The following is a 104858-nucleotide window of genomic DNA, read 5'->3' as shown; positions in this document are numbered from 1 at the left end:
TCCGCGGCGCCGGGTGCGGCCGATCGGATCGGGGGAGCACCTCCGGCGGGCATGCTGGAGGTATCGCAGTGTGTCCGGTGGAGGAGGCGGGGAGATGGAGACGGCGATCGTCATCGGAGCGGGGATGGTGGGGCTGTCGACGGCCTGGCATCTGCAGGAACACGGTGTCGAGGTCACGGTGGTCGATCGAGAGGGGGTGGCCGCGGGTTCCTCGTGGGGGAACGCCGGCTACCTCTCCCCGGCCCTGACCCTGCCGCTGGCGGATCCGAGTGTGTGGACGTACGGGCTGAAGGCGTTGCTCGACCCGGATGCCGCGCTGCACGTGCCACTCCGGGTCGACCCCGGACTGTGGGGGTTCCTGGCGCGTTTCCTCGCACACGGGACGATGCGGGCCTGGCATCGGACCATGGCCGGCCTGGCCCCGATCAACGCCCTCGCTCTGGAGGCGTTCGACCAGCTGACGGACGGTGGGGTCGCGGCCCGGACGCGAGAGGGCCCCTTCGTGGTCGGGTTCACCGACCACGCGTCGGCCACGTCATTCCTCGACGAACTCGAGTGGGTTCGCGGCCACGGGATGGAGGTGGAGGTGGAGCGGCTCGACGCCGCCCGAGCGCTCGCGCCGATCCTCTCGGAGGAGGTCACGGCGGCCTACCGGATGAACGGCCAGCGCTTCATCGAACCGGGACCCTTCGTGAACGCGCTCGGCGACGCGGTCCGCGCGCGCGGCGCCCGGCTGCTCACCGGGGACGCCGTCACCGAGGTGAGGCCCGGACGCGCCCCCGGGGTCGTCCTCGCGACGGGGGAGCAGCTCAGCGCTGACTCGGTCGTCATCGCCACCGGCGCCTGGATGCCACAGCTCGCCCGCCCGCTCGGGGTGAGGACGCGAGTCCAGGCGGGCCGGGGTTACTCGTTCTCGGTGGGCGTCGAGGAGCCGATCCCGCACCCCGTCTACCTGCCGGCGCAGCGCATCGCGTGCACCCCGTATCAGGGGCGGCTCCGGATCGCCGGAACGATGGAGTTCCTCGGACCCGACGAGCCGCCCCGGGACAGGCGGATCCGGGCGATGCTCACTCAGGTCGACGGGCTGTTCCGAGGCGTGGACCTCGACGACAGGCGGGACGAGTGGGTCGGCTCCCGGCCCGTGACGCCTGACGGACTGCCGCTGGTGGGCGCCACCGCGGGACGCGGGGTGTACGTCGCCGGCGGCCACGGGATGTGGGGGATCGTGCTCGGTCCCGCTACCGGGAGACTGCTCGCGAAGCAGATCGTCACCGGGCAGGTCGACCCGGTGCTCACGCCGTTCGACCCGCTGCGATGAGTGCTCGGCCCGGTCATCGCCGACCGGGGCCCGGCGACGTGGCGGTACGGGTGGGGGTTTAATCGCGGGAATGGCGTTGCTCTTCGAACCGATCCGCATCCGCGACCTCGAGATCCGTAACCGGGCGTGGCTGTCCCCGATGTGCCAGTACTCGTGCGAGGACCGCGACGGCGTGCCGACGCCGTGGCACCTGGTCCACCTCGGCGCGCGGGCGCAGGGCGGGTTCGGGCTGATCCTCGCCGAGGCCTCGGCGGTCGTGCCGGAGGGGCGCATCAGCCGCGAGGACGCCGGACTGTGGAACGACCGGCAGCGGGACGCGTGGGCGCCCAGCGTGGAGTTCGTCCACTCCCAGGGCGCGGCGATGGGAATCCAACTGGCGCACGCCGGGCGCAAGGCGTCGACCTACAAGGCGTTCCCCGGGCAACCCTCCGGGTCGATGCCTGTGTCCGAGGGTGGCTGGCCCACCGTGGCGCCGTCGGCGATCCCGTTCGGCGACATGGCCACCCCCGAGGCGCTGGACGTCGCCGGGATCCGTGAGGTGGTCACCGCGTTCGCCGAGGCCGCCCGGCGCGCCGACGAGGCCGGGTTCGACGTGGTGGAGATCCACGCCGCGCACGGGTACCTGCTGCACGAGTTCCTCTCGCCGCTGTCGAACGAGCGCACCGACTCCTACGGCGGCTCGCGCGACAACCGCGCGCGGTTGCTGCTGGAGGTCTGCGACGCCGTCCGCGAGGTCTGGCCCGAGGGCAAGCCGCTGTTCGTGCGCATCTCGGCCACGGACTGGGTGCCCGGCGGTTGGACGCCCGAGGACTCGCGTTGGCTGGCGGGCCGGCTCGCCGAGCACGGCGTGGACCTGGTGGACGTCTCGTCCGCCGCGAACACGCCCGACCGCCCGCCGGTGGCGCTCGAGCAGGGCTACCAGGTGCCGCTGACCGAGGAGGTCCGCGCGTCGGGTGCGGTGCTCGCGGGCGCGGTCGGCCTGATCAGCGACCCGGAGTTCGCCGAGCGGCTGCTCGTCGAGGAGCGCGCCGACGTCGTGTTCCTCGGCCGCGCCGGGCTCCGCGAGCCCGCCTGGCCGCAGCGCGCGGCCGCCGAGCTGGGCCTGGACTGGCGCGACGCCCCGTACCCGCCGCAGTACACGCGGGGGAAGTGGGACTGAGCTACAGATCCAGCTCGATGTCCGAGGAGGCCAGCGAGTTGCAGACCGTGATCCGCTCCTGCTGCACACCGGGCTGTTCGGCGCTGGTGGTGCCGGCGAGCTTGGTCGTGACGCACGCCTTGCACAGGCCCCGCTCGCAGCCGGTGGGCACCGGGATCCCGGCGCGCCCGGCCGCCTCCAGCAGTGTGGTGCCGCCGTCGATCTCCACAGACGTCCCGGTGCGGGCGAAACTGACGGTGTAACGGCTGCCGTCGTCGGCGGGCCGATCCAGTTCGGGCGCGGTGAACGACTCGGCGTGGAAGCGCTCGGCGGGCTGTCCCAGCCCCCGCAGCCACCCGCGGGCCAGGTCGATCACCGCCGCCGGGGCGCAGACGTAGGTCTCGCGCTCGGCCAGGTCCGGCACCAGCTCGGTCAGCAGTTCCGGGCCGAGGCGTCCGGTGCGAAGGTCGTCGCGGGTGGCCGGGGCGTCGGTGAACAGGTGCAGCGTGATCCCGGCGTCGCGGGCCAGCTCACGAAGCTCCGGCTCGAAGATGATCGAGCGTTCGTCGCGGTTGAAGTACAGGACCGTCGCGTCGACGTGGGGGCTGGCGTCGCGGGCGAGGCGGCGCAGCAGCGCGATGATCGGGGTGATGCCCACGCCGCCCGCGATGTGCAGGGTGGGGGCCGGGTGAGTGGTGTCAGGCTCTGCCGGCAGCGCGAAGTCACCGGTCGACTGCGGCACACCCACCAGGGTCACGTAGGCCCCCGGCTTCAGGGTGTCGTTCAGCCGGTTGGAGACGCGGCCGTCAGCCACGCGCTTGACGCAGAACTCCAGGTCGGACGGCCCGGCCTGCCCGACCGAGTCGTGGACCAGGCTGTACTGGCGGACCAGCTCGTCGTCGTCGACCATCTGGCGCACCGACACGTACGCGCCGGCGTCCCACCGCACGTCCTCCCACCCGCGCGGGCGGGCCAGGCGCACTGACAGGGCTTGCCCGTCCGCGACAGGCGTGACCGCCACGACCCGCGCCGGCACGTTGTGGAACTGCGGCTTGTCGAGGTAGGGCGACTCGGGCAGTTGCCGGTAGCGCAGCCCGGCCGCGACGCGGCGAACGAGCGAAGCCGGGTCGCGCAGCAGGTCGCGGGGCCGAGAGAACTCGCGCTCGCCGAACGGCACCGACAGTCCGGTGAGCGTCTTGGCGATGAGCGGCACGGTCTCCAGAAGCGGCGTCTCGTGGTACGGCAGCCCGTGGCGCGCGGCGATCTCGCGGACCTCCGGCGCGATCTTGCGCTGCATCGACGGCGGCAGATCGGGGAACAGGTGGTGCTCGACGTGCGTGTCCAGCCCGCCGTAGAAGATGCGCAGATCGGGCCGGTTCTCGAACGGCACCTCCTCCTCGAGCAGCCGCGCGAGGGCGTCGTCCATCTGCGCGCTGGGCAGGAAGTTGCGGGTCGCGCGGATCTGACGCTCGTAGTACTGGTCGGCGGTCTCGTCGGGGCCGGGGTCGGTGAACAGCTCGAGCTCGCCGGCGTGGTGCTCGATGAACACCAGGAACAGCACCGACATGTAGCCGGTCACCCCGCCGAGGTAGTTCGCGGCGAGGGTCTGCAGCGGCTTCCATCCCGAACGGAACGGCTCGTCGACGAACCGACGCCGGGCGTCGCGGCCGGCGATCCGGGCGGGGGACCGCAGCATGTATGAGCTGAAGAGCCAGTGTCCCTCGACCTTGCGCGCGATGTTCGCCAGGAAGAACGGCGCCGCGATCGGGGCCATCGCGGCCAGGGTCGAGATCATCGCGACCTGGCCGAGGTGGTGGCCGTACCAGTCCTGGCCGGCGCTGCCGCGGAACAGGCTGTACCCCAGGTCGTGGTCCTTGCCGACGATGTTGGTGTTGGGGTGGTGGCCCACGTGGTGCATGGTCTTCCACTGGTCGGTGTCGACGTTGAAGTCCCAGTGGTAGCGGTCGGAGTGGTACTCGCCGCAGTCCGGCAGGTGGTCGTAGCTGCCGTGGATGATGTTGTGGCCGAGTTCGGAGAACTGCATGAGGCGGTACGCCATCTCCAGTGCGGTGGCGCGGCGGATAGCGCGGGGGCCACCCTCGCGCAGCAGTTCGCGGCGGCGGGCGTCGATCGCTTCACCGTAGGCGGTGACGTTGCGGATGTGCGCCAGGTCCTCGGCGCCGACCGCGGTCTTGGCGCGGATGTAGAGGGCGCCGAGCTCGGCCGCGAGCCCGGTGTCGGTGGCGGTGTCAGGGGAGCCGGCGAGGGTCATGACTGTGACCGTAGCCACGCATCCGCGCCGGCGGAATGGCGCTTTCGGTCGGGAAGTTGGCACTTTCGGACAATCGGGTGGGTGGGTTGGTAGTTTCGGGCGATGACTGTGAGGCCGTCGTTGTCGTCGTCGCGGTCGTCGCCGGGATCGCCCGTGTGGGCCGTGCCGCGCGGCACGGAGGGCGTGCGGATCATGGTGGAAGGCGCCGTGGCGCAGGGGATGACGACGACGAGGTGCCTCGCCGGCACCGGAATTCACCCGCCCGATCTCGCGGATGAGAACGCGCAGATCTGGGCACATCAAGAGTTCGCGGTGATCCGCAATCTGTTGGCCGAGCTCGGGGACCTGCCCGGGCTGGGAGCCGGCATCGGGGCGTATTCGACCATCGGTCGGACCGGCGTGATCGGATTCATGATGCTGGCCGGGCCCACCGTGCGCGCGGCGCTCGAGCGGGCGATCCCGTACCTCGCGCTGTCGCCGACGCACCTGCGGTTCGCGCTGGAGGAGGGCGACGGGGTCGTGTACGCGGTCGCCGCCGACGACGCGATCCCGCCCGATGTGCGCGCCTTCGTGGTGGAACGGGACCTGGCCGGGCTGGCGGTGGCGTTTCGTGGCGCGCAGATCGACCTGCAGCTGGTCGGGATCGAGACCACGCTCGGGCCCGCGAGCGCCGCGCTGCTGGCGGAGGCGTGGCGGCTCGAGCCGGCGGCCGTGGTTTCCCGGTGCGCGACCAACCGGCTGGTCATCCCGCGCGCACGCCTGGACGAGCGGCTGCCGCAGGCGGATGAGAACACCGCGCGGCTGTTCGAGCAGCAGTGTCGAGAGGTGCTGGATGCCCGGCTGGCCCGCGTCGGTGTGGCCGGGCAGGTGCGTAGCCGGCTGCGGCACGAGCGGGGTGACTGGCCGTCCATGGCTGTCCTGGCCGCTGACCTGCACGTCGACGAGCGCACGCTCCGGCGGAGGCTGACCGCGGAGGGCACGTCGTTCCGGCGGCTGGTCGACGAGGTGCGGCACGGCAGAGCGCTCGAACTGCTCGGCCAGGGCGCGGCGGTGTCCGAGGTGGCGCGCGAGCTCGGATACTCGGAGACCGCGACATTCACCAGGTCGTTCACCCGCTGGGAGGGCGTGTCGCCGAGCCGGCTCCGGGAGCGGGGCCTGTGACGAGGGAGGTGCGCGAGGCCTACGCGCGGCGGGCGGGGGAGTACATCGAACACATCGGGGCTATCTCGACCGTCCACCCGGCCGACCGCGAGTTGGTGACCCGCTGGGCGTGTCAGGTGGGCGGCCCGGTCCTCGACGCCGGGTGCGGGCCCGGGCACTGGACAGCGCACCTGGCTGAAGCGGGAGTGGACGTCCGCGGCGTCGACGGCGTCAGCGAGTTCGTGGATCATGCCCGCGCCGCCCACCTCGGGTGTTGTTTTGAGCAGGCCGACCTGGAGGCGCTGCCGCTCGGGGATGCGAGCATGTCCGGAGTCCTCGCCTGGTACTCACTCATCCACCACGAACCGGAGGGGATCGGTGTACCGCTCGCGGAGTTCGCCCGGGTCCTGCGGCCCGGCGGGCACCTGCTGGTGGGGTTCTTCTACGGCGAGCTGGTCGAGCGCTTCGACCACGCGGTGGCCCCTGCATACCGCTGGTCGATCGGAGCGCTGGCCGAGCGGCTGCGGGTGGCACACTTCGAGGTGATCGAGACGTACACCAGGACAGGGCCCGGGCACCGGCCACACGGCGCGATCGTCGCCCGCCTGTCGACCGAGCACTGAAGGAGACCCGAGTTGAGCCTGTTCGAGACCCTGAAGACCCGCTGCCGCGACGAATGGGACGCCTACACCCGGCACGACTTCGTCGAGCAGCTCGGCGCCGGCACCCTGCCGCTGCCGGTCTTCCAGGACTACCTGGTCCAGGACTTCCACTTCCTCGTCCAGTTCACCCGCGCCAACGCCCTGGCGACGTACAAGAGCCGCACGCTTGCTGACCTCAAGGCCGCGCACGCCGCGACCGGCGCGATCCTCAACGAGACCGAGCTGCACCTGACGCTCACCGAGCGCTGGGGCATCCCGCGCGCCGAACTCGAGGCCGCCGCGGAGAAGCAGGCCACCGTCGCCTACACCCGCTACGTCCTGGACTCGGGGATGGCCGGGGACCTGCTCGACCTGAGCGTTGCGCTGGCCCCGTGCACGATCGGCTACGCCGAGATCGGCGCCAGGCTGCAGCCGCGGCTGGCCGAGCACGGCGGACAGGGTGGCGGGCACCCGTACCGCGAGTGGATCGGCGAGTACTCCGGCGAGGAGTTCACCGCCGCCTCCCGCGCCGCGATCGCCCAGCTCGATGCCCTGGCTGCGGGTGGGCTCTCGGACCGTCGGCTGGACGAGCTCACCGACGTGTTCCGCACGGCCACCCGCCTGGAGATCGACTTCTGGCAGCAGGCTCTCGACAGCGCCGAGTAGGCATCGCCGCCGCGTGGTCGCAGATCACGGTGGTACCTGGACCCGCCCCGGGGATGTGTGAATCGGCGAGACCACGCGGCGGCGAGGGGCCCTGGGCAGGGGCTCAGAACAACTGCCGCAGGTTCGCCTTGGCCAGGTCCACCAGCTCGTCACCGCGGCCGGACAGTACGGTGCGCAGCGAGTAGAGCGTGAATCCCTTGGCCTGGGCGGCGCTGATGGACGGCGGGATCGTGAGCTCCTGGCGTTCCACCTCCACCTCGAGCAGGGCGGGCCCGTCGTGGGCGAGGAACCGCTTGACGGTCCCGGCCAGATCCTTGGACTTGTCCGCCCGGAAGCCCGCGAGCCCGCAGGCCTCCGCGACCTTCGAGAAGTCGGGGTTGGACAGGTCGGTGCCGAAGTTCACGAAGCCGTCGGCCTTCATCTCCACCTCCACGAAGTTGTACGAGGCGTTGTTGAACACCACCACCTTGACCGGCAGGTCGTGCTCGACGAGCGTGAGCAGCTCGCCCATCAGCATGGAGAGCCCACCGTCGCCCGCGAGCGCGATCACCTGTCGGCCGGGTGAGGCGGCCTGGGCGCCGATCGCCTGCGGCAGGGCGTTGGCCATGGACCCGTGGGTGAACGACCCGACGATCCGTCGGCGCCCGTTCATCGTCAGATAGCGGGCCGCCCAGATCACAGGGCTGCCGACGTCCGGCAGGAACACCGCGTCGTCGTCTGCCGCCTCGTCGATCAACCGCGTCAGATACTGCGGGTGGATGGTCCGCTTGGACGGCGTGGCGAGATCGTCCAGCGTGCGCCGCGTCTTGGCGTAGTGCTTCGTGGCACCGTCGAGATGTTTGCGGCCCGTGTGCGTGCGCAGCCTGGGGAGCAGCGCCCGTATCGTCTCCCCGACACCGCCGACCAGCGGTACCTCGACAGGCGTGCGTCGACCGATCCGATCGCCCCGGATGTCGACCTGGATCACCGTGGCGTCCGGGTAGAACTGCTGATACGGCAGGTCGGAGCCCAGAACCAGCAGGGTCTCGGCGGCCATCATGGCGCGGTAGCCCGAGGAGAACCCGAGCAGACCGGTCATTCCCACGTCGTAGGGATTGTCGTGCTCCACCCATTCCTTGCCACGCATCGCGTGGACGATCGGCGCCTTGAGCATCTCCGCGATCTGCAGCAGTTCGTCATGGGCGCCCGCGCAGCCGGCGCCTGCGAGGATCGTGACGTCCTCGCAGCCGTCGAGGGCACGGACGGCGCGAGCGAGATCCTCCTCTGCCGGGACCACCGCACTGACTGTGGGGCGGATGGCGGCCGCCTCGGCGGTGATCTCCTCGAGCGCCACGTCGCCGGGCAGGACGAGTACGGCCACCCCGCGCTTCTCGATGGCTGCACGCATAGCGATCCTCAGCAGCCGCGGCGCCTGCTCGGCTGACGAGACGTGCTCCGCATAGACGCTGCACTCGCGGAACAGCTCCTGTGGATGGGTCTCCTGAAAATATCCCGTCCCGATCTCCTCTGACGGGATGTGCGCGGCCAGCGCGAGGACCGGGACCCCGGAACGCTGGGCGTCGAACAGGCCGTTGATCAGGTGCAGGTTGCCGGGCCCACAGGAACCGGCGCACACCGTGAGGTTCCCCGTCAGCGCGGCCTCTGCGGAGGCGGCGAACGCGGCCGCCTCCTCGTGCCGGGTGATCACCCAGTCCACGCCATCGGTCTGCCGGATCGCGTCCGTGACGCCGTTCAGCGAGTCGCCGGGAAGTCCGTAGACCCGCTGGACCCCCGAGGCGTGGAGCGTGTCGATGATGTGTCGAGCGACCGTGGTACGTGTGGGCATGTATGCCTCCGACTGGTGGTGAACTCGTCGCCGAAGGGCCGGGCCGACCCTTCGGCCACCCCCGACCCTACGACCCTTCAGTGCGACCGGGTACCGATCGCGCTCCGGGTCAGGAGCCGGAATGTCGCTGGCGGTGACGGGTGAGGCGGGGGTGTCCGGGTGGGGTCAGCCGTGCGCCGGGGCGGGCGGGTCTCCCGGGGTGGGCGCGGTCGCGGTGGTGGCGTTGTCGTCGTCGACCCGGGGAACGTCTTCTCCGTCAATCTCGACGACCTCGCCCCTGCCGTCATCCCACACGGCCTCGCCGCGCGCGATCATGCCGGCCTCGGTGCTGAGGGTGACCTGGGGGAGGAAGAACGCGAAGAGAAGGGCGACGGCGAGGACCGGCACCACGAACCAGAGCGCGGGAGCCAACGCATCCGCATAGGAGTCCACGATCCCCTGGTGCAGCGGCTCGGGGAGGTTCGCCACGAAGGCCGGCGTGACGGCGCCCGGGTTCAACCCCGAGGCGATCGCCTGCTCCGGGTTGGCGGCCACCGTGTCTGTGAGGTTGTCGATCAGCCGACCCGTGAACAGCGAACCGAACCCGGCGGTGCCGATCGCCGCACCGATCTCGCGGAAGTAGTTGTTCGAGCTCGTGGCCACGCCCACCTGGCGCGGGTCGACCGCGTTCTGAACCGCCAGCACGATCACCTGCATGACCAGGCCCAGGCCGGCGCCGAAGAACAGCAGCATGCCCATGCCAGATCGGGGTGGAGCCTGTCATCTGGGTCATCACCCCGATCGTGGCCGTGGTCAGCGCCATGCCGACGATCGGGTAGATGCAAAAAGGCGTGCTCGGTCACGTGCCTTCTGGTCTCAGATCTGTCGCCTGCCCGCAGACATCGGCGGCTACAGCGCCACAGCGTCGATCTCGGTCCCGGCCGCCAGTGAGGTCACGTCCGCAGGGATCTCCACCAGCACGTCAGCGCGGGCCATCGAGGCGACCAGGTGTGAGCCGGAACCGGAGACCGGCTCGACGACGGGGATGCCAGCACCGGAGTCAGGGCCGAGCGCCGCCCGCAGGAACTGGACCTTCCCTGCGGGGGAGGTGACGTCGCGCGAGAGCCGGGCCCGCACCGGTTGGACAGGCGACCGCCCCACCGCCTCGAGGATGACCGGTCGCAGCAGCACCACGAACGACACCAGCGCGCTGACCGGGTTGCCCGGCAGACACACGACCGGGGTGCCGCGCCAGGTCGACAGGCCCTGAGGGCCGCCGGGCTGCATGGCGATCGGCGCGAAGCGCGCGCCCTCGCGGTCGGCGAGCACCTGGCGCACCACCTCGGCGTCGCCCATCGAGACGGCACCCGCGGTCACCACGAGGTCCGCACCACCGACAGCCGTGTCCAGTGCCGAGGCGAACTCGCCGCGGTCGTCGCCCGAGATCGTCGTGGTGGTGACCTCGCACCCGCAGGCCTTGAGGGCGGCGGCCAGCGTGATCGAGTTGGACTCCCAGATCTGCCCAGGCCCGAGCGGCCGCCCCGGCGCGACCAGTTCCGAGCCCGTGGCCACCACCCCGACCCGCGGCCGCGGCCGCACATCGAGCCCCGACTCCCCGAGCGAAGCCGCCGCCGCCAGGTGCCGCGCCGCCAGACGCACCCCGGCGTCGACCACCACGTCGCCGGCGCGGACGTCGTCGCCCGGGCGGCGGATGAACTCCCCTGGCGACCGCGGCGCCACCACCAGCACCGCGGCGGGGTCGGCGTCGCTCACCACCGTGTCCTCGACCGGCACCACACAATCCGCGCCCTCGGGCACGGGCGCGCCGGTCATCACCTTGCAGGCCTCGTCGTCGTCGACCCCGGGACCCCGACCGTCACCGGCGTGCACCGCCCCGACCACCCGCAGCCGCGCCGGCGAGTCGGGCCCCGCCGCCGCCACGTCCGCCGACCGCACCGCGTACCCGTCCATCTGCGAGTTCACGAACAGCGGCAGGTCCACCGACGCCCGCAACGGCACCGCCAGGACCGAGTCCGCGCACGCCGCCAGCGGAAGGTGCGTGCTCCGCGCCGCCCGCTCCAACACCGGCGCCAGGTGCGCGCGCAGCAGCTCGCGGTACTCGGCGGGGGACGGACGGTCGGGCCGGTCGGGCAGGGAACTCATGTCCCCACGGTAACCGCGTTGTACTGTGCCTACGGCGCGCGCGGGTGCGGCCGGACGCAGCGAGAGTGGGGAAGACGTGGGTCTCTGGTCGGTACACGGCGACGGCAGGAACATCCGACCCGGTGAGGTGGTCGCCCCCATGGAGCGGCTGAGCTGGCCGCGCACCATCGGGATCGGCGCGCAGCACGTGGTGTCGATGTTCGGCGCGACGTTCGTGTTCCCCATCATCATGGGCCTCAACCCGCAGCTGGCGATCCTCTTCTCCGGCGTGTGCACCCTGCTGTTCCTCGCCGTGGTCAAGGGACAGGTGCCCAGCTACCTCGGCACGTCCGTGGCATTCGTCGGCGCGGTCGCGGCGATCCGCGCGCAGGGCGGCACGAGCGCCGAGGTCACCGGCGCGATGCTCGTGGCGGGCGCGACGCTGCTGGTCGTGGGCGTCGTCGTCCATCTCGTCGGCGGCCGCGTGGTCACGGCGGTGCTGCCGCCCGTGGTCACCGGCGCGGTCGTCATGCTGCTCGGCTTCAACCTCGCTCCGGTCGTCGCCGAGACGTACTGGCCCCAGGACCAGTGGGTCGCGCTGGCGGTGATGGTCGTGCTGATCCTCATGACCGTCGGGCTCAAGGGCTTCGCGGGGCGGATCGCGATCTTCCTCGCCCTCATCTTCGGCTACGGCCTGTCCTGGGTGCTGGACCTGGCCACCGGCCCGATCACCTCCCTCGACGCCGGCTCCGGTGAGGTGGCCGAGCACCTGCGCGTCGACTGGTCGGGCGTGTGGGACGCGCCGTGGATCGGGCTGCCGCCGATGACCGACGAGGCCGCCGGCGTGGTCGGCATCCACGCGCCGAGCTTCTCGCTGGCGTTCGTGCTGCTGGTGGTGCCGGGCGTAATCGCGCTCATCGCCGAGAACGCCGGGCACGTCAAGGCGATCGGGGAGATCACGCGGACCGAGACCGACGGCCTGATGGGCCGCGCCCTCGCCGCGGACGGTGCGGGGACCGTGCTGGCCACGTCGTTCGGCGGGTCGGCGACGACGACGTACGCCGAGAACATCGGTGTGATGGCCGCGACCAAGGTGTACTCGACGGCCGCGTACGTGGTGGCCGCGCTGACCGCGATCGTGCTGGGGTGTTCCCCCAAGCTGGGTGCGGTGATCTCCGCGACCCCGGGCGGTGTGCTGGGCGGCATCACGGTGGTGCTCTACGGGATGATCGGCCTGCTCGGCGCCAAGATCTGGAAGGAGAACCGGGTCGACTTCGGCAATCCGTTGAACCTCGTGCCGGTCGCGGCGGGTGTGGTGATCGCGATCGGCGACACGACCCTGCAGATCACCGACGACTTCCAGCTCGGCGGCATCGCCCTGGGTACCCTGGTGGTGGTCCTGGGTTACCACCTGGGACGGGCGATCGCGCCGCAGCTGCGCGGCCAGGCCGAGCGCGACGAGATCCACGAACTCACGCTGCTGGGGCCCACCCCGGACGTCACCGCGCTGGAACGGCGGCCGGAGGACGAGTGAGCGGGGCACGGCGCGGGCCCCTACACTCGGGGCCACCTACACCTTAGAGGGGAGGTGGCCGCCGTGACCGTCCCGGACACCCGCCGCGCACCGGGCGCGGGCCCGCACACACGCCCCGCGACGCCGCTGCTCGTCGACTCCTTCGGCCGCGTCGCCCGGGACCTGCGGGTCTCGTTGACCGAGAAGTGCTCGCTGCGCTGCACGTACTGCATGCCCGAGGAGGGGCTGCCGCCGATCCCCGACGCCGCGCGGATGACGGCCGACGAGGTGATCCGGTTGGTGGCGCTGGCGCACCGCGAGCTGGGGGTGCACGAGGTCCGCTTCACCGGGGGCGAGCCGCTCATGCGGTCCGACCTCGAGCGCATCATCGCCGGCACCCGTGAGGCCTGCCCGGACCTGCCCATCGCCATGACCTCCAACGGGGTCGGCCTCGAGCACCGCGTCGGTCGGCTCGTCGAGGCCGGGCTGGACCGCATCAACATCTCGCTGGACACGGTCGACCGCGCCGAGTTCGCCGAGCTGACCCGCCGCGACCGGCTGCCCTCGGTCCTGCGCGGCGTGCGGGCCGCCGTCGAGGCAGGGCTGGATCCGGTCAAGGTCAACGCGGTGCCGCTGCGCGCGACCCTGCACGGCGCGCCCGACCTGCTGGAGTGGGCGCTCGCCGAGGGCGTGCAGCTGCGGTTCATCGAGGAGATGCCCCTCGACGCCGAGGCCACCTGGTCACGCGCGGAGATGGTCACCGCCGCCGACGTGCTGGACTCCCTGCGGACCCGGTTCGAGCTGGTCCCCGCGGGGCGCGAGGACCCGTCCGCGCCGGCCGAGCTGTGGCGGGTCGCCGGCCACACGGTCGGGGGCGCGCCCGCTACGGTCGGGGTGATCGCGACCGTGACCCGCAACTTCTGCGCGGCCTGCGACCGTACCCGGCTCACCGCCGAGGGAACGGTGCGGTCGTGCCTGTTCAGTGACGACGAGACCGACGTGCTCGGCGTGCTGCGCTCGGGCGCCCCGGACTCCGAGGTCGCGGAGATCTGGCGGGGCGCGATGTGGGGCAAGCAGGCCGGGCACGGGATCGGCGGTACTGCCTTCCACAGGCCGCGGCGGTCGATGGGAGCTATTGGTGGTTGACGTGTCAGTGTCGAGCGATAGAGTTGATGATGTGAGCAGCACACCGGATGTGGGACGGGCGCCGCGGGTGATCACCGTGGGCTACTACGCCGCGGCGGAGGACGCCGCCGGTACCGCCCGCGAACGACTGCACACCCACGCCACCACCGTCGGGGAGCTGGCGCGGGAGGTGTGCGAGCGGCACGGTGAGCCGCTCGCCAGCATCGTCACGGTGTCCTCCTTCCTAGTGGGCGACGAGACCACCCGGGATCCGAAGACCCCGATCGACGGCGTCTCCGCCGTCGATGTACTGCCCCCGTTCGCCGGCGGCTGAGCGATGAACCGGAGCCGGGGGGTCGGCGTGCTGACGATCGCCCTGGCGTGCACGGTGGTCGGTGCCTGCGCGACGCAGGAACCCGAGGACGAGACCACGACCATCGGGGTCGCGGCCGCCCCGTCGTTGACCGCGGCGTTCACGGAGATGATCGACATCTTCGAGGACGAGCATCCCGGGGTCACCGTCAGCCTCGAGCTGGGCCGGTCGGACACGATCGCCGCCGGGCTGCCGGGGCGTGACGACATCAACATCTTCGCCTCCGCGAGCGAGGAGGCCATGCAGCAGGTGGTGGACGCCGGCGTGGCGGTCGACCCCCGCGTCTTCGCCCGCAACCACGTCGTGGTGGCCGTGCCGTCCGGGAACCCGCGCCGGATCACGGGGCTGCGCGACCTCGAACGCCCGGACCTGCGGGTCGGGCTGTGCGCGATGGACGTGCCGTGCGGGAAGGCCGCGGAGACGCTGCTGTCCGCCGCGGGCGTCGAGCCGCCGGGCGTCGAACGCGACTCGGGCTCGCGCGCCCTCGCCGCGCGCCTGGCCGACAACGACGTGGGCATCGTCTACCGGACCGACGTCGCCGCCTCGCACGGCTGGGTCGCGCAGGTCGAGGTCGACCAGCGGGACCGCGAACTCGCCCAGACGGCGGGGACCACGCGGTACTCCGTGGCCAGGGTCGTGCGCGGCGAGGAGGGGGCCGACTCGGAGGGGGAGCGCGCGGCGACGGACGATTTTTTGGAACTGGTCGTCTCCGACCGGGGCCGACGCGCCCTCGAGAACACCGGGCTGGCCCCGCTGCCGCAGTGATCGCGGGGAATCCCCCCGTCGGCCGCGGAAAATCCGCACGTCGGGAAGGTATTTGGCCGGGCCTAGACTCGGCGATATGAGCACTTCGGCGCCCCGCTCCCCGTCCCGGCGGACGGGATCGTGGCACCGGCGGGCGACCCGGCCGGTGCAGGTGTGGATGATCGCGCTGGTGGTGCTGGGCGTGGTGCACCGGTGGGTGCCCGCGTCCACGTGGACGATCATCCACGTCTTCACGCTGGGCCTGCTCACCAACTCGATCCTCGTCTGGGGCCAGCACTTCACCGAGACGCTGCTGCACCAGCGGCCCGCGGAGGAGTCGAGGGCGGTCCAGGTGCGCAGGATCATGGTCCTCAACGCGGGGATCGTGGCGTTGGTCGCGGGGATGATCGGGGCGTGGCCGATCGCGATCGTCGCCGGCGCGACGGTCGTCGGCGGAGCGGTCGCCTGGTACGTGGTGGATCTCGTCCGGCAGATCCGCGCGGCCGCCCCGACCCGGTTCCGGCCGATCGTGCGGTATTACGCGGTCGCGGCGGCGTTCCTGCCGGCCGGGGCCGTCGCGGGCGCGGCCATGGGGGTCGGCGTCGGCGAGGAGTGGGGCGTGCGCCTGCGGGCGTTCCACCTCGCCGTCAACGTCCTGGGATTCGTCGGCATCACGGTCCTCACCACGCTGGTCACCTTCTGGGCCACGGTCCTGCGCACCCCGATGGCGCGGGGCCAGGACACCGCGGCGACCCGTTCCCTGGCCGTCATGGCGGCGGCCGTCGTCGCGGCAGCGGGGGCCTCGCTCGCCGGGGTGGAGCCGGTGATCGCCGTGGCATTGGGTGTGTACCTGCTGGCCGTGCTGTGGCACCTGGTGTACCTCGTCCGCGCCGCACGGAGTGCGCCGCCGCGGGAGTTCGCCTCGATGAGCATCGCCTGCGGGTTGGTGTGGCTGCCGATCGCGCTGGGGTGGGCCACGTGGCTCGTCGCCACCGGCCGGATGGCCGACCTGGGCGACGTGACCGCCCCGCTGCTCGCCGGCGCCGCCGCCCAGATCCTGTTCGGCGCCATGAGTTTCCTCATGCCCACCGTGATGCGCGGGGGGCCGGCGGCCGTGCGCGCGGGGATGGTCGAGATGAACCGCCTCGCGGCGTTCCGTCTGGTCCTGGTCAACGCCGGGCTGATCGTCTTCCTCGCGCCCGGCGGCACGAGCTGGACGCGGGTCGTCGGCTCGCTGCTGGCGTTCGGTGGCTTCGTCCTGTTCCTGCCGGTGATGATCCGGGCCGTCCGCGCGCAGTTGCGGGTGATCCGCGCGGCCGCAGCGGCGCGGGAGGCCGGGGAGAAGCCCGCCCGGGTCACGGCGGACACGGCCCGCGCGGAGATCGCCCCCGGCCGGCGCCGGAACCTCATCGGTGCGCTGGCGGCGCTGCTGGTGGCGGCCCTCGCGACGGGGACCGTCCTCGCCGTCGACCCGTCCTCCCCGCTGCGCCGCACCGACGGATCGGCCGCGGTCACCCCGAGCGGGAACACCACGACCGTCGAGGTGGTCGCGGTGGGGATGAGGTTCGAGCCGAGCACCGTGACCGTCCCCGTCGGTGACCGGTTGGTGATCGAGTTGAGGAACGACGACGAGACGACGGTTCACGACCTGCACCTGGCCAACGGGGTCGGGACCGGCAGGGTGGAGCCGGGTGAGACGGCGCGGGTGGACGTCGGCGTGGTGGGCCGCCCGGTCGAGGGATGGTGCACGATCGCCGGGCACAAGGCGATGGGCATGACCTTCGATGTGCAGGTCGAGGGGGGTGATCCGGCTGGTGGCGGGACCAGCGGCGGGGCCACTGATCCGCGTGCGGCCGGGCACGACGGGCACTCCGGCGCGGGCGATGGCACGGCATCCCCGACCGAAGCGATCGACGTCCTCTCGCCGCCGTCGGACGACTTCGAGACCCGCGACCCGGTGCTGGCCCCCGCGCCGCCGGGCCGCGAGCATCGGATCACCCTCACCGTCGAGGAGACCACTGACGAGTTGGCGCCCGGGGTGGTGCGGCCGGTGTGGACCTACAACGGTGGGCTGCCCGCGCCGACGCTGCGCGGCCGGGTCGGGGACACGTTCGTCGTGACCTTCCGCAACGAGGGGACGATCGGCCACTCGATCGACTTCCACGCCGGGGACGTGCGCCCCGACGAGGTCATGCGCACGATCCCGCCCGGCGGGGAGCTGGAGTACCGGTTCACCGTGAAGCGGGCGGGGGCGTGGCTGTACCACTGCGCCACCGCGCCGATGAGCGGGCACGTGGCGGCGGGGATGTTCGGGGCGCTCATCGTGGACCCGCCGGAGTTGCCGGAGGTCGACCGCGAGTACGTCCTGGTGCAGTCGGAGGCGTATCTGGGCGGCGACGACGAGCCGTTCGACATGGACAAGATCGCCGCCCGCCGGCCCGACCTGGTGATGTTCAACGGCCACGCCACGCAGTACCGGCGGGACCCGCTCACCGCGCGGGTGGGCGAAACCGTCCGGATCTGGGTGGTCGCGGCGGGTCCGAGCGATGGCACGAGTTTCCACGTCGTGGGTGGGCAGTTCGACACCGTGTACAAGGAGGGGGCGTATCGGTTGCGCGACGGTCGCGACGCGTTCGGCGGGAGCGGCGGCGGGGCGCAGGCGCTGGACCTGGCGCCGTCGCAGGGAGGGTTCGTCGAGATGACCCCCGCCGAGCCCGGCCGCTACGTCTTCGTGGACCACTCGTTCGCTGACGCGGAGAAGGGCGCGACGGGCTTTCTCGACGTGAGTGACTGATCGGTCCCTGACCAGTCCCTGACCGGTCCTGACCGGGGGCACTTGATGCGTCACGGAATAGACGACGGCCCGCTCCGGTTGGTATAGATGACACATCAAATAGCATCGACCGACTGATCGGCCCGACGATCCAGGAGAGCGCCATGCCCGTCTACGTCCAGAACCCCGACCCCCGCAGCCTCGTCGAGCGGCCCGCCGACGACCTCCTCGCGCCGGACACCCGCATGGGAGCCGTGGAGCTGCTGGTCCGTGACCTGGACGCGATGATCGGCTTCTACTCCGAGGGCGTGACCCTGGAGGTGCTCGAGCATTCGGGCGAGACCGCGGTGCTCGGCCGCGCGGGCCTCCCGCTCGTGCGGATGCGCCGGATGCCCGACCTGCCGCCGCGGAAGTCCGGCGAAGCGGGTCTATTCCACACCGCCGTGCTGTTCGACGACGAGGCGTCGCTGGCCGCCGCCGTCGCCTCGGTCGCCCGGAACGCGCCCCGGTCGTTCACCGGTAGCTCGGACCACCTGTACAGCCAGGCGTTCTACTTCGACGACCCGGAGGGCAACGGCGTCGAGCTGTACGCGGACCGGCCCCGGGAGACCTGGGCCACCGAGCCGCACGGTCTGCTCAAGGTGGCCACCAATCCGCTGGATCCCAACGCGTTCCTGCGCAGCCACCTGCCCGAGACGTCCGCGAGCCCGCCGGGCGCGACGCTCGGCCACGTCCACCTGCAGGTCGGCGACATCGGTGTGGCCCGCGACTTCTACGTGGACGCCCTCGGATTCGAGGTGATGAGCGATGTCGGCTCGGCCCTGTTCATCGCCGCCGGTGGGTACCACCACCACATCGCCGTCAACACGTGGGGCACCGCCGGGGCGGGCCCGCGCGCGGCCGCCCTCGGGCTGGGGCAGGTGAACATCGACCTGCCGACCGCCGACGACGTCGACGCACTCCAGCAGCGCCTGACCGACCACGGGTTCCGGGCCCGCCACGACGGCGCCGTTCTGCGGGTCGACGACCCGTGGGGCACGCTCATCCAGGTCGGGGCGGCTGGCGCGGTCGCGGAAAGCTGACACGGTAGGCGCTGCGTTCGCCCGCGCGGTGGATTCGGCATCCGCCCCTGCGCATGCCCGCCGAACCCGCAGCCGCCCCTGCGCCTGGCGTCTCGCTCCCGGGCTTGGCGTCTCGCTCGTGCGCGTGCGTCGTGGAACCCTCGCAGCCGCTCCCGGCGATGGCGTCTCGCTCCCGGGCCCGCCCGCCGAATCCGCAGCTGCCCCTCGGCATGGCGTCTGGCCCGCCCCGCGGTGCGCGCGAGACGCCATGCCGGCGGGCGGCTGTGCGGAGCCGATCCGTGCCGCGTGTGCCGCGGTGCGTGCCCGGCGGGCTGCGTCGTCGGCTACCGCTTCGTGCCGACGGTCCGGCTGACGTCCGCCACGTCCTCGCGGGACCAGCCGCGCCGGTAGTGGCGGTTGCCGAACTGGTCGGTCGGCCGCGAGCGGTAGACCACGTACGGCCGCCACAGGTACCCGACGGGCGCGGAGAACACGTGGACGAGCCGGGTGAACGGCCAGATCGCGAACAGCAGGAACGCCACGATCGCGTGCGCCTTGAAGCTGAACGGCGCGTCGGTCATGAGGGCGGGGTCCGGCTGGAACCAGAAGATGCCGCGGAACCACACGGCCAGGTCCTCACGGTAGTCGTAATGGCTGATGATGTTGCCGATGATCGTGTTGCTCATGCCGAGGAAGATCGTCAGCGCGAGGAAGACGTACATCACCTTGTCGTTGAGCGTCGTCGCCGAGAACACCGGCCCGACGGTGCGGCGGCGGTAGATGAGGATGATCAGCCCGACGACCGTGCAGAAGCCGGCGATCGCGCCGATCACCACCGCCAGCCAGTGGTAGGCCTCCTGCGAGATGCCCACCGCCTCGGTCCACGACTTGGGGATCACCAGGCCGATGATGTGCCCGCCGATCACGAACAGCAAGCCGAAGTGGAACAGCGGGCTGCCCCAGCGAAGCAGGCGGGACTCGTACAGCTGCGAGGACCGGGTGGTCCAGCCGAACTTGTCATACCGGTACCGCCACCAGTGGCCCACGACGAAGATCGCCAGGCACACATACGGCAGGACGACCCACAGGAACACGTCGATCCAGGTCACATCGGTCATGGGTGGGCCCCGCTCTCCAGGTAGGACGATGAGGTGAACGCCTCGAGGCCGACGTCCTCGTCGGGCGGGCCCTGGGCGATGAGCTTGCGAACCGCCTCGTGGCCCTCGCCGTCGATCGGCGGGAGGGTGGCGGTGACGGCCGAGACGACCCCGGCCCATTCCGACCGGCGATCGGTGAGCGAGATGCGCAGCAGCTCGAGGCCCGGCCGGTGGTTCACGAGCAGGCCGCGGCAGCGGTCGAGGTCGTGCTGGGCGCCGAACTCCAGGACGACGCCCAGATGGTCGGGCAGTTCGTGGGCCGACATCACGGCGCCGGCGAGCTTGTAAGCGGTGACGAAGGCGAGCAGGGCGGAACCGCGCTTGCGGGTGTCGCCGTGCTGGTAGTACGTCAGGTACAGGCAGCAGCGCCGGCGCATGTCGAAGGTCTCGACGTACTCGGTCTGGAGGTCGGTCAGCGGTTCGCTCTCGAGCCTGTCGAGCAGCGGGAGCAGGGACCGGGCCGGGCCGCCGAGCTCGGCGACCAGGGCCCGCACGGTGGGCACCTGCTCCACGAGTTCGGTGGTCGGGTAGTCCAGCAGCAGCGAGGCCGCCTGGTAGAGGGCGCGGTCGGTGGGCGCACCGCGGCCCACGACGGGCGTACGTCCCGGTCGAACGGCCTGGCGGACGCGGGCGAACAGGTCGCCGGTGAAGAAGTCTGCGGCCACCGGTCTACCTCTTTCCCGGGAACAGGCCGCCCGCGCGCCCGTTGCCGTCCCAGTTGAGCAGGTTGATCCGCCGGTCCTTGCCCTCCGGGGAGGCGGCGGTGTCGGCGGTCTGCCGGTCGCGCAGAGCGTGGAAGTTCTCCACGGCGATCGGCACGTTGTGGTCGCCCGAGCCCTCGCCGAACGGGCCGGAGCCGCCCATGCCGGGGCCGCCGTCGAAGTCGAGGCTGCACTCGGTGACGAGCTCCTCGAGGTCGTGGGCCTGTTCCTGGTGCGCGGTGGGGATGACGTACCGCTCCTCGTAGTGCGCCAGGGCGAGGAGGCGGTACATCTCGTACATCTCCTCCTCCGTCATGTCGACGGCCTCGCAGAGCTCGCCGCGCGGCTCGCGCCCGAGGTTGATGTCGCGCATGTAGGTGCGCATGGCGGCCAGCCGGTTGAGCACACCCTGCACCACGTCCACGTCGCCCGCGCTGAACAGCTCGGCGAGGTACTCCAGCGGGATGCGGAGCCGGTCGATCGCGGAGAACAGGATGTCGGGGTCCTCGCCGTCGCCACCGTCGGCGGAGATCCGGTCGATCACCGGGGACAGCGGCGGGATGTACCAGACCATGGGCATGGTCCGGTACTCCGGATGCAGCGGAAGAGCCACCTCGTAGTCGTGGATGAGCCGGCGGATCGGGGAGCGGCGGGCGGCGTCCAGCCAGTCCTCGGGGATGCCCTCGGCGCGCGCGGCGGCGATCACCTCGGGGTCGTCGGGATCGAGGAAACACGCGCGTTGGGCGGCGAGCAGGTCCTTCTCGTCCGGGGTGGACGCGGCCTCGGCCACCTTGTCGGCGTCGTAGAGCACCAGGCCGATGTAGCGCAGCCGGCCGACGCACGTCTCCGAGCACACCGTGGGGATGCCCACCTCGATGCGGGGGAAGCAGAACGTACATTTCTCGGCCTTGCCCGTGCGGTGGTTGAAGTACACCTTCTTGTACGGGCAGCCGGTGATGCACTGGCGCCAGCCGCGGCACTTGTCCTGGTCCACCAGCACCACGCCGTCCTCGACGCGCTTGTAGATCGCGCCGGAGGGGCACGAGGCCGCGCACGACGGGTTGAGGCAGTGCTCGCAGATCCGCGGCAGGTAGAACATGAACGTCTGCTCGAACTCGGCCTTGACCTCGGTGCCGACCTTCTTGACGATCGGGTCGTCGGCGAGGTGCTCGGGGGAGCCGCCCAGGTTGTCGTCCCAGTTGGCCGACCAGGAGATCTTCATGGGCTCGCCGCTGATGAGCGAGTACGGGCGCGCGACCGGGGTGTGCTGCTGCAGCGGCGCGGAGACCAGCGTGTCGTAGTCGTAGGTCCACGGCTCGTAGTAGTCGTCGATCGACGGCATGGTGGGGCTGGAGAAGATCTGCATGAGCTTTTTGGCCCGCCCGCCGGCCTTGAGCCGCAGGCGCCCCCTCCGGTCCAGCTCCCAGCCGCCCTTCCAGCGCTCCTGATCCTCGTAGGTGCGCGGGTACCCGAGGCCGGGCCGGGTCTCGACGTTGTTCCACCACACGTACTCGGTGCCGGCGCGGTTGGTCCACGCCTGCTTGCACGTCACCGAGCAGGTGTGGCACCCGATGCACTTGTCGAGGTTCATCACCATCGCCATCTGTGCCATGACCCGCATCAGTACTGCACCTCCTGGGAGCGACGGCGGATGACCGTCACCTCGTCGCGCTGGTTACCCGTGGGACCGATGTAGTTCCACGCGTAGCTGAAGTGGGCGTACCCGCCGATCAGGTGACTGGGTTTGACCATGATCCGGGTCGCCGAGTTGTGGATACCGCCGCGCTTGCCATCGGTCTCGGACAGCGGGACGTCGATCGTGCGGTCCTGGGCGTGGTGCATGTACACGGTGCCCGCCGGCATGCGGTGCGAGACCACGGCGCGCGCCACGATCACGCCGTTGCGGTTGACCGCCTCGATCCAGTCGTTGTCCTTGACGCCGATGAGCGCGGCGTCGGCGTCGCTCATCCACACCATCGGTCCTCCACGGCCGAGGCTGAGCATGAGCAGGTTGTCCTGGTACTCGGAGTGGATCGACCACTTGTTGTGCGGGGTCAGGTACCGCACGGTGAGCTCGGCTCCGCCGTCGTGGCCGAGCCTGGGCTCGCCGTACAGCTCGTGCATGTTGAGCGGTGGCCGGTACACGGGCAGCTGCTCGCCCATCTCGGCCATCCAGTCGTGGTCCATGAAGAACTGCATCCGGCCGGTGAGCGTGTGCCACGGTTTGAGCCGCTCGGTGTTGATGACGAACGCGCTGTAGCGGCGCCCCCCGTGCTCGGACCCCGACCACTCGGGCGAGGTGATCACCGGCTGCGGCCGAGACTGGGTGTCGGAGAACGTGATGCGTTTGCCCTCCTCGCCGCGGGACAGGTCGGCGAGCTCACGGCCCGTGCGCTCCTCGAGCTGTTCGAAGCCCTGGGTGGCCAGGCGACCGTTGGTGGTGCCGGACAGGGACAGGATGGCCTCGCACATCCGGATGTCGGTGTCGAGCCGCGGGCGGCCCCGGCCGACGCCCGTGCGCGTCTCGCCGTTGTGTCGCAGCAGGGCAGCGATCTCCTCGGTGGGCGTGAGGTTGAGGCCCTTGACCGGCATGCCGGCGGACTCGGCGAGCGGGCCGAGGGAGCCGAACTTCTCGCCGATCAGCCGGTAGTCGCGCTCTACCGTGGCGATCTTGGGGAAGTTCTTCCCCGGCACCGGCTCACACGAGCCGTCCTTCCAGTCGGTTACCCTGCCGCCCGGGTTGGCGATCGCGTCCGGGGTGTCGTGGCCGAGCGGCACCGCCACCACGTCGGTCCGCGCGTCGAGGTGGCCGTGGCTGAGCTCGGAGACCTTCTCGGCGAGCATCTTGAACGTGTCGAAGTCGCTGCGGGTCTCCCAGGGCGGGTTGATCGCGGCGTTGAACGAGTGCACGAACGGGTGCATGTCGGTGGACGACAGGTCGTGCTTCTCGTACCACGTCGCCGCCGGCAGCACGAGGTCGGAGAACAGCGTGGTGGACGTCATCCGGAAGTCCAGCGTCATGAGCAGGTCGAGCTTGCCGTCCGGGGTGGCGTCGCCCTCCTCGCGCCACACCATGTCGCGGCCGCGGTGCCCCTCGGGCGCCTGGTCGGCGCGCAGGGAGCTGTCGGTGCCCAGGAGGTGCTTGAGGAAGTACTCGTCGCCCTTGGCGGAGGACCCGATGAGGTTGGACCGCCACACGGTGAGGATCTTGGGCGCGTTGCCGGGACCGTCGGGGTCCTCGGCCGCGAACCGTATGTCGCCGGCCTTGATGCGGTCCACCACGTACTCGCCGGCGGGGACGCCCGCCGCGGCGGCCTCGTCGCCCAGGTCGAGCGGGTTGCGGGAGAAGGTCGGGTACGAGGGCATCCAGCCCAGCCGCGCGGACATGGCCACCAGATCCGGGGTGCTCATGCCGTCGAATCGGCCGTCGCCGGTCGGGGAGGTGAGCACGTCGGCCGCGTACGCGTCGTACTTCCACTGCCCGGTGTGCAGGTAGAAGAAGGCCGTGGAGATCATCTGGCGCGGCGGGCGCGACCAGTCCAGCGCGTTCGCGACCTGCTGGAACCCGGTGAGCGGGCGGACCTTCTCCTGGCCCACGTAGTGTGCCCAGCCGCCGCCGTTGACGCCCTGGCAGCCGGTGAGGATGGTCAGGGACAGGAAGGCCCGGTAGATGAGGTCGGAGTGGAACCAGTGGTTGGTGCCGGCGCCCATGAGGATCATCGAGCGGCCGCCCGAGTCCAGCGCGTTCTGGGCGAACTCGCGGCCGAAGCGCTCGGCCTGGGCGGCGGGTACGCCGGTGTGCTCCTCCTGCCACGCCGGGGTGTACGGGGCGGGGTCGTCGTATCCGGTCGGCCAGTCACCGGGCAGGCCGTCCCGGGCCACGCCGAACTGCGCCATCATGAGGTCGAACACGGTCGTGACGATGACCTCGTCGTCGTCGTCCAGTACTACGGTGCGGACCGGCACGCCGCGCGTGACGGTGTCGGCCTCGCCGCGCGGCGTGTCGAAGCGCGGCAGGACGATCTCGGCGGTGTCCCCGCCGCTCCCGTGCAGGCTCAGCACCGGGTCGATCTCGCCCAGGTCGAGGTTCCAGCGGCCCTTGCCCTGCTCGCCGAACCGGTCGCCGAGCGTGCCGTTCGGCACCACCACGCGGTCGGTCACCGCGTCGAGCATCACGGTCTTGCTGGCGGCGTTCTCGCCCGGATCCACGTCGAGGCGCACGGCGTCGGCGGTGAGGAACTTGTCCGGCACCACGGTGCCGTCGGCGCGGGTGCGCAGGGTGACGAGGAACGGCAGGTCGGTGTACGTCTTGGCGTACGAGGTGAACTCGGGGGTGTCTCGACGGGCGTAGAACTCGGTGAGCACCACGTGGACCATCGACATCGCCAGCGCGCCGTCCGTCCCGGGGTGCGGGTGGATCCACTCGTCGGCGAACTTGGTGTTGTCCGCGTAGTCGGGGGAGACCACCACGACCTTCTGCCCCTTGTAGCGGGCCTCGGCCATGAAATGGGCGTCCGGCGTGCGGGTGACGGGGACGTTGGAGCCCCACATCACCAGGTAGGTGGAGTTGAACCAGTCCGCGGACTCCGGGACGTCGGTCTGGTCGCCGAACACCTGCGGAGAGGCCACGGGCAGGTCGGCGTACCAGTCGTAGAAGGACAGCATGGAGCCGCCGAAGAGCTGCATGAAGCGGGCGCCGGCGCCGAACGAGGCCATGGACATGGCGGGGATCGGGGAGAACCCGGCGACGCGGTCGGGGCCCACGGTCTTGGCGGTGTACACGTGCGCGGCGGCCGCCATCTCCAGGGCGTCCTCCCAGCGGCAACGGACGAGCCCGCCCTTGCCGCGCGCGGCCTTGTAGTGGGCGCTCAGGACGGGGTCCTCGACGATCGACGCCCACGCGTCCACCGGGTCGGAGTGCACGGCCCGGGCGGTGCGCCACATCTGCATGAGCACGCCGCGCACGTACGGGTAGCGCACGCGGGTGGGGGAGTAGGTGTACCAGGAGAACGCCGCGCCGCGCGGGCAGCCGCGGGGCTCGTAGGCCGGCAGATCGTCACCGATGTCCGGGTAGTCCGTCTGCTGGGCCTCCCACGTGATGATCCCCTCCTTGACGTACACCTTCCACGAGCAGGAACCCGTGCAGTTGACACCGTGGGTGGAGCGGACCACCTTGTCGTGGCTCCAGCGGTCGCGGTAGAACACGTCGGCGTCGCGGCCGCCGGTGTGGGTGACCGTGCGGAGGTCCTCCGAGGCCTCGCCGCGCCGGAAGAACCGCCCGGTGCGGAGGATGGCGTCGGTGACGGGGCCGTCGAGCCGCCCGGAACCGGAGGGAGCGTTCCCGCCGTCCGAGGGTGACGACGACGAGCTGGGCGAGTCGACGCTGGTCATGCCGACGTCCTTTCAGTCGCGGGGGAGGCGCTACGGCCGGAGCGGAGGAACCACAGCCACGTGAGCACCGCGGTGGCCGCGGAGAGCACGAACAGCAGGAGCAGACCGATGCGGTAGTTGCCGTGGGCGGTCCAGAAGTAGCCGAGGAGCAGGGGTGGGACGAAGCCGCCCAGACCGCCGACCGCGCCGACGATGCCGGTCACCGACCCGACGGCCGACGGCTCGACGAGCTCGGCCACCAGGGCGAAGACGGCACCCGAGGCGACGCCGAGGGACGCGCCCATGAACAGGAACACGACCGTGCCGAGCGGGTAGAGGGTGCCGCCCTCCGTGTTGATGAGGGGCATGCGCTCGGTCGCGGCGGCGGCCATCAGCCCGGTGACGATGTAGCTGACGATGAGCACCCACGCGCCGGGGAACCTGTCGGCCAGCGCGCCGCCGAGGGGCCGGCAGGCCACCGCGATCACGACGAACACCGCGGTGCGCAGGGCCGCGTCCTCCATGTCCAGTTCGTAGAAGTTGTGCAGGTAGGTGGGCAGGTAGACGGAGAACGCCACGAACCCGCCGAAGCCCATCGCGTACAGCCAGGCGAGTTTGAGGGTGACCGGGCGGGCGAGCGTCCTGGCGGCCTTGACCACCCAGTTGCCCTGGGCCGGGGCCCACGCCGGCGAGTTCTTCAGCAGTGCCCGGGCGACGACCGCGTACACGGCGAGCAGGACCGCGACCAGGATGAACGGCGCCTGGTCGCCGAAGGCGTCGCGGAGCCGCAGGGTGGTGAAGGCCGCGATCGCCGTACCGCCCATGCCGGCGCCGAAGATGCCGATGGCCGTGCCACGCCGGTGCGGCGGGAACCACGAGTTGACGGTGGGAACGCCGACGGCGAAGGAGGTGCCGCCGATCCCCAGGAAGAACCCGCCGATGAGGAGCGCGATGTAGCTGCCGTCGACGAACCCGACGAAGAGGGTGGGGATGATCGTCAACGCCGCGATCAGCGGAAACATCGTACGACCGCCCAGGCGGTCGGTGAGCGCCCCGACGGGGATGCGGCCGAGCGACCCGACCACCACGGGCAGCGCCACCACGAGCGACTGCTGGAACGAGCTCAGCCCGAGCTGGTCCTTGTAGGTCGCCCCGAGCGGGCCCATGAGCGCCCACGCCCAGAACGTGAGGAGGAAGCCCGAGAAACACAGGGCCAGAGCGATGTTCGCCTGCTTCGGGTCGGGCGTGGCCGGGGACTGGGGCCGGGCGGCCTCGGGCTGTGGGTCCGCCGGCTGCGGAGACGCGGGCCCTGTCTGTGGGGAGTTCGGGCCTGAGGGCACCGGAGGTCCTTTCGCGTTGATTCTCGCTGCGGCGGGTCCGCTCGGTTGTGGGCGGGCCCGAACCCGAGTGTGTGTAACCGTAGATCGCGCTATCGGCGCTTCTCGCGCTTTGGGGCACTTTGTTATCGGCTAAATACACTCCGCGTTGAGTATTTAGAGTTTTTAAGGGAGTTGGCGCGGAGAAAACGCCCTGAATAACCGCAGATAATGTCTCGGGATAAGGGGCGAGAAGGTAATTGGCCACCCCAATTGGTTGATATCTCCGCTAATTCGCGACAGTAAATCGACCGTGGGCCCGGGCGGCGACGCACCGGACCCACGGCGGCGGGATCAGACCAGCCAGTCGTTGGGCGCGAACAGCTCGGCGTGGAGGCGGTCCTCGGGCACTCCGGCGTCGAGGAACTGCCGGCGGAGGGACTGGAGGAAGCCGGTGGAGCCGCAGAGGAAGACGTGCGCACCCTCGGGGAGGGGGACCGACGACAGGTCCATGAGGCCGCGGTGGACCGTGCCCGGGCCGGAGACGGCGTCGGTGTCGGTGTCGGGGGCCTGCTCGTACCACGTGTGGACCTCGGCGTCCGCGAGCATCGCGGCCTCACCGGCCACCTCGTCGGCGAGCACGTGATCGGCCCGGCTCCGGTCGGCGTGCAGGACGAGCACCCGGCGGGGGTCCTCGGTCGCCGCCAGGTGGGCGATCATGCCGAGCATGGGCGTGATGCCGATGCCCGCCGAGCAGAGGACGACCGGGGCGTCCTCCCGGTCCTCCGCGGTCCCGGCGGCGTCCAGGACGAGATCGCCGAACGGGAGGGTGACCTGGATGGTGGTGCCGACGGTCGCGTTGGCGTGCAGCCACCCGGAGACCTCGCCGGCAGGGGAGGCCTCGCCGTCCGCGTCGACCCGGCGGACGCCGATCCGCCACGTGCCGTCGCCCGGGGCGGTGGACAGCGAGTACTGGCGCAGCTGGCGGGCGCCGTCGGGCAGGACCACGCCGACCGAGGTGTACTGGCCGGGTCGGAAGTCGGGCAGCGGCTCGCCGTCCGGGCCGCTGAGGGTGAAGACGGCCACCGAGTCCGTGACGTCCTCGCGAGCCACCACGGTGGCGGTGCGGAACACGTCACCCGGCTCGACCTGCGCCTCGGCATAGAGGGCCTTCTCGAAGTCCACCAGGACGGCGGCCATGATCCAGTAGACCTCGTCCCACGCCGCTGCGACCTCCGGCGTGATCGCCTCGCCCAGGACCTCGACGATCGCGCCGAAGAGGTAGTCGTGGACCACCTGGTACTGGTCGGGCGTGATGCCCAGGCTCGCGTGCTTGTGGCCGATCCGCGAGAGCATGTCCACCGGGCTCCGGCCGTCCACCAGCAGGGTGGCGAACGTGGCGATGGACGCGGCGAGCGCGCGCTGCTGCGCACCGAGCTTCTGGTTGCCGCGGTTGAACGTGTCGCGCAGCAGCTCCGGATTGTCGGCGAACATCGTCCGGTAGAAGACCGGCGTGATCTCGTCGATGTGGGCGCCGATCACGGGCAGGGTCTCGCGGACCACGGCGGCGTGCTCGTCGGACAGCTCGTGGGGATGCGCGAGGATCGACTCCAGGGTGGTGATCGAGGTGGTCACGGGTACTCCTTCTGCGAGAGCGCCGGGACAGCGACGGACGTGTCGGGGCGCGACGGGGCCGTCCGAGCACCAGGTGGGTCGGACTGCGTGTGGGTGGAGGACGAGGGGCGGCGGGTGTCACCGACCGGGCGGTCAGGGTCCCGGGCCGGTCCGGGGGCGGGCGCCGAGGCTGAGCGACACCTGGCGGGTGGGCGTGCGGACGATCCCGTCGACCGTCAGCGGGTCGAGGGTGGCGAAGAACGCCTCGCGGGCGTCGACCAGCGCGCGTCGGAGTCCGCAGTTGCCCGCGAGCGGGCAGGGCGTCGGGCCCTCACACTGGACGACCTCGCCCGGGCCCTCCAGTCGGCGCAGCAGCCGCCCGACCGACTCGTGCCGGCCGAGTTCGGTGATGACCAGCCCGCCGCCGCGGCCGCGCCGCGACTCCGCCAGGCCCAACTCGACCAGGCGGGAGACGATCTTGGCCACGTGGCTCACAGAGGCCTCGACCGATTCGGCGATCACCGCAGCGGTCATCCGCTCCTCGCGTTCGTCGGCGACGGCGAGACGCATGAGGGCGCGGAGCGCGAGATCGGAAGACCGGGACAACTGCACAACGCCGAGCGTGCCATATTGCGACTTGTTGCAGTGCATTTGTCGCGGGTGATCTCAAATACGTATTGAGCTGGTCATTTGCTGCCCGTCCCACCTGCGGCAACGCCCGCGGGGAGCGCACTCACGCGGCAGCCGCTCCTCTCCCTGGCGTCTCGCTCCCGGGCTCGGCTTCCCGCCCCCGGGCCTGCATCGCGCAACCCGCGCAGCCGCTCCTCTCCCTGGCGTCTCGCTCCTATGCTTGCCCGCCAGATCTGCAGCCGCCCCTCGGCATGGCGTCTCGCCCACCCCGCGGTGCGTGCGAGACGCCATGCGGACGAGCGGCTGCGTGGGACGCCCCTCGTGACGACGGCCCGCCCGCCGGCCCGCCCGCCGGCCCGCCCGCCCGGCGGGGCGGAGGCATGGGGCTTCCGCGGAGCCCGCGACCGGAGGCCGGGACCACCGCGCGGCGGTAGACTTGCTCCACCGCCGATCGATTGAGGGTGCACTATGGGATTGCTACGGAACGCACTGCGGAGCGGAGTCGCGCTCAAGGCCGTCCAGGTGGTCAAACGCGAGGCCTCGAAGCCGGAGAATCAGCGCAAGGCCCGCGAGTTCGTCGGGAAGATGCGCAACCGGCGACGCTGACGACGAGGCTGACGACGACGCTGAGGGCGGCGCGGACCCGGCCCGCGCCCGCCCCGCGCCGCCCCGCGCCCGCGCCCGCCCGCCCGGTGTCAGATCCAGTCGACGAGCTCCACACGGCCGCCCGAGCCCGAGCCCGCCCCTGAGCTCGCAACCGTCCCCGCGTTCCCGCCCTCGGGTACCACGGCGAGTGCGGGGGCGCCCGCGAGATCGGCGAGATGGGCGGTGCGGACGCGGTCGGCGAGCCGCCAACCCCCGGTGCCGACGGGCCAGGCGGGCAGGATCCGCGCGCGGTTCGGATTCGCCACGTCGGCCAGCCCCGCCAGCCCCGCCAGTTCGGCGGTCACCGGCGTGCGCTGCCGGCCGGTGAGCGCGTCGACCAGGGCCCGACCCGTGGTGGCGGCCGCGCACACCGCCGCAAGTGGATTTCCGGGCAGCGCCAGCAGAACGCGCCCGTCGGGCAGCTCCGCGACGAGTTGCGAGCCGCCGGGCCGGACGCGGACCCCGTCGATCACGACGCGCGCCCCCAGCCGCTCGAGCGCCGGCCGCAGGTGATCGGCCACGCCCCGGCCGGTCGCGCCCACCAACACCAGCACGTCCGAACCGGAATCGGAATCACCGAGCAGATCGTCGACCGCCTCGGCCGTGTCCGGGCAGTGTCGCGGCGGGTCCACCGCCCCGAAGCCCGCCCGCGCCAGGACCCCGGCGGGCCCGCTCAGCAGCGGCCCCACGGTGTCGCGGATCCGCCCCGACGGCAGGGGAGAAGGCGTGTCCGCGGGCAGGACCTCGTCCCCCGTGGTCACCACCGTCGCCCGCACCGGGCCGCGCACGGACACCCGCCCGACACCTGCTGACACGGCCGCGGAGGCCAGTGCCGCGTCGAGCACCGTGTCGGCCGGGGCCAGCGCGTGCCCGGCCGGCCAGTCCTCGCCGACCGGACGCAGGTCGTCGACCCCGTCGGCGCCGGCCGACGCGGTGATGACAGGGTCGCCCGGGACCGCGGCGTCGCCGGGCACCGCCGTGCCGGAAACCTCTGCGCCGCCCGGGCCGCGAACCTCGACCAGTTCGTGCCGCAGCACGCGGTCGGTGCCGTGCGGGGCGAGCGCGCCCGTCGCGATCCGCGCCGCCGTCCCCGCGGCCAGGGAGGCGGGAGAGCCGTCCCCGGCGCGGAGGGCGGCCCCGGTCAGCCGCCACGGCCCGGGCCCGGCCAGCGCGTAGCCGTCCATTGCCGAGACCGGCCCCCTCGGCATCGGGTCCGCCGCGATCAGCGGCGCCGCGAGGACCGCCCCGACCGCGTCGAGGGGCGCGCGCCCGACCGCCGGTACCGGTGTCAGCCCCGCCCGCAGGACGGGCCCCACGTGCGCGAGGGCCACGGGTCCGCGTCCGGCCAGGTCGGCCCACGTGTCGACGTCCCGCGCGGGGTCGCCGACGGGGACGCGGACCACCTCCTCGTCGTCGTACAGGGCCCGGACGGCGCGCCCGCCCACGCCGCCGGAGGCCTCCAGGGCGGCCAGGCGCGCGGCGAGGGCGCGGCGGTCCCACGCGGCCAGGAGGTACTGGTCGTGCCCCGCGGCGTCCACGGCGAGCGCTGCGCGCGGGGCGCTGACCTCGCCCGCGCCGGTGGTCGAGGCGGCGGGGCGGCGCAGCGCGGCGAGGAGGGCGCGGAGGGTGGCGGCGTCGAGGTCGGGGAGGTCACAGGCGACGACGACGACGAGCTCCACCGCCCCCGGCAGTCCCGCCAGTCCCGCGGCGATCGCGGCGACCGGCCCGGAGTGGGGCGGATCCTCGCGGGTGTCACCACCGGGGCCCACGGTGATGACGGGCCCGGCCACGTCCCGGGCGGCGCCGACGACGCTCTCGATCATCGGTCGCCCCGCCACCGTGACCCGGGCCTTGTCGACGCCCCCGAGGCGGCTCGCGCGGCCACCGGCGAGCACGATCGCGCCGACGGCGGTCACGTCTCGTCCGCCAGTCGACCGCGGAGGAAGTCGTCGACCAGCCGCTCGACGTCGGTCGGCGTGAACGGGCGCAGGCCGATCATGCGCGCGACCACCACCGGCCCGGCGAGCTGCGCCACCGCGAGGTCGCGGTCGCCGGGGACGAGGGTGCCGTCGGCCTCCGCGGCGGAGAGCGCCGCGTGCAGCGGCGCCGTGTAGGAGTCCACGACCCCGCGTCGGAGCTGGCCGACCTCGTCGTCCTCCGAGGCGCCGCGGCCCATCGCCAGCCATCCCAGCATCGACTGCTGCAGGGGCGCGTCCTGGATGAGGCGGGTCATCGACGCGCACAGGTGCAGCAGCTGCTCGCGCAGCGGGAGGTCCGTCGGCGGCGGCTCCGGGGCGGGCAGCAATCGGCGGAACGCGGCCGCGATGAGCGAGTCCGTCGACGGGAAGTTGCGGTACAGCGTGGTCCGCGCGACCCCGGACAGCCGGGTGACCGCCTCGACCGTCACCGCCGCCGCGCCGCCCGAGACGAGGAGGTCCGCCGCGGCGTCCAGGAGCTTTCCGCGGGAGCGGGCGCGGCGGGGGTCGGTCGGCGTGGACATGGCCCCCATTGTGACCCGCCGCGCCGGGCGGGTCGTGCGTTACGGTGGCGGGGCTGAAGCGATACCGGCAGTAGCGTTTCCCGCCCCACCCACCCAGGAGGCCTCGTGCTGGAACTGTCCACCGGACGACGCCGATGGCTGCTGTTCGTCAACGTCGTCGCGGTCTCGCTGGTCGTGGCCACCATGTCCGCGCTGTACACGTCGCTGCCCGAACTCGCCGTGGCCATCGGCGCCACCCAGGCCGAGCTCACGTGGATCGTCGACGCCTACACGCTCGCGCTGGCCGCGCTCGTGCTCACCGCCGGCGCGCTGGGCGACCGCTTCGGCCGCCGCGCCACCCTCATCGTGGGGCTGGCCCTGTTCACCCTGTCCTCCGCGCTGCCTCTGTGGCTCGACTCGCCGCTCTGGCTCATCATCCTGCGGGCGGTCGCCGGCGTGGGCGCTGCGTTCGTCATGCCGTCGACGCTCTCGCTGCTGACCGCGAGCTTCCCGCCCGAGCGCCGCGGGACCGCCGTCGGTACCTGGGCGGGCTTCGCCGGCATCGGTGGGATCGTCGGACTGATCGGCTCCGGGCTCATGCTGCAGGTGTGGTCCTGGAAGTCGATCTTCGCCGTCTACGCGGTCCTGGGCCTGGTGGTGCTGGTGGCCGCGTTCACGATCGGTGAGTCCGTCGCGTCCCGGCGTGGTCGGCCGGACGTCGCTGGCGCCGTGTTCTCCGCACTGGCCGTCGGAGGGGTGGTGTTCGGGCTCATCGAGGGAGCGCACACGAGCTTCTCGGAGGTCCCCGTCGTCGTCGCCCTCATCACCTCCGCCGTGAGCCTGGCCGCCTTCGTGCTGGTCGAACTCCGAGCCGACGACCCGATCCTCGACGTGCGCTACTTCCGGCGCCGCGGCTTCTCGGCCGGCTCGGTGGCCGTGGGGATGCAGTTCCTCACGATCTTCGGGTTCTTCCTGCTCATCGTGCAGTACCTGCAGCTGGTCAAGGGCTACGACGCGATCGGGGCGTCCCTGTCGCTGGCGCCCACGGTCGTGCCCGTCATGGTGTTCTCCCTGCTCTCGCCCAAGCTCATCGCGGGGGTCGGACTGCGGGCGGTGTCGGTGGTGGGTGTGGGCGCGATCGCCACCGGGATGATCTTCCTCTCGCGGCTGGGCGTCGACTCGAGCTACTGGGACATCCTGTGGCCGATGGTCACCGCCAGTGTCGGCCTGGGCCTGTCAACCGCGCCCGCGACGTCCGCGATCGTCTCGGACATCCCCGCCGACGAGCAGGGCGTGGCCGCGGCGGTCAACGACGCCATGCGCGAGGTGGGGGCCGCGATCGGCATCGCGATCTCCGGCAGCATCCTCGCCGGCCGGTACGCCGCCGACATCGGCGCAGTCCTGCCGGGCGTCCCCGAGCCCGCCCGCGAGGCGGTGGCCGGATCGTTCGCCGGCGCGGTGGAGTTCGGCGAGGTCGCCGGCCCCGTGGCGCAGCCGATCGTCGACGCCGCGGCCGAGATCTTCGCCTCGGGCATCGCCGACGCCCTGCTCGCGCTGGGGCTCGTCACCGCGGGAGCCGCGCTGGTCCTGCTGGTCGTCGCACCCGGCCGCGGGTACGTGCCGTACGGCGAGCGCGCCGAGGCCGCCGGCGACCCGCGACGCGCGACGGTTCCTGGTGACGATGCTCGACCACCGGCCGGCCGACACAGCGGGCCCGCGGGCGGCGCGCTCAGTCCCGGATGCGCTCGGAATGGGCGTACACCGTCGCCCGGTCGCCCCGGCTGAACCCGACGAGGGTCACCCCGGCCTCCTCCGCCAGGTCCACGGCGAGCGAGGACGGTGCGCTCACCGCCGACATCACCGGGATACCGGCCATCGACGCCTTCTGCACGAGCTCGAACGACGCCCGGCCCGACACCTGGAGGACTGTTCCCCGCAGCGGCAACCGGCCCTCGCGCAGCGCCCAGCCCACGACCTTGTCCACGGCGTTGTGCCTGCCCACGTCCTCGCGCAGGCACAGCAGCTCGCCGGTGGCGGAGAACAGCCCCGCCGCGTGGACCCCACCCGTCTTGCCGAACAGCCGCTGGTGGTCGAGGAGTCGCTCGGGCAGCGTCAGCAGCACCTCGGCGTCGACGAGCGGTTCGACCGGCTCGGCCGGGAAGTGGGTCGAGCGCCGCACCTCGTCGATCGAGTCCACGCCGCACACCCCGCAGGCGCTGCTCATCGTGGTGGCCCGGGCGGACCGGGTCGCCGGGATATCCGGCGAGAGGGTCACCGTGAGGGTGTTGTAATCCTGCTCGGCCCGACCGCTGACGGTGGTGCAATAGCAGATCTCGGGCAGGTGATCGCGGTGCCATACCGCCCCCTCGGAGACCAGGTGCCCGGCGGCGAGATCCACGTCGTCGCCCGGGGTGCGCATCGTGACGACGAACGGCTGGCCGCCAACCCGGATCTCGAGCGGCTCCTCGACGGCGAGGGTCGTCACCTCCCGCCGTGCGTCACCCCCGGCCAGAACCCGCTGCGCCCGGTGACGAGTCGTCCGTCGTCCCATATCCGCGCAGCCTAGCGCCGTCCGAGCGGGAGCGTCGGAGCAGCAGCGCCGTCAGCACCAGCGTGACCAGCCAGACCAGCGGGTAGATGTTCGTGATCAGCCCGAAGACCACCGGGGGGATGTCGCCCCCGAGCATGAACAACCCGATCGCCACCCACCGGTCGTCGGGGAAGTCCGGGTTGGGGAAGCTCTGCACCCAGGCGGCGGTGGCGGCCCAGAGCAGCGGCGGCAGGAGCCAGAGGTACCAGCGGCGGCCGGCGATCGCGTGGTGCACCGCGAGGACCAGCAGCGGCACGAACCAGACCCAGTGGTGGCCCCACGAGAACGGCGACACCACCGACATCGTCATCCCGGACAGCGTCAACGCCAGGAGCTGGTGGCCGGCCCGGTGCAGCAGGGCCGCCATCGCCAACCCGACCACCGCGGCGACCGCCGCCAGCGCCAGCCAGGCGGCGGTGGGGGCGGCGTCGACGCCGAGGACCCGGGCGACGACCCCGCGTAGCGACTGGTTGGACACCACCGAGTCCTGGGCGATGCGGCCCGACTCGAAGACCGTGCCCGACCAGTACCGGGCGGCGTCCGAGGGGATCGCGAGGAAGCCGACCGCCACCGTCGCGAGGAACGTGGCCACGGAGACCAGGGCGAGGCGCCACCGCCCGGTGACGACCCAGTGCGCCCAGAAGAACGCGGGCGTCAGCTTGATCCCCGCCGCGAGTCCGCTGCCGATACCGGCGGCGTGGCGCCACCCGGCGAAACGGTGGTACGGCCCGATCCGGGACAGGAGATGGTCGGCGAGGACGAGGGCCAGCAGGATGATGTTGATCTGGCCCAGCCAGACGGTGGTGCGGACCGGCTCGAGCGACAGGCTGATCAGGGCCAGGCACAGGGACACCTGCCTGGTGACGGTGTCGGGGGCGTAGTCGAGCGCACGGAACGACATCCGGATGACCAGGTACAACAACCCCAGGGTGAGCACCGTCTAGCCGGCCATCATCAGCGCTTCGGAGAGCAGCGGCAGCGGCTGGAAGAGCAACGCCGAGAACGGCGGGTAGGTGAACGGCATCTCCGCGAAGAAGCGGGCGTTGGGTCCCCACAGCAGGCCCTCGTAGAGGGGCGTGCCGGACCGGGCGGCCTCGGCGCCCCACCGGTACACGTGAACGTCCAGGAAGCTCTGGGTGATGCCCCACCACGGCGTCCGTTCGTCGGGTGCACGCAGGACCATGACCACCGACCCCAGCGCCAGCAGGGCCAGTGGTCCGCGCAGCCAGTAGGTGGTGGGAAGCACTCGCACAGTGGCAGAGCCTAGCCGAGGCCTGGCTCGCGGCCCTCCCTCGCGCGCCGCCGCCGGGTGGTGCCCCGCCGCGCGGGCCGCGGCTAGATGTAGATGGCCGGGTCGATGTAGAACTGCGCGTCGCGCAGCTCCTCCTTGCTCGACTCGGACGGGCGGGCCTGACCGGGGATACCCACGATGATCGAGTTGGCGGGGGCGCTCTTGACGACGACGGCGTTGGCGCCCACCGACGAGTCGTCCCCGATCTCCACGGGACCCAGGATCTTGGCCCCGGTACCCACCGTCACGCGGTCCCCGAGCGTCGGATGCCGCTTGACCTGCTTGAGCGAGACGCCGCCGAGGGTCACGCCGTGGTAGATCATGCAGTCGTCGCCGATCTCGGCGGTCTCGCCGATGACGACGCCCATCCCGTGGTCGATGAAGAACCGCCGCCCGATGGTGGCGCCGGGGTGGATCTCGATCCCCGTGAGGAACCGGGCGAACTGGGACAGGACGCGCCCGGCGGTGCGACCGACGCCGCCGGCGTTCCACAGCCGGTGCGAGAGCCTGTGGAACCAGATGGCGTGGAGGCCGGAATAGACGACGGCGTTCTCGACGTCGCCCCGGGCGGCGGGGTCATGGGCGCGCGCCGCGGCGAGGTCCTCGCGCAGCGTGCGCCAGAACCCCACCGGGCGATCGGACGTCGGCGTCATCAGTCGCGGTAGTCCTCGAACAGCATGGTCGAGACGTAGCGCTCGCCGTAGTCGCACACGATGACGACGATGGTCTTACCGGCGTTCTCGGGACGCTTGGCGATCTCGAGGGCGGCCCACACGTTGGCTCCCGAGGAGATGCCGGCGAGGATGCCCTCCTCCTTGCCGAGTCGCTTGGCGATCTCCAATGAGTCCTCGAGGGTGACGTCGATGACCTCGTCGTAGATCTCCCGGTCGAGGATCTCGGGCACGAAGTTGGCGCCCAGGCCCTGGATCTTGTGCGGTCCGGCCTTGCCCTCGGTCAGCAGCGGCGAGTCCTTGGGCTCGACGGCGACGATGTGCAGGTCCGACTTCTGCGAGCGCAGGTAGTTGCCCGCGCCGGAGATGGTGCCGCCGGTGCCGATGCCGGCCACGAACACGTCGATGTCGCCGTCCGTGTCCTCCCAGATCTCGGGTCCGGTGGTGCGGCGGTGGACGTCCACGTTGGCGGGATTGGCGAACTGGCGGGCCAGGACGGCGTTCTCACGCGTCGCGGCGATCTCCTCGGCCTTGGCCACCGCGCCCTTCATCCCCTCGGAGCCCGGGGTGAGGATGAGCTCGGCACCGTAGGCGCGCATCACGGCGCGGCGCTCGACCGACATGGTGTCGGGCATGACGATGACGGCCTTGAAACCGCGGGCCGCCGCGACCATGGACAGCGCGATACCGGTGTTGCCGGACGTGCCCTCGACGATCGTGCCACCGGGCTTGAGGCCGCCCGACGCCACCGCGTCGTCGATGATGGCCGCGCCGATGCGGTCCTTGACGCTGGCTGCCGGGTTCGCGGACTCGAGCTTTGCCAGGACGGTGGCCTGCAGTCCCTCGGTCAGGGAGTTGAGGCGGACCAGCGGGGTCTTGCCGATGGTCTCGCTGATGTCGGAGTAGATCTGCGCCATGTGGGGGTTCCGTTCTGAAGAATGAACAGGTCTGTCTATTGCGTAGTCTACGTGATATCGCAACCCGGCACGAGGGGGTCCTCCGGATTCGCCGCCGCGATTGCCACGGGCGACCGGCGGGCCGATAATCGACTGCGCTCCATTTCTTCGTCGTCCGAAAGGCCGCATCCGGCATGCGCGAGATCTCCGTCCCGTCCACCCGAACCTTCACCGAGGCCGACCTCATCCCGGTGGTGGCGCGGGGACGGGCCACCACGAACCCGCGGGCCACCCCGTTCGAGTACCACACCGGCGAGAAGTGGCAGGGGCTCTCGAGCGCCGAGCTGCGCGAGCGGGTCGACGCGATCGCCGCCGGGCTCATCGCCTCCGGCGTCGAGCCCGGGGACCGGGTGGCGCTCATGGCCGGCACCCGCCTCGAATGGGTCCTCGTCGACCTCGCGGTCTGGACCGCCGGAGCCATCACCGTGCCGATCTACCCCTCGTCCTCCGCGGGCCAGCTCGAATGGATCCTCGAAGACTCCGCCGCCAAGGTCCTCGTGGCCGAGAACGACGACCACGTCGTCGTCGTCGGAGATACCGCGGTCCCGGACACCTGCACCCGGATCCTCTACCTCGACGACGGCGCCGTGGAGACCCTCGAGGCCGACGGCGAGGCCGTCGAGCCCGCCACCCTCGACGCCGCGCTGGACACCCTCCGGGTGGACGCCCCCGCGTCGATCATCTACACCTCCGGCACCACCGGGCGGCCCAAGGGCTGCGTGATCACCCACCGCAACCTCCTGGCGGAGTGCCACGCGCTGCTCGATCACCCCATCGGGTCCATGGCGCAGGCTGGCAAGAAGTCGCTGATGTTCCTGCCGCTGGCCCACGTGCTCGCCCGCGCCGTGACCTACACCGTCTACCTGGGTGACGCGACCGTCGGCTTCTGGGACGACACCGCCACCCTCCTCCCGCGCTTCGCCGATTTCCGGCCGCACATGATCCTCGGGGTCCCACGCGTCTTCGAGAAGGTCCGCGACGGGATCGCCACGAAGGCCGCCGCCAAGGGCGCGGTGCAGAGGGGCATCTTCGAACGCGCCGAGGCGATCGCCATCGAGGACAGCGTGCGGCGCGGCAATGACGGACTGGACGACGAGCGTCGACCCTCGCTCCTGCACACCGTCCAGTACAAGGCGCTCGACCTGCTCGTCTACAAGTCCATACGCGAGGCGCTCGGCGGCCGGTGCGAGTACGCCATCTCCGGCGGCGGCGCCCTGCCCGACCGCATCTCGCACTTTTTCCGCGGAGTCGGCGTGCCCGTCTACGAGGGCTACGGCCTGACCGAGAGCACCGCCGCCGCCACCGTCAACGGGCCCGGCTGCCAGCGCATCGGCACCGTCGGCCGCCCGGTGGCCGGAACCAGCGTGCGTATCAACGACGCCGGCGAGGTGGAGTTGGCCGGCGACATCATCTTCGACCGCTACTGGAACAACCCCGAGGCGACCGCCGAGGCCGTCGTGGACGGCTGGTTCAACACCGGCGACCTCGGTTCGCTCGACGCGGACGGATACCTGACGATCTCCGGCCGGTCCAAGGAGATCATCGTCACCGCCGGCGGTAAGAACGTCTCGCCGGGGCAGATCGAGGATGCGATCCGCGCGCACCGGCTGGTCGGCCACGCGGTGCTGATCGGCGAGGGCCGCAAGTTCGTCTCCGCGCTGATCACGGTCGACGAGAACGAGCTCGAGGCATGGGCCGCGGAGAACGGCCACGGAGGCAAGCCGGCCGAGGACCTGGTGACCGACCCCGCACTGCAGGCCGAGATCCAGTTCGCCGTGGACGATGCCAACCGGCAGGTCTCGCAGGCCGAAGGCGTCAAGAAGTTCACCGTCCTGCCCCGGGACTTCACCGAGGAGTCGGGGGAGCTGACCGCGACCCTGAAGGTCAAGCGGCACGTGGTGGCCGAGCGCTACGCCGAGCAGATCGAGGACATGTACGCCTGATCGTGCCGAAACGAGAGCGCCCGGAACCCGTCCGGGCCCGGGCGCTCCCACGATCGGTGGATCAGGCGTCGGTGTACAGCGACTCGATCTCGCTGCCGAACCGGTCGTGCACGACGTTGCGCTTGAGCTTGAGGGTGGGGGTGAGTTCGCCGGACTCGACGGAGAACTCGGCCGCGAGGATCTTGAACTTGCGGATGGATTCCGCGCGGGAGACCGACTTGTTGGCCCGGTCCACCGCGTCCTGGACCGCGCCGACCAGCTCGCCGTCCTGCAGCAGGTCCGAGACCTCGCCGGTCTTGCCGTGCCTGTCCCGCCACGCGGGGAACGTCTCCGGGTCGATCGTGACGAGCGCCGCGATGTAGCTGCGGTTGTCGCCCACCACGACGGCCTGGCTGATCAGCGGGTCAGAGGTGAGCAGGTCCTCGAGCTGCGAGGGCGAGACGTTCTTCCCGCCGGCGGTGACGATCAGGTCCTTCTTGCGACCCGTGATGGAGAGGTAGCCGTCGGAGTCGAGCTCGCCGATGTCGCCGGTGTGGTACCACTCGCCGGTCCACGCGGCGGCGGTCGCCTCCGGGTTTCGCCAGTAGCCCTTGAACAGCGTCTTGGCCTTGGCCAGGACCTCGCCGTCCTCGGCGATGCGGATGGTGACGCCCGGGATCGGCGTGCCGACGGTGCCGATCTTGGCCCGGTTGGTCGGGTTGACGGTGAGCACGCCCGAGGATTCGGTCAGGCCATAGCCCTCGAGCAGGTCGAACCCGGCGCCGCGGAAGAAGTGGCCCAGGCGGGCGCCCAGCGGCCCACCGCCCGAGATGATGCGGTCGCATTCGCCGCCCAGAGCGTCGTGCAGCTTCGAGTAGACGAGCTTCGAGTAGAGCTTCTGCTTGACCTTCAGCGCGGCCGACGGCCGACCGCCGTTCTCGAGGGCCTTGGAGTAGTCGATGGCCGTCTGGACGGCGGCCTTGAAGATCTTGGCCTTGGCGCCGCCGGCGTTCTCGGCCTTTGCCGCGGCGGAGTTGTAGACCTTCTCCAGCACGCGCGGCACCGACACCAGGAAGGTGGGGTGGATCTCGCCGAGGCGCTCGATGACCTTGGTGGTGTCCGGCTCGTGCGCCACGGCCACGCGCTTGTAGAAGCAGGCCACCTCCAGGATGCGGGCGAGGACGTGGGCCAGGGGCAGGAAGATGAGGGTCCGACTGTTGGGCACGAACGCGTCCTGGAGTTGCTCCTCGACCGACACGACGACGCCGCCGAACCCGCCGTGCACGATCTCGCAGCCCTTGGGGTTGCCTGTCGTGCCGGAGGTGTAGATGATCGCGCAGGGGTCCTCGTGGCCGGCGACGAGCGAGGCCTTCTCGAGGTCGGCGTCCGAGACGTCGGCGCCGGCCTCGGTGAGCTGGGCGACGAGGTCGTTCTCGATCACGAGGATGTCACCGGACCAGTCGGTGCCGGCGGTGAGCACCTCGCGCAACTCGAGGTCCTCGACGACCGCGACGGTCGCGTCCGAGTTGGTGAGGATCCAGTCGCACTGCGCGGACGAGGACGTCTCGTAGATCGGCACGGTGACCGCGCCGGCGACCCAGGCCGCCCAGGCGATGAGCGACCACTCGTAGCGGGTGTGGCTCATGATCGCCAGTCGGTCGCCGGGCTTCACGCCCCGGGCGATGAGGCCCTTGGCCACGCCCTTGACCTCCTCCAGGTACTGGGCGCAGGTGACCTCCTTCCAGTCGCCGCCGACCAGGCGCAGCACGGCGACGTCGTTCGGCGCCTCCTGTGCGTTCTTGAACACGAGTCTCGACAGGTTCTCGACAGGGAAGGGTTTGGCGGCTGGCGGGGTGGCGAACTCGGTCGTCATCTCGGTCCTTAAATCATGTGTGGCCTGAATCACTGACGATTGTAGAGGGGTCGCCGCCCCCTGTGGCAAGCACCTGTTATTTGGGTTCGTTTATGAGGGTGACGTCATGTTCTGTGACGGTCGTTACACTGGCGTCATGTCGGCGGGGAGGTCAACAGTGGCCAGCGCGATCGTCGCGCAGTCCTGGGAGCGGAGCAGGCGACGGGGGATCGACCCGGATCGGGCGGATCCGCCGGTCGACCTGCAGGGCCCCGACCTGTCCGCGCACCTGGCCGCGCACCGGATGGCGGCGGTGCTGCCCGTCGTCGAGAAGGTGCTGGTATCCGGGGTCATGACCAGCGGCCACCTCGTGGCGGTCGCCGACGCCGACGGCCGGCTCCTGTGGCTGTACGGGGACCGCGGCGTGCGGACGCGGGCGGAGCGGATGGCGTTCGTGCCGGGAGCGCTGTGGAGCGACGACGCGGTGGGGGCGAACGCGCCGGGCCTCGCGCTGCGGCACGACGTCCCCGTGCGGGTGCGTGGTGCGGAGCACTTCCTCGCGCCCGCCCACTCGTGGAGCTGCTCGGCCGCGCCGGTCCACGACCCGGTGACGGGGCGGGTGATCGGCGGTATCGACGTGACCGGTCACGACACCGCGGCCTCGGACGAGGTGCTCGCCCTGGTCGGTGCCACCGCGCTGCTCGCCGAGGCCGAGCTGCGGTCGACCCCGGCCGGCGTGCTCCTGCCCGGGCCGGCGGTGGCGGCGGCGACCGCGCCGCGCCTCCTCGAGGTCCTCGGCACCGCCCGTCCGGTGCTCGCCGACCACGGCCCGCTCACCGGTCGTCACGCCGAGATCCTCGTCCTGCTCGCCGCCCACCCCGGTGGGCTGTCCGGCGGAGCGCTGGCCGGGCTCCTCGCCGAGGGGAGGCTCGACGCCGTCAGCGTCCGCGCCGAGATGTCGAGACTGCGCCGCGCCCTGGGGCCGGACGTCATCGGCTCCCGGCCGTACCGCCTGGCACCGGGGGTCGTGGAGACCGGTGCCGACCGGGTGGTCGCCATGCTCGACGTCGACGTGGACGCCGCGGTGGCGGCCTACCCCGGTCCGCTCTTGCCGACCTCCTTCGCGCCGGGTGTCGCCGACCTGCGGGAAGAGCTGCACGCCCGGGTCCGCGCCGCCGCGTTGGGCGCGGGATCGGTGCGGGCCCTGCGCGCCTGGACCGCCGGCCCCGGGCGCGAGGACCCCGACGCCTGGCGGACCCTGGGGTCGCTGCCCGACCTCTCCCCGGCGGCGCGGTCCTCGGCCCGCTCCGTGCACCGGGTGTTGGACGACCGGCTGGGGGCCTGAGCGCCTCGTCGTCGTCGCCCCCGGTCCCTCCCTCGCCGCCCCTGCCTCGCCGCGCGGCGTGCAACGTCCGTGCAACCCTCCCGTCGATAGTGTTCTGCATCACAGTCGCCGACCGCAGGGGTCGGCGCGCGCAGACGAGAGGTGCCAGACATGACCGTCTACTCCCAGCCCGGTTCCGCCGACGCGGTGATGTCCTACGAGAGCCGCTACGACCACTACATCGGTGGCGAGTGGGTCGCGCCGGTCAAGGGCGAGTACTTCGAGAACGTCACCCCCATCACCGGCCAGGTGTTCTGCGAGGTGGGCCGCGGGACGGCCGAGGACATCGAGGCCGCGCTGGACGCGGCCTGGGCCGCTGCGCCGGCGTGGGGTGCGAGCTCCGCCACGGAGCGGTCGCTGGTGCTGCTCCGGATCGCCGATCGCATGGAGGAGAACCTCGAGAAGATCGCGCTCGCCGAGTCGTGGGACAACGGCAAGGCGATCCGCGAGTGTCTGGCGGCCGACATCCCGCTGGCGATCGACCACTTCCGCTACTTCGCCGGCGCGATCCGCGCCCAGGAGGGCGGCATCTCCGAGATCAACGGGGATACCGTCGCCTACCACTTCCAGGAGCCGCTCGGCGTGGTCGGCCAGATCATCCCGTGGAACTTTCCGATCCTCATGGCGGTCTGGAAGCTGGCCCCGGCCCTGGCCGCCGGTAACTGCGTGGTGCTCAAGCCGGCGGAGCAGACCCCGGCATCGATCCTGTTCCTGATGTCGATCATCGGCGACCTGCTGCCGCCGGGCGTGATCAACGTGGTCAACGGCTTCGGCACCGAGGCGGGCAAGCCGCTCGCGTCCAACCCGCGCATCCGCAAGGTGGCCTTCACCGGCGAGACCACCACGGGCCGGCTGATCATGCAGTACGCGTCCGAGAACCTCATCCCGGTGACCCTCGAACTCGGCGGCAAGAGCCCCAACATCTTCTTCGAGGACGTCATGGACGCCGATGACGACTTCCTTCAGTCCGCGCTCGAGGGCTTCGCCATGTTCGGCCTCAACCAGGGCGAGATATGCACCTGCCCCTCGCGTGCGCTGGTGCAGAAGTCGATCATCGATGACTTCACCGACCTCGCGATCGACCGGGTCAGGCAGATCAAGACCGGAAATCCGCTCGACACCGAGACGATGATGGGCGCCCAGGCCTCGACCGACCAGCTCGAGAAGATCCTGTCCTACATCGACATCGGCAAGCAGGAGGGCGCGGACGTGCTCACCGGCGGCGGACGCGCCGAGCTCGACGGCGATCTCGCCGGCGGCTTCTACGTGGAGCCGACGGTCTTCCGCGGCCACAACAAGATGCGCCTGTTCCAGGAGGAGATCTTCGGCCCGGTGCTCTCCCTGAGCTCGTTCACCGATTTCGACGACGCCATGATGATCGCCAACGACACCCTCTACGGTCTCGGCGCCGGTGTGTGGTCGCGCAACGGCACCACCGCCTACCGGGCCGGCCGCACCATCCAGGCCGGCCGGGTGTGGACCAACACCTATCACCAGTACCCGGCCCACGCGGCGTTCGGCGGGTACAAGCAGTCCGGCATCGGGCGCGAGAACCACCGGATGATGCTCGACCACTACCAGCAGACCAAGTGCCTGCTCGTGAGCTACTCGGGTAAGCCGCAGGGCTTCTTCTGATGGACGACGTGTGCGGATTGCCCTCGGGCGGGAGCGTGCGCATCGCGGCACGGGCCCTCCCGCCCGAGGGGGCGCCGGCCGCGCTGCCGGCGCGCGTCGTGGTCACCGAGCCGGCCGCGCAGCTGATCCGCGAGCTGGTCGAGCGCCACGGGCCGGTGATGTTCCACCAGTCCGGCGGGTGCTGCGACGGTTCGGCGCCCATGTGCTACCCGGACGGGGAGTTCCGCGTGGGTCAGCGGGATGTCCTCGTGGGGGAGGTGGACCTGGCGCCGGGCGCCCGGGACGTACCGGCGGGAGACGAAGACGAGGCGCGCCTGAGCTCGTCGTCGTCGTCGACCCGGGTGCGCGTCTGGATCTCGGGCCCACAGTTCGACACCTGGAAGCACACACAACTGGTGCTGGACGCGGTCCCGGGCAGGGGCTCGGGGTTCAGTCTCGAGAACCCGACCGGGAAGCGGTTCCTGTCGCGGGCCCGCACGTTCGACGAGCGCGAACTCGCCGCCCTCGAGGAGTTCCCGCCGGCGACGGGGGCGGACCCGGGGGCGTAGGGGCGGGCCGGCGTCCACGGCCGGGACCGGCCGATCCGGCCTGCCAGGAGCGGCCACGGCGGTAGAGTCCGACCATGGACACGGACCGCACGGCCTCCGCTGACCCCCTCGACGCCACCGTCGAGTTCCTCACCGCCGAGCTGCGTGCTGACCTGCTGCGACGCTGGAACGAGCCGCAGCGGCGGTACCACAACGAGACGCACCTGCGGGCCGTCCTGCGGGCGATCGACGCGCTCGAGGCCGACGGGGAGTCGTTCGACGGCACCGAGGTCCGCCTGGCCGCCTGGCTACACGCCGCGGTGTTCGACCCCGCCGGCTCGGAGAACACCGAGAAGTCCGCGGCGCTGGCCGAGCGCGTTCTCGAACCCTCCGCTCCGGCCGCCGAGGTCGCGCGGCTGGTCCGCCTCATGGGCGGGCACCGCGTCGAGCCGGGGGACCTCAACGGCGCGGTCCTCTCCGACGCCGACCTCGCCGTGCTCGGCGCCGACCCCGACACGTATGACACCTACGCCCGCGACGTCCGCCACGAGTACGCCCACGTGCCGGGCGAGCGGTTCGTGGCCGGGCGGATCGGCGCGTTGGAGGGGTTGCTCGACCGTCGCTCGGTGTTCCTCACGCGGGCGGGCCGCGATCTGTGGGAGAAGAAGGCCCACGCCAACCTCAACCGCGAGCTGGGGCTCCTGCGCGCGGGCGTGTCCGAGAGCTGAGCGGCGCCGCGACCCCGGCCGGCCGCTGGTGCGGTCGGTGTCAGTCGCGCACGGTCGGTCAGTCGCGCGGACCGATGCCGGGTGGCGTGACCGCGGCCGTGTACTCCGCGACGCCGGAGGCGACCATGAACTCGGTGATGGCGCGGGCATCGTCCTCGCCCGGCAGTCCCCAGCCGTCCCGGTACCCGTAGACGTCGGCCAGCGTGTGCGCGTCCCGGGTCCCGCGGGCGAGCTCGACGTCGGTCGGCCCGATGAGGCCGGGATGCGGGACCCCGACCGCGCCGGCGACCTTGACGAGCTCGCGGCGCAGTGACCGGATGTAGTTCGAACACCGCACCGCCATCGTCGTGGGATCGACACCGCGGACCAGCCAGGGATTCTGGGTGGCGACCCCCGTAGGGCATCCGCCGGTGTGACATTTCTGCGCCTGGATGCACCCCACCGACAGCATCGGCTCGCGGGCCACGTTGATCATGTCGACTCCCAGCGCCAGCGCGACCACCGCGTTCTCCGGGATACCCAACTTGCCGGACCCGATGAACATGACGTCGTCGGCCAGCCCGGCCTCGGCGAAGACCGAGTAGACGCGCGGGAAGCCCAGGCGGAAGGGCAGGGACACGGCATCGGTGAACACGAGCGGGCCCGCTCCGGTACCGCCCTCTCCGCCGTCGATCGTGATGAAGTCGACGCCACGGTCGCGCGGGACCATCGCGGTGGCGAGATCCTCCCAGAAGCCCATGTCGCCGACCGCCGATTTGATGCCGACGGGTAGTCCGGTGCGGTCCGCGATCTCCTCCACCAGGTCCAGCATCGAGTCGACGTCGTGGAACGCGGTGTGGCGGGAGGGGCTCGCGCAGTCCTCGCCCAGCGGGATCCCGCGGATCGCGGCGACCTCCTCGGTGATCTTGGCTGCCGGCAGGAGCCCGCCGAGCCCCGGTTTGGCGCCCTGGCTGAGCTTGATCTCGATGGCCCGGATCGGGTGCTTCTCGGCGAGGGCCACCAGCTTGTCGATGTCGAAGCGGCCGTCGTCGTCCCGGACCCCGAAATACGCGGTTCCGATCTGGAAGACCAGGTCAGCGCCGTTCTGGTGGTACGGGCTCAGCCCGCCCTCACCGGTGTTGTGCAGGGCCCCCGAGAGGGCGGCGCCGCGGTTGAGCGACTCCACCGCCGGGGCGGAGAGCGCACCGTAGCTCATCGCCGAGATGCTGACCAGCGACTCCGGTCGGTACGCACGGGCGCGACCCCGGGCTGCGCCGAGCACCTTGGCGGGAGGGAGCGGGAGTTGCTGCCCGGCGTGCGGCCCGGCTGACAGCGTGACGTCGCTGAAGGTGCGCTGTTTGACGATCGGGTAGCCCTCGAGGAACTCGATGTCGTTGTCCGTGCCGAAGCCGAACGTGGTCGCCCGGGCCTCGGCGGACTCGTACACCCAGTCGCGCTGGTCGCGGGTGAACGGGCGTTCTTCGTCGTTTCCCGCGACGATGTACTGCCGAAGCTCGGGGCCGATGGCGGTCAGCGCCATCCGGGCGTGGCCGAGGACGGGGAAGGTCCGCAGGACCGGGTAGCGGGTCTGGCGCAGATCGGTGGCCGCGACCGCGGCGAGAGCGGCCAGTGGCGCTCCGAGGAGCCATTTGCGCATGTCGACCTCCAAGGGGGCGGGGTGGTGGGCCGGGGGCTGCCCCCATCATGCCGACCGGGCGCCGCTGGCATCAGGGCAGGATGCGCGAGATGACGTCGGCGGCGACGTCTTCGAGCAGCGGGCCCGCGTTGGCGATCGACCGCTCGAGGTCCGGCTCGCGTTCGGTCAAGGCGGCGGCGGCGGCGAACCCGGCCTCGGCGACCCGGTCGGCCTCGAGATCCAGGCGGCCGCAGACCGCGACCACCGGCACCGCGTGTGACCGGCAGAGGGCGGCCACGCCCATCGGGGTCTTGCCGTGCATGGTCTGGTCGTCCAGTCGCCCCTCGCCGGTCACCACGAGGTCGGCGGCGGAGAGCATGTCCTCCAGGCCGGTGAGCGTGCCCAGCACCTCGAAGCCGGGATCCAGGGAGGCGCCGAGCAGCTCGCGGGCGGCGAAGCCCACACCGCCGGCAGCGCCGGAGCCCGGGGCGTCGGGGTCCACGTCGAGCCCCTGGGCGCGCAGGACCTCGACGAGCCGGGCGAGGCCGGCCTCGAGCTCGTCCAGCTGTTCGTCGGTGGCGCCCTTCTGCGGGCCGTAGACGCGGGCCGCGCCCAGCGGGCCGAGCAGCGGGTTGTCGACGTCGCAGGCCACGAGGATCCTGGCGGCCCGGACGGCCGGGTCGAGACCGTCGAGGTCCACGCGGTCCAGGTGGATCAACGCGCCGCCGCCGTCGGGTAGCTCGGCACCGGAGGCGTCGAGGAACCGCGCGCCCAGGGCGGAGAGCATCCCGGTGCCGCCGTCGGTGGAGGCGCTGCCGCCGATGCCCAGGTGGATGTTGCCGCGGCCGGATCGGAGCGCGGCCAGCATGACCTCGCCGACCCCGCGGCTCGACGCCTCCAGGGGACGCGGCTCCCCGCCGGGCAGGCGGAGCAGGCCGCAGGCGTCGGCCATCTCGACGAACGCGGTGTCCGGATCGATGGCGGCGAAGGACGTCTCCACCGTCTCGCCCGTGGGCCCGGACACGGTGACGGGCACGGGGCGCGCGCCGCCGGCGACCATCACCTCCAGGCTGCCGCCCCCGCCGTCGGCGACCGGGCGCTCGACCACGTCGATCTCGGGGTGCGCCCGCCGAGCGCCCTCCGCCGCGTGACGGCACGCCTCGATAGCGGTGAGTGAGCCCTTGAAGGCCCCGCAGGCCACGACGATCGTCACGCCTGCATCATCCCCTATGAGTGTCCGGCGACACACGACGGCCCGGGGTCGCGACGGGGGAGGGTCGCGATCCCGGGCCAGGAAGGCGCATCCGCCGCGCCGCGTGTCTCAGCCGGGGGTTATCAGCCCAGCGAGCCGGCGGCGAGGCCGACGTCGGCGGTGACGCCGGCCTCGCCGGTCTCGTCGGCGGCGTCATCCTCGGCGCCGGAGCTCAGGCCGGCGAGCGAGCCGCTCAGCGAGCCGGTCCCGGACTCGTCGTCGGTGGCCGCGGTGTCGTCCGTGGACTCATCGCCCGAGCCGAGCGAACCGGGGGTGGTCTCATCGGTGGCGGTGTCATCGGCCTCGCCGGCGGAGCCGGAGTCCGCGGCAGGGCCGCCGCCGTCGATGGCGTCGCTGCCGGTGTTCGGGGAGACCCCGAGGCTGCCGAACTCGATCGAGCCCGGGTTGGGCGTCTCGGCGTCGAGGTTGAGGTTGAAGCTCAGGCTGCCCAGATCGACACCGATGTCCGTGCCGAGGGCGCCCTCGAGGCTGCCGTCCTCGCCGGTGGCCTCGGCCAGGCTGGCGGTGGGATCCGTGGGGGTGCCGGCGTCCTCCGCGGCGGCGAGGCCCGGGAACGCGATGGCGGCACCGATGCCGAACGCGCCGACGGCGGCGATCTTCGCGGTGGTGCGGTTGGTGGTCTTGCGGTGGGTGTTCGTCATAGAGGAACTCTCCGATCTGCATCGACCCCGATGAATCTCATCGCGGACACCCCGGTCGGAGCGGGGTGCGTCGGCGACCCTACAAGCGCACCGGAGTTCCGCAAGAGGTCGAGAACCTGAGCGTCCGTTGAGGTAACAACACGGTCACCGGGGCATTTCACTCTTCTCACGCGGCGCCCGCGCGACCGGTGTGCCGCGCGTCATGCCTGCCTAGGCTGGGTGCATGGACGCTTCCGCGGACGCCGGTCCGCCGCCGCTCGGCCCGCCCGTCGTGGTGGAGACGCACAGCGCGCTCATCTTCCTCTGGGGTGACGAGGCTCACAAAGTCCGCAAACCGGTCGACCTCGGTTTCCTCGACAACACCACCGTCGGGGCCCGCGGGGAGCAGAGCCGGCGCGAGGTCGAACTCAACAGTCGGCTCGCCCCGGACGTGTACAGGGGCGTGTTGGAGGTGAGGGGTCCCGACGGCGAGGTGGTCGATCACGTCGTGTGGATGCGCCGGCTGCCGGCGCGCAGGAGCCTCGCCTCGTTGGTCCGCCTCCGGGCCGAGAGCGGGCTCGGGGGCGGCGATACGGACATCGGGGTGGGCCTGACCGAGGCGGCCCGGCAGATCGCGCGCCTCCACGCCGCCGGCCCGCGCTCGGAGGAGATCGACGCGGCGGGCACCCCGGCGGCGGTGGCCGGGTTGTGGGCCCGGTCCCTAGAGCACCTGCGCCGCCTCGACGTGGGCCGGGACGCGCCGGAGATCGTCGACGACATCGAGTCGCTCGCCACCGACTACCTGCGCGGGCGCGGGCCCCTGCTGGAGTCCCGCGTGGCGGCCGGCCGGATCGTCGACGGGCACGGGGACCTGCTGGCCGCCGACGTGTACCTGCTCGACGACGGGCCGAGGGTGATCGACTGCCTCGAGTTCGACGACCTTCTCCGCTACGGCGACGCCGTGCTGGACATCGGATTCCTGGCGATGGACCTCGACGCGTCGGGGGCGCGGGACCTCGCCGTCGTCCTCCTCGGGGCCTACCGGGAGGCCTCCGGCGACGACGCGCCGCCGTCGCTCATCCACCACTACATCGGGTACCGGGCCATCGTCCGGTCGAAGGTCACCGCGATCCGCGCGGAGCAGGCGGCCGACGGCGACGGGGGACGCGGCGACGCGCGCCGCGCCCTCGGGCTGGCGGATCTGGCGGTTGACTCGCTGCTGCGCGCGAGGGTGCGACTGGTCCTGGTGGGCGGTGTCTCCGGGTCGGGCAAGTCCACCCTCGCGGCGCCGCTGGCCGAGGCGCTGGGCGCGGAGTTGCTGCGCTCGGACGTGGTGCGCGCTGACGTGGTGCGCGCTGACGTGGTGCGGGAGCAGGCGGACCCGGGGAGCGACAGGTATTCGGAGGAGGCGGTCGGGGCGGTCTACGCCGAGATGCTCGCCCGCGCCGCCGCGTCGCTCGCCCTGGGCCGCAGCGTGGTGCTCGATGCCACGTGGCTCGAGCCGCGGCGGCGGGCCGAGGCCGAGACCGTGGCCGCCGACGCGCACGCCGAACTGGTGGAGATCTCGTGCACCGCGCCCCGCGACGAGCTGGTGCGGCGCATCACCGATCGGGCGCGCGCGGGGTCGGACCCGTCCGAGGCGACCATCGAGGTCCTCGACGACCAGCTGGCGCGCCCGGCGGCGTGGCCGGAGGCGATCGAGGTCGACACCGTCGGGCTCGACGTCCGCGACGGCGAGGCCGTCCGCCGGTGGGCGGAACGCGAACTGGGACCGCTGCCCTGGGCCTGAGAGCAGAGTCGTTGCCAGATCACAATTCTGGGGAAGCGGGCCCCACGCACCGAAACGAGGGGCGTATGGTCGTGCGCGTGACCCACCCCTTCGCACGGGCCGGGCGGGAGCTCGTCCCCGGCCGCTGGTTCGGCCCCGCCGCCGTCATGGCGCTGGGCTGTGCGATCGCGTGGACACTCGTCGGCTTCGGCCACGGTGCGCTGCTGGCGGCCGTGGTCCTCGTCGGGACGCTGTTCGTGGCGCTGTGGAACTCGCCGCTGCGCGCCACGGGGCACCAGTCGTTGCAGGCCGTGCGCGCCCTGGCCTCCGCCGGGCACGCGGTCGTGGTGCTGTGGCGGCCGGGCTGCCCTTACTCGGCGGCGCTGCGCCGCCGGGCCAGCCGCGAGGGCCTCAAGGTCCACTGGGTCAACATCTGGCGCGACGAGGACGCGCACGAGCTGTGTTGCACGATCAACGGCGGCTCCGAGGAGACGCCCACCGCCGTGGTGCTCGATCCGACCCTGACGACGCCCGTGGTGATCCCCGCATCCGTGCCGGGGATCCGTGAGGCGACCGCCGCGCCGATCACCCCCACTCAGGCGATCACCCCGATCACGAAGATCTGCGCCGTCGCCGCGCCCGCCACCACCCCCGCGATCGGGGCGCCCCGCAGGACCGGCTCCCGCGGCCACTGACCGGCCACGCCCGCCGGCCGGGCCGGGCGCACCTCGTCGTCGTCACCGCGCGTAGCGCAGCGCCCCCCCGCATGTCCCCGCACTCGGCCCCCAACGCCATGTCGGCGATACGGCCGGCCGCCCGCAGCCGCGCCAGGCGCGGCGCCACCCGGTCCCGCAGGCCCCACGGGTCGATCGTGTTGACGTGGATCCCGGTCGCGCCCTCGAACCCGGCCGGCGTCGAGATGCGCCACTTGAGCACGATCCGCCACGGCATCGCCGCGTCGTCCCCCGCCGAGCCCGGCGGCAGGGTGTGCCACTCCTCGTTGGACGGCACCAGCGGCCCCGTCGCGGCGTGGCAGGCGTGCAGCAGATCGGAGACCCCGCGCAGTTCGGCCGCCGAGTGCTCCCACGGCCGGCCGGCCCGCGACCTCGAGTAGACCACCAGTGCCGGGTGGCGGTGACCGACCCCGACCACCGCGACGGCGTGCTCGTTGGCCGCCAGCACCAGGCCCTCGGCCACCGCGTGATCGATCCCGGCCGTGTTGTAGAGATCCGGTTCGCGGGCGAGCGCCGCCATCTCCCGGGAGGTCTTGGCGGGGACCTCGTCGATCGCCACGAGCTGCTTGTGCAGGTGCGCGAACGACGCGCCGGCCGGCGCGAGCCAGTTCTGGAACACCGACACGTACGCGGCGTGCGGATTGTCGCGGTACAGCCCCCGCATGGCACGGATAGTGAAGGCGACGTACTGCTCGTGCTCCTCCGGCGTCAGCTCCCCCGACGACGCGTGGCGGTCGCTGGAGGCTGCGCCGTCGACGAGGTGGCGGCGCGCGACCACCACGTCGTGGCACCCGCCGAAGAAGCTCTCCGAGTGTTCTGCGAGGGCGGCGGTGTCCATGGCGTCGGCGGCCGCAGGGTCGCCCTGTGCGGCGGCGACGCGGGTGCGGATCAGGGCACGGACGTGTTCGGCGCCAGCCGGGGACGCGAGGTAGGCCGCCTGGTGGGCGGCTGCGCGGGCGGGGATCCGGTAGCCGTGCACCGACGTCCAGTAGTCGAGGGAGACGATCTCGAAGAGATTGCCGATCAGGCGTAACTCGGGCGTGGTGGCGTCGAGCCGGTCGGCCGGGATCTCGTCGAGGACGGCCCAGGTGTCTCCCTCGCGGACGAGGCGCGCCTTCTCCGGGGTGGTCTCGCGCAGGCGCGTCGTACAGAACGCGCAGTACGCCTCCGGCTCGGCGGGATCCACCGCGACGACGTTGCCGGGCGCGTGTTCGATCGGTCGGTGCGCTCGGCCAGGGACCGTCCACACCTGGGTGCCGGTGAAGGGGTTGACCTGCTTGACGGTGCCGTCGGCCATGCGCCGCAGCAGCGCGGTCGGGCCGCCGTGTGGGGAGGTAGTGGTCACCCGCGTGAGCCTAGGGGGATCTGATTTAGCGGTGGAACTGTGACCTGGATCACAGTACCGTGAGGGTGGGCTATAGCTCATCAGCGGCTTCCGTGCGATGCGGAGCCACGGGGGAATCGAGAGCGTCCATGAGTTCACATCACCCACTGCCACTGCCACTGCGACTGGCAGCCGTGGGCGGCGCCGCCGCCCTGACGATCGCCGGGGCGGCCGCCGTCTCGCACGCCCAGACCGGCTCCGCCGAGTTCGCCGCCGAGCTCGCCCTCGACGTCGAACTCGCACTCGGCTCGGACGGCGCTGTGGACGCAGGGTCGCTGAGCCCGGGTTCGCTCGACCCGGGCTCGCTGGGCCCGGACTCGCTCGGCGCCGGGTCCCTGCCGCCGATCGGCTCGGTCGGGGGATCCCTCGAGCCGGGCTCACTGGACCCGGGCTCGCTGGGCCCGAGTTCTCAGGATCCGGGCTCGTCGCCCGGGCCCTCCGGTCCCGGCTCGCTGGATCCGGACTCGGCGGAAGGCTCGGCCGAGGGGTCGCTCGAGCCGGGCTCACTGGATCCGGGGTCGCTGGATCCGGAGTCCTCGGAGCCCGGCTCGGCGGCCCCGGGGTCTATGGAGGCAGGGTCGTTGGTGAGCCTGCTCGTCATGGTGTCCATGGGTTCGCAGATGGGGTCGGGAGCGGGCTCCGGGGAGGGTTCCCTGTCGTCGGGTTCGCTTCCTTCCGGCTCTCTGGAGCCAGGATCCGCCGCGGGGTCGCTCGCGCCCCTGGGATCGCTGACGGCATCTCTCGCGCCGCTCGGCTCGGCGACGGGATCACTGCCACTCGGATCCCTGCCGGGGGGTTCGGCGGTCGGCTCGCTCCCGCTCCTGGTTCCTGTCGCCGCGATCGGTGGGTCGGTCGCGGCCGGGCCGATGATCGTCCAGGCCGCGGCCAATCTGGGGATCGCCCTCCCGCCGCTCCCCGGAACCCCGGCGCCGGTCGCCGCCGGCGCGATCGTGGGAGAGGCTCCCCCCGCGCCCGGGCCGTCGGTGCCCAATGGGCGCGGCGGTGAACCCGGCGTGGGCGCCGACGTGGCGGGGGTCCCGGTCGGGGTGAACGCGGTCGTGGTCACCACCGGCTCCCTGGGTGATTACCAGGTGTTCCTTCCGGACGGGGTGTCGCTGCCACCCCTGCCGTTCATTCGGTGAGGAGCCTGAGAGGAGTCCCCGCCTCAGCCGCTCACGCGGGGGGCGGGGACTGCGGTGTCGTTTGCGGTCGACGGGCACGGTGCTGAGAGAAATCTCACAAGGTGGAATCGCCTTCCCACGTCAAGGTCGCAGGTTTGACTTTTCCGAGTTGTGTGATGTGCCCCCCTTCCCCATATTATTTCCGGGCCGGAGGACCTCGGTCCTCTGAGTACGGGTGCTCCAGCCACCACGGAGTCCGCCCGTCGACAAGCGAAGGCGAACACATGATGACGACTCCCGGCCCCAGAAGCCTGTACCGCCCTGAATACGAACACGACTCGTGTGGTGTCGCGTTCGTGGTGGACATGTACGGACGCCAGTCCCGGGACATCGTCGAGAAGGCGATCGCCGCGCTGGTGAACCTCGAGCACCGCGGCGCCGTGGGTGCCGAGGCCAACACCGGCGACGGCACGGGTTTGTTGATCCAGGTACCGGACTTGTTCCTCCGCGAGGTGATGCGTGAGGAGCAGAACGTAGAACTACCTGAGGCCGGGGCATATGCAACCGGCCTTTGTTTTCTCCCCCAATCCCGGATGCTGGCGATGGACGCCATGCGGATGGTCGAGCGGATCGCCGCCGAGCAGGGGGTGACCGTGATCGGCTGGCGCGAGGTCCCTGTTGACGACTCGACGGTCGGCGCGATCTCACGTGACGCGCAGCCCACCATCAACCAGATCTTCGTCAAGGCCGCGGGCGCGGGCGGGGAGCTCCTGACCGGCCTGGCGCTCGAGCGTAAGTGCTTCGTGGTGCGCAAGCGTTGCGAACACGAGCTCGGTTCGAAGGGCGCCGGCAAGGGCGACCTGGGTTCCGAGACGGTGTACTTCCCGTCGCTGAGCCCGCGCACCTTCGTCTACAAGGGCATGCTCACCGAGAAGCAGCTCCCCGACTTCTATCTGGACCTGCAGGACGAGCGCGTCGAGTCCGCGTTGGGCATCGTCCACTCGCGCTTCTCCACCAACACGTTCCCCGCATGGCCGCTGGCCCACCCGTTCCGCTACGTCGCGCACAACGGTGAGATCAACACCGCGCGTGGCAACGAGAACTGGATGCGGGCCCGCGAGGCGCTCATGACCAGCGACCGCATCGAGGACCTGCCCGCGGCGCTGCCGATCTGCACCCCGGGAGGGTCGGACACCGCGCGCTTCGACGAGGCGCTGGAGTTGCTGACCCTGGCCGGCCGGCCCCTGCCGCACGCCGTGCTCATGATGGTCCCCGAGGCGTGGGAACGCCACGAGACCATGGACCCGGCCAAGCGGGCCTTCTACGAGTACCACGCCTCACTCATGGAGGCCTGGGACGGCCCGGCGTCCATCACGTTCACCGACGGCACCGTGATCGGCGCCGTACTGGACCGCAACGGCCTGCGCCCCTCCCGCATCTGGGTGACCGACGACGGCCTCGTCGTGATGGCGTCCGAGGTGGGTGTGCTCGACATCCCGCAGGACAAGGTCGTCACCAAGACCCGCCTGCAGCCCGGTCGCATGTTCCTCGTCGACACCGCCGAGGGGCGGATCATCGACGACGAGGAGATCAAGTCGCAGCTGGCCGCCGAGCACCCGTACAAGCAGTGGCTCGACGAGGGCCTGGTCAGGCTCGAAGACCTGCCCCGGGTCGAGCAGCCCTACATGGCTCACGAGCGTGTGGTGTTGCGTCAGCGCGTCTTCGGATATACCGAGGAGGAACTGCGCATCCTCGTCTCCCCGATGGCCGGGAGCGGTGCCGAGGCGATCGGGTCGATGGGCACGGACACCCCGCTACCGGTGCTGTCCCAGCGTGCGCGGATGCTGTTCGACTACTTCGCCCAGCGCTTCGCGCAGGTGACCAACCCGCCGCTCGACGCCATCCGCGAGGAACTCGTCACCAGCTACGGTGTGACCCTCGGTCCCGAGGGTGACCTCCTCAACCCGGGTCCCGGTTCATGCCGTCAGGTCAAGGTCGCCAACCCGATCCTCGGCAGCTCCGACCTCGCCACGCTGCTGGAGGCCGGGGATTCCCGCCCGAACCTGCGGTCGGTGGTCGTCCGCGGGCTCTACAACGTCGCCCACGGCGGCCGCGGCCTGCGGATCGCGCTGGAGCGCATCCGCCGAGAGGTGTCCGAGGCCATCCAGGCCGGCGCGACCCTCATCGTGCTCTCCGATCGCGAGTCCGACGAGCGCAACGCGCCCATCCCCTCGCTGCTCCTCACCTCGGCGGTGCACCACCACCTGGTGCGCGAGAAGACCCGCACCCGCGTCAGCCTGGTGGTCGAGTCCGGTGACGCCCGCGAGGTCCACCACATGGCCGTGCTGTTCGGGTACGGCGCCAACGCGATCAACCCGTACATGGCGTTCGAGTCGATCGACGAGCTGGTCAAGAACGGCGACCTCATCGGGGTCGACACCGCCGCGGCCTGCGACAACTACCGGAAGGCCGCCGCCAAGGGCGTTCTCAAGGTGATGTCCAAGATGGGTATCTCCACCCTCGCCTCGTACACCGGCGCGCAGTTGTTCGACGTCACCGGCCTGTCTCAGGAGCTGTGCGACGAGTACTTCACCGGCTCCGTCAGCCCCATCGACGGCATCGGCCTGGACGAGATCGCCGAGGACGTGGCCCTCCGGCATCGCTTCGCGTTCCTGCCGCGGCCCGAGGAGGCCGCGCACCGCAAGCTCGAGATCGGCGGCGAGTACCAGTGGCGCCGCGAGGGCGAGTACCACCTGTTCAACCCGGACACGGTGTTCAAGCTCCAGCACTCCACGCGCACGGGCCGCTACGAGATCTTCAAGGAGTACACCCGCCTGGTCGACGACCAGTCGGAGCGGCTGGCGACGCTGCGCGGGTTGTTCGAGATCAAGAGCAACCGCCCGCCCGTGCCGATCGAAGAAGTCGAGCCGGTCTCCGAGATCGTCAAGCGGTTCTCCACTGGTGCGATGAGCTACGGCTCCATCTCGGCCGAGGCGCACGAGACGCTGGCGATCGCGATGAACCGCCTGCAGGCGCGCTCCAACTCCGGCGAGGGCGGGGAGGCTGTCGACCGCTTCGACCCCGACCCGAACGGGGACTGGCGTCGCTCCGCCATCAAGCAGGTGGCCTCTGGCCGGTTCGGCGTGACCAGCCACTACCTGGCCAACTGCACCGACATCCAGATCAAGATGGCGCAGGGCGCCAAGCCGGGTGAGGGCGGGCAGCTCCCGCCGGGCAAGGTCTACCCGTGGGTGGCCGAGGTCCGCGGCTCGACGCCGGGCGTCGGACTCATCTCGCCCCCGCCCCACCACGACATCTATTCGATCGAGGACCTGGCTCAGCTCATCTACGACCTGAAGAACGCCAACCCGGAGGCGCGGATCCACGTCAAGCTCGTGGCCGAGCAGGGCGTGGGGACGGTCGCGACGGGCGTGTCCAAGACGCACGCCGACGTCGTCCTCATCTCGGGCCACGACGGCGGCACCGGAGCGTCGCCGCTGACCTCGCTCAAGCACGCGGGCGGCCCGTGGGAGCTCGGCCTGGCCGAGACCCAGCAGACGCTCCTCGTCAACGGTCTGCGCGACCGGATCGTCGTCCAGGTCGACGGCCAGCTCAAGACGGGGCGTGACGTCATCGTCGCCGCGTTGCTCGGCGGCGAGGAGTTCGGCTTCGCCACCGCGCCGCTCGTCGTGGCCGGCTGCGTCATGATGCGCGTGTGTCACCTCGACACCTGCCCCGTCGGCGTGGCCACCCAGAATCCCGTGCTGCGCGAGCGGTTCAACGGTAAGGCCGAGTACGTCGTGAACTTCATGGAGTTCATCGCCGAAGAGGTGCGCGAGTACCTGGCCGAGCTGGGCTTCCGCTCGCTCGACGAGGCGATCGGGCACACCGAGTGCCTCGACAAGTCGCGGGCCTTCGCCCACAACAAGCGGGCGGCCAAGCTCGACCTGGAGCCGATCTTCGCCCAGGCCGAGTCGCCCTTCATGCACCAGGACCTGCGTCGCACCAAGTCGCAGGACCACAAGCTCGACGGCGTCGTGGACCGCACGCTGATCGAGGACGCGCGCGCCGTGATCGCCGACGCGGCGACGGGACCGTTCACGGGCAGCTACCCGATCTGCAACGTCAACCGCTCGGTCGGCACGATGCTCAGTCACGAGATCTCCAAGGCCCACGGTGCCGCCGGCCTGCCGGACGGGTCGATCGACCTGAGCTTCACCGGGTCCGCCGGTAACTCGCTCGGGGCGTTCCTCGCCCGGGGCGTGACGGTGCGCGTGTTCGGCGACGCCAATGACTACGTGGGTAAGGGACTGTCCGGTGGACGCATCGTGGTGCGTCCGGCCGAGGACGCGGCCCCCGACTTCGTGGCCGAGGACAACATCATCGCCGGCAACGTGATCTGCTACGGCGCGACCGCAGGTGAGGTGTTCCTGCGCGGGATGGTGGGGGAGCGCTTCTGCGTGCGCAACTCCGGCGTCACCGCGGTGGTGGAGGGCGTGGGCGACCACGCCTGTGAGTACATGACCGGTGGACGGGTGGTCGTGCTGGGCCCGACCGGCCGCAACGTCGCGGCCGGGATGTCCGGTGGCGTCGCCTACTTCTACGATCCCCGCGGTGTCCTCGCGGAGAACCTCAACGCCGAGCTCGTCGACACCGAGGAACTCACCAGTGAGGACGTGGAGTTCCTTCACGGGATAGTCGAGCGCCATGTGGAGGAGACCGATTCGGCCCGGGGCCGGGAGATCCTCGGTGGCTGGGCCCAGAACGTGAATCACTTCGCCAAGGTCATGCCGCGCGACTACAAGCGCGTGCTGCTGGCCATCGAACAGGCGGAGAAGGACGGACGCAACGTGGACGAGGCGATCATGGAGGCCGCAAATGGCTGACCCGAAGGGCTTTCTCAAGCACACCGAGCGGGAGCTGCCCCGGCGCCGCCCCGTCGACCTGCGGATCATGGACTGGAAAGAGGTCTACGAGTCCACGGTCCTGCCCGAGGACTCGATCCGCACCCAGGCGTCCCGGTGCATGGGCTGCGGTATCCCGTTCTGCCACCAGGGCTGCCCGCTGGGCAACATCATCCCCGAGTGGAACGACCTGGTGCATCGGGGCAAGTGGGACGACGCGGTGGACCGGCTCCACGCGACCAACAACTTCCCGGAGTTCACCGGTCGACTCTGCCCGGCCCCCTGCGAGGGGTCGTGTGTGCTCGGCATCAACCAGCCGCCGGTGACGATCAAGCAGGTCGAGGTGGAGATCGCCGAGGCCGCGTGGGCCGACGGTGGCATGGAGCCGGTCATTCCGTCGTTCCGCACCGGGCAGACCGTCGCGGTCGTCGGATCGGGCCCCGCGGGCCTCGCTGCGGCCCAGCAGCTGACCCGCGCGGGGCACTCCGTCACCGTCTTCGAGCGCGACGACCGCATCGGCGGGCTCATGCGCTACGGGATCCCGGAGTTCAAGATGGAGAAGGCGGTCATCGATCGTCGCCTTGCGCAGATGGAAGCGGAGGGGACGGTCTTCCGTCCCGGCGTCAACGTCGGCAAGGACATCACCGCGTCGCAGCTGCGTGCCCAGTTCGACGCCGTGGTCCTGTGCGGTGGCGCCACCATGCGGCGGGACCTGCCGGTGCCCGGTCGTGAGCTCGACGGCATCCATCAGGCCATGGAGTACCTGCCCCTGGCCAACAAGGCCGCGGTCGGGGACCCGGTCGTGGACGCCGACGGACTGCCCGCCATCCACGCGCGCGAGAAGCACGTCATCATCATCGGCGGCGGTGACACCGGTGCGGACTGCCTCGGCACCGCGACCCGTCAGGGCGCGAAGTCGGTCAAGTCGTTCGAGATCATGCCCCGGCCGCCGGCCACCCGCGCGGCGTCGACCCCGTGGCCGATGTACCCGCTGATGTTCCGCACGGCCTCGGCCCACGAGGAGAACGGCGAGCGCGTCTACGGCGTGTCCACCGCGGAGTTCGTCGGCGAGGGCGGACACGTCACCGCGCTGAAGGGCTCCGAGGTGCGGATGGTCGACGGCCGCTTCGAGCCCGTGCCCGGTACGGACTTCGAGTACCCGGCTGACCTGGTCCTGCTCGCGATGGGCTTCACCGGCGCGCAGAAGTCCGGGCTGTGCTCGGACCTCGGGGTGGAGTTCACCGACCGCGGCAACGTCGGTCGTGACGACGCCTTCGCCACCAACGTCGAGGGCGTGTTCGTCGCCGGCGACATGGGGCGCGGCCAGTCGCTCATCGTGTGGGCCATCGCGGAGGGACGTGCGGCCGCCGCCTCGGTGGACCGGTTCCTCATGGGGGAGACGGCCCTGCCGGCGCCGGTCCGGCCGACGGATGTGGCCCAGCGCTGAAGGTCAACCGTGGCGCCTGACCTTAATGGAACCTAAGATCAGGTCTACTATGTCTCCAGGCCGTCCGGCCTCCGTCATGGAAGGCACCAATGGTCAGCCGTCGCCCCGCCAGTGTCATCGCCGCGCTCAGCGCGACGGTCGCGCTGGTCGGCGTGCCGGCGGCGTCGGCGCAGCCGCCGGGCCCGGCGGTCCGGGGGGTCGTCACGGAACTGCCGGTCCTCAGCGAGTTGCCGCCGCTGCCCACCGAGGGCGGGCAGCCCGTCGTGGACGAGCCGGAGGGCACCGGGGTCTTCGGCATGTCCGGGGTGCAGACGGTCGCGCTCGTGTTGGCGGCGTCGGTGCTCGTGGCGGGCGGGACGGGACTGGCGTTGGTCACCCGCCGCGGCCGTGGCGAACCGCTCGACGAGCAGCCACCGAGGACGGATCCGGTGGCGTGACGCCGCGCCCGATAGGCTCGGCGGTATGAGTCGCCACATCGCAGGACGGGGACGGGTCGCCCGGGCGACCCCTCCTCCGGCCGGTCCGCCCGTCGACGACGTCGACTGTGACCTGAGCAGCAAGCTGACGCTCGGCCAGTTCCTCAAACTGGCCTCGCTGCTGGACTCCGGGGCCGAGGCCAAGGACGCGGTCGCCTCCGGTGCGGTGAGCGTCAACGGGGAGGTCGACACCCGGCGCGGCCGCGGCCTGGTTCACGGTGACGTGGTGGAGATCGGTGGCCGGGCGGCGCGCGTCGTCGCCCGCGAGGGACGGGACGCGACCTGATGGCTGAGGACTCACGGGGGCCCGTGCAGGCCCCAGTGGTGCTGCACGACGACGACCCCGGTGCCACCCGGTACGCCACGTGGCTGGCCGAGGAGTTCGACACCCGGGCGACCCATCACGACGCGGCCGATCCGGCCGAGCTGGTGGTCGCCGGGACGGTCGTCCTCGTCACGGGGATGCGCCCCGGTGGTGGGCTGGGCGGTTCGGCGTTCATCCGCGACAACTGGGAGGCCCTCGTCGAGGCCGGACGCCGCGTCGCCGTCGTCATGGTCGGGCCCACCCCGGTCACCGACGACGCCCGGATCGAGCTGATGTCGAGCGAGTTCTCGTCCGATCAGCTGCGCGACCTCAAGCTCTTCCAGCTCCGCGGCGTGGTCACGCCGGACCAGCTCGGCTTCCGGCAGCGGCTCGGGATCAAGACCGCGCTGGCCGCCCTGCGGCGCAAGACCGACCGCACCCCGGAGGAGGAGTCCATGCTCGAACTGGGCGGTCTGGACCTCACCGATCGGGTCTCGCTCGGGCCGTTGCTGCGCTGGATCCGCCGCGAGGCCTGACCGGCGCGCACCACGGCCGGTGTCACCGCCGATATCATGACCCGCGAACGCACCCGCCGAGGGCGGGGCGATGACCTCGGAGGAACCCCATGCGCGCCACCACCCTCGCCGCCACCGTTTCGGCGCTCGCCGCGGCAGCCCTGCTGACGGGAGCGGGCGCCGCCACGGCGCAGGAGCCCGAGGATTCAGAGGGCTCTGGAACGATCCGCAGCGCGCTTCTGTCGCCCGCCGTGAGTGAAGCGATCGGGAGCATCGGTTACGGCTCGCTGGGCACGGGGTCCCTCATGGACCTGCTCTCCGGACTCATCAACACCGGGTCGGTCGCCCTGTCGGTGGACGTGCCCAACGCGACGGGCTCGTACGCACCGGGGTCGCTCGGGAGCTACGGACCGGAGGCGTCGCTGGGCGAGATCTTCCTGATCCCCATCGGGAGCCTCGCGGGCGCCTCCTGAATCCGCCGTCAGCGCACCACGATCCCGTCGGAGTCGGCGTAGAGCATCTCGCCGGGGACGAAGTCGACCCCGCCGAAGCTGACGGTCACGTCCCGCTCGCCCTCGCCGGTCTTGGTGGATTTGCGCGGGTTCGTGCCCAGGGCCTTGCAGCCGAACTCCATCCCGGCGATGACCGCCGAGTCGCGGATGGCGCCGTTCACCACGACGCCGGCCCAGCCGCTCGAGCGGCCGAGCTCGGCGATGATGTCGCCCACCAGCGCGGTGTGCAGACTCGCGCCGCCGTCGATCACGAGGACGCGCCCCTCGCCGGGCTCGCCCAGGATGCTCTTGAGCAGTGCGTTGTCCTGGAAGCAGCGCACGGTCGAGATTCGTCCGGAGAACTCCGTGCGTCCGCCGAGGTCGCGGAACTGGAGGTCGCAGCTGCGGACGTCCTCGCCGATCTCGTCGACGAGGTCCGCGGTGGGGATGAATCCGGCGGGGGTGTCGGTCATGGGGGTCCTCCTGGGCGGTGGTCTGTCGGGTTAACGCTATCCGGCCGCGCCGCCGCGTGGGAGCACGCGGTAGGGGACAATGGCCACATCGAGGGTGCCCGTCAACGTCCGAGAAACCGGAAGGAGCCTTCCGTGGCTCAGTACGAACTCCTGATCCACGCCCGCCGCGCGGTGGTCGACGGCCGCATCCAGCAGGCGGCGGTGACGGTGGACGGGGGCGTCATCACGTCGGTGCGGACGGGCTCGGAAGCACGGGACATCGGCCTGGCCGGTGACCACACGATCGACCTGGGGGATGACGTCGTCCTCATGCCTGGTCTCGTCGACCCGCACGTGAGTACCGAGGACGTCGCGGTCGGCACGCGCTCCGCAGCGCAGGGCGGGATCACCACGGTCGTGGACTACGGCACCGACGGCGACCCGGTCGCCATCCGCCCGGAGGACGTGGATCGCTGGCGCGACGAGGTCACCGGAGAGTCGACCGTCGACGTCGGGCTGTGGGGCGCGGCGGTGCCGGACAACCTGGGCCGGCTCGGCGACCTGCTGGACCGCGGGGTGTTCGGGGTGTCCGCCGTGGCCGCCGGGAAGGGCGTGGAGGGCACGCCGACGCTGGACCACGCGCAACTGGTCGCGGCCGCGGAGGAGGTCGCCGCACACGGCGGGCTCTTCGCGGTGGACGCCAGCGTGGACGATCTGTCCGGGCTGCTGGGGGTCTGCCGCCGGACCGGCGGTCGCTTGCACGTGCGCGCGGTCGCCGACCACGAGGAGCTGCCCCTGCTGCGCGACGCCCGGGCGGAGGGCCTGGCCGTGACGGCCTCGACGAGTCCCCACATGCTGGCGCTGGTCTCGGAGGTCACCCACGGCGGATCGGAGGTCGCGCGGCTCGATCCGCCTATCCGCGACGCCGCCAACCGCGAGCTGCTGTGGGGCGCGCTGCGGGACGGCACCATCGACGCCGTGGCCTCGGCCCGCCTGGGGTTGTCGGTGGTGTGGACCGAGGCGCGGCGCCGCGGGTTCGATCTGGCGGACGTCGCGCGCTGGATGGCCGGGAGCACGGCCGCGGTGGTGGGGCTGAGCGATCGCGGGGAGATCCGGGAGGGATTGCGGGCGGACTTCGCCGCGGTCGCCGACGACGAGGCGTTCGTCGTGCTGCCCGGGGCCCGCGAGCTGGGTTCCGCGGACTCGGTGTACGCGCAGCGTGCGTTGGCGGGCGTGGTGCGGTGGACGATGCGCGGGGGCGCGGTCATCGACCCCCGAGCCCTGGCGTTCGGCACGGTCCTGACCCGTCCGACGGCGTGAACCCCGCCGTCGATCGCCTCGCGTTCCTCCCCTTCCCCGAGGGTGTCACCTCCGCGCTGCTCATCACCGAGTACGTCATCAAGATCCTCGCGCTGGGGATGGTGCCGGAGAACCGGCAGCCGTCCTCGTCGCAGGCTTGGCTGCTGGCGATCCTGTTCATCCCGGTCGTCGGCGTGCCGCTGTTCCTGCTCCTGGGCAACCCGTACATCACCGGCCGGCGTCACGTCATCCAGGCCGAGGCCAACCGGCTGTACGCCGACGCGCTGAGGCAGCGGCCCACCGTCCCCGATGGCGTGGGCGTCGCGCCGGGCGTGCGCACCATCCTGGAGATGAACCGGACCCTCACCGCGATCCCCGCGATGTCCGGGGATTTCGTGGCCCTGCACTCGGACTACAGCCGGTCGCTCGCGGCGATGACTGAGGCGGTGCGCGCGGCCCGCGACCACGTGCACATCGAGTTCTACGCGCAGTCGTGGGACGGCGAGACCGACGAGTTCTTCACGGCCGCGGTCGAGGCGGCGGAGCGGGGCGTCGCGGTGCGGGTCCTGGTGGACCACCTGGGGTCCCTGCGCTACCGGGGGTTCACCAGGCTGCGGAAGAAGCTGCGCAAGACGCCCGTGGAGTTCCATCTCATGCTCCCGGTCAACCCGTTCCGGGGCCGCTTCCGCCGCCCGGACCTGCGCAATCACCGCAAGATGCTCATCGTGGACGGCGAGCACGGCTTCATCGGCTCGCAGAACCTCATCGAGCGCCACTACGGGAGCAGCCGCAACGCCCGGCTCGGTCGCGAGTGGGTCGACCTCATGATGGAGGTCCGCGGGGAGATCGTGCAGGCGATGGACGGCGTGTTCGCGGTGGACTGGTTCACCGAGTCGGGGGAGGTCATCGGGACGCTCGAGCAGTTGGCGCTCGGCGCCCCGCTGGCCCCGGGCCGTAAGGGCGGCGACCCGACGGCGGGGGACCCGGTCAGCGCGTTCCAGCTGGTGCCGTCGGGACCGGGGTACCGCACGCAGCCGGGACTGCGGATGTTCACCCAGCTCATCTCGCACGCGCAGGAGCGGATCCGGATCGTCAGCCCGTACTTCGTGCCGGACGAGGCGCTGCTGCACGTGCTCACGTCCGCGTCGTTCCGCGGGGTGTCGGTGGAGGTGTTCGTGCCGGAGCACGCCGACCAGTTCCTCGTGCACCACGCGCAGCGGTCGTACTTCCGGGCGTTGTTGGAGGCCGGGGTGGTGATCCATCGCTTCCGTTCGCCGGCCGTGCTGCACACCAAGACGGTGCTCATCGACGACTACGCGGGCGTCGTGGGCTCGAGCAACATGGACCAGCGGTCGTTCAACCTCAACTTCGAGGTGAGCATGCTGGTGCTCGGCGGGGAGGCGGTGTCGGCACTCAACGACGTCGTGGACGACTACCTCCAGGAGTGCACGACCCTGGGGTTGGAGGCCTGGATGAGTCGGCCGTGGGCGGGTCGGTACGTGGACAACGTCGCCCGACTGACCTCGGCTCTGCAGTAGCACGATCCCGCAGTAGTACGCTCACCCGTGCGCGGGTCGACGGGCCCGCCGTGTGACGAGAGGCCTAGTCGTGATGTCCCAGCCCAGTGGTCCCGGAGCCCGGACCTGGCGCCTCGGCGCCGCCGTCACCGCCGCCGTGGTGGCGGCCGTCTCCGTGCCCGCCGTGGCACTGGCCCAGGACGATCCCACCCCGGGGGCGGGGTCGACGCTGCCCGAGACGGGCGTGTCGAGCGTGGACCAGCTGATCGGCCAGCTGCCGGACGAGATCGTCATCGGCGGCGGGGGCCTGGGCTCGGAGGCCCTGCGGGACACGGGCAGCGCCCCGGTGGTCGACGGCGCGCAGTCGGTCGGCGAGGTCGTGGGTTCGGTGGCGCCGCTCGAGGCCGTGGGCGTGGCGGGCGGGTCGGCGGCGGCGTCGGTCGCGTCGTCGGGCAGCCTGCCGGGATCGGTGTACGTCAACCCCACCGGGTCGGTCGGCTCGGGCACGATCGGGTTGGGGTCGATCGCGATCCCCGAGTACATCTTCCCCGTTCTGAGCCTGCAGTTCGCGGGCGGATACTTCGCCGCGCTGGACGAGCGTCAGGACGCGGGCGAGCTCTACCCGCACGAGTTGGACTTCTGGCACGGCCTGGTCGAGGGGTCCGCCGAGGGTGGTGCGCTGCTCACGGACGCGGCGGCCGCGGCGGGCACCGAGCTGCCCGGCGGGCTGGCGGGGAGCATCGAGGCGGTGCAGATCGCCGCGCTGCAGGACCCGTACGAGGACAACGAGCGCCGCCGCGCCGAGGCGCAGGCGGCCGCGGAGGCGGAGGCCGCCGGGCAGACGCAGGAGGACGAGGACGCGTCCGGTGCCGCGGACGGTGCGCCCGGGGCCACGACCGGGGGCGACGACGACGACGAGCTCCCCGCCACCCCGGCCGGCGCGAACGGGCCCGCGGCTGAGGCGGGGGTCGGAACCGGTGCCGGGGGCCGCACCCTGGACGCCGCCGCCGCTCCGGCGCCCGCTCACGCCGCGGCGGCGGACACCACCTCCGGCCCGGCCGGGCAGTCGGCTACCGCCGCGTTGGCGGTGACCGGCGTGCGGACGGCCACGGTGGCGGGTCTGGCGGCCGGGACCGTTCTGCTGGGCGTGCTGCTGCTGGCCGCGTCCCGCCGGCGGGCGTAGGGCGCACCTCGTCGTCGTCGCCCCCCCCCGGTGGGCCTCCCCGCGCGGCGGCGGTCGACATCGCGGCGCCGGTGCGCGGCGGTGGGCATCTGGGCGCCGGCGCGCGCGGCGGTATCCGGCGGCGCGGCGGGACTCAGGCGGCGGTCATCTGCGCGCACCGCTCCCACAGGGCGGCCGCGACGTCCGGGTCCCGCGAGGCGCGCGTGGACCGCACTGTCGTCGGGTACCCGGTGAGCTCACCGGGGCCGTCGGGGCCGATGTACGCGCCGCGCCGCACGGACTCGACCGTCGCCGCGTACAGCTGCGGCAGCGCGCCCCGCTCGGCCGGCTGCACCAGGTACGGGATCTTCTCCACGCCCTTCATGACCAGGTCCTGCACGCGGCTGCCGCTGCGGTACTGCAGGTTGGTCGCCGAGTACCCCGGGTGCGCGACCACCGCCTTGAGCGACGACCCCGCCAGCTCGAGCCGGCGTTGCTGCTCGTACGCCAGCATGACGCAGGCCAGCTTGGAGGCGGCGTACGCCGTCATCGGCGAGTAGCGGCGGCGGGTCCAGTCCAGGTCGTCCGGGTCGACGGAACCGAAGCGGTGCATGATCGACCCCAGCCACACGACCCGGTCGGTGAGCGCCGGCGCGAGCAGCTCGGTGAGCGCGAAGTGGCCCAGCACGTTGACGCCGAACTGCATCTCGTGCCCCTGTGCGGTGCGCGACCGCGGGATGTTCATCAGGCCGGCGTTGTTGATGAGCGCGTCCGGCGCCCGGCCACCCAGGACCTCGCCCGCCGCCCGCACCGAGTCGAGGTCGGCCAGGTCGAGCTCGACGACCTCGGCGCGCTCCGGGTGCGCGAGCCCGGCGCGGACGGCCTCGGCGCGTGTCGTGTCGCGGCAGGCCATGACGACCCGGGCGCCCACCTCGGTCAGCGCCCGGGTCGCCTGCAGGCCCAGGCCGGAGTTCGCCCCGGTGATGACGAACGTCCGGCCGGTCTGGTCGGGGATGTCAGCAGTGGTCCATCGGCTCATGCGGGCCAGCGTACGGCCGCCGACCGCCCCGCTCACGGCGCGCGGCGGCGATTCAGTCCCACGTCGCGGTGTCGGGGTCGACGCCGTGGGCGCGGGCACCCGCCTCGACCGCCGCGACGAGCCAGTCCGTCAGGCCGGGCTCGAGGGCCTCGTACGTCGCCGCGAACCGCTCGTCCTGCCGGTACATGCGCGCCAGCAGCACCTGCATCGACCGGGAGCAGTCGTAGAACTGCGAGATCGACGCCCGGTGTCGCTCGACCAACGCGGCCGCCTCCGCCGAGCCGGGATCCACCCCGGCGCGCTTCGCGGCGGCCAGGTCGGCGTTCAGCGACTCCGTCTCGGCCTTGACCCGCTTCCACTCCTCCTTGCTCATCTTCGCCGTGCGCTGCTGCGACTGCTCCCACTGCGGGGTGTCGCCCCAGCGCTCGGCGGCTTCGTCCTGCCAGTTCGGATCCCAGTCGGTGCCGAAGATCTCGGCCCGGTCCTCCGGGGTCAGGGGTGCGTTCACGTCGATCGCCTCCTTCAGGCGGTCCACTGCGGAGACCATCTCCTGCAGGTGAGAGATGCGCTCGACCAGCAGCCGACGCTGGCGGTTCAGGTGGGCGCGCTCGTTGACCTCGGGGTCGTCGAGCAGTGCGCCGATCTCCGCGAGCGGGAAACCCAGCTCCCGATAGACCAGCACGCGGTGGAGCCGCGCGATGTCGTTGTCGTCATACACGCGGTAGTCCGACCACGTCCGCCCGCTCGCCCGCGCCAGCCCGATCCGGTCCCAGTGGTGCAGGGTCCGCACGCTCACGCCGACCAACGCGGCGGCCGCGCCCACTGTGAGCCCGGCCGACCCGCGAGTCCCGTCCGGAGCGGGCGTGCCGTCACCTTCGTGCGTCGTCATCGATCCAGCATCTCTCACACCGACGAGCGTGGGGCCTGACGCCGCGTCAGGGTCAAGCATCGGGTGCGTGGATTGACAAATCATGCCGGGGTGTACAGCGGCGCGTACTCGCCGGTAACCTTGGCGGGCATGAGCCGACCTGCGCCCCGCGTGTACGACCGCCTCCGCGACCTCGTCGCGATCCCCGAATTCCGCGCCGACCCGTCGAGTCGCCCGTCGTCGACCATCAACGAGGTCTTCACCGGCGAGCCGCTCGCGGAGATCCCCGCCGGCACCGCCGACGACGTGGTCGCCGCGGTGGAGCGGGCCCGCGCCGCCCAGGTGGCGTGGGCCGACCGCGACGTAGCCGACCGCGTCGCCGTGATCACCCGGTTCGCCAAGGAGGTCATGCGCAACCGGGCCGAGCTCATGGACATCGTCCAGGCCGAGACCGGCAAGAGCCGTTCGTCGGCGCAGGAAGAGGTCCTCGACTGCCTCATCACCGCCCGCCACTACGCTCGCACCGCTCCCGGCCTGCTCGCGCCCAAGCGGGTCCAGGGCATGCTGCCCGGGTTGACCAAAGCCGTGGTCCGCCGCCAGCCCAAGGGCGTCGTGGGCGTGATCGCGCCGTGGAACTACCCGCTCAACCTCGCCGCCACCGACGCACTCGCCGCGCTGATCGCCGGCAACGCCGTCGTGATCAAGCCGGCGTCGATCACCCCGTTCTGCGCGCTCGCGGCGGCCGACATGTTCTACCGCGCCGGCCTGCCACGCGAGCTGTTCCAGGTGGTCCCCGGTGCGGGCGGGACCGTCGGCGGCGCGATCGTCGACAACGTGGACTACCTCATGTTCACCGGTTCCACCGCGACCGGCCGCACGCTCGGGCGCCAGTGCGGCGAGCGTCTGATCGGATTCTCCGCCGAACTCGGTGGCAAGAACGCCATGATCGTCACCGCGGGCGCCGACCTCGACCGCGTCGCCGAGGTCGCCACGCGCGCCTTCTTCTCCAACTCCGGCCAGCTGTGCATCTCGGTTGAGCGCCTCTACGTGGAGAAGTCCGTGGCGGCGCAGCTGACGGAGAAGCTCACCGCCCGCGTCAAGGCCATGAGCGTCGGCCCGGGGTACGACTTCGAGGCCGAGATGGGCAGCCTCATCTCGCAGGACCAGCTGGACACCGTGAGCGCGCACGTCGACGACGCCGTGTCCAAGGGGGCCCGCGTCCTGGCCGGCGGGCGGGCCCGGCCCGACCTGGGCCCCCTGTTCTACGAGCCCACCCTGCTGGCCGACGTGCCCGAGGACGCGACCTGCTTCGGCGACGAGACCTTCGGCCCGGTGGTGTCGATCTACCCGGTCGACTCCGTCGAGGAGGCGATCGCCGAGGCCAACAAGACCGAATACGGGCTCAACTCCTCGGTGTTCGCCGCCACGGACGCGGAGGGCGAGGCGATCGCGGCGCGCCTGCGGACGGGCACCGTCAACGTCGGCGAGGGGTACGTCGCGGGCTGGGGTTCGGTCGCCGGGCCGATGGGCGGCATGGGCGCCTCCGGGGTCGGCCGCCGGCACGGTGACGAGGGCCTGCTCAAGTACACCGAGGCCCAGACGATCGCCACGCAGCGAGTGATGCACATGGGCGGGCCGTCGTTCCTGCCGCGTAAGCGGTGGCAGCAGGTGCTCGCGCCCGCGACCAACGCGATGCGGTTCCTGCCGGGGCGGTAGCCCGACTACGGGCCGGAGCTGCGTAGGTCGCTCACCCGACCACAGCCGCTCGCCAACATGGCGTCTCGCCCGCCCCGAAGTGTGGGCGAGACGCCATGGCGAGGAGCGGCTGTGTGTCTCACGTACATCCGGAGGAGCGAGACGCCAGGGAGGCGTGCGGCTGGCCAGGATTTCGCGGGAGCGAGACGCCCGGCCCAGGAGCGGGACGCCATCTGCGGGAGCGAGACGCCAGGCTCGGGAGCGAGACGCCAAGGAGGCGTGCGGCTGCCCGGGGGCGGGCCGAGGTCCGGAGCGCGCGCCGGCCCGTTGCCCCGGGTCAGTCAGTCAGTCAGCCGGTCAGTCAGCTGCCGCTGCCGCGACCCCGGCGCAGCAGCACGAACGCCCCGCCGATGAGCAGGACGGCCAGGCCGCCGACCGCCCAGATCACGGGATTGACCCCGGAGCTCTCGCCGGAGGTCTCGTCGGCGACATCGGCCTCGGTCGCATCGGCGTCCGCGGACTCGCCACCGGCGTCGGCAGCCGTGGCCCCGCCGGCAGCGGAACCCTCAGCCCCGGCACCGCCCTCGCCGCCGGCTGCACCGCCCTCACCACCGGCCTCGCCAGCACCGGCGCCACCCTCGGCACCGGCCACGGTGAACACCGAGGACCCGCTCACGACGTGCCCGTCGGCCGAGGTGACGCGATAGCCGACGGTGTAGGCGCCGGGCGCGAGGTCGTCGACGCGCGCGGTGACGGTCTCGCCGTCGACCATCGGCTCGCCGGCCACGCGGTTCGCCCGGTCATCACCGGCGGTGACGGCGACGGAGGCGAAGTTCCGGTTGACCTCCTCGTTGAAGGTCAACACGATCTGCTCGGGCGCCGCGTCGAGCTGCGAGCCGTCCTCCGGGTCTACGGAGATCAGCACGGAGTGCGCGGCCGCGACGGGCGCGAGCAGCACGGCGGGGGCGGTGACGCCGCCGAGCAGCGCGGCCGCCACCGCGACGGAGGCCAGACGCCCACCAAGCGCCGGACGCCCACCCAGCGCCCGACCACCACGCTGCACCGGACGACAGCGGAGCTGGGTCACGCCTTGACCCCCAGGCGGGCCAGGACGTCCTTGTTCACGCGGTCGAGCTCGCCGGAGATCGAGGAGTGGATCTCGCGCCGCTGGGCGGTGGGCGTGGTCTCGGCGGTCTCGACGGCCGTACGCAGGTCGGTCAGGCGTTTGCGGGTGGAGGCGACGAAGTCCTTGACCTCCCGCTCGCCACCGCGGCTGGTCTCGAGCTGGTCGAGGGTGCGCTCGAGGCGGACGATCCGCGCACCCAGGGCGGCACCGGGGCCGGTGGCGTTGATGCCGGCGGCCTTGAGATCGACGCCGCCGGCCCCGGCGGTATTGTCGGAGCTCTGCACGTTGGACACGACCTTGTAGAGCAGTGGCAGCAGCACCGGGGTGGCGACCTGGGCTATGTTCAGCCAGCGCTGGACGTCGTCCTTGTTGAGCTTGGTGCCCTTGAGCTTGTCGAGCTCCATCTCGGCCAGCTGGTACTCGTGCTTGCGGCCGGCGGCGTCGATCTTCTCGGCGAGCTTCCGGTCCTTGGCCAGGATCTTGGCCTCGCGCTTGATGGTCTTGCGCTCCTCCTTGGCGTGGACCTTCTCGGCCTTCCGGTCCCGCTTGGCGGCCTTGCGGTCGAGCTTGTTCTGCTTCTCGGCGCGCTTCTCCTCCCGCTTTGCCCTGCGGTCGGCGTTCTTGCCCTCGAGCTTGGCGCGCTTCTTGGCCTCCGCCAGCTCCACGCGGTGGGCCTCCCTGGCCTGCTTGCGGGCCTCCTTGGCCGCGAGCTTGGCTTCGGTCATGGCGGTGGACTTGAGCGCCGCGGCATGGGCCCGGAGTCCGGCACGCTTGTCGCGGTAGGTCGTCAGCTTGCCCATGGGCGTCGATCCTTCTCTCGTCGCGAACATCAGGCCACCAGCCTAGGCGAATTGCCGGGCACTGAGGACCGGACCGTCGTGCACTGGGCGGCTGGGCCATGATGGACGGCGATGGAGGACGCCGAGCGCACCACGGGCCGGGTCCCCGACGCGGCGGTGGTGGGACCGGCGTCGGGGGCCAGATGTCTGCACCGAGTGGCCCGGGAGCGCGACGCCCGGCCGGGGTGGTGGCGGACCGCGCCGATCGACGAGGGCGTCAGGCTGCGCGCCATGGCTGCGGCGGATCGCCGCGCGGGACTGAGGGAGCGCGCGCTCGCGGGCGCTCGCCCCGACGCCGCGGTGGTGGACGTGGTGGGGGACCACTGGACGGATCTGCCGGGGGACGTACCGGGTGACGACGACGAGGAGGAGACCCTCCGGGCGTTGGCCGATGGGGCGACTCTGGTGTGGGGCGCCGCCCTCCCCGCCGATGAGGGCAGTGGTCGGGCGGGCCTGAGGTGCACGTTGGCGGCCGTGCCAGGGGGCGGGTACGCGCCGGTGTTGGTGGTCAACCACAAGGTGGTCGATCCGAGGCGGGGCAAGGGGTCGGCGACGGCGACGGTGACGCGGCTCCTCGACTGGGCGCCGGAGCCCGATCCTTCCCTGCGGGTACGGCGCCATCCGGCGGACCTCGACCGGCTCGTCCACGCCTGGCGTCTGCTCGAGACCGCGGGGCACGCGGCGTCGAGTCCGGTGGGTGCGGTGCTCGGGCTGGGCTCGGCGAGGGCGGTCGTGCACGACCTCGAGCCCGTGCTCGACCCGGCCGACCGCACCCACGCCACGCGACTGGCGGTGGTGCGCGGTGAGCTGGACACCGCCCCCAGCCGGATCGGCGAATGCCGCACCTGCCCGTGGTGGGAGGGGTGGGACGACCGGGACGGGCCCGTCGAGGGGTGTCGCGACCGGCTGGTCCTGTCCGATGACGTCAGCCTCGTCGTCGGCGGCGGACAGGTGGGGGCCCTGAGGGCGCGGGGGATCCGGACCGTGGCGGAACTCGCGGAGGCCGGGCCGGACCGGCCGACCGACTGGAACGGCGAGCCGTACTCCGACGCGGTCCTGCGCGCGCGGGCGCACCGCGACGGCGAGGTCGTGGTGCCCAAGGTGGCGCGGCCGACGATCCCCCGGGCGGACGTGGAGGTGGACGTCGACCTCGAGAGCCACCTCGACGACGGCGCCTACCTGTGGGGCACGCTGCTCACCCTGAGGGACGGGCGGCCGCTCGAGGACGAGGGCTATCGGCCGTTCGTGACGTGGTCGCGACTTCCGGGCGCCGACGAGGGGCGGGCGTTCGCGGAATTCTGGCGCTGGCTCACCGGGATACGGGACCGGGCGGCAGGGCAGGGGCGCTCGTTCCGCGCGTACTGCTACTCACGGGCCGCCGAGAACGGCTGGCTCCTCTCCTCGGCGAGCAGGTTCGGCCCGGAAGGCACCCTCGCCGTCGTCAAGGGGGTCCCCGGCGTCGCCGAGGTGCGGCGATTCATCTCCTCTCCGCTGTGGGTGGACGTTCACGAGGCCGTCGCCACCCAGTTCGTGTCCACGTCCGGCCTGGGCCTGAAGGTGGTCGCGCCGGTCGCCGGGTTCACCTGGCGCGATCCGGAAGCGGGCGGTGAGGCCTCGCTCGGGTGGTACCGGGACGCGCAGGCGGCCCGGGGTGTCGAGCGTGAGGCGGGAAGGCAACGGATCCTGGAGTACAACGAGGACGATGTCCGGGCCACTCGCGCTGTGCGCGAGTGGATCTCCCGCTCGAGCCGGGATGGCTACTAGCTCCTCCGGGGCCTCCTCCGCCCCGTACTGTTTCCGCTCTCGAGGCCCGCTCCCGACGCCGGGGGTGGGCCTCGAGGCATCGGCGGTGGTGTAATCACGGGAAGAAGCGTGACCGGATCCGCCCGGACGAGGCCAGAATCGCAGGCCGAGAATAGTTCTCGGGCCAGATTATAACTAAGAATTAACTAAGTTTTCTCCGTTGACGTCCTGAGTGCACCGACCTGCGGGCAGGGCGGTCGAAGCGGTTTCTCCATAACACTGTTTTGACGCCGTCAAACCCCGCCCGGGGTGGTTCGGCCACGAGCCTCCGCGCCTGGGGACCTTTTCCACACGAGGAGACGAAGAAATGACGTTCACGACCCGCAAGGTGGCCGCCGTCGCTGCCGCCACCGCTCTGGCCATCTCGGGCGCCACCGGCGTCGCCAACGCGCAGAGCGAGGGCAGCCTGGACGCCGGCAGCCTGACCGGCGGCTCAGGCGAGCTGAGCTCCGGCAGCGAGGGCTCCGGCGACTCGGCCGGCAACGGTTCGGTCCCGGAGGACCTGGGCTCGCTTATCCTGGACGGCAATGCCACCGGCAACGGCTCCCTCGATACCGAGGGTTCCCTGATCGGCGAGCCGACCACCGGCTCGCTCTCGGGCTCCTTGTCCGAGGCGATCGCCTCCTCCGGCGTCAACTCGCTCAGCCCGGCACCCGGCACGGGCTCCATCACCACCACTGATTCGCTTCTGGGGGAGCCCACCACCGGTTCGCTGGCCCCAATCTACGCTCCTATCGCGGGCTCGCTCGGCATCGGCGAGGGAGCCACCACCGTTCTCGGTTCGATGGAGGGGTCCCTCGGTGCCGGCTCGCTCCCCGGCGGCACCGGCTCGCTCGTTCCCGCCACCCTGGGGCTGGGTTCCGTCGCCGCCATCGGTGCGGGCATCTACTTCGCGCCGGAGATCCACGCCGCGCTCACCGCCGCCGGCATCGCCCTCCCGCCGCTGCCGCCGCTGCCGTGGGCCCCGGCCCAGGGTGCCGCTCCGGCCCCGGCTCCGGCCCCGGCTCCGGGCCCCGCCATCGACAACGGTCGCGGCTGACACCGGCTCGAACAGCACCGAGGCCCGCCCCGATCAGGGGGGCGGGCCTCAGTCGTCTGCGACGCTGCAGCGCGGCGCAATCCAGCGCGGCGCTCGAGGGGGAGCGCCGCGCTGCCGTGCGCGGCGCGCTGACTAGCGTGGCGCCATGCGCAGGGCGCCGTCCATGCGGATCGACTCGCCGTTGAGGTAGTCGTGCTCGACGATCGCGTTGGCCAGCTGCGCGTAGTCCGACGGGCGGCCGAGGCGCGACGGGAACGGGATCGCGGCCTCGAGCGACTTCTGGAACTCCTCGGTCAGGCCCTTGAGCATCGGGGTCTCGATGGTGCCCGGGGCGATGGTGTTGACCCGGATGCCGAACTGCGCGAGGTCGCGGGCGGCGCAGATGCCCATCGAGTAGACGCCACCCTTGGAGGCGGCGTAGGCGATCTGCCCGACCTGGCCCTCGTACGCGGCGACGGATGCGGTGTTGATGATGACGCCGCGCTGGCCGTCCTCGTCGACGGTGTCCTGGGTGGACATGGCCTCGGCGGCCAGCCGCAGCACGTTGAAGGTGCCCACGAGGTTCACGGAGATGCAGGTCTCGAACAGGTCGAGCGCGTGGACGCCCTTCTTGGAGACGATGCGGGCGGCCGGCGCGATGCCGGCGCAGTTGACCACGACGCGCAGCGGCGCGGCCTCGGTGGCGCGGGCGATGGCGGCCTTGACGTCGTCCTCGCTGGTCACGTCGGCGGCGATGAGGGTGATGCCCTCGTCGATACCCTGCTCGACGGCCTTGTCGATGGACTGCTGGAGGTCGAGGCCGAACACGACGGCGCCCTTCTCGGCGAAGGAACGCGCGGTGGCGTTACCCAGGCCGGAGGCGGCACCGGTGACGATGACGGAAGCACCCTTGATGTCCACGGGTGTTGTCCTTTCACTTGGGACTGCAACGAATGTCGGTTCCAGTGTCCCAGACCACGCCTCAGCGGACCGCGAAGCCCCGGCTCTGCCCCCGAACCGGGAACAGGCGGCCGTCGAACCCGCGGCCCGACGCGGTGTACACGACCCGGTACTCCCCGGCCGGGGTGCGCGGCGGGATGTCCCACGTGATGACTGCGTTGGTCACGGTGAGCAGCCCCTCGAACACGATCATCGTGGACCAGTCGCCGTCGTCGTGGACCCGAACCCAGCGCCGGCCGTCGCGGCGTTCGATCGTCAGGTAGGTGCCGCCGCGGCGCAGATCCGAGTTGGGGTGGGTGCCGCAGAACCTCACCAGGACGCGCTGCCCGACCCGGTACTCCGGCAGTGGCTGGTCCAGGACGTCGCCGAAGTTCCGCAGGGGGGCCGGGGTGTCGACGAGCGGGTTACCGAGCGGGGAGACGGGGATCTGTCCGGTGAGGTCCCGCTCGGAGGTTCCGGGATCCAGCGGCGTCCCCGCCCGAATCGAGCGGGCCAGGTCGGCGGCGATCTGCTGGATCGCGGGCAGGGTCCACGGCCCGAAGATCGTCGCGCCGCCCTCGTAGTTCTGGGCCGAGTACTCCTCGGGCGTGGTCACGTAGTGGCCGTACGCGTTGGAGTATCCCTGGACGGTCACGTGGTCCTCCGCCACGCCCAGTTCGGCCGCGAGCGTGCGCCGCAGCCGCAGACCCGCCACCACGGTGGGCTCGAAGCCCAGGGTGAACAGGTAGTGCGTGCCGAGGCGGACCAGGTGGAACGGGTACACGCGCTGCACGGCGTTCGGCACGAGCCCCACCGGGAGGAGGACGTCCTTGGGCGCGTGGGCCTCGCGCAGCCACCCGGGGATCACCACGTCGGTGAGGGCTTTGACCGCGGGGTTGCCGCCGCGGTCGCCCTCGGCGAACGGCAGCTCGTCCCCGCCGCCGCCGTCCTCCTGGCTCCCCGAGGCGAACGATGCTCCCAGTGCCGCGACGGCGGTGCGGTGGGTGCGCCCGTCGCCGGTGAACTGAGGGCCCACCTCGACGGCGGACATGTCGACCCACACGTGTCGCACGTCGATCCCGCCGCCGAGGGGGCGTACGTCCCTGCCCACCTGGTCGCGGGCGGCCGCGAACTGTCGTTCGCCGTTGATGCGGGTGTTGAGCCACTCGTCCGGCGTCGGCCCGCGGCCGGGTTCGAGGTCCAGGTTGGGGCTGACGTCTCCGGGGTTGGTCTGCGCGAAGGCGGTGACCAGGTGCGGCGTCACGCCGGCGAGGTAGTCCTGGCCCGCGACCTCCCGCTCCCAGTGCCAGGCGGCGTACCCCTTGTTGTCCGACGAGGCGATGCGGTTGTGCGAGGTCATGGACGTGGCGTGTGTGGCGAACCAGTTGAGGACGCCCACCAGCCGGCCGCCGCGGGTGATCTGCAGCGACTGCGACCGCGGGTCGATCCCCTCGGGGAAGTGGGCGCGCTCCTCAGGGGTGTCGCGCTCGAACGAGCCGCGGGAACGCTGGACGCCGGCGTCGCGGAGGGTGCCGGTGGTCACGCCGACCTCCGAGGGTGCGAGGTCGTGATGCGCCATCCGGACGGCGTCGACGATGCCGGCGACGTTGGCCTCGAACGTGACCGGGCGGAAGCCGAGCATCGACAGGTCGACCATCGGGTGGCCGGAGGTGCCGCCCGGGGCGACGTGGGTGTGCGTGGCGGTGATGACCACGTTGCCCTCGTGGTAGGTGCCGCCGAACTCCGCCGCCAGGCGTCGGAGGACCTCCTGGTGGATGGACTGGAAGATCAGGCCGATCTCGGCGGTGACGTGGAGGAACCGGGGCGACGACGGCGAGTCGGCGAACACGAAGGCGCGGGCCCTCTGCCGCAGGTGCAGCCCGACGGAGAGCTGCTCGGTGTCCGCGTACCCGTTCATGCCCGCGCCCAGCGGCTCTCCGGTCATGTCCCCGATGCCGCGGCCGACGTACAGGGCCGTGGACTGCGCTGAGGCGACGGCGGGCAGGACCGACTGCAGGGCCGCGATCCCGCCGAGGGCGGCGGCTCCGCCCAGGACGGTGCGGCGACTCATGCCGGTCGGAGTGCCGGTCTGGGAGTGGTCGACCTGTCGCTCGCCGTTGGACACCGAAGGGACCTCACTTCTCGCGCGGGTGCGCCGCTGCGGCGGACGCCGGGGCGGTTGCGTGAGTCACAGTAGCGTCTCGGACGACCGTCCGGGTGCGCACCACGGGCCGGGTGCGCACCACCGGCCGGGTCGGTTCCACGTTCCGGGGCCCGGCCGGTTCCACGGTCGCGGACCCCGGCGGCGGACAGGACGCGGCCCGGGCGGGGTGATCCCCACCCGGGCCGCTGTCAGCTCAGGAGAGCCGTGACGGGTCCGATTCCGTCAGCCCTTGGCGGCGGCGTAGCGCTCGGCCACGTCCTTCCAGTTGACGACGTTCCAGAAGGCCTTGACGTAGTCGGCCTTGACGTTCTTGTACTGGAGGTAGAAGGCGTGCTCCCACATGTCCAGCATGAGCAGCGGGGTGATGTTCACCGAGATGTTGCCCTGCTGGTCGGTGAGCTGCTGGATGACCATGCGCTGACCGATGTGGTCCCAGCCGAGGACGGACCAGCCGGAGCCCTGCAGGGTGGTCGCGACGGCGTTGAAGTGCGCCTGGAACTTGTCGAACGAGCCGAACTCGGCGTCGATCGCGGCGGCGAGCTCACCCTCGGGGCGGTCGCCACCCTCCGGAGAGAGGTTCTTCCAGAAGATGGAGTGGTTCGTGTGGCCACCGAGGTGAAAGGCCAGGTTCTTGCTCAGCAGCGGGGCCTTGCCGGAGATGCTGCCGTCCTCGCGGGCCGCGGCGAGCTGCTCGAGGGCGTCGTTGGCGCCCTTCACGTAGGTGGCGTGGTGCTTGGAGTGGTGCAGCTCCATGATCTCGCCGGAGATGTGCGGCTCGAGAGCGCCGTAGTCGTAGTCGAGATCGGGAAGAACGTACTCGGCCATAGTGGAGTGTCCTTTCAGTTGGGTGACGGGCAGCGCGCGGGGTCGACCCGTGGCGCCTGTCACGGCGTCCGTCTCCACCATAGTGATCTGCGGGCGAGCGCGTCGTCCGGCGCCGCGGTGGGCTCGCGGGCGGCCGCGGTGTCCTGCCATGATCAGAACCGTGGATCACTCCGATACGGCGGCCGTGCGCACCATCTCGGTCTCGGCCGTCATCCTGAGTCGGCCCGACGGCGCCGTGGTGACGGTGCGCAAGGTCGGCACGGACCGCTTCATGCTGCCGGGAGGCAAGTGGGAGACGGGGGAGTCGCCGCTCGAGTGCGCGGTGCGGGAGATCGACGAGGAGCTGGGGGTGCCCCTCACGCCTGACGCGTTGGAGTCGCTCGGCCGGTTCGACACGGCCACCGCCAACGAGCCCGGGTTCCTGCTGGTCTCTGAGGTGTTCTCCGCCCGGATGGACGGCGATCCCGAGCCGCGGGCCGAGATCGCCGAGGCACGGTGGGTGACGGTGGGCGAACTGAGGGAGATCGCGGCCCTGCCCGAGGACGACTGCGCGCCGTGGGCGCCGCTGCTGGTGCGGGTCGCGCGCGAGCGCCTCGGAGGCCCGTCGGCGAGCTGACCTCGCCGCGTGCCGGGGCCCCGACCGCGCGCTGGCCGGTCAGAGGACGAGCAGGGCGATGAGCACGACCAGAAGGATGACGGCGAGCGCGACGGGCACCGCGATATTGCGGCGGCGGACGTGATCGCTACAGCCGGTCCCGTCGAACGGCTGCGGCTGATCGGCGTCGAAGATGGCGCGAAGTCGTTGGACTGCAGGCTGTGTGGCGGTCACGTCCAGATCCCCCTCGGTCGTACTGGCGACCACTGTAACGCGGACTATGGGATCGGTCACATCACGGCCGGATCTCGATCCCGCGACGCGGTTACCCTGGCTACATGGGCTGGCTACAGGACGCGATCAGACAATCCGCGATGCGACGGGCGACCGAGGTCGTCGACGCCGACTCGGCGCTGCTGGGCCGGGCGGAACCGGTGGTCGTGGCGCCGAAGAACATCGTCACGGGCAATCCGATGGTGCCGCCGTTCCCGGAGGGGCACGAGTCGATCGTGCTGGGTATGGGCTGCTTCTGGGGTGCGGAGAAGGTGCTCTGGCAGCTCGACGGCGTCTGGACCACGGCGGCCGTCTACGCCGGTGGGTGGACGCCCAACCCGACCTACGAGGAGACGTGTACGGGATTGACCGGCCACACCGAGGCGGTTCTCGTGGTCTTCGATCCCGAGGTGCTGCCCGTGGAGAAGCTGCTCGCGGAGTTCTTCGAATGGCATGACCCCACTCAGGGGATGCGTCAGGGCAACGACATGGGCACCCAGTACCGCTCGGCGATCTACACGACCACGCCGGAGCAGCTGGAGGCGGCGCGCCGCATCGCCGAGGGCTACCAGAAGGAGCTCGACGCCGCGGGCTACGGGCCGCTGACCACGGAGATCGGAATGCTCGACGAGGTCCGCTCCGGAAAGTACACCTACGCTGAGGACTACCACCAGCAGTACCTGGTCAAGAATCCCGGTGGCTACGACTGCCACGTGCGCAGCGGGGTCGCCTGCCCCATCTGATCGCGGCCGTCGCGGCTCCGGCCTCCGCGGACGCCGCGACCCACGACCTCCGCAGGCGTCGCGGCCTTCGCAGCCGTAGCCCCGAACGCAGCCGCCCCTCGCGATGGCGTCTCGCCCGCTCTTCGGTGCGCGCGAGACGCCATCGCCGGGAGCGGCTGTGCGGGGCCGCGGGAGCGAGACGCCAGGCAGAAGAGCGAGACGCCATCGCCGGGAGCGGCTGTGCGCGGGCCGCGGGAGCGAGACGCCAGGCAGGGGAGCGAGACGCCAGGCAGGGGAGCGAGACGCCATCGCCGGGAGCGGCTGTGCGCGGACCCGGACATGCGAAAGGGCCCCCAGGATCTCTCCCGCGGGGCCCTCTCGTGCAGTCTGGGAACGTCAGATCACTCTGACGTCAGATCACATCGGGGTGATGTTCTCCGCCTGCAGGCCCTTGGCGCCCTGCGCGACGTCGAAGGAGACCTGCTGGTTCTCCTCGAGCGAGCGGTAGCCCGAGCCGTTGATGGCGGAGAAGTGGGCGAAGACGTCGGCCGAGCCGTCGTCGGGGGCGATGAAGCCGAAGCCCTTGTCAGCGTTGAACCACTTCACGGTACCGGTAGCCATAATGATGCCTTTCGAGAGTCGGTGCTCCGCTTGTCGGAGTACCGGGTGCTGCAGCAGAGAGCGTGCTGTGTGTTTCCCTGCGGTGCCGCACTGCCCTCTCGCAAGGGCGGTGGATCTACAGAAATACAACGAACGATTTCAACTACTGAGACAGACCATACACACGGCTGCGCGGTCCGTCACCCCCTCTGTGATGACGGATACATGAACGGCGCGTGGCGCAGGTCCGGTCCGGTCAGCAGGAGGCGGCGAGGACGAGGTCCGCGAGGACCGTTGCGTGATTGTGCTCGGTGTCCCGTGACGCATACGTGAGCACCAGCTTCCCGTCGGCCGCCCGGGCCGCGAGGCGCTCCACAGCCCCGGCCGCGGAAGGGCGGGCCAACTCGGCGCGGTACCGCTCGGCGAAGTCGGCGAAGTCCAGATCGCCGCCGTGGAACTCGCGCCGCAGCTCGGTCGACGGCGCCACGTCGGTACACCACTCGTCGTGGCGGAACGCGTCCTTGCGCACGCCCCGCGGCCACAGCCGGTCCACGAGCACCACGTACGCGTCCCCGGGATCGGCGCGGCCTGAGACGAGATCGTGGACGCGCACACAGCTCACGGACATGACCCCAGCATGTGCCACACCGCGCGCCCGCGCCATCCGCGGACGCGAGACCGGGCCACCTGCACCGCGCGCCCGCGCCACCCGGGCTGTGCCAGCATGGTCGCCATGACCACACCGCGGCGGCAGGGGCAGTGGCGCTGGGTCGCGCACCCGCCGTGGCGGTCGCCAGTACCGACCCCGCGACCGCCCCTGCCGCGCTACCGCACCGGACCCGCGTGGGGCCCGCGGACACCCGCCTATCCGGCCACCCCGAGGTGGGGCCTGCCCCCGGTCGCGATCCCGCACCGACTCGAGCCGCCCGCCGCGCCCCGGCCGGCCCGCCTCGCCTCGGCCGCCCCCGGCATCATGCGCGCCGCCGGCGCCTGGTTCGCCGCGACCGCCGTCGCCCACGGCCTGCGCTACGCCGCACTCGCCTGGTACGCCGACCGGCTCGCGCCGTGGTGGATCGAGGCCGTCACCACCGCGCTCGTCTGGGTGACCGGGATCGTCGCCATCGCCGTGGGCGTCGCCGCTGCCATCACCGCGACCGCCTGGCTCGTGGAGACCCGACGACGGGCCTACGCGCCGGTCCCGGATCCGCGGTCACGGGCGGGCCTGTGGGCTGGGGCTCTCCTCGTCGTCGTCAACTTCTTCCGCCTACCCGTCTACCTGGAGGAACTGCGCCGGGCGTCGGACCGAGCCCCCTCCCGATCCGACCTGAGGCGCTGGTGGGCGGCGTGGGGCGTCAACGCCCTGGCCGTCGCCCTGGCGCTGTGGCGCGGCAGCGGCGAGGGCTCCCAGGCCGCCGCCGACACCGTCCTGCTCACCGCCCTGGCCGCCCTCGCCGCCGTGTGGACCGCCCGCGAGACCCGGTCCGTCATGCGGAGTTTCACCGACCCTTCCCCGCGGTTCACCCGCAGGTTCCTCCCGGCGGGGATCGTGGAGGCGTCCGCGACCCGGAAGGAGTGAGACGTGACGGTCCCCGCGACCACCCACCTGCCCTCACCCGTCTCCACCCGAAGCGGCGTCGTCGCCCACCGCGGCGCCTCGGCCGAATATCCCGAACTCACCCGCGTCGCCTACCAGCAGGCCCTCGACCAGGGCGCCGAGGCGCTCGAGGTGGACATCCGCCTCACCGCCGACGGCGTCCCGGTGCTGCTCCACGACCCGCGCACCACCCGCGTCGGTGACAGGGACCTGTGGGTCCACTCCGCCACCCTCGACCAGGTCGCGGCCCTCGACGTGGGCTCCTGGCACCCGGTCCACCGCAGGCCGGAGCCGGTCATGACCCTGCGCAGTTTCCTCGTGATGGCCGAGGCGTATCCCCGCGTCCGCCTGTTCCTCGAGACCAAGCACCCCGTGCCCACCGGCGGGCGCGTCGAGACCGCGCTGCGCGACGAACTCCAGTACTTCGGGCTGGACCGGGCCGCGTCCTTCGCCGAGTCACGCGCAGTGATGATGAGCTTCTCCGTCTCCGCCGTCCGCCGGTTCCGGCAGCTGGCGCCGGACGTGCCGACCGTGCAGCTGCGCGAACGGCGCAACGTCTTCAAGTCCTGGCCCGCCGAGGGGTTCGGCGCCCAACTGATGGGGCCGAGCATCAGCGCGCTGCGCGCCCGGCCGTGGCTGGTCGAGTACTGGCGGTCACGGGGCATGGGGACGTACTGCTGGACCGTCGACGACCCCGCCGATCTCCTCCTGTGTCGCGACCTCGGCGTGGACTGGGTGGGCACCAACGTGCCGGCGCGGGCGCTGACCGTCCTCGACGGCGCGACGCCGCCGACCGAGGGGCCCGCGGACGGGGCCGGCGCCGGCGTGCCGAGTGAGGCGACGCGGGGCCTGCCGGGTGATCCGGGGGCATAGGGGCCGGCACCGACCGGCCGACTCGCCGGTCCGGCGGGCACCTGACGAAGTCGCACCGTATCGTGGGGGCCGTGGGTAGACGGAACAGGCACAACGAGCCCAAGGCCGGCGGCAACCGCCAGGCCAAGATCGCCGCACGCGCGGCCGAGCGGGAGGACCTGAGCGTCGAGCCGCGGCCGTTCGCCGGGTTCGCCGGCGAATGCGACATGGTGGCGATGCGCGAGTTCGTGCCGTCGGCCACCGCGAAACTCACGACGGTCGGAGGCGGGCGCGACGTGACGCTGGCGACGGTCCTGCCCGGCGCGATCGCAGCCCTGGTCCGCGACTCCGAGCTCGGCGGCGAGGCGATGGTCGGGCTGCAGGTGCAGGTCCACGGCCCCGACCCGGCCGCCGATCTGGCGTACGCGCTCGACTGGGCGGGCCGCGCCGGCGGCGGGGAGACGCTCACCTCATCGCACCCGACCGGGTCGACGCCGTCGCTGGCGGACGTCATGGTCCGGGACGCCCCGCTGGAGATCGTCGTCCACCACGACTTCTCGTGGTGGGTGGCCGAGGGAGTGCAGGTCGCCCCCGAGATCGAGCAGGCGGTCCGCAACGCCAATGAGGTCATGATGCCCTCGGCGCGCGTGGAGGCGGACGGTATCGAGGCCGCGTGGTGGGTCGACGCCGGCGAGAAGGCGCACATCCGCTGGGTCCGGCCCGAGGAGGAGGACGCGCTGTTCGAGGCGCTGGCCCGGGTCCACGCGGCGGGTGGGCTGCACCTGGGCGAGGGGTCCCGTTTCGCCGGGTCCTTCCGCACGCACGGGCTGCTGGTGCCGGTGTTCGACCTGGACCGCGAGATGCACCACCAGGAATGGGCGCCGGGTCTGCAGGAGCTCGACGCGCGGCTGCGCGAGGCGCTCGCGAACGACGCCCCGCTCACCTCCGAGGAGCGGTCGTCCCGCGACGGGCTGCGCGCCCGGCAGGTGACCCTCCGCTAGAAGGTCCGCGCGGCACGGACCCCCGACGGGGCGCCGTGCGTTCTAGGATCCCTTCGGGCGACGTCGAGGGTCGCCCACGACGCGATGTGTCGACCCGGGACGATCCGAGGGAGTGGGGCGCGTGGCCGACCGACCGACCAGGGGGGACGACGACGAGTCGCCCCGTCTCCCCGAGGTGACGGTCCCGCCGTGGCTGCGGACCGGGCCCGGCCCGGACTCCTCGCTCCCGGGCGTGCCCGCGGTCGACCGGTCTGCGGGTGTGGCCGACGGTGCGGGTGCGTCGCGGGCCGGCGGCCGCGCTGACGAGCCCGCGCGTGAGGCCCCACCGACCCGGATCACGCTCGGTGCGGGTGCGGGCGCGGGTGCGGGTGCGGGTGCGGGTGCAGGCGCACCCGCCTCTGCGGGATCAGGGCCCGCCCGGACGGCGGGCGTCGACGTCGACGACCTGTCGAGCCTCCCGCTGGGCTCCATCGCGACGGAGGTGCCCCGGCCGGTCGACGAGCCGCCGCGGTCGCCCGTGGTGCTCGACCGCCGTCCGGTGCGGATCGCCCTGCTGGTCGCCGCCGGTGTGGCGGTGCTGGGCGGGTCCGCGGTGCTCGGATTCGTCGTGACCCGCGGGGCCGTCAGTCCCTCCGAGGAGGCGGTCACAGGGTGCACCGAGGTCTCGGAGCCCGGCCGCGTGGTCGGCGCTGGGCCCGGATCGCTCGACACGCCCGCCGGCGCGGTCCTGGCGTTCGACCACGCCTACTACGTGGAGCGGTCGGCGGCGAAGGCGTTCGAGGCGGTCTCGCCGTCCAGTCGGATGACCGAGGAGCAGCTGCGCGTCGAGGGCGTCGAGCGGGTCCCCGAGGGCACCACCCACTGCGTGGAGGCGCGGGAGCTGTCGCCCACGCTGCTCGAGGTCGACCTCACCGAGTACCCGCCGGAGGCCGATCCGGTCCTGATCCGTCAGCGCGTGCGACTCGCCGAGAACCCCGACGGCACGTGGGGGATCGTCTCCATCACCCCGGCCGGCTGAGCGCGCGGCCGATCAGGGCCCGGCGTCGATGTACTCCGGGCCGGGGGTCCGCCCGGCGGCGACCGCCTCGAAGAACCCCGTGGTGGTGGGGCCCCACGTCAGATACGAGCCCACCGATCCCGACGCCATCCCGTCGTGGGGGGCGGTCACGGTCAGCGGGTCGTCGCTGAGACGCCACATGACCCGCGCGAGGGTCCAGATGTGGTCGCCGGTGTCGACGGTGACGGCCTCGGCGCCGGAGTTCAGCAGCGGCACCGCGGTGAACGGGTTGAGCAGGTTCCCGGGGGACAGGGTCTTGCGCATGAGCGCGCCGAGGAACTGCCGCTGGTTACGCACCCGCTGGAGGTCCTGCTCGGCGAACCCGTAGCGGGTGCGGACGAATCCCAGGGCCTGCGGTCCGGCGAGCGTCTGGCATCCGGCGGCCAGATCGAGGCCGGCGAGCGGGTCGACGATGGGCTCCTCGATGCAGATGTCCACTCCGCCCACGGCGTCGACGATCCCGGCGAAGCCGCCGAATCCGATCTCCGCGTAGTGGTCGATCCGCACGCCCGTCTGCTGCTCGAGCGTCTGGGTGAGCAGCGGCGGTCCACCGAACGTGTAGGCCGCGTTGAGCTTGTTCTCGCCGTAACCGGGGATGGTCACGAGCAGGTCGCGGGGCAGCGAGATGAGCATCGTGCGGTCGCCGCCGCGCGGGGTGTAGACGAGCATCATCGTGTCGGTCCGCTTGCCGCCGGCGTCGGACTCGGACCCGGTCGACAGCTGCGCCTGCTGCTCGGGGGTGAGCCCCTCGCGGGAGTCGGTGCCCACGAGCAGGGTCACGGTGCCGGGCGTGTTGCCGCCCCGCCCCGGGTAGTCGGTGAGCGCGTCAATCCGTTGCAGCTTCGAGTCCGCCCACAGGGCCGTGACCACACCCAACGTGAGCACGAGGACCAGCACGAGGCCGACAATGCGCAGCGGCCCGATCCGCCGCCACAGGGGAGCCCGGCCCGGGCGCCGGCGGGGTCGGGCGGCCGAGGCCGCCCGCGCGGAACGACGATCAGGCCGCCCGCCGCGACGGTCGGTCGCCTGTCGATAGGGGTCGCGCCCGCCGGCGCGCGCCCGAGAAGACCGTCGCGGATCGCGCGGATCGCGGGGATCGCGTGGGTCGCGTGGGTCGCGGGGATCGCGCGGGTCGCGGGGATCGCGCGGGTCCTCCCGCAGGTAGCGGGCCCGTTCCTCGGGCGTCAGCGGTTGGGGCTCCTGCCGCGGCTGGTAGCCGGTGCGACCGAGCGGATGCTCACGGCCGGCGTCGGCGGCCCTCGCGCCCGGGTCCCGCCGCGCCGCGGCATCGCGGGACGCCGCCGGATCACGCCGGGCGGACTGGTCACGACGGGCCGCCGGATCGCGCCGGGCGCCGGGATCGCGACCGGCCGAACCCGGGCGGGCCGCCGGATCGCGCGGCGCACCGGGGTCGGCGTAGCCGCGTCGCTCGCGGGCGCGTCGCCGGAGCTCGGCGGCCTCCTCGGGGGTGAGGTGCCGGCGCCTGGGGTCGTCGGTCATGGGATCGGACTCTACTTGCCCGCCGGCGAGGTCGGCTGGTCCCGTCGCGCCGGCGGGACCAGTGTCACAACCACGACACGTGCGGCGCCAGCAGCGCGTAGCCGAGGAACGCGATCACGTCCAGCAGCGTGTGCGCCAGCACCAACGGCCACAGCCGGCGGGTCCGCATCCACCACAGCGCGAACACCACGCCCATCGCGAGATTGCCCAGCCCGCCGCCGAAACCCTGGTAGAGGTGGTACGACCCGCGCAGCAGGGCGCTGGCGGCCAGCGCCAGCCACGGCGGCACGCCGAGCTGCCGCAGCCGCACGAGCAGGTAGCCCACGACGAGGATCTCCTCGGCTGCGCCGTTGCCCGCCGCGGACAGCACCAGCACGACCGGCCGCCACCACGTCTCGCCCAATCCGGACGCCGCGACCTGCAGATTGAACCCGGCGGCGACGGCCCCCAGGTACAGCGCCAGGCCGGGCACGCCGATCACCGCGGTCAGGGCGAGCGCCCACGCCACCTGCCGCCCGGGCCTGTCGCGCACGAGACCGAGCGCCCGCGCGCGGATCCCGGAGTGCGCGAGCAGCACCAGCGGCAGCAGGGCCCACGCGAGCAACCGCAGCACGCCGAGCGCCTGGTAGGCCAGGTCGAGCCACGGATGTTCCGAGCGGGAGACGTTGAGTGCGGCGGTCTGGTCGGCGAGGTCGGCCGGCGCGAGCAGTGCGGAGACCAGGTCGAGGACGGCGTAGGCGCCGGACAGGCCGAAGGTGACGGCCAGGACGATGACGAGCTCGGCCACCAGCAGCCGGCGGACGCGCGGGTCGGTGACCGGGTCGAACCGGGAGGCGTACCGGGCGACCGCGGCGCGGGGGGAGAGTGCGCGACGGACCCGTCCGGCGTCGGACGCGGAGTGCGAGGACCCGCTCACTCGGCGAGCCGGACGCTGTCGACGATCCCGTCCATCCACTTGACGCCGGGGGCGGACTGTTGCGCGGTCGTCACGTACGCCACCCACCACCGCCGCCCCTCCGAGCCGAACACGGCGGTGTAGACGAGCCCGCCGGAGTCGAGGTCGGCGAACTCGTCGGGCACCACCACGTAGGAGACGGCGGCGCCCGTGCCGGCCTCGTTGTCCACGCGTGTGACCCGCCGCTCGTCGCGGATGCCGGACACGCCCAGGATGTAGAGCTGGATGGTCTCGGCGAGCGCGGTCGCCGCCCCCTGGTCGTCGGCGATCGCGGCGGCGGCGATACCGGGTTCGAGGGCGCCCGCGAGGATGCGGGTCTCCAGCGCGTGCCCCGTCCCGACGGGCACGATCTGCAGCGATCCGAGCTCCGCGTCGCTCACCACGCGCCATCCCACGGGCACGGCGAGCTCCAGCCCCGAGTCCACGTCGAGGTGGTGCTCCCCGTGCAGCGTCGAGTCCCTCGGCAGCACCGAGGCGGGATTGGTGGCCACCGCGACGATCAGCAGAAACGCCAGGAGTCCGAGCGCGACATGCACGGTCCGCGGGCCGCGTTTCTCCTCCGGGGTGAGGTGGGAGGCGTCCGGCGCGTCATCCGGGGCGGGGGAGTAGTCGGCCGCGTATTCGGGCACGGGGGCGTCGTCGGTACCCATCGGTCGTCAGCGTAGCAACGGGCGGGGTGTACACCTGAGTGCATGACGGTGTCGCTCGAACTGCTGAGTCGGGGTCCCTCGCGGCCCGACCTCCTGGAGGACCTCGTGGCCGACGAGGCCACCCTGGCGGGCACGCTCGCCCGCTGGTCGGCCCCCGCCCCGGTCGTGGTCGCGCCCGCCGCCGACCTCGGCCTCCCGCCGTTGGAGGAGGTGTCCGCGGTGCTCGCCGCAGACACCCCCGCGATCGTCGACGTCGCGCGCGGCCTGACCGGTCCCGGTCCCGCCGCCGACCACCTCGCGGACCTGCTCGCCGTGGCCGCGCACTCCGGGGTCGGCTTCGGCTCGGGCCTCGTGCCCCGGTGCGCCGACGCGGACCAGGTGTGGGCGCTGCTCGCGGGCGCCGTGGCCGCGATGACCGGGGCGGACGTGCGCGCCGCGATCGCCGCGCCGGACCCGGCCCGCATCCTGGGCCTGTCGCGATCGGCCCGGGAGGCCATCCGTGATGTCGTGACATGCACCCTCGTGCCCGACGGGCGGGTCGACGCCGTGTCCGCGGACCTCGCGTCCGCCGATCCCGACCGTCGCTGACTAGTCTCGTCGTCGTGGTCACCGTCGCCTACCTCGGCCCGCCCGGCACCTTCACCGACGCCGCCCTGCACCGGCTCCGCGCGGACGCGCGGACCTCCGACTTGCTCGCCGACGCCGAGGCCGTCCCGGCCCCCACCCCCGACGAGGCGCTGGCCATGGTCCGTTCGGGCGCCGCCGACTACGCGTGCGTCCCGTTCGAGAACTCCGTCGACGGCACCGTCAACCCCACCGGCGACGCGCTCGCCGTGGGGGAGCGGCTCCAGATCTTCGCCGAGACCGAACTCGACGTGGCGTTCTCCATCCTCGTGCGGCCCGGTACCGCCGCCGCCGACGTGCGCGTGCTGCGGACCCACCCTGTCGCCGCCGCCCAGGTCCGTCGGTGGGTGGGCGTCCACCTGCCGCAGGCGCACATCGAGACCACGTCCTCCACCGCCGCCGGCGCCGAGGAGGTCGCCGCGGGCACCGCCGACGCCACCGCGGCGCCCGCCCGCGCCGGCGAGATCAACGGGCTGGTCCCTCTGGCCGAGCGCGTCGCCGACGTCGGCGGCGCCCGCACCCGCTTCGTCCTGGCCGGCCGGCCGGCCCCGCCGCCGCCGCGCACGGGCAGCGACCGCACCAGCGTCGTGTTCGGCCTGCCGCACCAGCCCAACGCGCTCGTCCAGGCGCTGACCGAGCTGTCGATCCGCGACATCGACCTCACCCGCATCGGTTCCCGACCCACCCGCGTCGAGCGGTTCACCTACCTGTTCCACGTGGACCTCGTCGGTCACATCGACGACCCCGCGGTGTCCGAGGCGCTCGTCGCGCTGCGCCACCGCACCTCCGACCTGCGCTTCCTCGGGTCGTGGCCCGTCGCCGACGGCGGCGAGGCCGGCGCGCCGCCGCCCGACCGCGCCGAGGCGCTGCGCTGGATCGACGGACTGCGTCGAGGGGAGGGCGCGGGGTGAGCGCCCGACTCCACCTCGTCCGCCACGGGCAGACCCCTTCCAACGTCGCCGGCGCCCTCGACACCGCGTTGCCCGGCGCCCCACTGACCGACCTCGGCCGCGAGCAGGCGCGGCTGGTGGGTGAGGAGCTCGCCGGGTCGGGCATCCGCCCCTCGGTCATCCTGAGCTCGGAGGCCGCCCGCGCCCGCGAGACCGCCGGCCTCATCGCCGGGGAGATGGGCCTGCCCACCCAGGCCGTGCCCGGTGTCCATGAGGTGCAGGCCGGCGAGTACGAGATGCAGACCGGGCCCGACGCGCTGCTGGCCTACAACCGGGTGGTCCGCGACTGGCTCGAGAACGGCGAGCTGGACTCCCGGCTCCCCGGCGGCGAGAGCGCGCTCGACGTGCGGCGGCGCGCCATGCCGCTCATCGCCGAGCTACGCGAGTCCTACCTCGACAACGCCGTCGACGTGGTGCTCGTCGTCCACGGCACGCTCATGCGGATGATCGCCGTGTTCGCCGGGGCCGTGCCCTCGCAGTGGGCGCTCGACAACCGGATCCCCAACTGCGGCGTCATCGAGCTGGCCCCGGACGGCGGCGGCTGGGCGTGCGAGCGGTGGGGCGACCACCTGGGGCGGCCCGGGTACTGACGGCTGCGGAGTGGCTCCCGCGGCCGCGCGTCGGCTGCTCCGCTCAGCCCCAGCCGAGGGCGTGCAGGGTCTCCTCGCCGATCCCGAAATGGTGGGCGATCTCGTGGATCACCGTCACCGCCACCTCGTGGACCAACTCCTCCTCGGTCGAGCAGAAGTCACACAGCGCGCCCCGGTAGATCGTGATGGTGTCGGGCAGGAACCCGGAGTAGGTGGTGTCCCGCTCGGTCAGTGCGACGCCCTCGTAGAGACCCAACAGGCCGGGCTCGTCCGGATTCCGGTCGGCGATGAGCACCACCACGTTGTCCATGGCCTCGAACAGCGCGTCCGGTACCGAGTCCAGCGCGTCGTCGACCAGCTCCTCGAACCGCGCCTCGTCGACCCGGATGGTCACGGCGCCCCGCCGCCGGGCACCGGGACGGCGACCGTGCCCTGGCCGGTGTCGGTCGTGGCGCCGGTGTCGCCACCGGGCTGCTGGCCGGGCGGCGGGATCTCTGTGGTGGTGGGCGCGACCGGGGTGTTCCCGTCGATGAGCACACCCTGCCGCGCGGAGCCGCGCAGCACCGCGAACGGCCCGGGCTCGGCGGCCCTCATCAGTCCGCAGTTGACGGTGCGACTGCCCGTGCGCCACGAGATCTCGGAGATGGGATTGACCAGCGTCGAGATGAGCGTCGTGCGGCGCAGCGTCTCGGGGTCGCCGAGATAGGCGATGCCGGCCTCTCGGCAGGCGTCGGCGGTGAGCTCGGACTGCTGCCGCGGATCCGGCGGGACCGGCCCCTCGGGGAAGGTCCCCGTCACGTCGACGTCGGCGACGATCTCGATCGAGTGGTCGTCCGAGCACGGCACCGGTGCGCCGGGCAGGCCCTCGGCGGTGAATCCCAGGCACGTCCCCGGCTCCCAGCGGCGGTGCTGGTCCGCCTCGGCGAACGTGCCCGTGGACAGGGCGGACCGGCCGTCGAGCTCGGCGGCCGCGATCCCGCACAGGACACTGCGGTCGCCCTTGGCCCAGCCCTCCTCGGACGGCGGCACCACCAGTCCGGTGAAGCGGCCCTGCGGATCGACCTCGCGGCCGCCCGCGTACCGGGAGATCAGCGGCAGGCACCGGTCCGTGCCCACCGGGGCCAGGTCGTCGCTGTCCGGGAGCGGGGTCCCCTCGCCGAACCCGGGGACCTCGGACAGGTCGATCCGCCCCGCCACCTCGAACCGGTGGGGCTCGGCGCAGTCGACCGTGTCGAAGGAGGCCACGCGGTCCGCGGCGTCGATGGACCAGGTCAGGCAGGTGCCCGGGGCGGCGTTGGCGTACGCCGGACCCGACAGGGTCCGCGGGTCGACCTGCGGGACGACCGCCGCGATCCGCCCGGCGCTCGACGAGTTCGGGTCGTTGATCGCCGAGGCCATGAGCGCGCCGGTGACCGCCCCGCCGGACAGGATCGCGAGGAGGGAGGCCATGACCGCGCCCCGCGTGCGGAGCAGGGTCCGACCACGGCGTGACGATCGGGTGGTAGTGGTCATCGCCTTCCATGATGCCGCAACCGCGCCGTCCCGATAGGATTCGGAGCATGAGCGGACAGAACCACGACGAGCGACCCGGCGCGGACGGTGACGTGCGCTCGCCACGGGAGGGTGTGGACCCGGAGGTCCTCGAGTTCGCCCAGATGCTGTTCCAGCTGGCCCGGGACGGCGAGACGGAACGGCTCGCGGCGTATGTCGACGCCGGCGTGAGCCCTGACCTGACCAACGAGCGGGGCGACGCCCTGCTCATGCTCGCCGCCTACAACGGCCACCCGGACACCGTCCGCGCACTGCTCGAGCGGGGTGCCGAGGTCGACCGCGCCAACGACCGGGGTCAGACCCCGCTGGCCGGCGCGGTCTTCAAGGGGTACGGCGAGGTCGTCCGCGTGCTCTACGAAGCCGGGGCCGACCCGTACGGCGGCACGCCCACGGCCGTCGACACCGCGCGCATGTTCGAGAAGGACGCCTTCCTGGAACTGTTCGGCGTCTGAGGGGGCCGCGGCGCCCGGCCGCGACTGGCCGCTGGGAGGATTCGCGCGGGCCGCTAGGCTGAGATGCGTGATCGATCTCAAGCTGCTCCGCGAGAACCCCGACCTCGTCCGCGACTCCCAGCGCACCCGTGGCGAGGATCCGTCGCTGGTCGACCAGCTGCTGGCCGCCGACGAGGCCCGCCGCTCCTCCATCGCGGCCGCGGACTCCGCCCGCGCCGAGCAGAAGGCCCACGGCAAGAAGGTCGGTAAGGCCTCGCCCGAGGAGCGCCCGGCGCTGCTCGAGGCCGCGGGCGCCCTCAAGCAGGCGGTCAAGGACGCCGAGGAGGCCGAGAAGGCCGCGGCGGCCGAGGTCGACCGGCTCCAGCGTCTGCTGTCGAACGTCGTCGAGGAGGGCACGCCCGCCGGCGGCGAGGACGACTTCGTGGAGATCGAGCGGATCGGCGAGATCCCCACCTTCGACTTCGAGCCCAAGGACCACCTCGAGCTGGGCGAGAGCCTCGGGCTGCTCGACATGGAGCGGGGCGCGAAGGTCTCCGGCGCCCGCTTCTACTTCCTCACCGGCTACGGCGCCCTGCTCCAGCTGGGCATGCTGCAGCTCGCCGCGCAGAAGGCCACCGCCAACGGCTTCACCATGATGATCCCGCCCGTGCTCGTGCGGCCCGAGATCATGCAGGGCACCGGCTTCCTCGGCGCCCACGCCGACGAGGTCTACCGACTCGAGGCCGACGACCTCTACCTGGTCGGCACCTCCGAGGTCGCCCTGGCCGGCTACCACCAGGGCGAGATCCTCGACCTCTCCGCCGGTCCCAAGCGCTACTGCGGCTGGTCCTCGTGCTTCCGCCGCGAGGCCGGCAGCCACGGCAAGGACACCCGCGGCATCATCCGCGTCCACCAGTTCGACAAGGTCGAGATGTTCTCCTGGTGCAAGCCCGAGGAGGCGCACGAGGAGCACAAGCGCCTGCTGGGCTTCGAGAAGGAGATGCTCGAGGCCATGGGCCTGCCGTTCCGCGTCATCGACATCGCCGGCGGCGACCTCGGCTCCTCGGCCGCGCGTAAGTACGACTGCGAGGCGTGGGTGCCCACGCAGGGGACCTACCGGGAGCTCACTTCGACGTCCAACTGCACGACGTTCCAGGCCCGCCGGCTCGGGGTGCGCTACCGCGACGACGAGGGCCGGACGCAGACCGCCGCCACCCTCAACGGCACGCTGGCCACCACGCGGTGGCTCGTGGCGATCCTCGAGAACCACCAGCAGGCCGACGGGTCGGTCGTCGTGCCCGAGGCGCTGCGGCCGTTTGTCGGAAAGGACGTGCTCGAGCCGATCCGCTGAGGGATCGCCGACCTCGTCGTCGTCGTCGTTGTCCGGACCGTCACGGGCGGAACAGCATCATCACACCGCTCGCGCTGGCGCACGTGCGGCCGTCGGTGTCAGTGACCCGCACCCGGACCACGCACGTCGACCGGCCGGCGTGCTCGACCTCCGCGCGGATCGTGGCCGGGGTCTTCTCCAGGCGCAGCGCCCGGATGTAGCGGACGGTGAGGTCCAGCGTGCTGTACCCGGTGCCAGGCTCGACGACGGTCGCGGTGGCGTAGCCGAGCGCCGAGTCCACCCAGCCGGAGACGATCCCGCCGTGGACCGTGCCGCCGTTGTTCAGCGCCCACTCCGCGGGCTCGGCCGTCATGGTCACCGCGCCCTCCTCGGCGGCGGTCAGCCGGACCCCGAGCGAGTAGGCGCCGGGGGAGAGGTGGCGCTCCCCGGCGATGATCGCCCGCAGAGCGTCGAGACCGGCGTGCGGCGAGCGATCCGCGGCGTCCGGGAGCGGGGGCCAGGAGTAGTGACGGCTGCGCGTCACGGGATCGACCGAATCGAAGGGGGCGTCGTGGTCCACCCCGCCGAACCTACCGGCGGTCGCGGACACCCTCCGCCGCGGGCCGCTACCCTGGGGCCCGTGGAGCTGCTCTATACAGGGATCATCGGGGTCGCCCGGACGATGTTCAAGGTCCAGGGACTGGACATCACCGTGCGCGGGGAACACCACTTCCCGGCGGTCGGCGGGGCGGTCGTGGTGATCAACCACACCGGGTACTTCGACTTCGTCTACGCCGGCCTGCCCGCCCGTGTGCACAAGCGGTTCATCCGCTACATGGCCAAGCACGAGGTGTTCGAGCACCCCGTGGCCGGGCCGATCATGCGCGAGCTCAAGCACATCCCCGTGGACCGCACTGCCGGCAAGGCGTCGTTCGACGAGGCCGTCGAGCGCCTCAGGGCCGGTGAGCTGGTGGGCGTCTTCCCCGAGGCGACCATCAGCCGCAGCTTCGAGATCAAGGGCTTCAAGTCCGGTGCGGTGCGGATGGCGCTCGCGGCGGACGTCCCGATCATCACCGTCACGGTGTGGGGGTCCCAGCGCGTGTGGACCAAGGGGCTGCCCAAGAAGCTCCTGCGTCCCAAGATGCCGATCATGATGCAGGTCGGCGCGCCGATGCAGGCGTACGAACCGATCGACGAGTGCACCCGGGAGGTCCGCTCGCGGATGCAGGCCGATCTCGAGCGGCTCCAGGACGAGTACGCGGAGCGCTACGGGCCGTACCCGGCCGGCGCCAACTGGGTGCCGGCCCGCCTCGGAGGGTCGGCACCCACGCTCGAGCAGGCGACGGCCCTGGACGAGGCCGAGCACGCGGAGCGTCTGCGTCGTCGCGCCGAGAACGCGGCCGCCGAGGGCACGTCGGTGGCCGATGTCGACACCCCGAAGGGGCCGGCGGGCCCGGACGCTCCGTGAGCCGGGCGAGGCCGATCCTCGTCGCCACGGACGTCGACGGGACACTGATCGGCTCGGACGACCTCGTGCCCGCCGCCAACCTGGCGGTCGTGGAGGATCTCGTCGCCGATGGTGCGACCTTCGTCCTGGCCACTGGTCGACCTCCGCGCTGGCTTGCGCAGGTGGTCGACCAGTTGCCCGTCGCGCCCCTGGCGGTGTGCGCGAACGGCGCCGTTATCATGGACTCCGGCAGCGGCGAGTTCCTCGAGACCAGCCTGCTCGACCCCGACACGCTCGCGGCGATCGACGAGGTCTTGCGGGAGCGGCTGCCGGGCAGCGGGATCGCCGCCGAGCGGCTCGGGGCCGACGCCGCCGATGCCGACTTCGTGGCCAGCCCGGACTACGAGCACGCCTGGATCCACCCCGAGCATCTCGAGGTGGGGCACGCCGAGGTCCTCTCCGAGCCCGTGCTGAAGTTGCTCGCGCGTGTGCCGGGCATGCCCAGCGCCGACATGCTGGCCGCCCTGCGCGGCGAAGTCGATCACCTGGCCGACGTCACGTACTCCACGACCAACGGGCTGATCGAGTTCGCCGCCCGCGGGGTGACCAAGGCGAGCGGGTTGGCGCGGATCGCGGCGTCCACGGCGGCCGCGACCGCCACCCCGTCGGCGGAGGTGCCCGTGACGGTCGCGTTCGGCGACATGCCCAACGACCTGGAGATGCTGCGCTGGGCCGATCACGGCGTGGCGATGGGCAACGCCATCCCCGCGGTCCACGCCGCCGCCGACGAGGTCACGCTGACCAACGACCAGGCCGGCTTCGCGCACGTCCTGCGGCGCTGGTGGGTCTGACCTGCCGGGGAGCCTGTGCTCCGAAATAGGTCGCGGACCGGTCCCCACCACTTCCCCGGTGTACCCCTCGCCCCGGTGGGGGAGGGGCACACCTGGTGGGAGCCGGTCCGCAGGTCTGAGATGGCCGTCGCGCCGAAAGCCCCGAGGCGCCGTGCCGGAGACCGCGCGGGTCACCCGCCGCGTGCGCGGCGGGTGACCCGGACGTCGGTCAGGGGTTGGGCTCGACGCTGAGCTGCTTGGTCTCCGGGTCGTAGACGAGCGTGCCGCCGACGAACCGCTGGGCGATCGTGCCGTCCTCGCGCTCGGCCTCCGCGGAGACCGGCAGCCCGAGCGGGCCGTGCTCGAAGCCCTGTGCCGCCCACGCGTCGCCGATCACGCCCCACACCGGGTGCGTGCCGGTCTCGGGGGACGAGTACAGCGCGCCGTTCTCGTGCTTGACCAGCGAGACGTTGCCGAATCGCTGCACGCCGGACAGCGCCTTGCCGAGCTGGGCGCCGAGCTGTTTGCCGAGTCCGCGGAAATCGCCGCCGGCCAGGTTCTCCACCGATCCGAGGTCCACGCCGACGGCGTCGCCCACCGAGCCGGCGTCGACCGGCAGGTCCGCGAGGGTCTTGCCGCCGAGCAGGGCGCGGGTCAGGGCCGCGGGGTCGAGCCGGCCGCCGGTGAGCACGGTCCGCAGCGCGGAGACGACGGCGTCCTGGATGCCCGACTGGGTGATCGCGGGCAGGCCGGCACTTCCGGTGCCACCACCACCGCCGGTGCCACCACCACCGCCGGCGCCGCCACCGCCGCCGGCGCCGCCACCGCCGCCGCCGGTGCCCGGGTTGGACGGGGCCGGGGACGAGCCCCCGCCGCCGCTCTTGGCGTAGGAGGCGGCGATGTCGCGGATCTGGCCCATCTTGGCGTAGCCGGCCTCGCCCGGGCAGGTGGTGAGGCCGACGTCGCGGTGGGCGAAGATGTTGGGCAGTCGCACGGCGGTGCCGTACGAGTACTTGGTGTACGAGGTGCCCTCGGAGTAGTGGGTGTCCGAGCCCTTGGGGTCGACGCCCGCGACCGACAGACGCCAGCCGATGATCTCGCCGACCTTGCGGATCGTGGCGTCGGGCGGGGAGACGGTCGAGTAGTCGCCCATCATCGAGATGCCCCAGGTGTTGCCGTTGAAGCCGCCGGCGTGGGCGCCCTGGACGTTGCGGTCGAGTCCGCCGCGGCGGCCCTCGAAGGCCTGCCCGTACTTGTCGACCAGCACGTTGTAGCCCACGTCGCACCAGCCGAGCGTGCGGGCGTGGTACGTGTAGATGCCGCGCATGACGCCGGCCGAGCCCTCGCGGGTGTAGTTGTTGCTGCCGGCCGTGTGGTGGACGACCGCCGCGGCGAGCGTGGGGTCGTAGGAGGTGCCGCCGCAGCGGATCGACTCGTCGGCGCCCCAGCCGGCGCGGGTGATGATGGACGGCTGCCTGGCCGCGATGTCACCGTGCGCGCCCGTGCCGCCGGAGGCGGTGACGTCGGCGAACGCCTCGGGGTCGGGCGTCGGGGTGTCGTCGGGGGAGAGCAGGACGGCCTGCACCGAGTCGGGGTCGAGGTCGGTGGTCTCGGCGACGGGCTTGATGTCGGCGTAGCGGGTCGGCGCGGGCGGGGTGCCGTCCGACGCGGGCCGGGCCGGCGCGGAGGTCGGGCCCGCGGGGGTGGCCGGGGTCGGCGCCGACGACGGCGTGGGGGCCGGGTCGGCGGTGCGGGCGGCGGCCACGTCCTCATCGGTTGGGGCCTCGGCCTCGTCGGCGGACCGGGTGTCGGCCTTCGCGGGCTCGTCGGGGGTCGCCTCGGGCGCGTCGGCCAGGGAGGTGTCCTCGATATCGATGCCGGACAGCGAGATCTGGACCGCCGTGGTGTCGAGCCCCAGGTAGACGGGCTCGGTGCCGCCGGTGCCGGTCACGCTCTCGCCCTTGCCGTCGGTGGACTCGGCCTCGTACCAGGGGCCCCACGTGCCGTCGGGGTTCTTGGCGCGGACCTGCGCGACGGCGGCCGGGTTGTGGCCCTTCCACGTGACGCCGACCATCGAGAACGGCGTGTCGGACGTGACCTCGCGGACGGGGGAGCCGCCGGAGGCGACGTCGCTGTCCACGCCCGCGGCGGGCGGTGCCTCGGCCAGCGGGACCGCGGTCTCGCCGGTCGGCAGGCCGCCACCGGCGGTGGCGGTGATGTCGTCGCCGGACTGGACGACCTGGTCCGCCCCGTACACGGCGAGGGGCGTGACGACGGACGCCGCGACCGCCACCGCCAGGGCGAGGGTCCGGCGTCGACCGCTGACGTACAGGGGGCGGCGTCGTGTTCTCAAGGGCTTCTCCAGATCAGGGTCTGTGACACGCGGCTGCGCGGGCCGCGTGGCACTGCTGCCCTCGGGGCCCCGCCGGAGCGAGACCACAGGGACGTGTGTGACGAACGGGGTCAATGTTAGCCAAGAAACGACTGAAACCAAGTGGTAAAACTGTGAATATCGGGACTACAGGGATGTAGTTTCGAACCGACGTACGACGACGAGAACGCCCGACCAGCACCGTGGGCCACTGCAGTCGCGCCGGGAAGTCGTCCTCCTCGTCGTCGTCGGCGTGCCCTGAACCCACCCCCGACCCGCCGGATACCCTTGGACGCGGACCCGCGCCGACCGGCGCGTGGCCAGGCGGGCGGACGCCGCGCGCGATCCAGCGACGGACCACCGCCACGGACTACGGGAAGGCTCGAGACTTATGGCAGGCGAACGGCAGTGGGGCACCTATGACCTCATCGTGGTGGGGTCGGGTTTCTACGGTCTGACGGTTGCCGAGCGGGCGGCGAGCGAGCTCGGCAAGCGCGTGCTGGTGCTCGAGCGGCGCCACCACATCGGCGGCAACGCCTACTCCGAGCCCGAGCCCGAGACCGGCATCGAGATCCACAAGTACGGCGCGCACCTGTTCCACACCTCCAACGAGCGCGTGTGGGAGTACGTCAACCGCTTCACGTCGTTCACCGGCTACCAGCACCGCGTGTTCGCCATGCACAAGGGCACCGCGTACCAGTTCCCCATGGGCCTGGGCCTGATCTGCCAGTTCTTCGGCCGCTACTACTCGCCCGACGAGGCCCGCGCGCTCATCGCCGAGCAGGCCTCCGAGTTCTCCTCCGAGGAGGCGGCGAACTTCGAGGAGAAGGCCATCTCCCTCATCGGCCGTCCGCTGTACGAGGCGTTCATCAAGGACTACACGGCCAAGCAGTGGCAGACCGATCCCAAGAACCTGCCCGCCGGCAACATCACGCGCCTGCCCGTGCGGTACACGTTCGACAACCGCTACTTCAACGACACCTACGAGGGCCTGCCCGTCGACGGCTACACCGCGTGGCTGGAGAACATGGCGGCGCACGAGAACATCGACGTGGTGCTGGACACCGACTGGTTCGACGTCCGCGACGACGTCCGCGCCGCGAGCCCCGACGCGCCGGTGGTCTACACGGGTCCGCTGGACCGCTACTTCGACTACGCCGACGGCGAGCTCGGCTGGCGCACCCTGGACTTCGAGACCGAGGTCCTGCCGACCGGCGACTTCCAGGGCACCCCGGTGATGAACTACAACGACGCGGAGTACGACTACACCCGCATCCACGAGTTCCGGCACTTCCACCCCGAGCGCAAGAACTACCCCACGGACAAGACCGTGATCATGCGCGAGTACAGCCGCTTCGCCGAGCGCGAGGACGAGCCGTACTACCCGATCAACGAGTCCACGGACCGCGAGAAGCTCGCCGCCTACCGCGACCGCGCCAAGGCCGAGACCGTCGCCAACAAGGTGCTGTTCGGCGGCCGACTGGGCACGTACCAGTACCTGGACATGCACATGGCCATCGCCTCCGCGCTGACGATGTTCGACAACACGCTGGCCCCGCACCTGCGCGACGGCGCCCCGCTCGCCGACGGCTGACCGCCTGCGAAATCCGCTACCCCGCGGGGGGATCCGCTACTCCTACCGGCGTAGCGGATCCGTCGTCGGGGTAGCGGATCCGGGTGCGGTGTCCGCGGGCGCGTCGGCGACCAGCCCGTGCACGGCGGCGTCGCGCTGCGCCGCGTGCACGATCGTCGGCTTGGCCTCACCGAGGTGCTCCAGCACGGGCGTGACCGACGTCCAGAAGCGGCTCAGCGAGCTCAGGCCCTCGTTCTCGGCCCGCGCCTGTGCGCGTTGGGCCCGCGTGTCGTCGGCGCGCGTGGGGTGCAGGGCTGCGCGCTTGCCCTCGATGTGGTCGTCCTTGCGCTGCGAGATGACGTACCCCAGCGCGAACGCCACGCTCCGCGGCATCCGCCCGGACAGCAGCACGTGCGCCTCCGGGTAGTCGTCCAACACCTGTTCCACCGCCCCGGACAGCTCCTCCACGAGCCGCGCGAACGTCCGCCGGTCGATCTGCCGCCCGCTCGCGCCGGGATACCACCGTCCGGCGGGGAGCGTCCAGGGGCGGAGGGTCGCGGTGGTGTCCGATTCGGAGTCGTCGGTTGGTGCGGAGCCGGCGGTGGCGCGGCCCGCGCCGTCGGTGGGGGCGTGGGTGGGGGCGACGACGACGACGAGGTCCGCCGCCTCCCGAAGCGGATGACCCGCGTCCACCTCGGAGACCGGTCCGCCCCCCTCCAGCTGGAGTGAGAGCCAGACCCGCCGCACGGAGATCCGGTCCGCCGGCGCCGCGACCGCCGACCCGGCGGGAAAAGTCACCATCGCCAGTTCCCCGCGGGGTTGGCTGCGGCGGGACCGCCACCGGCGCTCGGCCCACATGTCGTCGCCGTCGTCGAAGTACACCGTCCGCACGCCCGTGTCGCCGCCGGGCAGGCGACGCCTGCGGGCCTCGACCGGCAGTTCGGCGAGATGGGTGCGCTCGCGCAGGAGGACGTCGTATCCGACCGCCAGCGCCGCCGGGAACGCGAGGTTGGGGGCCAGGACGAAGCCTGTCGCGTCGTCGTCGTCGTTCATCGCCCGCTCGAGCTCGTCGGAAATGTGGTCGACCTCGCGGCGCAGGTCCACCACGGCGTTGGCGGTGCCGAACCAGCCCGTCGCCGAACGGAAACCGAGACTGCGGGCGTTGGCCACGTCCACGGCGGCGCGCATCCGGTCCGCGCTCTCGGCCGGCAGCAGGCGCAGGTAGTACAGGGTGCCGTTGTGTGCCATGAGCCACGCGCGCAGGGCCATCGCCACCACCAGCACGAGCAGGGTGCCGATGAACCAGCCCAGCCGGGACGGCGAGGTACAGGTGTCGGACCACAGGTCGGACACGGTGGAGATCGTGCACGACGCGTCGCGGGCGACGAGGTCCTCGGCGACGAGCCCGCCGAACGCGGTGGTCAACGTGACGGTGATGGCGATGAGCGTTTCGAGGAGGAACACGCGCATGAGCGTATCTGTCGCCTCGGACACCGGCCGCGAAGTGGCGGCGCGGCCTCCCGGGCGGGCCTAGGCTTCTGGCATGACCCGCACGATCGCCCGGCCCCTGCCCCGCACGGTGCCCGCTGCCGCCGTCGACCCCGTCCCGGGCCGGGCGGCGGTCCTGAGCGGCGTCGCCGCCGCGCTGTTGCTGGCGCTGTTCCTCCTGCCGTTCGCGCCGGCCCGCGCCCAGGCACCCGCCGCGCCCGCGGACCCGGCCGAGGCACCGGCGGCCGCCGAGGTGGCCGTGGGCGTCACCGACCGGGCCGGCGTCCTGTCGTCCGGCGACCAGGACCTGCTGCGCGCCGAGACCGGACGCATTGCGTTCCCGCCGCAGGTCGAGCGCGTCGAGTACCTGGTCTTCGACGACGACGGCGACAACCTCAACGACACCGTCGAGCGCTTCGCCCAGTCCGAGCGGCCCGACCTCGTCGCGCAGGACAAAGAGAAGTGGGCGCCGGGCATTCTCATCGTGGCCAACGACACCGAGGCGCGCGACGTGGGAATCTACTGCGGCGATGACGTGTGCGCGGCGCTCGACGTCTTCGAGGGGCGTCATCTCGACGGCGCGCTGGAGGCGATGAAGGACCCGATGCGACGCGAGAACCACGCTGCGGGGCTGCTCGCGGGGGCGCGGGCGGCAGCGGATCCCACGGTGCTCGCGCCGGAGCCGGAGGGCATGCCGGCCTGGCTGCCGTGGGCTCTCGGTGGCGCCGGGGTGGTGGGCGCGGGCGCGATCGGTGCGGGCGTGGCGGCGAGCCGGAAGAAGAAGGCGACGACGGCGAGGGAGCGTTACGACCGGGTCTCCCGCGAATACGGGCGGGTCGCGCAGGAGCTCACCGGGTTGGACGTCCGCGCCAACTCGCTCACCTCCCCACTGGCCGACGACGAGCTGAGGTCCCAGTGGGCGGACGTCCGGGACCGGTTCCTCTCGCTGGACACGGTGATGGGCCGGATCGGGGACCTGCGGCCCGACTCGACCGACGCCGAGTTCCGGGCCAAGGCCACCGACATCGAGCTCGCGCACACCACGGTCGACCAGATGGAGATCGCGGAGAAGAACATCGACCAGCTGTTCCGGATGGAGCAGGGCGACCCCGACGTGCGCCGCCGCCAGCTCGGCGAGCTGCACGAGGACATGGTCGCCGCCGCGTTGGGGACGAAGGACGCGAGGTTGGCCGCGGAGGCCCGGGCGCTGGACGCGCGGGCGGACGAACTCGCCCGTGACACGCAGGCACCCGGCTTCATGGACCGGTACGCGCGGCTGGTGGTGGACTACCGGCTCGTCGTGGAGGCGATCCGGGAGCGGGAGATGTCGGACGTCAAGACGGCCGATGACGCGGGCGACCGGCACGCGCCCCGGCTGTACGACCGTGACTGGCGCGCCGGCTACGGCTACAACGGCTTCGTCCCGTATTCCGTCGTGTCGAGCTGGCACGCCCGGGACGTGCAGGCGGCGCAGTCGGCGAGCTCGACCACCACGAGCTACTCCAACGCGTCGTTCTCGGGCGGCGGCGGGTCGAGCGGGTACTGACCCGCCGCCCCGCCGCGTCAGCCCTCGACGATCTCCACCGACTCGATGGTGTGCGTGGTCTGGGGCCGACCCTGCGGGCTGCCGTCGGACTCGATCGCGGTGACCGCCTCCATGCCCTCGGTGACGGTGCCGAAGAGGCTGTAGTCCGGCGGCAGCGAGACGCCGGAGTCACCGGTGACGATGAAGAACTGGGAACCGTTGGTGTCCGGCCCGGCGTTGGCCATGGCCACCGACCCGATCTCGTACTCGCCGCTCGCGGGCAGCTCGTCGGCGAACTCGTAGCCCGGGCCGCCGCTGCCGGTGCCCTGCGGGTCGCCGCCCTGGATCATGAAGCCGGGGATCACGCGGTGGAAGGTGATGCCATCGTAGTAGTTGTGGCGGGCCAGGAACACGAAGTTGTTGACCGTCTCCGGTGCCTTCTCCTCGAGCAGGTCCACGGTGACGGTCCCGGCGTCGGTGGTGATGACGGCCGAGTAGTCGACCCCCGGGGTCAGGCACATCGGCGGGGCCGAGTCGAAGGAGGTCGTGCGCTCGTCCGTTCCCTCGGCGGGCGGGCACTCGACGTCGCCGCCCGACTCGCGGCCCTCGGACTGCGCCGCGCTGGTGGTGCCGCCGGTCGCCTGCTCGTCGGACGCCGCGTCGTCGGAGGCGCAGCCGGCGAGCGCGAGGGGCGTGGCGAGGGCGAGCACCCCGAGGGCGGTGCGGACGGTCGGGCGGCGGCGGGGTGAAGCGGTGAGGTGCATGGGACGAGA

The 104858-nt window shown here is 72.0% G+C and carries 91 protein-coding genes; 48 read left to right on the top strand and 43 right to left on the bottom strand.

The window, feature by feature from the left end; translation table 11 throughout:
- Positions 1-94: 94 nt before the first annotated feature.
- Both DPA01S_RS04480 and DPA01S_RS04475 read left to right on the top strand, forming a co-directional pair.
- Complete coding sequence (locus DPA01S_RS04480; protein WP_061914262.1) at positions 95-1318, top strand: NAD(P)/FAD-dependent oxidoreductase; 1224 nt, start codon at positions 95-97, stop codon at positions 1316-1318.
- A 70-nt stretch (positions 1319-1388) separates the two neighbouring features.
- Positions 1389-2477: an NADH:flavin oxidoreductase/NADH oxidase gene (locus tag DPA01S_RS04475; RefSeq protein WP_061914260.1), complete on the top strand. Its 1089-nt coding sequence runs from the start codon at positions 1389-1391 to the stop codon at positions 2475-2477.
- Between the two features lies 1 nt (position 2478).
- Here DPA01S_RS04475 and DPA01S_RS04470 read toward each other — a convergent pair whose 3' ends face one another.
- Entirely contained in the window at positions 2479-4728 is a 2250-nt protein-coding gene (locus tag DPA01S_RS04470; RefSeq protein ID WP_061914258.1) for a fatty acid desaturase, read from the bottom strand.
- Positions 4729-4830: 102 nt separating this feature from the next.
- On the opposite strand from DPA01S_RS04470, the gene DPA01S_RS04465 reads away from it, so the two are divergent.
- From DPA01S_RS04465 to DPA01S_RS04455, 3 genes are read left to right on the top strand one after another with little or no spacing between them, the layout of a single operon-like run.
- The gene (locus DPA01S_RS04465; protein WP_061914256.1) at positions 4831-5889 is read left to right on the top strand and encodes an AraC family transcriptional regulator; all 1059 of its coding nucleotides are present in this window, start codon (positions 4831-4833) and stop codon (positions 5887-5889) included.
- On the top strand, positions 5886-6491 hold the full coding sequence (locus DPA01S_RS04460) for a class I SAM-dependent methyltransferase (protein ID WP_061227815.1): 606 nt from the start codon (positions 5886-5888) through the stop codon (positions 6489-6491). The genes DPA01S_RS04465 and DPA01S_RS04460 overlap by 4 nt, the downstream gene beginning before the upstream one ends.
- 12 nt (positions 6492-6503) lie before the next feature.
- Positions 6504-7175, top strand: coding sequence for a TenA family protein (locus DPA01S_RS04455; protein ID WP_061227816.1), 672 nt, complete (start codon positions 6504-6506; stop codon positions 7173-7175).
- 103 nt (positions 7176-7278) lie between these two features.
- Here DPA01S_RS04455 and poxB read toward each other — a convergent pair whose 3' ends face one another.
- From poxB to DPA01S_RS04440, 3 genes are all read right to left on the bottom strand, one after another.
- Positions 7279-9000: a ubiquinone-dependent pyruvate dehydrogenase gene (gene poxB / locus DPA01S_RS04450; protein ID WP_061227817.1), complete on the bottom strand. Its 1722-nt coding sequence runs from the start codon at positions 8998-9000 to the stop codon at positions 7279-7281.
- Positions 9001-9165: 165 nt separating this feature from the next.
- A complete protein-coding gene (locus DPA01S_RS04445) occupies positions 9166-9738 on the bottom strand; it encodes an MFS transporter (RefSeq protein ID WP_061914255.1) in 573 nt (190 codons plus the stop codon).
- Between the two features lie 150 nt (positions 9739-9888).
- On the bottom strand, positions 9889-11142 hold the full coding sequence (locus DPA01S_RS04440) for a molybdopterin molybdotransferase MoeA (protein WP_084374686.1): 1254 nt from the start codon (positions 11140-11142) through the stop codon (positions 9889-9891).
- A 139-nt stretch (positions 11143-11281) separates the two neighbouring features.
- Here DPA01S_RS04440 and DPA01S_RS04435 point away from each other — a divergent pair, with 139 nt between their 5' ends.
- The 6 genes from DPA01S_RS04435 (at position 11282) to DPA01S_RS04410 (ending at position 18731) form a co-directional block, all read left to right on the top strand.
- Positions 11282-12655, top strand: coding sequence for a uracil-xanthine permease family protein (locus DPA01S_RS04435; RefSeq protein ID WP_061914278.1), 1374 nt, complete (start codon positions 11282-11284; stop codon positions 12653-12655).
- A gap of 54 nt (positions 12656-12709) precedes the next feature.
- Positions 12710-13780: a GTP 3',8-cyclase MoaA gene (gene moaA / locus DPA01S_RS04430; RefSeq protein WP_061914252.1), complete on the top strand. Its 1071-nt coding sequence runs from the start codon at positions 12710-12712 to the stop codon at positions 13778-13780.
- A 31-nt stretch (positions 13781-13811) separates the two neighbouring features.
- A complete protein-coding gene (locus DPA01S_RS04425) occupies positions 13812-14093 on the top strand; it encodes a MoaD/ThiS family protein (RefSeq protein WP_232303011.1) in 282 nt (93 codons plus the stop codon).
- Between the two features lie 3 nt (positions 14094-14096).
- Entirely contained in the window at positions 14097-14897 is an 801-nt protein-coding gene (locus DPA01S_RS04420; protein WP_061914248.1) for a molybdate ABC transporter substrate-binding protein, read from the top strand.
- A 76-nt stretch (positions 14898-14973) separates the two neighbouring features.
- A complete protein-coding gene (locus tag DPA01S_RS04415) occupies positions 14974-17670 on the top strand; it encodes a multicopper oxidase domain-containing protein (protein ID WP_232303010.1) in 2697 nt (898 codons plus the stop codon).
- 143 nt (positions 17671-17813) lie between these two features.
- Positions 17814-18731, top strand: coding sequence for a VOC family protein (locus tag DPA01S_RS04410; protein WP_061914244.1), 918 nt, complete (start codon positions 17814-17816; stop codon positions 18729-18731).
- Positions 18732-19054: 323 nt separating this feature from the next.
- Here the strand turns inward: DPA01S_RS04410 and narI are convergent, their stop codons facing one another.
- The 7 genes from narI to DPA01S_RS04375 form a co-directional block, all read right to left on the bottom strand.
- Positions 19055-19828 (bottom strand): respiratory nitrate reductase subunit gamma, encoded by a 774-nt coding sequence (gene narI, locus DPA01S_RS04405; protein WP_061227824.1) that lies wholly within the window; start codon positions 19826-19828, stop codon positions 19055-19057.
- Complete coding sequence (gene narJ / locus DPA01S_RS04400) at positions 19825-20532, bottom strand: nitrate reductase molybdenum cofactor assembly chaperone (protein ID WP_007627481.1); 708 nt, start codon at positions 20530-20532, stop codon at positions 19825-19827. The genes narI and narJ overlap by 4 nt, the downstream gene beginning before the upstream one ends.
- Positions 20533-20536: 4 nt before the next feature.
- Positions 20537-22189, bottom strand: a complete 1653-nt coding sequence (narH, locus tag DPA01S_RS04395; protein WP_061914241.1) for a nitrate reductase subunit beta — start codon at positions 22187-22189, stop codon at positions 20537-20539.
- Positions 22189-25959 carry a nitrate reductase subunit alpha gene (locus tag DPA01S_RS04390; protein WP_061914239.1) on the bottom strand — a complete coding sequence of 1257 codons (3771 nt, stop codon included), beginning with the start codon at positions 25957-25959 and terminating at the stop codon, positions 22189-22191. The genes narH and DPA01S_RS04390 overlap by 1 nt, the downstream gene beginning before the upstream one ends.
- Complete coding sequence (locus DPA01S_RS04385) at positions 25956-27278, bottom strand: MFS transporter (RefSeq protein WP_084374684.1); 1323 nt, start codon at positions 27276-27278, stop codon at positions 25956-25958. The genes DPA01S_RS04390 and DPA01S_RS04385 overlap by 4 nt, the downstream gene beginning before the upstream one ends.
- A gap of 330 nt (positions 27279-27608) precedes the next feature.
- Positions 27609-28889 carry a globin domain-containing protein gene (locus DPA01S_RS04380; protein ID WP_061914237.1) on the bottom strand — a complete coding sequence of 427 codons (1281 nt, stop codon included), beginning with the start codon at positions 28887-28889 and terminating at the stop codon, positions 27609-27611.
- A gap of 132 nt (positions 28890-29021) precedes the next feature.
- On the bottom strand, positions 29022-29480 hold the full coding sequence (locus DPA01S_RS04375) for an RrF2 family transcriptional regulator (protein ID WP_007627491.1): 459 nt from the start codon (positions 29478-29480) through the stop codon (positions 29022-29024).
- A gap of 486 nt (positions 29481-29966) precedes the next feature.
- Here DPA01S_RS04375 and DPA01S_RS16955 point away from each other — a divergent pair, with 486 nt between their 5' ends.
- The gene (locus DPA01S_RS16955) at positions 29967-30104 is read left to right on the top strand and encodes a hypothetical protein (RefSeq protein ID WP_165928478.1); all 138 of its coding nucleotides are present in this window, start codon (positions 29967-29969) and stop codon (positions 30102-30104) included.
- A gap of 89 nt (positions 30105-30193) precedes the next feature.
- Here the strand turns inward: DPA01S_RS16955 and DPA01S_RS04370 are convergent, their stop codons facing one another.
- Together DPA01S_RS04370 and DPA01S_RS04365 are read right to left on the bottom strand one after the other, a co-directional pair.
- The gene (locus tag DPA01S_RS04370) at positions 30194-32059 is read right to left on the bottom strand and encodes an NTP transferase domain-containing protein (protein ID WP_061914235.1); all 1866 of its coding nucleotides are present in this window, start codon (positions 32057-32059) and stop codon (positions 30194-30196) included.
- On the bottom strand, positions 32056-32643 hold the full coding sequence (locus DPA01S_RS04365) for a TetR/AcrR family transcriptional regulator (protein WP_061914233.1): 588 nt from the start codon (positions 32641-32643) through the stop codon (positions 32056-32058). Before DPA01S_RS04365 ends, DPA01S_RS04370 begins: the two co-directional genes overlap by 4 nt.
- 105 nt (positions 32644-32748) lie before the next feature.
- Between DPA01S_RS04365 and DPA01S_RS04360 the strand changes: the two genes are divergently transcribed.
- Positions 32749-34407 (top strand): MFS transporter, encoded by a 1659-nt coding sequence (locus DPA01S_RS04360; RefSeq protein WP_232303009.1) that lies wholly within the window; start codon positions 32749-32751, stop codon positions 34405-34407.
- Here the strand turns inward: DPA01S_RS04360 and fdhD are convergent.
- The 5 genes from fdhD to cysK form a co-directional block, all read right to left on the bottom strand.
- Positions 34352-35173, bottom strand: a complete 822-nt coding sequence (gene fdhD / locus DPA01S_RS04355) for a formate dehydrogenase accessory sulfurtransferase FdhD (RefSeq protein WP_084374678.1) — start codon at positions 35171-35173, stop codon at positions 34352-34354. The two genes, DPA01S_RS04360 and fdhD, sit on opposite strands and share 56 nt — an antisense overlap.
- Complete coding sequence (locus DPA01S_RS04350) at positions 35121-36149, bottom strand: glycosyltransferase 87 family protein (protein WP_232303008.1); 1029 nt, start codon at positions 36147-36149, stop codon at positions 35121-35123. The genes fdhD and DPA01S_RS04350 overlap by 53 nt, the downstream gene beginning before the upstream one ends.
- 3 nt (positions 36150-36152) lie before the next feature.
- Complete coding sequence (locus tag DPA01S_RS17225) at positions 36153-36464, bottom strand: hypothetical protein (protein WP_232303007.1); 312 nt, start codon at positions 36462-36464, stop codon at positions 36153-36155.
- 83 nt (positions 36465-36547) lie between these two features.
- A complete protein-coding gene (epsC, locus tag DPA01S_RS04345; RefSeq protein WP_109148625.1) occupies positions 36548-37132 on the bottom strand; it encodes a serine O-acetyltransferase EpsC in 585 nt (194 codons plus the stop codon).
- 23 nt (positions 37133-37155) lie between these two features.
- On the bottom strand, positions 37156-38091 hold the full coding sequence (gene cysK, locus DPA01S_RS04340) for a cysteine synthase A (RefSeq protein ID WP_007629536.1): 936 nt from the start codon (positions 38089-38091) through the stop codon (positions 37156-37158).
- Positions 38092-38264: 173 nt separating this feature from the next.
- Between cysK and DPA01S_RS04335 the strand changes: the two genes are divergently transcribed.
- Entirely contained in the window at positions 38265-40073 is a 1809-nt protein-coding gene (locus DPA01S_RS04335; protein ID WP_061227833.1) for an AMP-dependent synthetase/ligase, read from the top strand.
- Between the two features lie 61 nt (positions 40074-40134).
- Here DPA01S_RS04335 and DPA01S_RS04330 read toward each other — a convergent pair whose 3' ends face one another.
- Complete coding sequence (locus DPA01S_RS04330; protein WP_061227834.1) at positions 40135-41925, bottom strand: AMP-dependent synthetase/ligase; 1791 nt, start codon at positions 41923-41925, stop codon at positions 40135-40137.
- A gap of 136 nt (positions 41926-42061) precedes the next feature.
- On the opposite strand from DPA01S_RS04330, the gene DPA01S_RS04325 reads away from it, so the two are divergent.
- The 4 genes from DPA01S_RS04325 (at position 42062) to DPA01S_RS04310 (ending at position 46178) form a co-directional block, all read left to right on the top strand.
- A complete protein-coding gene (locus DPA01S_RS04325) occupies positions 42062-43249 on the top strand; it encodes a GAF domain-containing protein (RefSeq protein WP_157076956.1) in 1188 nt (395 codons plus the stop codon).
- Positions 43250-43399: 150 nt separating this feature from the next.
- The gene (gene exaC / locus DPA01S_RS04320; protein ID WP_061914227.1) at positions 43400-44923 is read left to right on the top strand and encodes an acetaldehyde dehydrogenase ExaC; all 1524 of its coding nucleotides are present in this window, start codon (positions 43400-43402) and stop codon (positions 44921-44923) included.
- Positions 44923-45471: a DUF779 domain-containing protein gene (locus DPA01S_RS04315; RefSeq protein ID WP_082767612.1), complete on the top strand. Its 549-nt coding sequence runs from the start codon at positions 44923-44925 to the stop codon at positions 45469-45471. The genes exaC and DPA01S_RS04315 overlap by 1 nt, the downstream gene beginning before the upstream one ends.
- A gap of 74 nt (positions 45472-45545) precedes the next feature.
- Positions 45546-46178 carry an HD domain-containing protein gene (locus tag DPA01S_RS04310; protein ID WP_061914225.1) on the top strand — a complete coding sequence of 211 codons (633 nt, stop codon included), beginning with the start codon at positions 45546-45548 and terminating at the stop codon, positions 46176-46178.
- Positions 46179-46236: 58 nt separating this feature from the next.
- Here the strand turns inward: DPA01S_RS04310 and DPA01S_RS04305 are convergent, their stop codons facing one another.
- The 3 genes from DPA01S_RS04305 to DPA01S_RS04295 all read right to left on the bottom strand — a co-directional run bounded on the left by DPA01S_RS04305 (position 46237) and on the right by DPA01S_RS04295 (position 49707).
- A complete protein-coding gene (locus DPA01S_RS04305; protein ID WP_061227837.1) occupies positions 46237-47814 on the bottom strand; it encodes an FMN-binding glutamate synthase family protein in 1578 nt (525 codons plus the stop codon).
- 70 nt (positions 47815-47884) lie between these two features.
- The gene (locus tag DPA01S_RS04300; RefSeq protein ID WP_061227838.1) at positions 47885-49006 is read right to left on the bottom strand and encodes a glycerate kinase; all 1122 of its coding nucleotides are present in this window, start codon (positions 49004-49006) and stop codon (positions 47885-47887) included.
- 122 nt (positions 49007-49128) lie between these two features.
- Positions 49129-49707, bottom strand: a complete 579-nt coding sequence (locus DPA01S_RS04295; RefSeq protein ID WP_061227839.1) for a hypothetical protein — start codon at positions 49705-49707, stop codon at positions 49129-49131.
- Between the two features lie 223 nt (positions 49708-49930).
- Between DPA01S_RS04295 and DPA01S_RS04290 the strand changes: the two genes are divergently transcribed.
- Complete coding sequence (locus DPA01S_RS04290) at positions 49931-51475, top strand: bifunctional aminoglycoside phosphotransferase/ATP-binding protein (RefSeq protein ID WP_061914223.1); 1545 nt, start codon at positions 49931-49933, stop codon at positions 51473-51475.
- A 77-nt stretch (positions 51476-51552) separates the two neighbouring features.
- The gene (locus DPA01S_RS04285; RefSeq protein WP_232303006.1) at positions 51553-52149 is read left to right on the top strand and encodes a thioredoxin domain-containing protein; all 597 of its coding nucleotides are present in this window, start codon (positions 51553-51555) and stop codon (positions 52147-52149) included.
- Here DPA01S_RS04285 and DPA01S_RS04280 read toward each other — a convergent pair.
- The gene (locus DPA01S_RS04280) at positions 52067-53533 is read right to left on the bottom strand and encodes a DUF4921 family protein (RefSeq protein WP_232303005.1); all 1467 of its coding nucleotides are present in this window, start codon (positions 53531-53533) and stop codon (positions 52067-52069) included. The two genes, DPA01S_RS04285 and DPA01S_RS04280, sit on opposite strands and share 83 nt — an antisense overlap.
- 128 nt (positions 53534-53661) lie before the next feature.
- Here DPA01S_RS04280 and DPA01S_RS04275 point away from each other — a divergent pair, with 128 nt between their 5' ends.
- The 7 genes from DPA01S_RS04275 (at position 53662) to DPA01S_RS04245 (ending at position 62812) form a co-directional block, all read left to right on the top strand.
- Positions 53662-54714, top strand: a complete 1053-nt coding sequence (locus tag DPA01S_RS04275) for a hypothetical protein (RefSeq protein ID WP_141764022.1) — start codon at positions 53662-53664, stop codon at positions 54712-54714.
- A gap of 263 nt (positions 54715-54977) precedes the next feature.
- Positions 54978-59579, top strand: coding sequence for a glutamate synthase large subunit (gltB, locus tag DPA01S_RS04270; RefSeq protein ID WP_061914217.1), 4602 nt, complete (start codon positions 54978-54980; stop codon positions 59577-59579).
- Positions 59572-61044, top strand: a complete 1473-nt coding sequence (locus tag DPA01S_RS04265) for a glutamate synthase subunit beta (RefSeq protein ID WP_061914215.1) — start codon at positions 59572-59574, stop codon at positions 61042-61044. Before gltB ends, DPA01S_RS04265 begins: the two co-directional genes overlap by 8 nt.
- Before the next feature lie 89 nt (positions 61045-61133).
- Entirely contained in the window at positions 61134-61481 is a 348-nt protein-coding gene (locus DPA01S_RS04260) for a hypothetical protein (RefSeq protein WP_007627346.1), read from the top strand.
- 25 nt (positions 61482-61506) lie between these two features.
- The gene (locus tag DPA01S_RS04255) at positions 61507-61806 is read left to right on the top strand and encodes an RNA-binding S4 domain-containing protein (protein WP_231889028.1); all 300 of its coding nucleotides are present in this window, start codon (positions 61507-61509) and stop codon (positions 61804-61806) included.
- A gap of 23 nt (positions 61807-61829) precedes the next feature.
- Positions 61830-62360 (top strand): hypothetical protein, encoded by a 531-nt coding sequence (locus DPA01S_RS04250; protein WP_232303004.1) that lies wholly within the window; start codon positions 61830-61832, stop codon positions 62358-62360.
- A gap of 89 nt (positions 62361-62449) precedes the next feature.
- Positions 62450-62812 (top strand): hypothetical protein, encoded by a 363-nt coding sequence (locus tag DPA01S_RS04245; protein ID WP_061227845.1) that lies wholly within the window; start codon positions 62450-62452, stop codon positions 62810-62812.
- Positions 62813-62820: 8 nt separating this feature from the next.
- Here the strand turns inward: DPA01S_RS04245 and rraA are convergent, their stop codons facing one another.
- Positions 62821-63303, bottom strand: coding sequence for a ribonuclease E activity regulator RraA (rraA, locus tag DPA01S_RS04240; protein WP_061227846.1), 483 nt, complete (start codon positions 63301-63303; stop codon positions 62821-62823).
- A 132-nt stretch (positions 63304-63435) separates the two neighbouring features.
- Here rraA and DPA01S_RS04235 point away from each other — a divergent pair, with 132 nt between their 5' ends.
- The 3 genes from DPA01S_RS04235 to DPA01S_RS04225 all read left to right on the top strand — a co-directional run bounded on the left by DPA01S_RS04235 (position 63436) and on the right by DPA01S_RS04225 (position 67281).
- Positions 63436-64602: an amidohydrolase family protein gene (locus DPA01S_RS04235; protein ID WP_061227847.1), complete on the top strand. Its 1167-nt coding sequence runs from the start codon at positions 63436-63438 to the stop codon at positions 64600-64602.
- Complete coding sequence (locus tag DPA01S_RS04230) at positions 64599-66119, top strand: phospholipase D-like domain-containing protein (protein ID WP_084374672.1); 1521 nt, start codon at positions 64599-64601, stop codon at positions 66117-66119. The genes DPA01S_RS04235 and DPA01S_RS04230 overlap by 4 nt, the downstream gene beginning before the upstream one ends.
- A 73-nt stretch (positions 66120-66192) precedes the next feature.
- A complete protein-coding gene (locus DPA01S_RS04225; protein ID WP_061227848.1) occupies positions 66193-67281 on the top strand; it encodes a hypothetical protein in 1089 nt (362 codons plus the stop codon).
- Positions 67282-67414: 133 nt separating this feature from the next.
- On the opposite strand, the gene DPA01S_RS04220 is transcribed toward DPA01S_RS04225, so the two are convergent.
- Together DPA01S_RS04220 and DPA01S_RS04215 are read right to left on the bottom strand one after the other, a co-directional pair.
- Complete coding sequence (locus DPA01S_RS04220; protein WP_061227900.1) at positions 67415-68299, bottom strand: oxidoreductase; 885 nt, start codon at positions 68297-68299, stop codon at positions 67415-67417.
- Positions 68300-68351: 52 nt separating this feature from the next.
- Positions 68352-69188: a MerR family transcriptional regulator gene (locus DPA01S_RS04215; protein WP_061914213.1), complete on the bottom strand. Its 837-nt coding sequence runs from the start codon at positions 69186-69188 to the stop codon at positions 68352-68354.
- A 129-nt stretch (positions 69189-69317) separates the two neighbouring features.
- Here DPA01S_RS04215 and DPA01S_RS04210 point away from each other — a divergent pair, with 129 nt between their 5' ends.
- Positions 69318-70883 carry a succinic semialdehyde dehydrogenase gene (locus DPA01S_RS04210; RefSeq protein ID WP_061227850.1) on the top strand — a complete coding sequence of 522 codons (1566 nt, stop codon included), beginning with the start codon at positions 69318-69320 and terminating at the stop codon, positions 70881-70883.
- A gap of 340 nt (positions 70884-71223) precedes the next feature.
- On the opposite strand, the gene DPA01S_RS04205 is transcribed toward DPA01S_RS04210, so the two are convergent.
- Together DPA01S_RS04205 and DPA01S_RS04200 are read right to left on the bottom strand one after the other, a co-directional pair.
- Positions 71224-71949 (bottom strand): copper resistance CopC family protein, encoded by a 726-nt coding sequence (locus DPA01S_RS04205; protein ID WP_232303003.1) that lies wholly within the window; start codon positions 71947-71949, stop codon positions 71224-71226.
- Positions 71946-72788: a DUF6474 family protein gene (locus DPA01S_RS04200; RefSeq protein ID WP_061914211.1), complete on the bottom strand. Its 843-nt coding sequence runs from the start codon at positions 72786-72788 to the stop codon at positions 71946-71948. Before DPA01S_RS04200 ends, DPA01S_RS04205 begins: the two co-directional genes overlap by 4 nt.
- 111 nt (positions 72789-72899) lie before the next feature.
- On the opposite strand from DPA01S_RS04200, the gene DPA01S_RS04195 reads away from it, so the two are divergent.
- Together DPA01S_RS04195 and DPA01S_RS04190 are read left to right on the top strand one after the other, a co-directional pair.
- Entirely contained in the window at positions 72900-74591 is a 1692-nt protein-coding gene (locus DPA01S_RS04195) for a TM0106 family RecB-like putative nuclease (RefSeq protein ID WP_061914209.1), read from the top strand.
- A 346-nt stretch (positions 74592-74937) separates the two neighbouring features.
- A complete protein-coding gene (locus tag DPA01S_RS04190; protein ID WP_061227854.1) occupies positions 74938-75669 on the top strand; it encodes a hypothetical protein in 732 nt (243 codons plus the stop codon).
- Between the two features lie 132 nt (positions 75670-75801).
- On the opposite strand, the gene DPA01S_RS04185 is transcribed toward DPA01S_RS04190, so the two are convergent.
- From DPA01S_RS04185 to DPA01S_RS04175, 3 genes are all read right to left on the bottom strand, one after another.
- On the bottom strand, positions 75802-76569 hold the full coding sequence (locus tag DPA01S_RS04185; protein WP_007629673.1) for an SDR family NAD(P)-dependent oxidoreductase: 768 nt from the start codon (positions 76567-76569) through the stop codon (positions 75802-75804).
- A 61-nt stretch (positions 76570-76630) separates the two neighbouring features.
- Complete coding sequence (locus tag DPA01S_RS04180; RefSeq protein ID WP_061227855.1) at positions 76631-78712, bottom strand: neutral/alkaline non-lysosomal ceramidase N-terminal domain-containing protein; 2082 nt, start codon at positions 78710-78712, stop codon at positions 76631-76633.
- Between the two features lie 261 nt (positions 78713-78973).
- Positions 78974-79576 carry a superoxide dismutase gene (locus DPA01S_RS04175; RefSeq protein ID WP_007629669.1) on the bottom strand — a complete coding sequence of 201 codons (603 nt, stop codon included), beginning with the start codon at positions 79574-79576 and terminating at the stop codon, positions 78974-78976.
- A gap of 160 nt (positions 79577-79736) precedes the next feature.
- Between DPA01S_RS04175 and DPA01S_RS04170 the strand changes: the two genes are divergently transcribed.
- On the top strand, positions 79737-80192 hold the full coding sequence (locus tag DPA01S_RS04170; RefSeq protein ID WP_232303002.1) for an NUDIX hydrolase: 456 nt from the start codon (positions 79737-79739) through the stop codon (positions 80190-80192).
- Positions 80193-80231: 39 nt separating this feature from the next.
- Here DPA01S_RS04170 and DPA01S_RS04165 read toward each other — a convergent pair whose 3' ends face one another.
- Positions 80232-80405, bottom strand: coding sequence for a hypothetical protein (locus DPA01S_RS04165; RefSeq protein WP_156482532.1), 174 nt, complete (start codon positions 80403-80405; stop codon positions 80232-80234).
- A 104-nt stretch (positions 80406-80509) separates the two neighbouring features.
- On the opposite strand from DPA01S_RS04165, the gene msrA reads away from it, so the two are divergent.
- On the top strand, positions 80510-81187 hold the full coding sequence (msrA, locus tag DPA01S_RS04160) for a peptide-methionine (S)-S-oxide reductase MsrA (protein WP_061227858.1): 678 nt from the start codon (positions 80510-80512) through the stop codon (positions 81185-81187).
- A 396-nt stretch (positions 81188-81583) separates the two neighbouring features.
- Here msrA and DPA01S_RS04155 read toward each other — a convergent pair whose 3' ends face one another.
- The gene (locus DPA01S_RS04155) at positions 81584-81787 is read right to left on the bottom strand and encodes a cold-shock protein (protein WP_017837502.1); all 204 of its coding nucleotides are present in this window, start codon (positions 81785-81787) and stop codon (positions 81584-81586) included.
- A 235-nt stretch (positions 81788-82022) separates the two neighbouring features.
- Positions 82023-82394 (bottom strand): DUF488 domain-containing protein, encoded by a 372-nt coding sequence (locus DPA01S_RS04150; RefSeq protein WP_061227859.1) that lies wholly within the window; start codon positions 82392-82394, stop codon positions 82023-82025.
- A gap of 105 nt (positions 82395-82499) precedes the next feature.
- Between DPA01S_RS04150 and DPA01S_RS04145 the strand changes: the two genes are divergently transcribed.
- The 4 genes from DPA01S_RS04145 (at position 82500) to DPA01S_RS04130 (ending at position 86231) form a co-directional block, all read left to right on the top strand.
- On the top strand, positions 82500-83342 hold the full coding sequence (locus DPA01S_RS04145) for a DUF4328 domain-containing protein (RefSeq protein ID WP_232303001.1): 843 nt from the start codon (positions 82500-82502) through the stop codon (positions 83340-83342).
- A gap of 3 nt (positions 83343-83345) precedes the next feature.
- Entirely contained in the window at positions 83346-84233 is an 888-nt protein-coding gene (locus DPA01S_RS04140; protein WP_061227860.1) for a glycerophosphodiester phosphodiesterase family protein, read from the top strand.
- Between the two features lie 71 nt (positions 84234-84304).
- Positions 84305-85213, top strand: a complete 909-nt coding sequence (locus tag DPA01S_RS04135) for a DUF5926 family protein (RefSeq protein WP_061914269.1) — start codon at positions 84305-84307, stop codon at positions 85211-85213.
- 121 nt (positions 85214-85334) lie between these two features.
- Positions 85335-86231, top strand: coding sequence for a DUF8176 domain-containing protein (locus DPA01S_RS04130; RefSeq protein WP_061914267.1), 897 nt, complete (start codon positions 85335-85337; stop codon positions 86229-86231).
- Between the two features lie 12 nt (positions 86232-86243).
- Here DPA01S_RS04130 and DPA01S_RS17220 read toward each other — a convergent pair whose 3' ends face one another.
- The 3 genes from DPA01S_RS17220 to DPA01S_RS04115 form a co-directional block, all read right to left on the bottom strand.
- A complete protein-coding gene (locus DPA01S_RS17220) occupies positions 86244-87770 on the bottom strand; it encodes an LCP family protein (protein ID WP_232303000.1) in 1527 nt (508 codons plus the stop codon).
- Positions 87771-87834: 64 nt separating this feature from the next.
- Positions 87835-88686, bottom strand: a complete 852-nt coding sequence (locus tag DPA01S_RS04120; protein ID WP_061914207.1) for a CPBP family intramembrane glutamic endopeptidase — start codon at positions 88684-88686, stop codon at positions 87835-87837.
- Complete coding sequence (locus tag DPA01S_RS04115) at positions 88683-89375, bottom strand: APA family fibronectin-binding glycoprotein (RefSeq protein ID WP_061227863.1); 693 nt, start codon at positions 89373-89375, stop codon at positions 88683-88685. Before DPA01S_RS04115 ends, DPA01S_RS04120 begins: the two co-directional genes overlap by 4 nt.
- 42 nt (positions 89376-89417) lie before the next feature.
- Here DPA01S_RS04115 and DPA01S_RS04110 point away from each other — a divergent pair, with 42 nt between their 5' ends.
- The 3 genes from DPA01S_RS04110 to DPA01S_RS04100 are packed head-to-tail and all read left to right on the top strand — an operon-like array spanning position 89418 to position 91539.
- A complete protein-coding gene (locus DPA01S_RS04110) occupies positions 89418-89963 on the top strand; it encodes a hypothetical protein (RefSeq protein WP_061227864.1) in 546 nt (181 codons plus the stop codon).
- Positions 89964-89977: 14 nt separating this feature from the next.
- On the top strand, positions 89978-90910 hold the full coding sequence (gene pheA, locus DPA01S_RS04105) for a prephenate dehydratase (RefSeq protein WP_061227865.1): 933 nt from the start codon (positions 89978-89980) through the stop codon (positions 90908-90910).
- Positions 90907-91539: a histidine phosphatase family protein gene (locus DPA01S_RS04100; RefSeq protein ID WP_061227866.1), complete on the top strand. Its 633-nt coding sequence runs from the start codon at positions 90907-90909 to the stop codon at positions 91537-91539. Before pheA ends, DPA01S_RS04100 begins: the two co-directional genes overlap by 4 nt.
- A 43-nt stretch (positions 91540-91582) precedes the next feature.
- Here the strand turns inward: DPA01S_RS04100 and DPA01S_RS04095 are convergent, their stop codons facing one another.
- Positions 91583-91933 (bottom strand): metallopeptidase family protein, encoded by a 351-nt coding sequence (locus DPA01S_RS04095; protein ID WP_061227867.1) that lies wholly within the window; start codon positions 91931-91933, stop codon positions 91583-91585.
- Positions 91930-93051: a septum formation family protein gene (locus tag DPA01S_RS04090; protein ID WP_232302999.1), complete on the bottom strand. Its 1122-nt coding sequence runs from the start codon at positions 93049-93051 to the stop codon at positions 91930-91932. The genes DPA01S_RS04095 and DPA01S_RS04090 overlap by 4 nt, the downstream gene beginning before the upstream one ends.
- Before the next feature lie 47 nt (positions 93052-93098).
- Here DPA01S_RS04090 and DPA01S_RS04085 point away from each other — a divergent pair, with 47 nt between their 5' ends.
- Together DPA01S_RS04085 and serS are read left to right on the top strand one after the other, a co-directional pair.
- Positions 93099-93542, top strand: coding sequence for an ankyrin repeat domain-containing protein (locus DPA01S_RS04085; protein WP_061227868.1), 444 nt, complete (start codon positions 93099-93101; stop codon positions 93540-93542).
- Positions 93543-93609: 67 nt separating this feature from the next.
- Positions 93610-94872, top strand: coding sequence for a serine--tRNA ligase (gene serS / locus DPA01S_RS04080; RefSeq protein WP_061914205.1), 1263 nt, complete (start codon positions 93610-93612; stop codon positions 94870-94872).
- A 40-nt stretch (positions 94873-94912) separates the two neighbouring features.
- On the opposite strand, the gene DPA01S_RS04075 is transcribed toward serS, so the two are convergent.
- On the bottom strand, positions 94913-95431 hold the full coding sequence (locus DPA01S_RS04075) for a PaaI family thioesterase (protein ID WP_063935229.1): 519 nt from the start codon (positions 95429-95431) through the stop codon (positions 94913-94915).
- Between the two features lie 60 nt (positions 95432-95491).
- Here DPA01S_RS04075 and DPA01S_RS04070 point away from each other — a divergent pair, with 60 nt between their 5' ends.
- Together DPA01S_RS04070 and DPA01S_RS04065 are read left to right on the top strand one after the other, a co-directional pair.
- Complete coding sequence (locus DPA01S_RS04070; protein WP_061227870.1) at positions 95492-96319, top strand: lysophospholipid acyltransferase family protein; 828 nt, start codon at positions 95492-95494, stop codon at positions 96317-96319.
- Positions 96316-97149 (top strand): HAD family hydrolase, encoded by an 834-nt coding sequence (locus tag DPA01S_RS04065; RefSeq protein WP_061227871.1) that lies wholly within the window; start codon positions 96316-96318, stop codon positions 97147-97149. The genes DPA01S_RS04070 and DPA01S_RS04065 overlap by 4 nt, the downstream gene beginning before the upstream one ends.
- A gap of 208 nt (positions 97150-97357) precedes the next feature.
- Here the strand turns inward: DPA01S_RS04065 and DPA01S_RS04060 are convergent, their stop codons facing one another.
- The gene (locus tag DPA01S_RS04060; RefSeq protein ID WP_232302998.1) at positions 97358-99481 is read right to left on the bottom strand and encodes an N-acetylmuramoyl-L-alanine amidase; all 2124 of its coding nucleotides are present in this window, start codon (positions 99479-99481) and stop codon (positions 97358-97360) included.
- Between the two features lie 409 nt (positions 99482-99890).
- Here DPA01S_RS04060 and glf point away from each other — a divergent pair, with 409 nt between their 5' ends.
- Positions 99891-101093 (top strand): UDP-galactopyranose mutase, encoded by a 1203-nt coding sequence (glf, locus tag DPA01S_RS04055; RefSeq protein WP_061914203.1) that lies wholly within the window; start codon positions 99891-99893, stop codon positions 101091-101093.
- A gap of 42 nt (positions 101094-101135) precedes the next feature.
- On the opposite strand, the gene DPA01S_RS04050 is transcribed toward glf, so the two are convergent.
- Entirely contained in the window at positions 101136-102542 is a 1407-nt protein-coding gene (locus tag DPA01S_RS04050) for a hypothetical protein (protein ID WP_061914201.1), read from the bottom strand.
- A gap of 73 nt (positions 102543-102615) precedes the next feature.
- On the opposite strand from DPA01S_RS04050, the gene DPA01S_RS04045 reads away from it, so the two are divergent.
- Positions 102616-104106 (top strand): DUF5129 domain-containing protein, encoded by a 1491-nt coding sequence (locus DPA01S_RS04045; RefSeq protein WP_061914199.1) that lies wholly within the window; start codon positions 102616-102618, stop codon positions 104104-104106.
- Between the two features lie 17 nt (positions 104107-104123).
- On the opposite strand, the gene DPA01S_RS04040 is transcribed toward DPA01S_RS04045, so the two are convergent.
- Positions 104124-104858, bottom strand: a 735-nt coding sequence (locus DPA01S_RS04040; RefSeq protein WP_269747522.1) for a peptidylprolyl isomerase, incomplete at its 5' end; no start/stop codon positions are given.

The sequence above is a fragment of the Dietzia papillomatosis NBRC 105045 genome, assembly GCF_001570845.1.
Classification (GTDB): domain Bacteria; phylum Actinomycetota; class Actinomycetes; order Mycobacteriales; family Mycobacteriaceae; genus Dietzia; species Dietzia cinnamea.
This window is presented reverse-complemented; position numbering and strand designations above follow the sequence as displayed.

Excerpts from the sequence above, each read along its gene's own strand:
- DPA01S_RS04220 (WP_061227900.1), bottom strand. The coding sequence starts at position 68,299 with ATGAGCCGATGGACCACTGCTGACATCCCCGACCAGACCGGCCGGACG.
- DPA01S_RS04275 (WP_141764022.1), top strand. The coding sequence starts at position 53,662 with ATGAGTTCACATCACCCACTGCCACTGCCACTGCGACTGGCAGCCGTG.
- DPA01S_RS04215 (WP_061914213.1), bottom strand. The coding sequence starts at position 69,188 with ATGACGACGCACGAAGGTGACGGCACGCCCGCTCCGGACGGGACTCGC.
- DPA01S_RS04195 (WP_061914209.1), top strand. The coding sequence starts at position 72,900 with ATGGAGGACGCCGAGCGCACCACGGGCCGGGTCCCCGACGCGGCGGTG.
- DPA01S_RS04475 (WP_061914260.1), top strand. The coding sequence starts at position 1,389 with ATGGCGTTGCTCTTCGAACCGATCCGCATCCGCGACCTCGAGATCCGT.
- DPA01S_RS04260 (WP_007627346.1), top strand. The coding sequence starts at position 61,134 with ATGGTCAGCCGTCGCCCCGCCAGTGTCATCGCCGCGCTCAGCGCGACG.
- DPA01S_RS04445 (WP_061914255.1), bottom strand. The coding sequence starts at position 9,738 with ATGGGCATGCTGCTGTTCTTCGGCGCCGGCCTGGGCCTGGTCATGCAG.
- DPA01S_RS04295 (WP_061227839.1), bottom strand. The coding sequence starts at position 49,707 with ATGACGAACACCCACCGCAAGACCACCAACCGCACCACCGCGAAGATC.
- poxB (WP_061227817.1), bottom strand. The coding sequence starts at position 9,000 with ATGCCCACACGTACCACGGTCGCTCGACACATCATCGACACGCTCCAC.
- DPA01S_RS04415 (WP_232303010.1), top strand. The coding sequence starts at position 14,974 with ATGAGCACTTCGGCGCCCCGCTCCCCGTCCCGGCGGACGGGATCGTGG.
- DPA01S_RS04110 (WP_061227864.1), top strand. The coding sequence starts at position 89,418 with ATGACGGTGTCGCTCGAACTGCTGAGTCGGGGTCCCTCGCGGCCCGAC.
- DPA01S_RS04365 (WP_061914233.1), bottom strand. The coding sequence starts at position 32,643 with ATGTCCACGCCGACCGACCCCCGCCGCGCCCGCTCCCGCGGAAAGCTC.
- DPA01S_RS04255 (WP_231889028.1), top strand. The coding sequence starts at position 61,507 with ATGAGTCGCCACATCGCAGGACGGGGACGGGTCGCCCGGGCGACCCCT.
- DPA01S_RS04290 (WP_061914223.1), top strand. The coding sequence starts at position 49,931 with ATGGACGCTTCCGCGGACGCCGGTCCGCCGCCGCTCGGCCCGCCCGTC.
- DPA01S_RS04050 (WP_061914201.1), bottom strand. The coding sequence starts at position 102,542 with ATGCGCGTGTTCCTCCTCGAAACGCTCATCGCCATCACCGTCACGTTG.
- DPA01S_RS04435 (WP_061914278.1), top strand. The coding sequence starts at position 11,282 with ATGGAGCGGCTGAGCTGGCCGCGCACCATCGGGATCGGCGCGCAGCAC.
- DPA01S_RS04470 (WP_061914258.1), bottom strand. The coding sequence starts at position 4,728 with ATGACCCTCGCCGGCTCCCCTGACACCGCCACCGACACCGGGCTCGCG.
- DPA01S_RS17220 (WP_232303000.1), bottom strand. The coding sequence starts at position 87,770 with ATGACCGACGACCCCAGGCGCCGGCACCTCACCCCCGAGGAGGCCGCC.
- DPA01S_RS16955 (WP_165928478.1), top strand. The coding sequence starts at position 29,967 with ATGGGATTGCTACGGAACGCACTGCGGAGCGGAGTCGCGCTCAAGGCC.
- glf (WP_061914203.1), top strand. The coding sequence starts at position 99,891 with ATGGCAGGCGAACGGCAGTGGGGCACCTATGACCTCATCGTGGTGGGG.
- narH (WP_061914241.1), bottom strand. The coding sequence starts at position 22,189 with ATGCGGGTCATGGCACAGATGGCGATGGTGATGAACCTCGACAAGTGC.
- DPA01S_RS04305 (WP_061227837.1), bottom strand. The coding sequence starts at position 47,814 with ATGCGCAAATGGCTCCTCGGAGCGCCACTGGCCGCTCTCGCCGCGGTC.
- DPA01S_RS04420 (WP_061914248.1), top strand. The coding sequence starts at position 14,097 with ATGAACCGGAGCCGGGGGGTCGGCGTGCTGACGATCGCCCTGGCGTGC.
- fdhD (WP_084374678.1), bottom strand. The coding sequence starts at position 35,173 with ATGGGACGACGGACGACTCGTCACCGGGCGCAGCGGGTTCTGGCCGGG.
- DPA01S_RS04245 (WP_061227845.1), top strand. The coding sequence starts at position 62,450 with ATGCGCGCCACCACCCTCGCCGCCACCGTTTCGGCGCTCGCCGCGGCA.
- DPA01S_RS04390 (WP_061914239.1), bottom strand. The coding sequence starts at position 25,959 with ATGACCAGCGTCGACTCGCCCAGCTCGTCGTCGTCACCCTCGGACGGC.
- exaC (WP_061914227.1), top strand. The coding sequence starts at position 43,400 with ATGACCGTCTACTCCCAGCCCGGTTCCGCCGACGCGGTGATGTCCTAC.
- DPA01S_RS04090 (WP_232302999.1), bottom strand. The coding sequence starts at position 93,051 with ATGACCACTACCACCCGATCGTCACGCCGTGGTCGGACCCTGCTCCGC.
- DPA01S_RS04465 (WP_061914256.1), top strand. The coding sequence starts at position 4,831 with ATGACTGTGAGGCCGTCGTTGTCGTCGTCGCGGTCGTCGCCGGGATCG.
- DPA01S_RS04150 (WP_061227859.1), bottom strand. The coding sequence starts at position 82,394 with ATGTCCGTGAGCTGTGTGCGCGTCCACGATCTCGTCTCAGGCCGCGCC.
- cysK (WP_007629536.1), bottom strand. The coding sequence starts at position 38,091 with ATGGCGCAGATCTACTCCGACATCAGCGAGACCATCGGCAAGACCCCG.
- DPA01S_RS04200 (WP_061914211.1), bottom strand. The coding sequence starts at position 72,788 with ATGGGCAAGCTGACGACCTACCGCGACAAGCGTGCCGGACTCCGGGCC.
- rraA (WP_061227846.1), bottom strand. The coding sequence starts at position 63,303 with ATGACCGACACCCCCGCCGGATTCATCCCCACCGCGGACCTCGTCGAC.
- DPA01S_RS04440 (WP_084374686.1), bottom strand. The coding sequence starts at position 11,142 with ATGAGTTCCCTGCCCGACCGGCCCGACCGTCCGTCCCCCGCCGAGTAC.
- gltB (WP_061914217.1), top strand. The coding sequence starts at position 54,978 with ATGATGACGACTCCCGGCCCCAGAAGCCTGTACCGCCCTGAATACGAA.
- DPA01S_RS04175 (WP_007629669.1), bottom strand. The coding sequence starts at position 79,576 with ATGGCCGAGTACGTTCTTCCCGATCTCGACTACGACTACGGCGCTCTC.
- DPA01S_RS04265 (WP_061914215.1), top strand. The coding sequence starts at position 59,572 with ATGGCTGACCCGAAGGGCTTTCTCAAGCACACCGAGCGGGAGCTGCCC.
- DPA01S_RS04410 (WP_061914244.1), top strand. The coding sequence starts at position 17,814 with ATGCCCGTCTACGTCCAGAACCCCGACCCCCGCAGCCTCGTCGAGCGG.
- DPA01S_RS04310 (WP_061914225.1), top strand. The coding sequence starts at position 45,546 with ATGGACACGGACCGCACGGCCTCCGCTGACCCCCTCGACGCCACCGTC.
- DPA01S_RS04115 (WP_061227863.1), bottom strand. The coding sequence starts at position 89,375 with ATGGGTACCGACGACGCCCCCGTGCCCGAATACGCGGCCGACTACTCC.
- DPA01S_RS04315 (WP_082767612.1), top strand. The coding sequence starts at position 44,923 with ATGGACGACGTGTGCGGATTGCCCTCGGGCGGGAGCGTGCGCATCGCG.
- msrA (WP_061227858.1), top strand. The coding sequence starts at position 80,510 with ATGGGCTGGCTACAGGACGCGATCAGACAATCCGCGATGCGACGGGCG.
- DPA01S_RS04145 (WP_232303001.1), top strand. The coding sequence starts at position 82,500 with ATGACCACACCGCGGCGGCAGGGGCAGTGGCGCTGGGTCGCGCACCCG.
- DPA01S_RS04330 (WP_061227834.1), bottom strand. The coding sequence starts at position 41,925 with ATGACGACCGAGTTCGCCACCCCGCCAGCCGCCAAACCCTTCCCTGTC.
- DPA01S_RS04480 (WP_061914262.1), top strand. The coding sequence starts at position 95 with ATGGAGACGGCGATCGTCATCGGAGCGGGGATGGTGGGGCTGTCGACG.
- DPA01S_RS04045 (WP_061914199.1), top strand. The coding sequence starts at position 102,616 with ATGACCCGCACGATCGCCCGGCCCCTGCCCCGCACGGTGCCCGCTGCC.
- DPA01S_RS04210 (WP_061227850.1), top strand. The coding sequence starts at position 69,318 with ATGAGCCGACCTGCGCCCCGCGTGTACGACCGCCTCCGCGACCTCGTC.
- DPA01S_RS04085 (WP_061227868.1), top strand. The coding sequence starts at position 93,099 with ATGAGCGGACAGAACCACGACGAGCGACCCGGCGCGGACGGTGACGTG.
- DPA01S_RS04225 (WP_061227848.1), top strand. The coding sequence starts at position 66,193 with ATGTCCCAGCCCAGTGGTCCCGGAGCCCGGACCTGGCGCCTCGGCGCC.
- DPA01S_RS04335 (WP_061227833.1), top strand. The coding sequence starts at position 38,265 with ATGCGCGAGATCTCCGTCCCGTCCACCCGAACCTTCACCGAGGCCGAC.
- narI (WP_061227824.1), bottom strand. The coding sequence starts at position 19,828 with ATGACCGATGTGACCTGGATCGACGTGTTCCTGTGGGTCGTCCTGCCG.
- DPA01S_RS04155 (WP_017837502.1), bottom strand. The coding sequence starts at position 81,787 with ATGGCTACCGGTACCGTGAAGTGGTTCAACGCTGACAAGGGCTTCGGC.
- DPA01S_RS04190 (WP_061227854.1), top strand. The coding sequence starts at position 74,938 with ATGACGTTCACGACCCGCAAGGTGGCCGCCGTCGCTGCCGCCACCGCT.
- DPA01S_RS04325 (WP_157076956.1), top strand. The coding sequence starts at position 42,062 with ATGTCGGCGGGGAGGTCAACAGTGGCCAGCGCGATCGTCGCGCAGTCC.